Origin of the sequence: Sphingomonas larreae (assembly GCF_051400595.1) — a bacterium.
Lineage (GTDB): Bacteria > Pseudomonadota > Alphaproteobacteria > Sphingomonadales > Sphingomonadaceae > Sphingomonas.
The window spans coordinates 284008-387236 of sequence record NZ_JBLFFI010000004.1 but is presented as its reverse complement, the minus strand read 5'-3'; the positions used below and the strand labels follow the sequence as shown (position 1 = coordinate 387236).

The 103229-nt window shown below is 71.8% G+C and carries 91 protein-coding genes and 1 tRNA gene (1 of these 92 running past the window's edge); 53 read left to right on the top strand and 39 right to left on the bottom strand.

From position 1 onward, the window contains the following. Positions 1-104 precede the first annotated feature (104 nt). A tRNA-Met gene (locus ACMGDM_RS16305) sits at positions 105-181 on the top strand. 323 nt (positions 182-504) lie between these two features. Here ACMGDM_RS16305 and ACMGDM_RS16300 read toward each other — a convergent pair. Next, positions 505-1254, bottom strand: coding sequence for a sulfite exporter TauE/SafE family protein (locus ACMGDM_RS16300; protein WP_436805153.1), 750 nt, complete (start codon positions 1252-1254; stop codon positions 505-507). Between the two features lie 197 nt (positions 1255-1451). On the opposite strand from ACMGDM_RS16300, the gene ACMGDM_RS16295 reads away from it, so the two are divergent. After that, on the top strand, positions 1452-2282 hold the full coding sequence (locus tag ACMGDM_RS16295) for a Rossmann-fold NAD(P)-binding domain-containing protein (protein ID WP_436805152.1): 831 nt from the start codon (positions 1452-1454) through the stop codon (positions 2280-2282). Here the strand turns inward: ACMGDM_RS16295 and ACMGDM_RS16290 are convergent. Both ACMGDM_RS16290 and ACMGDM_RS16285 read right to left on the bottom strand, forming a co-directional pair. Further along, positions 2192-3118: a DMT family transporter gene (locus ACMGDM_RS16290; protein ID WP_436805151.1), complete on the bottom strand. Its 927-nt coding sequence runs from the start codon at positions 3116-3118 to the stop codon at positions 2192-2194. The genes ACMGDM_RS16295 and ACMGDM_RS16290 overlap by 91 nt on opposite strands. A 289-nt stretch (positions 3119-3407) precedes the next feature. Continuing rightward, positions 3408-4412 (bottom strand): threonine aldolase family protein, encoded by a 1005-nt coding sequence (locus ACMGDM_RS16285; RefSeq protein WP_436805150.1) that lies wholly within the window; start codon positions 4410-4412, stop codon positions 3408-3410. Between the two features lie 751 nt (positions 4413-5163). Between ACMGDM_RS16285 and ACMGDM_RS16280 the strand changes: the two genes are divergently transcribed. Continuing rightward, a complete protein-coding gene (locus ACMGDM_RS16280) occupies positions 5164-5751 on the top strand; it encodes an opacity protein (RefSeq protein ID WP_436805149.1) in 588 nt (195 codons plus the stop codon). Between the two features lie 59 nt (positions 5752-5810). On the opposite strand, the gene ACMGDM_RS16275 is transcribed toward ACMGDM_RS16280, so the two are convergent. After that, complete coding sequence (locus ACMGDM_RS16275) at positions 5811-7679, bottom strand: methyl-accepting chemotaxis protein (protein ID WP_436805148.1); 1869 nt, start codon at positions 7677-7679, stop codon at positions 5811-5813. A gap of 187 nt (positions 7680-7866) precedes the next feature. Here ACMGDM_RS16275 and ACMGDM_RS16270 point away from each other — a divergent pair, with 187 nt between their 5' ends. The 3 genes from ACMGDM_RS16270 (at position 7867) to ACMGDM_RS16260 (ending at position 12559) form a co-directional block, all read left to right on the top strand. After that, positions 7867-9519 carry an MFS transporter gene (locus ACMGDM_RS16270; protein WP_436805147.1) on the top strand — a complete coding sequence of 551 codons (1653 nt, stop codon included), beginning with the start codon at positions 7867-7869 and terminating at the stop codon, positions 9517-9519. Next, positions 9516-10670: an HlyD family secretion protein gene (locus ACMGDM_RS16265; RefSeq protein ID WP_436805146.1), complete on the top strand. Its 1155-nt coding sequence runs from the start codon at positions 9516-9518 to the stop codon at positions 10668-10670. Before ACMGDM_RS16270 ends, ACMGDM_RS16265 begins: the two co-directional genes overlap by 4 nt. A 449-nt stretch (positions 10671-11119) precedes the next feature. Continuing rightward, entirely contained in the window at positions 11120-12559 is a 1440-nt protein-coding gene (locus tag ACMGDM_RS16260) for an efflux transporter outer membrane subunit (protein ID WP_436805145.1), read from the top strand. A gap of 125 nt (positions 12560-12684) precedes the next feature. Here the strand turns inward: ACMGDM_RS16260 and ACMGDM_RS16255 are convergent, their stop codons facing one another. Next, a complete protein-coding gene (locus tag ACMGDM_RS16255; RefSeq protein WP_436805144.1) occupies positions 12685-13731 on the bottom strand; it encodes a hypothetical protein in 1047 nt (348 codons plus the stop codon). Next, entirely contained in the window at positions 13728-14537 is an 810-nt protein-coding gene (locus ACMGDM_RS16250; RefSeq protein ID WP_436805143.1) for a glycosyltransferase family A protein, read from the bottom strand. The genes ACMGDM_RS16255 and ACMGDM_RS16250 overlap by 4 nt, the downstream gene beginning before the upstream one ends. A gap of 56 nt (positions 14538-14593) precedes the next feature. Here ACMGDM_RS16250 and ACMGDM_RS16245 point away from each other — a divergent pair, with 56 nt between their 5' ends. Both ACMGDM_RS16245 and ACMGDM_RS16240 read left to right on the top strand, forming a co-directional pair. Next, positions 14594-15652, top strand: a complete 1059-nt coding sequence (locus ACMGDM_RS16245; RefSeq protein WP_436805142.1) for a glycosyltransferase — start codon at positions 14594-14596, stop codon at positions 15650-15652. Next, positions 15652-16422 (top strand): glycosyltransferase family 2 protein, encoded by a 771-nt coding sequence (locus tag ACMGDM_RS16240; protein ID WP_436805187.1) that lies wholly within the window; start codon positions 15652-15654, stop codon positions 16420-16422. The genes ACMGDM_RS16245 and ACMGDM_RS16240 overlap by 1 nt, the downstream gene beginning before the upstream one ends. A gap of 416 nt (positions 16423-16838) precedes the next feature. Here the strand turns inward: ACMGDM_RS16240 and ACMGDM_RS16235 are convergent, their stop codons facing one another. The 3 genes from ACMGDM_RS16235 to ACMGDM_RS16225 form a co-directional block, all read right to left on the bottom strand. Then, complete coding sequence (locus ACMGDM_RS16235) at positions 16839-17228, bottom strand: HIT domain-containing protein (protein ID WP_436805141.1); 390 nt, start codon at positions 17226-17228, stop codon at positions 16839-16841. Positions 17229-17238: 10 nt separating this feature from the next. Beyond that, the gene (locus ACMGDM_RS16230; RefSeq protein WP_436805186.1) at positions 17239-17589 is read right to left on the bottom strand and encodes a phosphoribosyl-ATP diphosphatase; all 351 of its coding nucleotides are present in this window, start codon (positions 17587-17589) and stop codon (positions 17239-17241) included. Between the two features lie 255 nt (positions 17590-17844). After that, entirely contained in the window at positions 17845-18330 is a 486-nt protein-coding gene (locus ACMGDM_RS16225) for an SspB family protein (RefSeq protein WP_436805140.1), read from the bottom strand. Between the two features lie 73 nt (positions 18331-18403). On the opposite strand from ACMGDM_RS16225, the gene hisB reads away from it, so the two are divergent. From hisB to fumC, 7 genes are all read left to right on the top strand, one after another. Beyond that, entirely contained in the window at positions 18404-18991 is a 588-nt protein-coding gene (hisB, locus tag ACMGDM_RS16220; protein ID WP_277980712.1) for an imidazoleglycerol-phosphate dehydratase HisB, read from the top strand. After that, on the top strand, positions 18988-19296 hold the full coding sequence (locus tag ACMGDM_RS16215) for a YciI family protein (RefSeq protein ID WP_436805139.1): 309 nt from the start codon (positions 18988-18990) through the stop codon (positions 19294-19296). Before hisB ends, ACMGDM_RS16215 begins: the two co-directional genes overlap by 4 nt. After that, complete coding sequence (hisH, locus tag ACMGDM_RS16210; RefSeq protein ID WP_436805138.1) at positions 19293-19898, top strand: imidazole glycerol phosphate synthase subunit HisH; 606 nt, start codon at positions 19293-19295, stop codon at positions 19896-19898. The genes ACMGDM_RS16215 and hisH overlap by 4 nt, the downstream gene beginning before the upstream one ends. A gap of 214 nt (positions 19899-20112) precedes the next feature. Beyond that, on the top strand, positions 20113-20847 hold the full coding sequence (gene hisA, locus ACMGDM_RS16205) for a 1-(5-phosphoribosyl)-5-[(5-phosphoribosylamino)methylideneamino]imidazole-4-carboxamide isomerase (RefSeq protein WP_436805137.1): 735 nt from the start codon (positions 20113-20115) through the stop codon (positions 20845-20847). Positions 20848-21240: 393 nt separating this feature from the next. Further along, positions 21241-22002, top strand: a complete 762-nt coding sequence (hisF, locus tag ACMGDM_RS16200) for an imidazole glycerol phosphate synthase subunit HisF (protein WP_436805136.1) — start codon at positions 21241-21243, stop codon at positions 22000-22002. 32 nt (positions 22003-22034) lie between these two features. After that, positions 22035-22595 carry a septal ring lytic transglycosylase RlpA family protein gene (locus tag ACMGDM_RS16195; RefSeq protein ID WP_436805185.1) on the top strand — a complete coding sequence of 187 codons (561 nt, stop codon included), beginning with the start codon at positions 22035-22037 and terminating at the stop codon, positions 22593-22595. A gap of 55 nt (positions 22596-22650) precedes the next feature. Further along, entirely contained in the window at positions 22651-24066 is a 1416-nt protein-coding gene (gene fumC, locus ACMGDM_RS16190; RefSeq protein WP_436805135.1) for a class II fumarate hydratase, read from the top strand. 277 nt (positions 24067-24343) lie between these two features. On the opposite strand, the gene ACMGDM_RS16185 is transcribed toward fumC, so the two are convergent. After that, complete coding sequence (locus ACMGDM_RS16185; protein ID WP_277981228.1) at positions 24344-24625, bottom strand: ETC complex I subunit; 282 nt, start codon at positions 24623-24625, stop codon at positions 24344-24346. Between the two features lie 199 nt (positions 24626-24824). On the opposite strand from ACMGDM_RS16185, the gene dnaK reads away from it, so the two are divergent. The 3 genes from dnaK to era all read left to right on the top strand — a co-directional run bounded on the left by dnaK (position 24825) and on the right by era (position 28911). Beyond that, positions 24825-26735 (top strand): molecular chaperone DnaK, encoded by a 1911-nt coding sequence (gene dnaK, locus ACMGDM_RS16180; RefSeq protein WP_436805134.1) that lies wholly within the window; start codon positions 24825-24827, stop codon positions 26733-26735. A gap of 137 nt (positions 26736-26872) precedes the next feature. Next, a complete protein-coding gene (gene dnaJ / locus ACMGDM_RS16175) occupies positions 26873-27991 on the top strand; it encodes a molecular chaperone DnaJ (protein WP_436805133.1) in 1119 nt (372 codons plus the stop codon). Beyond that, positions 27988-28911 carry a GTPase Era gene (era, locus tag ACMGDM_RS16170; RefSeq protein ID WP_436805132.1) on the top strand — a complete coding sequence of 308 codons (924 nt, stop codon included), beginning with the start codon at positions 27988-27990 and terminating at the stop codon, positions 28909-28911. The genes dnaJ and era overlap by 4 nt, the downstream gene beginning before the upstream one ends. Positions 28912-29105: 194 nt before the next feature. Here the strand turns inward: era and ACMGDM_RS16165 are convergent, their stop codons facing one another. After that, positions 29106-31244 carry a transglycosylase domain-containing protein gene (locus ACMGDM_RS16165; RefSeq protein WP_436805184.1) on the bottom strand — a complete coding sequence of 713 codons (2139 nt, stop codon included), beginning with the start codon at positions 31242-31244 and terminating at the stop codon, positions 29106-29108. A gap of 161 nt (positions 31245-31405) precedes the next feature. Here ACMGDM_RS16165 and ACMGDM_RS16160 point away from each other — a divergent pair, with 161 nt between their 5' ends. Both ACMGDM_RS16160 and ACMGDM_RS16155 read left to right on the top strand, forming a co-directional pair. Then, positions 31406-32005, top strand: coding sequence for an NADPH-dependent FMN reductase (locus tag ACMGDM_RS16160; RefSeq protein WP_436805131.1), 600 nt, complete (start codon positions 31406-31408; stop codon positions 32003-32005). 130 nt (positions 32006-32135) lie between these two features. Next, positions 32136-33584, top strand: coding sequence for a methyl-accepting chemotaxis protein (locus ACMGDM_RS16155; RefSeq protein ID WP_436805130.1), 1449 nt, complete (start codon positions 32136-32138; stop codon positions 33582-33584). Positions 33585-33724: 140 nt separating this feature from the next. Here ACMGDM_RS16155 and hemW read toward each other — a convergent pair whose 3' ends face one another. Continuing rightward, positions 33725-34861: a radical SAM family heme chaperone HemW gene (gene hemW, locus ACMGDM_RS16150; protein WP_436805129.1), complete on the bottom strand. Its 1137-nt coding sequence runs from the start codon at positions 34859-34861 to the stop codon at positions 33725-33727. A gap of 325 nt (positions 34862-35186) precedes the next feature. Next, complete coding sequence (locus tag ACMGDM_RS16145) at positions 35187-35852, bottom strand: GntR family transcriptional regulator (protein WP_436805128.1); 666 nt, start codon at positions 35850-35852, stop codon at positions 35187-35189. A 158-nt stretch (positions 35853-36010) separates the two neighbouring features. On the opposite strand from ACMGDM_RS16145, the gene ACMGDM_RS16140 reads away from it, so the two are divergent. Together ACMGDM_RS16140 and ACMGDM_RS16135 are read left to right on the top strand one after the other, a co-directional pair. Next, positions 36011-37234, top strand: coding sequence for an NAD(P)/FAD-dependent oxidoreductase (locus tag ACMGDM_RS16140; RefSeq protein ID WP_436805127.1), 1224 nt, complete (start codon positions 36011-36013; stop codon positions 37232-37234). Beyond that, entirely contained in the window at positions 37231-38409 is a 1179-nt protein-coding gene (locus ACMGDM_RS16135) for a M24 family metallopeptidase (protein WP_436805126.1), read from the top strand. The genes ACMGDM_RS16140 and ACMGDM_RS16135 overlap by 4 nt, the downstream gene beginning before the upstream one ends. Before the next feature lie 410 nt (positions 38410-38819). On the opposite strand, the gene ACMGDM_RS16130 is transcribed toward ACMGDM_RS16135, so the two are convergent. Both ACMGDM_RS16130 and ACMGDM_RS16125 read right to left on the bottom strand, forming a co-directional pair. Then, a complete protein-coding gene (locus ACMGDM_RS16130) occupies positions 38820-39251 on the bottom strand; it encodes a DUF6278 family protein (protein ID WP_436805125.1) in 432 nt (143 codons plus the stop codon). A gap of 67 nt (positions 39252-39318) precedes the next feature. After that, the gene (locus tag ACMGDM_RS16125) at positions 39319-40287 is read right to left on the bottom strand and encodes a DNA/RNA non-specific endonuclease (protein WP_436805124.1); all 969 of its coding nucleotides are present in this window, start codon (positions 40285-40287) and stop codon (positions 39319-39321) included. A gap of 562 nt (positions 40288-40849) precedes the next feature. Here ACMGDM_RS16125 and ACMGDM_RS16120 point away from each other — a divergent pair. The 14 genes from ACMGDM_RS16120 to ACMGDM_RS16055 all read left to right on the top strand — a co-directional run bounded on the left by ACMGDM_RS16120 (position 40850) and on the right by ACMGDM_RS16055 (position 56212). After that, the gene (locus ACMGDM_RS16120; protein ID WP_436805123.1) at positions 40850-41236 is read left to right on the top strand and encodes a DUF2946 family protein; all 387 of its coding nucleotides are present in this window, start codon (positions 40850-40852) and stop codon (positions 41234-41236) included. Positions 41237-41453: 217 nt separating this feature from the next. After that, the gene (locus ACMGDM_RS16115) at positions 41454-42737 is read left to right on the top strand and encodes a PepSY-associated TM helix domain-containing protein (protein WP_436805122.1); all 1284 of its coding nucleotides are present in this window, start codon (positions 41454-41456) and stop codon (positions 42735-42737) included. Between the two features lie 178 nt (positions 42738-42915). Then, positions 42916-44964 (top strand): M3 family metallopeptidase, encoded by a 2049-nt coding sequence (locus ACMGDM_RS16110; protein ID WP_436805121.1) that lies wholly within the window; start codon positions 42916-42918, stop codon positions 44962-44964. Beyond that, positions 44961-45455, top strand: a complete 495-nt coding sequence (locus ACMGDM_RS16105) for an asparaginase domain-containing protein (RefSeq protein ID WP_436805120.1) — start codon at positions 44961-44963, stop codon at positions 45453-45455. Before ACMGDM_RS16110 ends, ACMGDM_RS16105 begins: the two co-directional genes overlap by 4 nt. A 197-nt stretch (positions 45456-45652) precedes the next feature. After that, complete coding sequence (locus ACMGDM_RS16100; RefSeq protein ID WP_436805119.1) at positions 45653-46153, top strand: YbgC/FadM family acyl-CoA thioesterase; 501 nt, start codon at positions 45653-45655, stop codon at positions 46151-46153. After that, the gene (gene tolQ / locus ACMGDM_RS16095; protein ID WP_436805118.1) at positions 46150-46842 is read left to right on the top strand and encodes a protein TolQ; all 693 of its coding nucleotides are present in this window, start codon (positions 46150-46152) and stop codon (positions 46840-46842) included. Before ACMGDM_RS16100 ends, tolQ begins: the two co-directional genes overlap by 4 nt. 12 nt (positions 46843-46854) lie before the next feature. After that, complete coding sequence (gene tolR, locus ACMGDM_RS16090) at positions 46855-47286, top strand: protein TolR (protein WP_436805117.1); 432 nt, start codon at positions 46855-46857, stop codon at positions 47284-47286. Between the two features lie 7 nt (positions 47287-47293). Then, positions 47294-48268 carry a cell envelope integrity protein TolA gene (tolA, locus tag ACMGDM_RS16085; protein WP_436805116.1) on the top strand — a complete coding sequence of 325 codons (975 nt, stop codon included), beginning with the start codon at positions 47294-47296 and terminating at the stop codon, positions 48266-48268. Positions 48269-48531: 263 nt separating this feature from the next. Beyond that, the gene (gene tolB / locus ACMGDM_RS16080; RefSeq protein WP_436805183.1) at positions 48532-49926 is read left to right on the top strand and encodes a Tol-Pal system beta propeller repeat protein TolB; all 1395 of its coding nucleotides are present in this window, start codon (positions 48532-48534) and stop codon (positions 49924-49926) included. A gap of 63 nt (positions 49927-49989) precedes the next feature. Further along, on the top strand, positions 49990-50508 hold the full coding sequence (pal, locus tag ACMGDM_RS16075) for a peptidoglycan-associated lipoprotein Pal (RefSeq protein ID WP_183945359.1): 519 nt from the start codon (positions 49990-49992) through the stop codon (positions 50506-50508). A gap of 136 nt (positions 50509-50644) precedes the next feature. Then, the gene (locus ACMGDM_RS16070) at positions 50645-53083 is read left to right on the top strand and encodes a ribonuclease R family protein (RefSeq protein ID WP_436805115.1); all 2439 of its coding nucleotides are present in this window, start codon (positions 50645-50647) and stop codon (positions 53081-53083) included. Positions 53084-53237: 154 nt separating this feature from the next. Then, positions 53238-53540: a hypothetical protein gene (locus tag ACMGDM_RS16065; RefSeq protein ID WP_436805114.1), complete on the top strand. Its 303-nt coding sequence runs from the start codon at positions 53238-53240 to the stop codon at positions 53538-53540. Positions 53541-53607: 67 nt separating this feature from the next. Continuing rightward, complete coding sequence (gene ggt, locus ACMGDM_RS16060; RefSeq protein WP_436805113.1) at positions 53608-55386, top strand: gamma-glutamyltransferase; 1779 nt, start codon at positions 53608-53610, stop codon at positions 55384-55386. 505 nt (positions 55387-55891) lie between these two features. Continuing rightward, the gene (locus ACMGDM_RS16055; RefSeq protein ID WP_436805112.1) at positions 55892-56212 is read left to right on the top strand and encodes a hypothetical protein; all 321 of its coding nucleotides are present in this window, start codon (positions 55892-55894) and stop codon (positions 56210-56212) included. 111 nt (positions 56213-56323) lie between these two features. Here the strand turns inward: ACMGDM_RS16055 and ACMGDM_RS16050 are convergent, their stop codons facing one another. Further along, a complete protein-coding gene (locus ACMGDM_RS16050; protein ID WP_436805111.1) occupies positions 56324-56623 on the bottom strand; it encodes a hypothetical protein in 300 nt (99 codons plus the stop codon). Beyond that, on the bottom strand, positions 56620-56796 hold the full coding sequence (locus tag ACMGDM_RS16045) for a hypothetical protein (RefSeq protein ID WP_436805110.1): 177 nt from the start codon (positions 56794-56796) through the stop codon (positions 56620-56622). Before ACMGDM_RS16045 ends, ACMGDM_RS16050 begins: the two co-directional genes overlap by 4 nt. Before the next feature lie 87 nt (positions 56797-56883). Here ACMGDM_RS16045 and ACMGDM_RS16040 point away from each other — a divergent pair, with 87 nt between their 5' ends. Next, entirely contained in the window at positions 56884-57501 is a 618-nt protein-coding gene (locus ACMGDM_RS16040) for a S24 family peptidase (protein ID WP_436805109.1), read from the top strand. 115 nt (positions 57502-57616) lie between these two features. Here the strand turns inward: ACMGDM_RS16040 and rnhA are convergent, their stop codons facing one another. The 3 genes from rnhA to ispH form a co-directional block, all read right to left on the bottom strand. Then, a complete protein-coding gene (gene rnhA / locus ACMGDM_RS16035) occupies positions 57617-58078 on the bottom strand; it encodes a ribonuclease HI (RefSeq protein WP_436805108.1) in 462 nt (153 codons plus the stop codon). Beyond that, positions 58075-59028, bottom strand: coding sequence for a homoserine kinase (gene thrB / locus ACMGDM_RS16030; protein ID WP_436805107.1), 954 nt, complete (start codon positions 59026-59028; stop codon positions 58075-58077). The genes rnhA and thrB overlap by 4 nt, the downstream gene beginning before the upstream one ends. Positions 59029-59390: 362 nt before the next feature. Then, positions 59391-60356 carry a 4-hydroxy-3-methylbut-2-enyl diphosphate reductase gene (gene ispH, locus ACMGDM_RS16025; RefSeq protein WP_436805106.1) on the bottom strand — a complete coding sequence of 322 codons (966 nt, stop codon included), beginning with the start codon at positions 60354-60356 and terminating at the stop codon, positions 59391-59393. Positions 60357-60491: 135 nt separating this feature from the next. Here ispH and ACMGDM_RS16020 point away from each other — a divergent pair, with 135 nt between their 5' ends. Together ACMGDM_RS16020 and ACMGDM_RS16015 are read left to right on the top strand one after the other, a co-directional pair. Further along, positions 60492-61169, top strand: a complete 678-nt coding sequence (locus tag ACMGDM_RS16020) for a hypothetical protein (protein WP_436805182.1) — start codon at positions 60492-60494, stop codon at positions 61167-61169. A gap of 130 nt (positions 61170-61299) precedes the next feature. Next, positions 61300-61677: a hypothetical protein gene (locus ACMGDM_RS16015; RefSeq protein ID WP_436805105.1), complete on the top strand. Its 378-nt coding sequence runs from the start codon at positions 61300-61302 to the stop codon at positions 61675-61677. A gap of 295 nt (positions 61678-61972) precedes the next feature. Here ACMGDM_RS16015 and ACMGDM_RS16010 read toward each other — a convergent pair whose 3' ends face one another. Further along, complete coding sequence (locus ACMGDM_RS16010; protein WP_436805104.1) at positions 61973-62824, bottom strand: oxygenase MpaB family protein; 852 nt, start codon at positions 62822-62824, stop codon at positions 61973-61975. A gap of 28 nt (positions 62825-62852) precedes the next feature. Then, a complete protein-coding gene (locus tag ACMGDM_RS16005; protein WP_436805103.1) occupies positions 62853-63362 on the bottom strand; it encodes a Ros/MucR family transcriptional regulator in 510 nt (169 codons plus the stop codon). Between the two features lie 224 nt (positions 63363-63586). On the opposite strand from ACMGDM_RS16005, the gene ACMGDM_RS16000 reads away from it, so the two are divergent. From ACMGDM_RS16000 to ACMGDM_RS15960, 9 genes are all read left to right on the top strand, one after another. After that, positions 63587-65008, top strand: coding sequence for an amidohydrolase (locus tag ACMGDM_RS16000; RefSeq protein WP_436805102.1), 1422 nt, complete (start codon positions 63587-63589; stop codon positions 65006-65008). Beyond that, positions 65005-66315 carry an amidohydrolase family protein gene (locus ACMGDM_RS15995; RefSeq protein ID WP_436805101.1) on the top strand — a complete coding sequence of 437 codons (1311 nt, stop codon included), beginning with the start codon at positions 65005-65007 and terminating at the stop codon, positions 66313-66315. Before ACMGDM_RS16000 ends, ACMGDM_RS15995 begins: the two co-directional genes overlap by 4 nt. 313 nt (positions 66316-66628) lie before the next feature. After that, entirely contained in the window at positions 66629-68584 is a 1956-nt protein-coding gene (locus ACMGDM_RS15990) for a heme lyase CcmF/NrfE family subunit (RefSeq protein WP_436805100.1), read from the top strand. Next, on the top strand, positions 68581-69174 hold the full coding sequence (locus ACMGDM_RS15985; RefSeq protein ID WP_436805099.1) for a DsbE family thiol:disulfide interchange protein: 594 nt from the start codon (positions 68581-68583) through the stop codon (positions 69172-69174). Before ACMGDM_RS15990 ends, ACMGDM_RS15985 begins: the two co-directional genes overlap by 4 nt. Further along, complete coding sequence (locus tag ACMGDM_RS15980) at positions 69171-69566, top strand: cytochrome c-type biogenesis protein (RefSeq protein ID WP_436805098.1); 396 nt, start codon at positions 69171-69173, stop codon at positions 69564-69566. The genes ACMGDM_RS15985 and ACMGDM_RS15980 overlap by 4 nt, the downstream gene beginning before the upstream one ends. A gap of 182 nt (positions 69567-69748) precedes the next feature. Further along, a complete protein-coding gene (cysQ, locus tag ACMGDM_RS15975; RefSeq protein ID WP_436805097.1) occupies positions 69749-70567 on the top strand; it encodes a 3'(2'),5'-bisphosphate nucleotidase CysQ in 819 nt (272 codons plus the stop codon). Between the two features lie 10 nt (positions 70568-70577). Continuing rightward, the gene (cysD, locus tag ACMGDM_RS15970) at positions 70578-71477 is read left to right on the top strand and encodes a sulfate adenylyltransferase subunit CysD (protein ID WP_436805181.1); all 900 of its coding nucleotides are present in this window, start codon (positions 70578-70580) and stop codon (positions 71475-71477) included. Positions 71478-71520: 43 nt separating this feature from the next. Continuing rightward, positions 71521-73428: a sulfate adenylyltransferase subunit CysN gene (gene cysN, locus ACMGDM_RS15965; RefSeq protein ID WP_436805096.1), complete on the top strand. Its 1908-nt coding sequence runs from the start codon at positions 71521-71523 to the stop codon at positions 73426-73428. 139 nt (positions 73429-73567) lie between these two features. After that, positions 73568-75628, top strand: a complete 2061-nt coding sequence (locus ACMGDM_RS15960) for a TonB-dependent receptor (protein WP_436805095.1) — start codon at positions 73568-73570, stop codon at positions 75626-75628. A gap of 359 nt (positions 75629-75987) precedes the next feature. Here ACMGDM_RS15960 and ACMGDM_RS15955 read toward each other — a convergent pair whose 3' ends face one another. The 3 genes from ACMGDM_RS15955 to hppD form a co-directional block, all read right to left on the bottom strand. After that, positions 75988-76356: a Rieske (2Fe-2S) protein gene (locus ACMGDM_RS15955; protein ID WP_436805094.1), complete on the bottom strand. Its 369-nt coding sequence runs from the start codon at positions 76354-76356 to the stop codon at positions 75988-75990. Next, a complete protein-coding gene (hmgA, locus tag ACMGDM_RS15950) occupies positions 76353-77639 on the bottom strand; it encodes a homogentisate 1,2-dioxygenase (RefSeq protein WP_436805093.1) in 1287 nt (428 codons plus the stop codon). Before hmgA ends, ACMGDM_RS15955 begins: the two co-directional genes overlap by 4 nt. 322 nt (positions 77640-77961) lie before the next feature. Beyond that, the gene (gene hppD / locus ACMGDM_RS15945) at positions 77962-79026 is read right to left on the bottom strand and encodes a 4-hydroxyphenylpyruvate dioxygenase (RefSeq protein ID WP_436805092.1); all 1065 of its coding nucleotides are present in this window, start codon (positions 79024-79026) and stop codon (positions 77962-77964) included. A gap of 388 nt (positions 79027-79414) precedes the next feature. Here hppD and ACMGDM_RS15940 point away from each other — a divergent pair, with 388 nt between their 5' ends. Continuing rightward, on the top strand, positions 79415-80506 hold the full coding sequence (locus ACMGDM_RS15940; RefSeq protein WP_436805091.1) for a mechanosensitive ion channel family protein: 1092 nt from the start codon (positions 79415-79417) through the stop codon (positions 80504-80506). A 142-nt stretch (positions 80507-80648) separates the two neighbouring features. Here the strand turns inward: ACMGDM_RS15940 and ACMGDM_RS15935 are convergent, their stop codons facing one another. Genes ACMGDM_RS15935 through otsB form a run of 3 tightly spaced genes read right to left on the bottom strand, consistent with a single transcriptional unit; the run spans position 80649 to position 84576 of the window. Then, positions 80649-82043 carry an alpha,alpha-trehalose-phosphate synthase (UDP-forming) gene (locus tag ACMGDM_RS15935; RefSeq protein ID WP_436805090.1) on the bottom strand — a complete coding sequence of 465 codons (1395 nt, stop codon included), beginning with the start codon at positions 82041-82043 and terminating at the stop codon, positions 80649-80651. Next, positions 82040-83821: a glycoside hydrolase family 15 protein gene (locus tag ACMGDM_RS15930; protein WP_436805089.1), complete on the bottom strand. Its 1782-nt coding sequence runs from the start codon at positions 83819-83821 to the stop codon at positions 82040-82042. Before ACMGDM_RS15930 ends, ACMGDM_RS15935 begins: the two co-directional genes overlap by 4 nt. After that, entirely contained in the window at positions 83821-84576 is a 756-nt protein-coding gene (otsB, locus tag ACMGDM_RS15925) for a trehalose-phosphatase (protein ID WP_436805088.1), read from the bottom strand. The genes ACMGDM_RS15930 and otsB overlap by 1 nt, the downstream gene beginning before the upstream one ends. A gap of 424 nt (positions 84577-85000) precedes the next feature. Here otsB and katG point away from each other — a divergent pair, with 424 nt between their 5' ends. Next, positions 85001-87232: a catalase/peroxidase HPI gene (gene katG, locus ACMGDM_RS15920; protein ID WP_436805087.1), complete on the top strand. Its 2232-nt coding sequence runs from the start codon at positions 85001-85003 to the stop codon at positions 87230-87232. 144 nt (positions 87233-87376) lie between these two features. Here the strand turns inward: katG and ACMGDM_RS15915 are convergent, their stop codons facing one another. The 4 genes from ACMGDM_RS15915 to ACMGDM_RS15900 form a co-directional block, all read right to left on the bottom strand. Next, a complete protein-coding gene (locus ACMGDM_RS15915; protein ID WP_436805180.1) occupies positions 87377-88363 on the bottom strand; it encodes an NAD(P)H-dependent flavin oxidoreductase in 987 nt (328 codons plus the stop codon). A gap of 721 nt (positions 88364-89084) precedes the next feature. Next, positions 89085-90122 carry a sensor histidine kinase gene (locus tag ACMGDM_RS15910; RefSeq protein ID WP_436805086.1) on the bottom strand — a complete coding sequence of 346 codons (1038 nt, stop codon included), beginning with the start codon at positions 90120-90122 and terminating at the stop codon, positions 89085-89087. Between the two features lie 8 nt (positions 90123-90130). Then, on the bottom strand, positions 90131-90580 hold the full coding sequence (locus tag ACMGDM_RS15905) for a response regulator (RefSeq protein ID WP_436805085.1): 450 nt from the start codon (positions 90578-90580) through the stop codon (positions 90131-90133). Next, entirely contained in the window at positions 90577-92097 is a 1521-nt protein-coding gene (locus ACMGDM_RS15900; protein WP_436805084.1) for a sensor histidine kinase, read from the bottom strand. The genes ACMGDM_RS15905 and ACMGDM_RS15900 overlap by 4 nt, the downstream gene beginning before the upstream one ends. Before the next feature lie 179 nt (positions 92098-92276). Between ACMGDM_RS15900 and ACMGDM_RS15895 the strand changes: the two genes are divergently transcribed. Then, positions 92277-92939: a hypothetical protein gene (locus ACMGDM_RS15895; RefSeq protein WP_436805083.1), complete on the top strand. Its 663-nt coding sequence runs from the start codon at positions 92277-92279 to the stop codon at positions 92937-92939. Positions 92940-93111: 172 nt separating this feature from the next. Here the strand turns inward: ACMGDM_RS15895 and ACMGDM_RS15890 are convergent, their stop codons facing one another. From ACMGDM_RS15890 to ACMGDM_RS15880, 3 genes are all read right to left on the bottom strand, one after another. Further along, positions 93112-93882: a 3'-5' exonuclease gene (locus tag ACMGDM_RS15890; RefSeq protein ID WP_436805082.1), complete on the bottom strand. Its 771-nt coding sequence runs from the start codon at positions 93880-93882 to the stop codon at positions 93112-93114. 526 nt (positions 93883-94408) lie between these two features. Continuing rightward, a complete protein-coding gene (locus ACMGDM_RS15885) occupies positions 94409-95089 on the bottom strand; it encodes a cell cycle transcriptional regulator TrcR (protein WP_436805081.1) in 681 nt (226 codons plus the stop codon). A 119-nt stretch (positions 95090-95208) separates the two neighbouring features. Further along, positions 95209-95601: a MerR family transcriptional regulator gene (locus tag ACMGDM_RS15880; protein WP_436805080.1), complete on the bottom strand. Its 393-nt coding sequence runs from the start codon at positions 95599-95601 to the stop codon at positions 95209-95211. A gap of 65 nt (positions 95602-95666) precedes the next feature. Between ACMGDM_RS15880 and ACMGDM_RS15875 the strand changes: the two genes are divergently transcribed. Further along, on the top strand, positions 95667-96329 hold the full coding sequence (locus ACMGDM_RS15875) for a cation efflux transmembrane domain-containing protein (RefSeq protein ID WP_436805079.1): 663 nt from the start codon (positions 95667-95669) through the stop codon (positions 96327-96329). Positions 96330-96542: 213 nt separating this feature from the next. Here ACMGDM_RS15875 and ACMGDM_RS15870 read toward each other — a convergent pair whose 3' ends face one another. The 4 genes from ACMGDM_RS15870 to ACMGDM_RS15855 all read right to left on the bottom strand — a co-directional run bounded on the left by ACMGDM_RS15870 (position 96543) and on the right by ACMGDM_RS15855 (position 101794). Continuing rightward, positions 96543-97592 carry a glycosyltransferase family 4 protein gene (locus ACMGDM_RS15870; RefSeq protein WP_436805078.1) on the bottom strand — a complete coding sequence of 350 codons (1050 nt, stop codon included), beginning with the start codon at positions 97590-97592 and terminating at the stop codon, positions 96543-96545. An 11-nt stretch (positions 97593-97603) separates the two neighbouring features. Further along, entirely contained in the window at positions 97604-98482 is an 879-nt protein-coding gene (locus ACMGDM_RS15865) for a UDP-2,3-diacylglucosamine diphosphatase (RefSeq protein WP_436805179.1), read from the bottom strand. Between the two features lie 264 nt (positions 98483-98746). Beyond that, entirely contained in the window at positions 98747-99226 is a 480-nt protein-coding gene (locus ACMGDM_RS15860; RefSeq protein WP_436805077.1) for a DUF1440 domain-containing protein, read from the bottom strand. 333 nt (positions 99227-99559) lie between these two features. Further along, positions 99560-101794 (bottom strand): TonB-dependent siderophore receptor, encoded by a 2235-nt coding sequence (locus ACMGDM_RS15855; RefSeq protein ID WP_436805076.1) that lies wholly within the window; start codon positions 101792-101794, stop codon positions 99560-99562. A gap of 263 nt (positions 101795-102057) precedes the next feature. On the opposite strand from ACMGDM_RS15855, the gene ACMGDM_RS15850 reads away from it, so the two are divergent. After that, positions 102058-103229: the 5' portion of a hypothetical protein gene (locus ACMGDM_RS15850; RefSeq protein WP_436805075.1), read on the top strand. The gene runs 166 nt beyond the window's last position; the window shows 1172 of its 1338 coding nt (coding positions 1-1172); its start codon is at positions 102058-102060; its stop codon lies beyond the right edge, outside the window.

Sequence of the window (103229 nt, the reverse complement as noted above, 5' to 3'; positions counted from 1 at the left end):
TAAGCAGTGGAAGAGTAGGTCGCCGCCAGGCATTGAAGCCCGCGTGTCCCGTCATGCAAATACAGAACCCATTCACATTTCACCGCTCCCCACAGGGGACGTGTCGCGGGGTGGAGCAGCCCGGTAGCTCGTCAGGCTCATAACCTGAAGGTCACAGGTTCAAATCCTGTCCCCGCAACCAACAACATCACGCCAGCACGACAGCCCCGGTCCGATACGACCGGGGCTGTTGTGCGTGTGGCGTGCTTGCGATGCCGCCGTTCGGCATAGCTGCCTGCCCGCTGCGAGATAGGGCGGAGAGCCCGTCGTCATCCGGCTTTGCTGATGCCGGTCCACGATCGAGGGGGTAGCGACCAAGCTGCGCGAGAACCCTTCGCCTCAACCCCGCGCCTGTCGGACACGATCGCGGCGCCCCGTTGAACCGACCCACACCGCCCGGACGCCCGGGGTCCGTCACGCGCTCGCCGGTCGAGGAATTCAGCAAGCGGGCTTGCAGCCCTTGGCTCAACCGAGCGCCTCCCCTGTCAGCGCCACTCCCACCGCAATCATCAGCACGTAGATGGCGGTGAAGAAGCGCTCCGGCGCGACGCGTCGCACCAACGCGACACCGGCGATCGTGGCGAGCAAGGCGATCGGCAGCAGCACGAGCGAGGTCAGCAGGTTGGCGGCGGTGAACTGACCGAGCGCGACATAGGCCGGCACCTTGATCCAGTTCACCGCGGCGAAGAAGAGCGCGGTGGTACCGACCAGGCGCTCGCGCGGCAGGTCGCGCGGCAGCACCCACAATTGGAACGGCGGCTGCCCGGCATGTGCGATCTGGCTGGTGAAGCCGGAGGCCAGTCCGAACAGCGCGCCGATCCACTCGGGCCAGCGCGCCGCGGCGCGCGCGCGCGGGCGCCGCGCAGCACGGAGGCGATAGGCGCCGAAGAGGATCGAGATGATCCCCACCGCGGCCATCACCGCGCGCGGCGACACGCCCGCCGCGAAGACATAGCCCAGCGCGATCCCGCCCGCGGCGCCGGGCAGCATCCAGCCGAGCAGTCGCCAGTCGACGGTGCGGCGGAACGCCCAGACCCCGACCACATCCTGCGCGATCAGCAACGGCAGCGTGATCGCAGCGGCGCGGACCGGATCGATCGCGAGCGCCATCAGCGGCAGCGACAGCGCGCCCATGCCGGCGAAGCCGCCCTTGGCCAGTCCGAGCAGGATCACGGCGGGAAGGGCGAGCGCATAGAAATGCCAGTCGGTGACCATCGCGCCTCGCTACCCGGATCGCGCGCGCGCGCCTACCGTTGCGCGCGGCCACGTGCGCCATCATGACGGCTCCCGGACCCGGTGCGTCGCCTGCGCGAACAGCAGCGCGCGCAAGGGCGCCGCAGCGATCCGCGGGGCGGAACCCGAGTGCCACGCCGACCGTCTGCGCTACGGGGCCGGTGACGAGGGGAGACAAGATGCGGCTGTTCGTGTTCGGGCTGGGCTATGCCGCGCGCGCCATCGCTGACGCCGCCGCTGTGCCGCTGCTCGCCACCACGCGCGACGGCCGCGACGGTACGATCCGCTTCGATGACGACGCCGCGGTCCGCGCCGGGCTTGCCGCCGCGACGCACGTAGTGTCCTCGGTGCCGCCCGAGGGGGATGGTGCGGGCGAGGACCCCGTGCTCGCGCGTTATGGCGCGCTGCTCGGCGGGCACTGGCTCGGCTATCTTTCTTCCACCGGCGTCTATGGCGACACCACGGGCGCCTGGGTCGACGAGAGCGCGCCCGCCGATCGCGGGCGCCGCGCCGGCCGCAACCGCGCCGACGCGGCCTGGCTGGCGCGCGGCGCGCGCGTGTTTCGCCTGCCAGGCATCTATGGCCCGGGCCGCTCGCCGCTCGATCGTGTCGCGCGTGGCGAGGCACGGCGCACCGGCGCGGCGGGGCAAGTGTTCAGCCGGGTCCACGTCGCCGATCTCGCGCGCGGCGTGGTTGCCGGGTTTGACGCGCCCGCGGGCGCCTATAACCTCGCCGACGACGCACCCGCGCCGCAGGACGCGGTGCTTGAACACGCCGCGCGCCTGCTCGGCCTGCCCGCGCCCGCGCTGGTGCCGGTCGCGGCGCTCAGCCCGGCGGCACGCGCGTTTCACGCGGAGAATCGCCGCGTCGCCAACGGCAAGGCGCGCCGTGTGCTCGGCTGGCGCTTGCTCTACCCCGATTATCGCGCCGGCCTGCGCGCGCTCAGCGCCACCACCAGCCCGACGCCCGCGAGCGCCGCACCCGCCGCCGCCAGCGCGGTCCAGCGATAGCCCTCGTACAAGGTCGACAGCAGCATCGCGATCACCGGCACGATCACGCTGTTATACGCCGCCTTGGCCGGACCGATGGTGCGGATCAGCCGGAAGTAGAGCGTGAAGGCGACTGCCGAGGCGATCACGCCGAGATAGAGCAGCCCCGCGACATAGCTCGGCCGCGGGTCGAACACCGGCGCGCCGGTGGTGAGCCAGGCCCAGGCGGCGTCGATGCCGGCGCCGAGCAGCATGGCGGCGGCGAGCATCGGCACCATCGGATAGCCGCGCGCTCGCTCGCTCGCCTGCATCACGTTTGATACCGAGGCGGACAGGATCGCCACCAGGGTCAGCGCGATGCCCTGTGCGGTCTCGCGCGCGCCGTTGGGATCGCCACGCGCCTCGCGCACGAACAGCAACGCTACCCCCGCCATCGCCACCGCCGAGCCGAGCAGCAGCTGCCGCCCCAGCCGCTGGCCGAGGAAGATGCGCCCGAACAGAGCGTTGGGCACCAGCAGCAGCGCGAAGGTGACCGCCACCAGCCCCGAGGTGATATGTTGCTCGGCGCGGTAGACGAAGTTGAAGTTCATCACGAACTGGAGCAGCCCGACCAATGCCGCGAAGCGCCAGAAGCCGGGATCGCGGCGGTGTGCACCGCGCCACTCGCCGCGCCAAGCCGTTACCGCGGCGAGCGTGACGCCCGCGATCAGGAAGCGGTAGCTCACCGACCAGCTCGGCGGCACGCCCGCCCCGGCGAGCTGGTCGCGGATGACGATCCAGGTCGATCCCCAGATCAGCGTGACGATCGCAAACGGCACGAGGACCGCCGCGCGCGTGCTGTTGGGGCGCGGGGTCATGAGAACGGCAGAGCCGCTCCCCTGCAGGGGAGGAGTAGGGGTGAGGCGAGTCCGCAAAATCTTTCCGTGCGGCACGGCCCTACTGCCTGTTGGTTGCCCTCAGGCCATCGTTGGGGCATCGCCCAACCTGCGCGCCGCGCCACCGTGTTCCGGCGAAAGCCGGAACCCAGGGCCAAGCAAAACAACGTCGCGAGGCGCGTGTGACCCTTGGCTCCTGCCTTCGCAGGAGCGCAGAACAGCGTCATGCCACGATCCCCTGAGGGGTAGGGGAGACCGCGCCGTGGCCCCGTCACAACGCCGCGATCGCGTCGGCGAGCGGGCGGATGTCGGCCTCGCGCTGGTTCCAGCTGATCACCAGCCGCGCCTCGCCCGGCCCCCAGTCGTAGAAGTCGAAGCCGAGCGCGCGCAGCCGCGCCGCCTCCTCGGGCGAGACGCGCAGGAACACCTCATTGGCCTCGACCGGGTGGACCAGCCGATCGCCCGCCGCCGCGGCGAGCAGCGCCGCGCCGGCGTTGCTCGCGCGCGCGCAGTCGAGCCACAGATCGCCCTCGAGCATCGCAAGCAATTGCGCGGCGAGATAGCGGCCCTTGCTGAGCAGATGCCCGGCGCGCTTGCGGCGGAACAAGGTCGCGTCGGCCAGCTCGGGGCGGAAGAACACGAGTGCCTCGGCGTTCATGCCGCCGTTCTTGACGAAGCCGAAGCTCAGCGCGTCCACCCCCGCGCGCCAGGTGAGATCCGCGGGTGACGCGCCGGTCGAGACCAATGCATTGGCGAAGCGCGCACCGTCGACGTGGAAGCCGAGCCCGCGCGCCTTGGCCAGCTCGCCCAGCGCCGCGGTCTCATCGGGGGTGTAGACCCGGCCATATTCGGTCGCGTTGGTGATCGACAGCGCGTGCGGCCGCTGCTGATGGACGTCGTAGCGCTGGAGGTCGAGCACCGCCGCGGCGCTCTGCGGCGTCAGCTTGGCGCCCTCGCCCTCGGCGAGCAGCAGCTTGGCACCATGGGTGTAGAATTCGGGCGCGCCGCACTCATCGTTCTGGATGTGCGCGTCGCGGTGGCACAGCACCGCGCCGTGCGGCGGACACAAGGCCGCGAGCGCCAGGCAGTTCGCCGCGGTGCCGCTCGGCACCCACAGCACGCGCAGCCGCTCGGTTTCGAACAGCGCGCCGAAGCGCTCGTCGAGCGCCTTCGACCAGCGGTCGCCGTCATAAGCGGTATCGAGCTGGTCGGCGTCCGCAAGGGCGCGCAGCACGGCGGGGTGAACGGGGGCGGCGTTATCGGAGAAGAAGCGCATGATCAGCGCCTTCGATCAGCCGCGCGGAGCGGTCAAGCGGGTAGAAACGGCCGCCGTCGGCGCGCGCCTCCGCGCGGTGGCAGGCTGCGGCGAGCGAGCCGGCGGGTGCAGGGCGGGCGGAAGGGGAAAGGGGCGGTGCGGACGTTCGCGCAGGACCGGCGCGGGGTGGCGCGCGAGATGGCGCTCGTGGGTGATCGTAATCACGCTGGTCACCGGCGTCGCGCTGGCGCTCGACCGGTTCGGGCCGCCGCAGCACGCCACGTGGCGGGGCGGCGCTTCTTCTCCGCACGTGACATCGCCGGCGCCGGCGGGAGCGGCGGTACCGACGGGCGCAGCGCGCCCAGCTAGGCGGTGGAGCGCGAGGACGTGCGCGCAGAACACGCTGGTGCCGGTGGCGCTGGTGCTCGCGCGCCAGGTGATCACGCCGCCACGATCGCGCGCTCCGCGCGGTGGAGCATCGCGCGCGCCGGGCGGTTCGCGCCGGGACGGCTGTTGTTCTGGCCGGGCTATCGGCAGGGCGCGCGGGCGCACGCTTTGAGCTTCGGGCTGAGCTTTACCCCTCGGCGGTCGCGCTCGGGCTCGTGGCGGTGGCGCTCGTCATCGCGTGAGCCGGAAACCGTGGCGGTGCGGCGCAGCTGTGGCGCTTCGGCAACAGCGACGCTTTTTTCCAATATCGTGGGAGCCGGCGCCGGTGCGGCCCGTTCGGTCGGGTGAGGCGCCGACGCACGCGCTTCCTCACAAAGGTATGATTATGAAGACGTTGCTTCTGGCAGCCGTTGCTGCCGTTTCCCTCGTTCCCGCCGTCGCGCAGGCGCAGACCGAGACGCCGGACACCACCAGCGACGGGTCGCGCCGCTTCGGCATCGATCCCTATGTCGGCGTGATGGGCGGCTATGAGGGGTTCGAGAGCGATCCGGGCCACGGCATCCCCTTCTCGGCGCCGGGCAATCGCCTCAAGGGCGGGCTGGTCGAGGGCGTGGCGGGCGTCAACGTGCCGCTGGGCGCGTTCTTCGTCGGCGTCGAGGGCAATGCCGCCAAGGGCTTCACCGGTGACATCGACTGGCAATATGGTGTCCACGGCCGCGCCGGCGTGCGCGCGGGCGAGACCGGGCTGGTCTATGGCAAGGTCGGCTATCAGTGGACCAACTTCGACCGCTACGGCAACAACAGCCCTGACTTCGGCCGTATCTCCTACGGTATCGGCGGCGAGTTCGGGCCGTCCGCGATCGGGCTCGACGGCCTGGTGAAGAAGGAAGGCGTTCGCTTCCGCGCCGAGATCTCGACGCAGGGCGACTTCGAGACGGTGCGCCCGATGGCGGGCGTGATCGCGCACTTCTGAGCCGACCCGTCTAACGCCTGAAGGGGGGCGTCGGCATCGGCCGGCGCCCCCCTTTTCGGTCAGCCGCCGCGCGGGCGTCGCGGCGTATCCACCAGATCGAGCGCGAACCCGCGCGGCGCGGGCAGCCGCGCTCCGCCGCTGCGCAGCGTGGCGGTGCGCGCGGGCGCCGCCGTGGTGCGTGCGCGCGGCGGCACCGCGCTCTCCGCGGTGCGGAAGAAGCTCAGCGCCTCCTGCAATTCCTCCGTCTGTTGCGCGAGCTCGCCCGCGGTGCCGCTGATCTGATCCGCCGCGGCGGCATTCTGCTGCGTCACCAGATCGAGCTGCTCGATCGCCGCGCTGATCTGCGTCGCGCCCTGGTCCTGCTCGCGCGCTGCGGCGCTGATCTCGGCGACCAGCTCGGCGGTGGTGACGATATCGGGCACCAGCGTGCCGAGCATCTCGCCCGCGCGCTGCGCCGCGCGCACCGTCTCACCCGACATCGCGCCGATCTCCGCCGCCGCGGTCTGGCTACGCTCGGCGAGCCGGCGCACCTCCGCCGCCACCACCGCAAAGCCGCGGCCGTGCTCGCCGGCGCGCGCCGCTTCCACCGCGGCGTTGAGCGCGAGCAGATCGGTCTGGCGCGCAATCTCCTGAACGATACCGACCTTCTCCGCGATCAGCTGCATCGCGCCGACCGCGCCGCGCACCGCCGCGCCCGATTCCTCCGCGCTGCGCGCGGCGGCGCGCGCGATCGTTTCGGTGCGCGCGGCATTGTCCGCGCTCTGCTTGATATTGGCCGCCATCTGCTCGATCGAGGCGGCGGCCTGCTCGCTCGCCGCGGCCTGTTCGGTCGCGCCCTCGCTCATCCGCTCGGCGCTGGCGGCGAGCTGCTGGCTACCGCCGGCGACCTGCTGCGTCGCCTGCGCCACCTCGCCGACGATCCGCGCCAGCGTGTCGACCAGGCCATTGACCGCGTCCTTCATGCGCTGGTGATCGCCGTCGCACGCGATCTCGACCCGCTCGGTCAGCGCACCGCCGCTCACCAGCGCGAGCACGCGATTGCCCTCGCCGATCGGCACCAGGATCGCATCCAGCATCGCGTTGATGCTGCGCACCAGCGCCGCGAAATCGCCGACGAAGCGCGCGGGATCGCCGCGCTCGCCGAGCTGGCCCTCGGTGGCGTGCGCGATCAGCCGCTGCACCTCCGCGACGATCGCGCGCAGGTTGCCGCGCAGCGTCTCGACCGTGTCGTTGATGAACGCCTTCTTGCCCGGGAAGGCACGCAGCGGCGCATCGAAATCGCCCTGGCCGAGCGCGGCGATACAGGCCATCGCCTCGCGCTTCACCGCGATATGGTTGGCCACCATCGTGTTGACCCCGCGCGCCATCGTCGCGAACTCGCCGCTGAATTGCGTGTGCGGCAGCGTGGCGTCGATATCGCCCGCATCGTGCGCGGCGGACATGGCGTTCATCGCCGCGATCAGCCCGGTGAGATGGCGCCGCAGCCGCTCGATCGCCTCGCTGATGAACGCCTTCTGCCCCGGCAGCGGGTCGAGCGGCGCGGCGAAGTCGCCCGCGGCGAACGCCGCCACCACGGCCATCGTGCGGCGTTGCAGATCGACATGCTCGGCCACGGTGGCGTTGATGCGCGCGGCGATGGCGTCATATTGGTTGCCGAAACCGGACGCGGCGATGGTGACGTCGATGTCGCCGCGCGCGTGCGCCTCCGCCAGCTCGCCGACGCGTTCCGCCAGCAGCGTGATCTGCCGCCCGCGCGCGTCGAGCAGCTCGTTGACCGCGGCGAGCAGCGCGCGCCCACCGCCGCGTGCCGCAGTCGGATCGGCGCGGCGCTGGAAGTCACCCGCCGCGGCGGCGTCGATCAGCCCGCGCAGCTCGCGCAGCGCGCGGTCGCCGCCGAACCTGTCCCGCACCCGTCCCATCGCCGTCATGGTTCATCCTTTCTCGCGCGCGGACCGCGGGGGCACGCCGCCCCCGGGGCGCACCTCCCCCCGATGCGCCATTATACGACGGGCCAGGGCGAGACCGGGGCGCGGCGGGATGAACTTTGCTATCGGTCAATGCGTCCTAGTCGCATCGGCCGGACACCGGCGAAACGGGGGTGTACGGAACGACGCCATGGCGATGCTGACGCGGCTGCGCGACTTCGTGAGCGAGGAACGCTGGGAGTTCGCCCCGCACGAGCGCCCGGTGATGCCGGGATCGCCGGGATCGCCCGAGCACCCGCTGCGCCGCCGCCTCACTTATGCGCTGGTCGGCACGTTGGTGGGGCTCACCGGCGGCTTCGGCAACGCGCTGGTGGCGGCGAACACCACCACGCTGGCGGGGGCGCTGGGGCTCGATCCGTCCGAGATCGCGTGGTTGCCGACGGTCTATGTGATGACCAACGTCAGCATCAATTTGCTGCTGATCAAGTTTCGCCAGCAATTCGGGCTGCGCCCGTTCGCGATGCTGTTCATCGGCATCTATGTCGCGGTGACCTTCGCCCACCTTTTCGTCCACGGTTTCGCCTCGGCGATCGCGGTGCGCGCCGCGAGCGGGCTGGCGGCGGCGCCGCTCTCCACCTTCGCGCTTTATTACTTCATGCAGGCGGTGCCCGCGAAATGGCGGCTGCGCGCGATCGTGCTCGGCATCGGCGCGCCGCAATGCGCCACCCCGCTCGCACGGCTGTTCTCGCCCGAGCTGCTGGCGATGAGTCAGTGGCGGACGCTGTATCTGTTCGAGCTCGGGCTGGCCGCACTCAGCCTCGCCGCGGTGACGGTGTTCCGCCTGCCGCCGACGACGCGCCAGCCCGCGTTCGAGAAGCTCGATTTCGTCACCTTCGCGCTCTACGCCGGGGCGATGGCGCTGTTCGCCGCGGTGCTGGGGCTGGGGCGCTATGTGTGGTGGACCGAGGCGGGGTGGATCGGCTGGGCGCTGATCGCCGCGATCCCGATGCTCGCCGCCGCGCTGGTGATCGAGCATCACCGCGCCAACCCGCTGATCAACACGCGCTGGCTCGGCAGCGCGGATATCCTGCGCTTCGCGGTGGTCACGCTGATGGCGCGGATCGTCCTGTCCGAACAAACCTATGGCGCGGTCGGGCTGCTCACATTGCTGGGGCAGAACAACGACCAACTGGGGCCGTTCTTCACCATCATCTTCCTCGCCACGGTGGCGGGGTTCGTGGCCAGCGCGGTGACGCTGAACGTCGAGAGACTGGCGCATCCGGTGATGCTCGCGATCGGGCTGGTCGCGGTGGCGGCCTGGGTCGATTCGTCCGCGACCAGCCTCACGCGCGCGCCGCAATTGTATCTCACCCAGGCGACCATCGCCTTCGCGGGCGCGTTCTTCCTGGGGCCGTCGCTGCTGTTCGGCATGACCCGCGCGCTGCAGCAGGGCGCCGGGCACGTGATCAGCTTCATCGCGCTGTTCGGCGTGCTCAACTCGATCGGCAGCCTGGCCGGATCGGCGATCCTCGGCACCTATCAGATCGTCCGCGAAAAGGCGAACAGCGCCGCGCTGGTGCAGGCGATCGACCCGACCGACCCGCAGGTGCAGGCGCGGCTCGCCGCGGGTGCGGGCGGAGTGGCGCGCGTGGTCGGCGACACTGCGCTGCGCTCGGCCGAGGGCGGGGCGCTGCTGTCGCAGGCGGTGACACGCGAAGCCAATGTGCTCGCCTATGACGATCTGTTCCGGCTGATCGCGGTGCTCGCCGCGCTCACCTTCTTGTACCTGTTGTTCCTCCTGCTGCGCCGCGAGTGGCGCGCGCGTCGCCAGAGTATCGCATGACCGACACCCGCTCGCCCGTCGCCGCCGGACCCGTCACCGAGGAGCGCGCCGCGGAGGAACGCGCCGCCGACCCCGCCGCCCCGGTGGGCTCGGGCTGGCGCCCGCCGCGGCTGTCGCGCACCGCGACGCTGCTGATCACCCTGCTCGCGCTCGCGGGCGTGCTGGCGGTGCTGGCGGCGTGGCGGATGTGGCCGTTCACCAGCGACTATGAATCGACCGACAACGCCTATGTGCGCGGCCGCACCACCGTGATCGCACCGCAGGTGTCGGGCTATGTCACGCAGGTGCTGGTGCGCGACTTCGCGAGTGTGCGCGCCGGCCAGCCGCTGGTGGTGGTCGACCAGCGCATCTACGCGCAGCGCGTCGAGCAGGCCGAGGCGCAGGTCGAGAACGCGCGCGCGACGCTGGCCAACAGCGTCCAGGCCGCGGCCAGCCGCGAGGCGAGCTTCGGCGGGCAGCAGGCGGCGCTGGCCAATGCGCGCGCGCAACTGCTCCGCGCCCAGGCCGACATGAACCGCGTCAACGACCTCGTCACCGACGGCTCGGTCTCGCTGCGCGAGCGCGACCAGACGCTCGCCACGCTGCGCCAGGCGCAGGCGCAGCTCGAGCAGGCGCAGGCCGCGCGCGAGATCGCGCGGCAGGACATCCGCACCGTCGCGGTCGGGCGCGGCGGGCAGGAGGCGGGCGTGTCGGGCGCGCAGGCGGCGCTGCGGCTGGCGCGGATCGACCTCGCCAACACCGTGATCCGCGCGCCCGAGGCGGGTCGGCTGAGCGAAGTGGGGGTGCGCGTCGGCCAATATGTCACCGCGGGCTCGCAGCTGATGTTCCTGGTGCCGGCGGAGACCTGGGTGATCGCCAACTACAAGGAGGCGCAGACCGCGCGCATCGCGGTCGGGCAGCGCGCCAGCTTCACCGTCGACGCGCTCGCCAACGCGCGGCTGTCCGGCCGGGTGGAGCGCATCTCGCCCGCGGCGGGGAGCGAGTTCGCGGTGCTCAAGTCGGACAATGCCACGGGGAATTTCACCAAGGTGCCGCAGCGGATCGCGGTGCGGATCCGGATCGATCCGGGGCAGCCGCTGGCGGCGCGGCTGCGCCCGGGCATGTCGGTGCAGGCGCGCGTCGACACCGCCGGCACGCCGGCGCCGCGATGAGGGGCGGTCGCCCAAATGAGGACGGTGCGGGGGTGGCCGACGATAGCGGCGCGGGTGGTGCTGGTTGCTGGGCGCCTCCGTCGCCCCACGCTCATCCGTCATCCCGGACTTGGTCCGGGATCCACGGTGCCGCACATCCAGCGGCCGGCGATCGCGCGGACCGGTGGATCCCGGACCAAGTCCGGGATGACGGCAGGATGGAGGAGCGGCAGCGCGCCGGCGTGGCGCAAGGTGATCAATCGCCGGCGGGTGAGTGCGCGTACGGATGGATCCCGGTTCCAGTCCCGGACAGCGACCGGGGCGAGCAAGACGTCCCCGACGCGGCCGAGCGCGGTGGTGCGTCGCCGGCCTGTTCATCCCGTCACCCCGGCCTTGAGCCGGGATCCATGGTGCCGCGTTCACCACGCCCGTCGCGGACGCGGCGCGATGGCTCCCGGGTCGAGCCCGGGATGACGACGGCGGCGGGACAAGCCGCATACCGCCGATGCTCACGTGCCGTCGCCCGCGCGCTCCTTCTCCCGCTGCTGCTCGCCGGCTGCGCGCTGCCCGGTCCACGCCGTGCCGCCCCGCCCGATGCCACCGTCACGCCGCCGCCGGCGTGGCGCAGCGCGCTCACCGCGCCCGACGCCTCGCCGGTGAGCGCCGCCTGGTGGCAGGGCTTCGGCGATCCGGTGCTCACCGCTTTGGTCGAGCGCGCGCTGGCGAACAATCTCGACGTGCTCGCCGCCGCCGCGCGGGTGGAGGAGGCGCGCGCCGCCGAGGCACTCGCGCGCGCGCAGCTGCTGCCCCAGCTCGGCGGCACCGTGCCCGAGACGCAGGGCCAGTCGATCAGCGCGCTCGGCACCACTGCGCGCTCGGCCGCGGTGCAGCCCGGCGTCCAGCTCAGCTACGACCTCGACCTGTTCGGGCGGCTGCGCCAGGCGAGCCGCGCCGCGCGTGCGCAGCTGCTCGCCACCGCGGCGGCGCGCGACACGGTGCGGCTCGCCACCGCCGCTACCGCCGCCTCGGGCTATGTCACGTTGCGCGCGCTCGACCAGCGGCTGGCGATCGCGCGCGCGACGCTGGCGGCGCGCGCCGAGGCGCTGCGGATCGCACGGCGGCGCTACGAGACCGGCTATGCCTCACGGCTGGAGTATCGCCAGGCGCAGGCGGAATATGCCGCCACGCAGCAGCTCGTCCCCGCCGCCGAGCTGGCGATCGCGCGCCAGGAGAATGCGCTGGCGCTGCTGACCGGCGACTCGCCGCGCGCGGTGGCGCGCGGGCTGGCGCTCGACCGGCTGGCGACGCCGCCGCTGCCGGGCGGGCTGCCCGCGCAGCTGCTGCGCCGCCGCCCGGACCTCTACCAGGCCGAGCAGACGCTGGTGGCGGCGGACCGCACGCTCGACAGCCAGCGCGCCGCGATGCTGCCCAACCTGTCGCTGACCGGCGCGGGCAACCTCGTCCTCTCCACCGCGCTCGCGCAGCCCGAGGTGATCTTCTCGCTGGGTGCGAGCGTGCTGGGGCCGATCTTCGACGGCGGGCGGCTGCGCGCGCAGGAGCGCGTCGCCACCGCGCGGCGCGACCAGGCGGCCTATGCCTATCGCCGCGCCGCTCTGGTAGCCTTCCGCGAGGTGGACGACGCGCTCGTCGGCGTGCGCCGCACCGGAGAGCAGGCCGACGCGCTGGCGGCGCAGGCAGCGGCGTCGCGCGGCGCGCTGGAGAATGCGACCAACCGCTATCGCGCGGGTTATTCGGCCTATCTCGAGCAGCTCGACGCGCAGCGCACCCTGCTCACCGCCGAGCTGTCGCTGGTGCAGGCGCGCGCCGACCGGCTGACGAGCTATGTCGCTTTGTACCAGGCGATGGGCGGCGGCTGGACACCGGCGGAGGTAGCGGCGGTGGCGCGATAGGCTCGCCTATCCGGCGGGTGTACTGGTGTTCGTCCCGGGACACCTCCGTCATCCCGGCCTCGAGCCGGGATCCATGGCTCCGCGATGGCCACGGTTGGTGCATGCACGGCCCGATGGATCCCGGCTCAAGGCCGGGATGACGGCAAGGTGGTCGCGTTGCCGGGAGAGGATGGCGGGTCGGCTAGTGCCCGCTCTTCCTCCTCCTCCGCCGCCAGCGCCTCGCGGCTCTCCACCTCGGGCTGCTTCCACAGCGCGGTGAGCAGGTAGAACGCCAGGTTGCTCCCCTGCGTCAGCGCGCCACCGGCGAGCAGCAGCCCCGCCATCGCCTCGCGCGGGCCGTTGATCGTGCCGCTCATCTCCAGCGCGGCGCTGAGGAACAGCAGGTCGCGGTTGGGCACGATCGGCAGCCGCGAGATCACCATCTGCGCGGTGAGGAACACCAGCCACACGCTCCACGGCTCCTGCGGCAACACCACCGCCCATTGCGTCGCCTGGAGCAGCACCACGCCCGCGATCCGCGCCACGTGAATGGCGAGCACGCGCGCGGCGAGCGGCAGCGGCATCGCGATCAGCTGGCGCCGCAGCCGGAACAGCAGCGGCGCGAGGAACACCGCGCCGACCGCGCCCGCGATCAGCAGCGCCGGCCCAGGATCGAGCCAGGCTGCGATGCGCCGCCCGTTGCCCGCCGCGGCGAAGCCGAGCAGCAACAGCAGCGTCACCAGCCCCGACGACACCGCCGAGAGGATCGCATTGTCCTTGAGCCCGATCGCGATCGTCTTGGCGCGCAGGCCGACCACCCGGCGCAGCCACACGAACAGGTAGAGCTCGCCCGAATAGCCGACCAGCGCGCTGTTGAGGATGCGCTTGCGCACCAGCACCGGGAAGGCGCCCGGCAGCGGGCGCGCGAAGATGGTGCGGAACACCGCGATCTCGGACGCCGGCAGCACCAGGAAGGTGACGACGAACAGCAGATAGAACAGCGGGTCGGTCGGCAGCGACCGCGCCACCTGGCCCCAGCCGATCGCATTCACCTTGAGCACCATCCAGGTGACCATGCCGGCGAAGAACAGCACGCGCGCGGCCCAGCCGAGCCGGCGCACCCACGGCTTCTCACCCCACGGCCGCCACCCGCTGGCGGGCGGCGCGCCCGCCTCGCCCGAAGCGTCGCTCAAAACAGCCCCAAGGCGCGCGACTGCGCGACATAGGCGTCGAACGCGGCGCGCTGCGCGGAGGTCAGCCGGAAGGCGGAATAGCCCGCCGTGGTCCCGGTCCACTGGCGCAGCTTCCATTCGACGATCTGCGCCGGGCGCAGCGCCAGCCGCCGCTCGAAATGGCCGCGGTCCCAGGTGTTGCTGCCGTGGAAGCAGCGGATCAGCAGATGCGCCTCGGCGCGCGGGATCAGCGCGGTGCCGAGCTGCAGCCAGGCGTCGCGGAAGGTGCTGTCCTCGCCCTTGCGCTCCTTGGGGTAGCGGATGTCGTCGCGGCGGCGGTGGACGATCGTGCTCGGCGCACCGCCCTTGAACCAGCTGAGATAAGGGCGATCGAGCCAGGCGGGATCGTCGAGGTGCATCAGCGTCGCCTCGGCCCAGACCGCGGCCTTGTCGCCGAGCGTCTGGACCGAGCGCGCCAGCCGCTGCGGCGCGAACCAGTCGTCATCGTCCCAATGCGCCATCAGCGCGCCGCGCGCGAGATCGAGCGAGAGGTTGCGCAGCTCGCCCAGCGTCGTCGCCGGGTTCTTGGGGATGCGGTGGTGGATCAGCCGGTCGGCGGGCACGCGCGCGAGGATCGGGGCATAGTCCTCGCTGCCGTCGTCGACGATCACCAGCTCGCGGTTGGGATAGGTCTGCGCCAGGAAACAGTCGACCGACCGCTCGGTCAGCCGGCGCCGGTCGGCGGTGACCATCAGGCAGGAGACGCGCGGGCCGGCGTCGTCGAAGGGTCGGTCGGCGGGGCGGGCAGGGGCGGGAAAGTCGTTCACGGGCGTCAACCTAGGCAGCGCGCGTCGGCGCTGGTACGGGCGTGTGACCCGAGCCCATGACACGCATCATCTTCGTCCTCACCTATCCGACCTACCACGGCATCGCCGATCCGGCGGAGTGGCTGCGATGGGACAATCGCGACCGTCGGATGCCCGCGCTGTTAGCCGCGATGGGGGTGGATGTCGAGTTGTGGGGCGTCGCGGCGGCGGCGGCGGAGCACCGCCCGCCAGTGCCGCTCGGCTCGCGCTACAAGGTCCGGCTGTTCGAGCGCACCGGCGGCGGCGCGGCGTCGCGCGACCATTACAGCGACGCGCTGGTGGCGGCAGCGCGCGCCGACCCCGCCGATCTGTTCGTGCTGATCGGCACCAACGGCGGCGTTGGCTATCGCCTGTACGATCGCTGCCTGCGCCCCGACCGTCGCCGTTTCGCGCTGATCATCGGCGGCGATTACTGGAGCCGGCTGGTGCCGCACGCCAGCCTGCTGCTGACCGAGAGCGCTGTACAGGAGGAGGCGCTGGCCACGGGCGGTTGGCTGCGCCGCGCGATCCCGCGCGAGCGGATGGAGCGGCTGCCCAAGACGATCGACACCGAGCTGTTCCGCCCGCAGCCCGCCGAGCGCGCCTGGGACCTGCTCTCGGTGAGCCGGGTGACGCGGTGGAAGAGCTTCGCCGAGGTGGGCGCGCTGTCGCGCCACCACCGCGTCGCGGTGGCGGGCGGCGGGCCGCAGGAGGCCGCGATGAAGCGGCGCTATCCCGCGATCGACTGGCTCGGCCACGTGCCGCACGCGCGCATCCCGGATCTGCTGGCACAGACCGGCCTGTTCTTTCACGCCGGGCGACGCGACTATTTCCCGCGTGCCATTCCCGAGGCGATGGCGTGCGGGCGGCCGGTGGTGGCCTTCGCCGACCGGATCGGCGCCGACGTGCTGCCCGATTCCTGTGGGCTGCGCGTCACCGAGCGCGACTATCGCCCCTTGGTGGCGGCGCTGCTGCGCGACGAGCGGCGCATGGCGGAGATGGGCGCGGCGGCGCGCGCGCATGTGCTGGCGACGCATGGCCCGCGCTCGAGCGCGCCGGCGTGCCGCACGCTGCTGCGACTGGCGGAGGCGCGGTGATGCGCTGGACGTTCGTCATCGCCTATTACAACGAGGAAGCGTATCTCGCCGACACGCTCGCCAGCCTCGCCGCGCAGACGCTCCGGCCCTTCCGCCTGGTGCTGGTCGACAACGGCTCGTCCGACGCCTCGGCCGCGATCGCGCGCGCGTTCGCGAGTGACGGGGTGGAGCTGGTCCACCTCAGCGAGCCGCGCCCGGGCAAGATCATGGCGCTGGAGCGGGCGATGCCGGCGATCACCACCGAGTTCGTCGCGTTCGGCGACGCCGACACCTACTACCCGCCGTTTTATCTCGCCACCGCGCAGGCCGCGCTGGAGGCCGATCCGCGCGCGGTCGCGGCGATGGCCACCGACGTGCCGCGCGATCCCGCGGCGGCGCTCCGCAAGCGGCGCCACAACCAGCGCGTCAGCCGGCTATGGCCGAAGCAGACGCACACCGGCGGCTTCGGCCAGACCTTCCGCACCGCCGCGCTGGTGGCGGCAGGGGGCTATGCCGAGCGCTACTGGCCCTATGTGCTGATGGACCACGAGATCATGCAGCGCGTCGTGCAGCAGGGGCGGGTGGTCTATCCCTATGACCTGTGGTGCATCCCCTCGGACCGCCGCAGCGACCGCCGCCGCGTGCGCTGGACGCTGGCCGAGCGGCTATTGTACCATTTCACCCCGGCGGCGGCGAAGGACTGGTATTTCCACCGCTTCCTCGGCCCGCGGCTGGCGCGCCGCAAGCTGGGCCACCTCAACCTGCGCGAAAAGAGCTGGGAGACGCGCTGATCGGCGGGCGCGGGCCGGCTTCTTGGCTGCGGCTGCCCCCGTTTTCCCCTGCCGTCATCCTGAACTCGTTTCAGGGTCCACGGTGCGGCAGACTCAGCCGGGGGGCGCCCGCGGGGCGGTGGATCCGGCGACGAGCTCAAGTTGACGGTGGCGGGTCAAGGGGAGGGCGGCGCCCGACACGTCGCGGGCATGACGACGCGATCGGGGCGATCGCGCTCACGCCGGCTCTCTCGAGTCTGATCCGTCTCGTCTGAACCGCCGGCGTACTCCGGCAAGCGCCGGCGCCCCAGCGCCACGAACGTTACTGCCTGAGACTCTGGGCTCCCGCATGCGCGGGAGCACGGTTCAGCTTGGATGGATCAGGCGCACGCCCGCCCCGACCCCGCCCCGACCCCGCCCGGCCTCCGCCGCCGCGCTCAGCCGGCGTCGCGCTGCGCCAGCATCGGGCCGAGCGCGCGGCCGGCGAGGATATGGACGTGGAGGTGCGGCACCTCGGCGTGGCTGTCGAGCCCGGTGTTGGCGATCAGCCGGTAGCCGCGCTCGACCAGCCCGGCGTCGCGCGCCGCCTGGCCGATCGCGCGGGTGAGGCTGACGATCTCCGCCGCGCTCGCGCTGGCGGAGAAATCGTCCCAGCTGACGTAGCGCCCCTTGGGCACCGCGAGCAGATGCACCGGCGCCCAGGGCGCGATGTCGTGGAAGACGATGCTGTGCTCGTCCTCGTAGACGCGCTTCGACGGGATCTCGCCGCGCACCAATTTGGCAAAGATGTTGGCGTCGTCATAAGGCAAGGTGGCATCGACGGTCATCGGGTCCTCCTCATTCGGGGGCGAAGGCGAGCGGCAGCGGGCCGCCGCGCGCGGCCTTCTCGTCGTGGCCGGAGGTGCCCTCGCGCCGCGCCAGCTCGGCGCGGACGTCGTCGAGCGTCAGCCCGGCGTCGGCGAGCAGCACGAGCAGATGGTAGACCAGGTCCGCCGCCTCGGGCACGATCGCGCGCGCGTCGCCGCGCATCGCCGCGATCACCGTCTCCACCGCTTCCTCGCCGAGCTTCTGCGCGATCCGTCCGCGCCCGCGCGCGAACAGCGAGGCGGTGTAGGAGGAAGCGGCGTCGGCGCCGCGGCGCGACGCCACGGTGGCGAAGAGCCGGTCGAGCGGATCGGGCTGGTCCATGCCCGCGGCGTGCCGCGTCAAAGGCGCGGGGTCAAGGGACGCGCCGTGAACGCCTCGTCGGCGAGGAGCGCGGTCGCATTCGGGCGATTCGATAGGTCCGGCCCATTGCGCCTTACGGTCACCCCGGGCTTGTTCCGGGGTCCACTGCGCCGCACATGCCGGAGAAGAGGCTCAGAGCGAACGGCTTGCCGCATCGTGAACCGCGGAACAGGTCCGGGGTGACGACGGAGGGGAGGCCGCCGCACCCGGCGCGACTCACTTCTTGCGCTTGAAATCCACCGCCACGACGTTCGACCCGTCGGCCGCGCCGCCGGCCGGCGGGCCGTCGTTCTCGGCCGGGTCGTGCCCGCCGGGGCCGTCGCCCGGCCCCTCCTGGGCCTGGAAGCGCAGCTCGAAGTTTACCGCGGGATCGTGGAAGCCGGTGATCGCGGCATAGGGAATCACCAGCTTGCACGGAATCTGGTTGAAGCTCAGCCCGACCGAGAAGCGCTCCTCGTCGACGGTCAGGTCCCAGAAACGGTTCTGGAGCACGATCGTCATCTCGTCCGGGAAGCGCTCCACCAGCCGCGCCGGAATGTCGACTCCGGGCGCCTGCGTCTTGAAGGTGATGTAGAAATGGTGCTGGCCCGGCAGCCCGCCGGCCTCCGCGACCACACCGAGCACGCGCCCGACAACCGCGCGCAGTGCTTCCTGCACGATCTCGTCATAGGGAATCTGGCTGTCGGGCAGCATGTCGTTCATGCGCTTATGGGTAGCGTGATGGGCCGAGCGGTCAAGGTTGCTTGGACCGCCCAGCGCGTTATGGACCAGCGGCATGCGCACCGCCACGCTTCGCCGCGACACCAGCGAGACCCGTATCAGCGTCTCCGTCGACCTCGACGGCACCGGCCAGTATGACATCCACACCGGGGTCGGCTTCTTCGACCATATGCTCGAGCAGCTCGCGCGCCACTCGCTGATCGACGTCACGCTCCACTGCGACGGCGACCTCCACATCGACCAGCACCATACGGTGGAGGATAGCGCGCTCGCGCTCGGCAGCGCGGTGGCGCAGGCGCTCGGCGACAAGCGCGGCATCCGCCGCTACGCCGACGCCTTGTCGCCGATGGACGAGACGCTCACCCGAGTCGCGCTCGACATCTCGGGGCGGCCGTGGCTGGTGTGGAAGACCGCCTTCACCCAGACCCGGCTGGGCGAAATGGACACCGAGTTGTTCCAGCACTGGTTCCACAGCTTCGCGCAGAATGCCGGGATCACGCTCCACGTCGAGACGCTATACGGCGACAACAACCACCATATCGCCGAGAGCGCGTTCAAGGGGCTGGCGCGCGCGCTGCGCGAGGCGATCGAGATCGATCCGCGCAAGGTCGGCGTGATCCCCTCGACCAAGGGCACGCTGTGAGCAGCTTCCGCGCCGGCGGCGCGCTGAGCCTGATCCTGCTGACCTATGGCGACATCGACGCGATCGACGCGCTGATGCCGGCGCATGTCGCCTGGCTCGAGGCCGGCTTCGCCGAAGGTGCCTTCCTCGTCGCGGGGCGGCGCGAGCCGCGCACCGGCGGAGTAATCGTGGTGCGCGGCGACCGCGCCGCCGCCGAGGCGATCGCCGCGACCGATCCGTTCGTCACCGGCGGCGCGGCGACCGCCGACGTGGTGCCGTTCCACGCCAGCTTCGCCGCCGACCCGGTCCGCGCGTGGCTGGCATGACGCTGGCGCTGATCGACTATCAGGCCGGCAACCTCCATTCGGTCGCCAACGCGCTGCGCGCCGCGGGGTGCGACGACCTGGTCGTCACCGCCGACCCCGACGCCGTGGCGCGTGCCGACCGGATCGTGCTGCCGGGCGTGGGCGCGTTCGGCGCGTGCGCGGCGGCGTTGCGCGCGGTCGACGGGCTGGTGCCCGCGCTCGAGCGCCGCGTGCTGGAGGAGGGCGCGCCGTTCCTCGGCATCTGCGTCGGCATGCAGCTGCTGGCGACCGCGGGCGAGGAGCTCGGCCGCCACGCCGGGCTTGGCTGGATCGACGGCACCGTCCGCCGCATCGACGTCGCGGGCACCGACGCCAAGGTGCCGCACATGGGCTGGAACGACGTGGTGCCGCAGGCCGAGCACGCGCTGATCGTGCCGGGCGAGGCCTATTTCCTCCACAGCTACGCCTTCACCGGCGCGCAGGTGGTGGCGACCACCGACCATGCCGGTCCGGTCACCGCCGCGGTGGCGCGCGACACGATCGTGGGGGTGCAGTTCCACCCCGAGAAGAGCCAGCAATATGGTCTGGCGCTGCTGAAACGCTTTCTCGCGTGGCGGCCGTGAGGGGCACGGCGGTGGTGAGTCGGTCGCCCTCTTCCCGCTCCCAGCGTCATCCTGAACTCGTTTCAGGATCCACGGCTCCGCGTTCTCGCCGGCCGCTGGGTGAGCGGCACGGTGGATCCCGGACCAAGTCCGGGATGACGGTAGCGGAGCGGGCAGCGTCACACCCGACGGCAACGCTTCGCATCCGCCACGCCACCTCCCAGAGTAACCCCGCATGACCCTCATTGTCTTTCCCGCGATCGACCTCAAACAGGGGCAGGTGGTCCGCTTGGCCGAGGGCGACATGGCGCGCGCCACCGTCTACGGCGACGACCCCGCCGCGCAGGCGATGCTGTTCGCCGACGCGGGCGCGGAACACCTCCATGTCGTCGACCTCGACGGCGCCTTCGCCGGCGCCAGCGTCAACGGCGAGGCGGTGCGCGCGATCGTCGCGCGCTTTCCCGGCCACGTCCAGCTCGGCGGCGGCATCCGCACCCGCGAGAGCGTCGAGCGCTGGTTCGATCTCGGCGTGTCGCGCGTGGTGATCGGCACCGCCGCGCTGGAGGACCCCGAGTTCGTCCGCGGCGCCGCGCGCGACTTCCCCGGCGGCGTGGTGGTGGCGGTGGACGCGCGTGACGGCATGGTCGCGACCAAGGGCTGGGCCGACGTGTCGAGTACCAGCGTCGTCGAGCTCGCGCGTCGCTTCGAGGACGCGGGCGTGGCGGCGCTGCTCTTCACCGATGTGGGCCGCGACGGGCTGCTCAAGGGCGCCAACATCGAGGCGACGGTGGACCTCGCGCGCGCGGTCGACATCCCCGTGATCGCGAGCGGCGGCGTCGCCGGGATCGCCGACATCCACGTGCTGGCGCTCCACGCGCGCGACGGGGTGGAGGGCGTGATCACCGGGCGCGCGCTGTATGATGGCCGGCTCGACCTCGCGGCGGCGCTGAGCGTGGCGGCGGCGGCGTAGCGGACAGCGCGCGGCGGAAGCGTCACGGAAGGCCGCTGCGCGCGGACCATCGCCGCCCGGTACGCGAGACCAACCCGCTCGTCGCGCATCGCCGTGCGTGAAGCGCCTGCAGCCAGAAACGCTCCTGCTGCTCCAGCCGAGCCTCCCAGGCGCGCTGCCGAAACCAGGACCAATAGGTGATCGTCCGGCGCTCGTGGGGCCACTCGGTCGGGAAAGCGCCGTGCGGATTGGCCAGGAGGACCAGCAGCACACAGAAGCGGCACCGCATCGCCCGACTCTCCCCCGCCAAGAGGAAGGAGGATGCCGACGGGCGCGCCACGCGGAACCCCCTCGCTGACCGAGTTCGGCGCCCGCGCTTGCCCTCACCCGCGCGCACGGGCATGTGCCTCGCACATGACCGTCCGTGCCCGTGTGATCCCGTGCCTCGACGTCGCCGCCGGCCGCGTCGTCAAGGGCGTCAACTTCGTCGATCTGGTCGATGCCGGTGACCCGGTCGAGCAGGCGCGCGCCTATGATGCCGCCGGCGCGGACGAGCTCTGCTTCCTCGACATCACCGCCAGCCACGAGGCGCGCGGCACGCTCCTCGACGTGGTGCGCCGCACCGCCGCGGTCTGCTTCATGCCGCTCACCGTGGGGGGCGGGGTGCGCAGCGCCGAGGACGCGCGCGCGCTGCTGCTCGCCGGCGCGGACAAGGTCGCGGTCAATTCCGCCGCGGTGGCGCGTCCCGAGCTGGTGAGCGACATCGCCGAGCGGTTCGGCAGCCAGTGCTGCGTCGCCAGCGTCGACGCGCGTCGCGTCGGCAACGGCTGGGAAGTGTTCACCCACGGCGGGCGCCGCGCCACCGGGATCGACGCGGTGGCGCACGCGCTGCGCCTCGCCGAGCTGGGCGCGGGCGAGTTGCTGGTCACCTCGATGGACCGCGACGGCACGCGCGGCGGCTACGACCTCGCGCTGGTGCGTGCGATCGCCGACCGCACCGAGGTGCCGGTGGTGGCGTCAGGCGGGGTGGGCGGGCTGGACGATCTCGTCGCGGGGGTGACCGAGGGTCATGCCTCCGCGGTGCTCGCCGCCTCGATCTTCCATTTTGGCCACGCCACGGTCGCGCAGGCGCACGCCGCACTCGCCGCCGCGGGCGTGCCGGTGCGCGCGCATTGAGCGGCACCGCGCGGCGCGCGGGAGGGACGCGGATCGCACGCGGCACGGCGGGGACGCTGCTCGCGGCGCTGCTCGCCGCTTGCGGCGGGCACTACCGGCCGGTGAGCGACTCGCCGGTGCGGCTCGGCGCCCCCTATGTGGTGCGCGGGGTGACCTACACGCCCGCGGCGGACCCGTCCTATGACATGCTCGGCTATGCCAGCTGGTACGGTAGCGAGTCGGGCAATCGCACCGCCAATGGCGAGCGCTTCCGTGCCAAATGGGTCACCGCGGCGCATCCGACGCTGCCGCTGCCGAGCTACGTCGAGGTCACCGCGCTCGCCACCGGGCGGGTGGTGCTGCTGCGCGTCAACGATCGCGGGCCGTTCGCGCGCGACCGCCTGATCGACCTGTCGCGCGGTGCGGCCGAGCTGCTCGGGGTGCGCGCGCAGGGTCACGTCGCGGTGCGGGTCCGCGTGGTGGAGCCGCCGGAGCATGACCGCGCGCGGCTGCGGCGCGGCAAGCCCGCGACGCCGCGGCCCGACGTCACGCCGGAGGTCGCCGCCAACCTGCGCGCGCAGCTGGAGACCGGGCTGCGCGCGCGGGGGCGGTGAGCGACCCGGTATGGCGCGCGCGCAACGCGCCGCGCTCCCGCGAGTTGACGCCTCCATGACCGATGCTCCCCACGACCCCGCCGCCACCCGCACCGAGACCGATTCGATCGGCGCGATCGAGGTGCCTGCCACCGCTTACTGGGGCGCGCAGACCGAGCGCAGCCTCGAAAACTTCCCGTTCGGCGCGCGCGAGCGGATGCCGATCGAGATCGTCCGCGCACTCGCGCTGGTGAAGCAGGCGGCGGCGCGGGTGAACCGCCGCCATGGCCTCGCCGCCGAGAAGGCGGATGCGATCGAAGCGGCGGCGCAGGAAGTCGCGCAGGGGCTGCTCGATGATCAGTTCCCGCTGGTGATCTGGCAGACCGGCAGCGGCACGCAGAGCAACATGAACGTCAACGAGGTGATCGCGGGCCGCGCCAACGAGATCCTCACCGGCCAGCGCGGCGGCAAGACGCCGGTCCACCCCAATGACGACGTCAATCGGGGCCAATCCTCCAACGACAGCTTCCCCACCGCGCTCCACGTCGCGTGCTCGCTCGCGGTGCGCCGGCGTCTGATCCCGGCGATCGAGACGCTCCATGCCTCGCTCGACGCGCGCGCGCGCGAATGGGCCGGGCTGGTCAAGATCGGCCGCACCCATCTGCAGGACGCCACGCCGCTGACGCTCGGCAACGAATTCTCCGGCTATGCGCACCAGCTGCATCGCTGCCTGCGGCGGATCGAGCCCGCGGTGGAGCAGGGCACCGACCGGCTCGCGCAGGGCGGCACCGCGGTGGGCACCGGGCTCAACGCGCCCAAGGGCTTCGCGCGCGACGTCGCCGCCGAACTCGCCGCGATCACCGGGGTGGCGTTCGCGCCGGCGGAGAACTTCTTCGAGGCGCTCGCCAGCAACGACCCGCTCGTCCATCTCTCCGGCGCGCTCAACACGCTGGCGGTGGCGTGCAACAAGATCGCCAACGACATCCGCCTGCTCGGCTCGGGGCCGCGCAGCGGGCTGGGCGAGCTCGACCTGCCGGCCAACGAGCCGGGCAGCTCGATCATGCCGGGCAAGGTCAACCCGACGCAATGCGAGATGCTGACGATGGTGGCGGCGCAGGTGATGGGCAATCACGTCGCGGTCACCGTCGGCGGCGCGCAGGGGCATCTCGAGCTCAACGTGTTCAAGCCGATGCTCGGCGCGGCGGTGCTGCGCTCGATCGACCTGCTGGCGACCGGGTGCGAGAGCTTCGCGCGGCGCTGCGTCGATGGGCTGCGCGCCAACGAGGGGCGGATCGGCGAGCTGGTCGAGCGCTCGCTGATGCTGGTCACCGCGCTCGCGCCCGAGATCGGCTATGACCATGCTGCCAAGATCGCCAAGCACGCGCATGAGCGCGGGCTCACGCTGCGCGAGGCCGGGCTGGAACTGGGCCTGGTGGACGAGGCGACGTTCGACCGCGTGGTGCGGCCGGAGGCGATGCTGGGCGAGCGGTAAGGGAGCCAGCGCGGCGCGTCATCGTGACGTCCGCGAGCTCGTTCCACGCTTTGCCTCATGTCATTGCCGTCATCCTGAACTCGTTTCAGGATCCACCGTCCGGCCAGTATCGCGGCCGCTAAGTGCGCGGGGTGGTGGATCCCGAAACGAGTTCGGGATGACGCCAGCTAAGGGGCCAGCGGCGCGTCAATCATCGTCTTTCGGCCCGGTGCGCTCGACCGATCTGGCCGCCCAGGTCAGTCCATGGCGTCAGGGCGCGCCTCGCGCCCCCCGGAACCTACCGGAAGTTATCCGCGTAGCTTTGCAGCTTCAGCGTCTTGGTCGGGGTCGGGATCACGGTGTAGCGCAGCCCCTGCTGCTCGGCATACGCCACCGCCGCCTCGCAGGTCGGGAAGCCCAGCTTGATCTGGTCGCGCGTGTCGCCGCTGCCGGCCCAGCCGGTCAGCGCGTCGGCCTTCTTCGGTTCGCCGGGCTCGAACTCGAGCTGCCAGTGATCGGTGCGGGCCTTGCCCGACTGCATGGCGTTCTTCGGGCGCTGGTAGATGCGGGCGGTCTGCATGATCGTGTCTCCCTACGTGACACGCGCGAGTCAGGCAATCGTTCCCGGTGTCGCCCGCCCCACCTCTCGCCACACCGGCGCCGCAATCTTGCGGGGCGCGACCGCGCTCCTATATCGCGCTTCGTCATCGCGGTTGCGCTGCCGTAACGGGGCGCCGCCGCATCAATACACGTCAACGCAGGGGCTAGGCAAAGCACTCATGGCAAAAGTTATCGGGATCGACCTCGGCACCACCAATTCGTGCGTGGCCGTGATGGAAGGCGGCAAGGCCAAGGTCATCGAGAATGCGGAGGGCGCGCGCACCACGCCGTCGATCGTCGCCTTCGCCAAGGACGGCGAGCGGCTGATCGGCCAGCCGGCCAAGCGCCAGGCCGTGACCAACGGCGACAACACGATCTTCGCGGTGAAGCGCCTGATCGGCCGCCGCTTCGACGATCCCGTCACCAAGAAGGACACCGAGCTGGTCCCGTACAAGATCGTGCGCGGGTCGAACGGTGACGCGTGGGTGAGCGCCGGCGGCAAGGAGTACAGCCCGTCGCAGATCAGCGCCTTCACGCTGCAGAAGATGAAGGAGACCGCCGAGTCGTACCTCGGCGAGACCGTCACGCAGGCGGTGATCACCGTTCCGGCATACTTCAACGACGCGCAGCGCCAGGCGACCAAGGACGCCGGCCAGATCGCGGGCCTTGAGGTGCTGCGCATCATCAACGAGCCGACCGCGGCGGCGCTGGCCTATGGGCTGGACAAGCAGGACGGCAAGACGATCGCGGTCTATGACCTTGGCGGCGGCACGTTCGACGTCTCGGTGCTCGAGATCGGTGACGGCGTGTTCGAGGTGAAGGCCACCAACGGCGACACCTTCCTCGGCGGCGAGGATTTCGACAACAAGATCGTCGACTATCTCGCGCAGGGCTTTCAAAAGGACGAGGGCATCGACCTCACCAAGGACAAGCTCGCGCTGCAGCGCCTCAAGGAAGCCGCGGAGAAGGCGAAGATCGAGCTGTCGTCGGCGCAGTCGACCGAGGTCAACCTGCCCTTCATCACCGCCGACCAGAACGGCCCGAAGCATCTGGTCAAGACGATCACCCGCGCCGATCTGGAGCGGCTGGTCGAGGACTTGATCAAGCGCACGCTCGATCCGTGCAAGAAGGCGCTGGCCGACGCGGGGGTCTCCGCCAATGAGATCAGCGAAGTGGTGCTGGTCGGCGGCATGACGCGCATGCCGCGCGTGCGCGAGATCGTGAAGCAGTTCTTCGGCAAGGACCCGCACACCGGCGTGAACCCCGACGAGGTGGTCGCGATGGGCGCGGCGATCCAGGCGGGCGTGCTCCAGGGCGACGTCAAGGACGTGCTGCTGCTCGACGTCACCCCGCTGTCGCTCGGCATCGAGACGCTGGGCGGCGTGTTCACGCGCATGATCGATCGCAACACCACGATCCCGACCAAGAAGACCCAGGTCTATTCGACTGCCGACGACAATCAGCAGGCGGTGACGATCCGGGTGTTCCAGGGCGAGCGCGAGATGGCGGCGGACAACAAGCTGCTCGGCCAGTTCGACCTCGTCGGCATTCCGCCGGCGCCGCGCGGCGTGCCGCAGATCGAGGTGACGTTCGACATCGACGCCAACGGTATCGTCAACGTCTCGGCCAAGGACAAGGGCACCGGCAAGGAGACCCAGATCCGCATCCAGGCCTCGGGCGGTCTCTCCGACGCCGACATCGACCAGATGGTGCGCGACGCCGAATCGTTCGCCGAGGAGGACAAGAAGCGCCGTGCCGCGGCCGAGGCGAAGAACAACGCCGAGTCGCTGATCCACACCACCGAGCGTCAGCTCGCCGACAATGGCGACAAGGTCGACGAATCGCTCCGCGGTGAGATCCAGGGCGCGATCGACGCCGCCAAGAAGGCGGTGGAGTCGAACGATCCCGAGCAGATGAACGAGAAGAGCCAGGCGCTCGCGCAGGTCGCGATGAAGCTTGGCCAGGCGATCTACGAGAAGCAGCAGCAGAGCGAGGCCGCGCCGCAGGGCGAGACCGCGCAGGCCGATGCGCCCAAGGACGACGTGGTCGACGCCGAATTCTCGGAAGTCGACGACAACCACAAGGCGTGATCCGCGCCGGAGTGAACTGAGATGAACCTCTCCCGTCATACCGGCGCAGGCCGGTATCCAGCGCCGCAGACGAAACCGCGCGCGGCACTGGACCCCGGCTTTCACCGGGGTGACGGCGACGGGCGCGGGGGCGTTGCATGACCGAGATCGACTATTACGAGCTGCTCGAATGCGAGCGGACCGCGGACGCGGCGACGATCAAATCGTCGTATCGCAAGCTCGCGATGAAATACCATCCCGACAAGAACGCCGGGTGCAAGGACAGCGAGGCCAAGTTCAAGGCGGTCAGCGAGGCCTATGACTGCCTCAAGGACCCGCAGAAGCGCGCCGCCTATGATCGCTTCGGCCACGCCGCTTTCAAGAACGGTGGCGGCGGTGGCGGCGGTGCGCAGGATTTCTCCGGCTTCTCCGACATCTTCGAAAGCGTGTTCGGCGAGTTCATGGGCGGCCAGCGCGGCGGCGGGCGGCAGGTGCGCCGCGGCGCCGACCTGCGCTACGACATGGAGATCACGCTGGAGGAGGCGTATCACGGCAAGGAGACGGAGATCACCGTCGACATCTCCGCCGCGTGCGACAGCTGCCACGGCACCGGCTCCAAGCCGGGCACCCACGCGCACACCTGCCAGCACTGCCACGGTCACGGTAAGGTGCGCGCGCAGCAGGGCTTCTTCGTGGTCGAGCGGGCCTGCCCGCTGTGCCACGGCTCGGGCGAGGTGATCACCGATCCGTGCGGCGACTGCCGTGGCGAGGGTCGGGTCGAGAAGACCAAGACGCTCGCGGTCAACGTGCCGCCGGGCGTCGACGAGGGCACGCGCGTGCGGCTCACCGGCGAGGGCGAGGCGGGGGCGCGGGGCGCGCCGCCGGGCGACCTCTACATCTTCCTGCATGTGAAGCGGCACGCGATCTTCGAGCGGGAGGGCACCACGTTATTCGCGCGTGCGCCGATCAGCTTCACCACCGCGGCGCTGGGTGGGACGCTGTCGATCCCCGGGCTCGACGGCAAGCGCCACGAGGTGAAGATCCCCGCCGGCATCCAGTCGGGCAAGCAGCTGCGCCAGCGCGGCGCGGGCATGCCCGTGCTGCAAGGGCGCGGCACCGGCGACCTGGTGATCCAGGTCGAGGTGGAGACGCCGACCAAGCTCAGCACGCGCCAGCGCGCGCTGCTGGAGGAGTTCCGCGAAACCGAGACGGGTGACGAATGCCCGCAGAGCCAGGGCTTCTTCTCGCGGCTCAAGAACGCGATCGCGGGCGAGTGAGCGGCGGGGACGAGACTCCCGCCGCGCCGGTGACGCGCTGCGGGCTGGTCGCGGTGGTGGGCGCGCCCAACGCGGGCAAGTCGACCCTGGTCAATGCCTTGGTAGGCCAGAAGGTGGCGATCGTCAGCCCCAAGGCGCAGACCACGCGCGCGCGGCTCATGGGCGTGGCGCTCCAGGACGAGGCGCAGCTGCTGCTGGTCGACACGCCCGGCATCTTCGAGCCGCGCCGCCGGCTTGACCGCGCGATGGTGGCCGCCGCCTGGGGCGGCGCCGAGGGCGCCGACGTCATCGCCCTGGTGGTTGACGGCAAGGGCGGGCTCGGCCCCAAGGTGACCGAGATCGTCGCGGCGCTGAAGGAACGGCGCGAGCCAATCTATCTCGTGCTCAACAAGGTCGACCTCGCCGACAAGCCCAAGCTGCTGATCCACGCGGAGAAGCTCAACGCGCTGCTGCCCTTCGCGGAAACCTTCTTCGTGTCGGCGCAGACCGGCGACGGATTGCCCCAGCTCAAGCATGCGCTGGCGGCGGCGATGCCGGCGGGGCCGTGGCATTATCCCGAGGACCAGGTGTCCGACGCGTCCGAGCGCGCGCTGGCGGCGGAGGTGACGCGCGAGCAGCTCTACCTCCAGCTCCACGCCGAGCTGCCCTATGCCAGCGTGGTCGAGACCGAGAAGTTCAGCGAGCGCGAGGACGGCTCGGCCGAGATCCACCAGCAGATCTTGGTCGAGCGCGTGACCCAGCGCGCGATCGTGCTGGGCAAGGGCGGCGCGCGCATCCGCGAGATCGGCGCGCGCGCACGCGCCGAGCTGGCGGTGCTGCTGGACCGGCCGGTCCACCTCTACCTCCATGTCAAGGTGAAGCCCGGCTGGGACGAGGACCGCGGCGTGTATCGCGACATCGGGCTCGACTGGGTGGAGTGAGGGCGGGGCGCCGCGGCTCGGCGTGAGCCGTGCCGCGTCGCAGCCGCGCCTAGCATTACGGGACCCGGTCCGATTGACCGGCGTGCTCCTGCGAACGCAGGAGCCCAGCGCCACGACCCGACGCCCATTGGCCCTGACGTCCGGCGTTCGCCGGAGGACGATCCGGCCAGACACCGACGCGCCCGGGCCGACGCTCAGCCCTCCGGGCCGCCCTCCTCGCCCTCGCTCGCGCCTTCGTCGTCAAGGCGGCGCCGCTCGGGCGCACGCTCGCGCGGGGCGGGCGGCTGCGGCAGCTCCACCCCCATGTCGCGCAGCCGGTCGAGCGCGTCCTCGATCCGCGGGCGCGCGTCGTCGACCGCGCGGCCGACCTCGCCGCCGAGATCGACCCCCAGCCCGTCGAGCATGTTGGCAGGGTCGATCGGTGCCGCCACCTCGTCCTCCACCGGCGCCACCGCGACCGGGATGTGCAATGCCGACATCATGAACTGGCGCCAGATCTGCGCCGGGATGCCGCCGCCGTGCAGCCCGGGGTTGGGCGCGCTGTCGTCGCGCCCGACCCAGACGCCCACCACCAGGTCGCCGGCGAAGCCGATGAACCAGCCGTCGCGTCCGCCCTGGCTGGTGCCGGTCTTGCCGAAGGCGCTGACCGGCAGGTTGGCGCCGCGCCCGGTGCCGCGGATCGACGAGCCCAGCAGGGTGCGCATCTCGTCGCGGATCTTGCCCGACATCGCGCTGTCGCGCCCCGCGATCGCCTCGTACCAGCTCGCGCTGCGCCCGCCCTCGACGCCGCGCGGCGTCACCGGATAGCGCCCGCTGGCGATCGCGGCATAGGCGCCGGTCAGCTCGAGCAGCGACACCTCGGAGGTGCCCAGACCGATCGTCGCCTCGTTGGCGATCGGGGTGGTGATGCCGAGGTCGCGCGCCGCCTTGATCACGTTGCGCACGCCCACCTCCTGCGTCAGCCGCGCCGCCACCACGTTGGACGATCGCGCAAAGGCGCGCTGCAGCGTGATCGGGCCAAGGTACCGCCCGTCGTCGTTGCGCGGCTTCCACCCGGCGATCTCCACCGGCGTGTCGTCCATCACCGTCGCGGGGGTGAGGCCGGAGCGCATCGCGGCGAGATAGACGAACAGCTTGAAGGTGGAGCCGGGCTGGCGCTTGGCCTGAACCGCGCGATTGAATGCGCTGGCGCGATAATCGCGCCCGCCGACCATGGCGACGACGGTGCCGTCGGGCTTCATCGCCACCAGCGCCGCCTGCATGCCTCCCAGCGAGGCCTGGCGGACGACGCGCTCGGCGGTGCGCTGGAAGCCGCGGTCGAGCGTGGTGCGCACCGTCGCCTCGGTGCCCGATTCGCCCGCCACCTCGCGCGCGGAGGGCAGCACCCAGTCGGCGAAATAGGTGCCGGTGGGGAGCGTTTCGGCGCGCTCGGCGAGCACACGCTGCGGCTGCACTCGCGCTGCCTCGTCCTTGGTGAGGAAGCCCGCGTCCACCATCGCGCCGACCACCACCGCCTGGCGCGCGCGCGCACCCTTGAGGTTGCCGGTCGGTGCCAGCCGCGACGGCGCCTTGACCAGCCCGGCCAGCATCGCCGCCTGGCCGACGTTCAGCTGCGTCGGGGTGCGCCCGAAATAATGCTTCGAGGCTGCGGTGATGCCGTAGACGTTGTCGCCGAAATAGACGTTGGACAGGTAGCGCGACAGGATCTCGTCCTTGCTCAGCCACGCCTCCAGCCAGAAGGCGATCATCGCCTCGCGCAGCTTGCGCGCGGCGGTGCGGTCCGAGTCGAGGAAGGCGTTCTTGGCGAGCTGCTGCGTGATCGTCGAGCCGCCCTGGCGCACCCCGCCCGAGCCGAGATTGGCCCAGGCCGCGCGCGCGATGCCGCGCGGGTCGACCCCCCAATGCGAGTAGAAGCGGCGGTCCTCGATCGCGAGGAACGCCTCGCGCACGTGCGCGGGCAGCTTGGCGGCGTCGACCGGCGCGCCGATGATCGCGCCGCGCCGTGCGATCGGCGTGCCGTCCGCTGCGGTGAGCGTGATCGAGGGCGGCGTCGGCGGCTTGAGCGAGCGCGACAGCGGTGCGGTCACCGCCAGCCAGATCACCGCGACCACGAACAGCACGATCAGCGCCGCCGCGCCGCGCACCAGCCAGCGCCCCCAGCGGAAGCGCTGCCACCAGGCGCGCCGGGGCGGTTCGGGATCGGGCCAGTGGCGGCGCTCCGGCTGCCAGAAGCGGTCGTCGCCGCCGCCGCCGTCCCACGGCCGGTCGTCGCGCGGCGGCGGGGGTGAGGGCGGGGCGGCGGCGTCGTCGCGCCACGGATCGAAAGAAGGCATCGCGCCGCGCCCGTCGTCGCCGGCGGCCGCGTCAGTCGCGTCGCCGCGCGTGTGATGATAGCGGACGCGGCCGGGTTCGTAGGGGGGGCGCATGCAGGAAGTGTCTTACATCAATATGACAGTTGCCGCAAGCCGCGGCCGCGTGCCACAAGGATAGCCACATGAGCGAGGAAGCGAAAGGCGCGGGCGCGCCGCTGGTGGTCGGGATCGGTGGCACGATCGGCGGCGTGTCGTCGACCGAGCGGGCGCTGCGCGTCGCGCTCGATGCGGCGTGCGCGGAAGGGTTTCGCACGCGGCTGTTCGGCGGCGAGGACATGGCGCGGCTGCCGCTCTATGACCCGCGCGCCACCAGCCGCACCGCGGAGGAGCGCGCCTTCGTCGATTCGGTGCGCGACGCGTCGGCGGTGATCATCGCCAGCCCCGGCTATCACGGCAGCATCTCGGGCGTGGTGAAGAACGCGCTCGACCTGCTGGAGGAGACCGCGCGCGACGAGCGGCCCTATCTGGCGGACCTGCCGGTCGGCCTCATCGCCACCGCTTATGGCTGGCAGGCGACCGGCTCGACGATCGCGGCGCTGCGCTCGATCGTCCACGCGCTGCGCGGCTGGCCGACGCCGTTCGCCGCCGCGATCAACACACAGCTTACCAAGTTCGACGACGCCGGCGGGGTGAGCGACCCGGCGGTGCGCGATCAGCTCCAGCTGATCGGCCGCCAGGTCGCGCGCTTCGCGCCGCTGGCCGGCGCGGTGCCGACGGGGTGATCGGTCGATCCGTAATGGATGTTATACTTTCTTAGTTCCTGGAGTAGCTTAGCGCTATCTTAGCCCTACCCTGTGCACCGCTGGTGCCTCGACCGGCTCTCCCGCGCGGTCGTCAGCAGGGGCGACCCCAATGGTCGAGTGGTTCGGTCGGCACGCGCCGATTCGCGTGAAGTTCAAGATTCTTGCCGTCGTTTATCTGGTGCTTTCGGGCGCCATCGCGGGGTGCGCCGCCTATGGCGTGCTGGCGGGCGCCAGCGCAGACCCGCTGTGGGTGATCGGCGGCGCGCTCGCCGGGGTGGCGGCGACGGTCGCGGTGACGCTGATCGCGGCGCGGCTGATCTGCACGCCCTATGTCGAAACGGTGGTGCGGATGGAGGGGCTCGCCGCGGGCGATCTCGACAGCCCGGTCGATCATACCGCCAATCGCGACTGCGTCGGCCGGATGACCAAGGCGATGGCGATCTTCCGCGAGAGCTCGGTCGCTGCGCGCGAGTGCGACACGCAGCGGCAGATGGCGCTGGCGATGGGCGAGGGGCTCGGCCGGCTCGCCGCGGGCGACCTCACCGCCCGGATCAACGCCGAGCTCAGCGGACCGTTTCTCAAGCTCAAGCACGACTTCAACGACGCGATGATGGCGCTGCAGGCGACCATGGCCTCGGTGGCGCGGGTGTCCGAAGGCATCCACCGCGGCGCGGGCGAGATCAGCGCGGCGTCGGACGATCTGTCGCAGCGGACCGAGCAGCAGGCCGCGAGCCTGGAGGAGACCGCGGCGGCGATGGAGCAGATCACCGCCACCGTGCGCGAGACCGCGGCGGGCGCGGGGCGCGCCAACCAGATCGTCGTCGCGGCGCGCAGCGAGGCGGAGGAATCGGGCGCGGTAGTGCGCCGCGCGATGGAGGCGATGGCCGGGATCGAGCGAACCTCGGTGGAAATCTCGGACATCATCGCGGTGATCGATGCGATCGCCTTTCAGACCAACCTGCTGGCGCTCAACGCCGGGGTAGAGGCGGCGCGCGCGGGCGATGCCGGCAGGGGCTTCGCGGTGGTGGCGTCGGAGGTGCGCGCGCTGGCGCAGCGCTCGGCCGAGGCGGCCAAGGACGTCAAGCAGCGTATCACCGCCTCGGTCCAGACGGTCGACGCCGGGGTGACGCTGGTGGGCGAGACCGGGCGCTCGCTCGAGCGGATCATCGGACGGATCGCCGAGATCAGCACGTTGGTCTCGGACATCTCCGGCTCGGCCGAGCAGCAGTCGCAAGGGTTGCAGCAGGTCAACACCGCGGTGGGCGAGATGGACGGCGTGACCCAGCGCAACGCCGCGATGGTGGAAGAGGCGACCGCCGCGGCGCGCACGCTGGCGGGCGAGGCGGACACACTGGCGGCGGAGATCGCACGCTTCTCGCTCGGCGGCGCGGTGCTGGTTGCGCCGCCACCGCGGATGGCGGTGCGCGCGACCGCGGCGCGCAGTGCGGCGCCGTCGCCTGTACCGAGCGCGGCAGCGACGCCGGCGCGGCGGCTCGCGGCGGCGGGAGGACGCGGCTCGGCGGTCGCGGTGGCGGAGGATGACTGGTCGTCGTTCTGATCCGAACCCGCCGTTCTTGAGGGGAGCAGGAATAACTTCCTGCCCCTTCAGGGGAGGGCCGGGGTGGGCCTCGCCCCCGGGCGTCCCGCTCGCGGCGGCGCCCCACCCCCTCCCCTGAAGGGGCGGGGAGTTACGGTCCCTCAGCGCACCACGCGCGGCAGGATCGCGTCGAGGAGCAGGATGCCCGCCTCGGTAACGCGCAACCGGTCGCCTTCCCAGGCGATCAGTCCGGGCAGCGCGGCGATCGCGGCGCGATCGACCAGCGCATCCGGCGCCAGCCCGGTGTCGCGCGCGATCCGCGCCAGATCGACCCCCTCCGCCAGCCGCAGTCCCATCAGCAGCGCCTCGCTGCCGCGCAGCGCCGGCGCCAGCGCCTCCTCGAGCACGAGGCCATGGCCGTTGCGCGCCACCCCCGACAGCCAGTTCTCCGGCTTGCGATGGCGTTGCGTCGCCTGCGCCAGCCGACGGCCATGTGCGCCGGGGCCGACGCCGGCATAGTCGCGGTAGCGCCAGTAAGCGAGATTGTGGCGGCTCTCCGCGCCGGGCCGTGCGTGGTTCGACACCTCATAGGCCGGCAGCCCCGCCGCCGCGGTCTGCGCGCGCGTCGCCTCGAACAGGTCGGCGGCGGCGTCGCCGTCGGGAAGCGTCAGCCGCCCCGCCGCCGCCTCGGTGGCGAAGCGCGTCCCCGGCTCGATCGTGAGCTGGTACAGCGAGAGATGCTCGGTGCCGAACGCGAGCGCGCGGGCAAGTTCGCGCTCCCACCCGGCCAGCGACTGGTCGGGGCGCGCGTAGATCAGGTCGGTGCTCACCCGCGCGAACTGCGCCTGCGCGACGTCGAGCGCGCTGAGCGCCTCCGCCACCGAGTGCGCGCGGCCGAGGAAGCGCAGCGCTTCGTCGTCGAGCGCCTGCAGCCCGAGCGACACGCGATTGACCCCGGCGGCGGCGAGATCGGCGAAGCGCGCCGCCTCGACCGAGGAGGGATTGGCCTCCAGCGTCACCTCCAGCCCGGGCAGCGGCGGCCACGCGCGGGTGGCGGCGTCGATCACCGCAGCGACGGTGGCGGGGGGCATCAGCGAGGGCGTGCCGCCGCCGAAGAAGATCGACCCGAGCCGCCGCCCCGGCAGCAGCGCCGCCTCGTGCGCGAGATCGGCGAGCAGCGCGTCGCGCCACGCCGCCTGGTCGACCGCGGCGCGGACGTGGCTGTTGAAGTCGCAATAGGGGCATTTGGAGACGCAGAACGGCCAATGGACGTAGAGCGCCAGCGCGGAGTCGGTCATGGCGCCGTCGCTATGCCGCGCGGGGCGGCGCTTGGCTATGGCCGGGCCGGGATGGCGGGAGCATCGTCCGACCCGCTTCGCCGCCGAGATCCTGAACTCGTTCCAGGACCATTGTGCAGCGCACTCGCGCATCGGGGCAGAGCCGGCCCGGCCGGGCCAAGCTCACAAAGCCCTCTCCGCTTCCGCGGATCCGCGCAGAAGTAGATGTCAGGTGGAAGCGTCTTGCCTCAAGGCCGCGCATCAGCTCGCGCAGCAGCGCGGGACCATTCAACCCGCGGAAGACGCGAGCCGCCTTTAGGGCCCGGACCCATCAACGCCGTCTCCGCTACGCCGCCACCGCACCGATCGCGAACTGCGCACGCAGGTCGTTGAGCGTGCCGCCGATATGCTCGTGCGCCAGCCGCTCATGCGTCGCCGCGTCACGCGCCATCCAGCTGTCGATCAGCCCGCGGTGCTCGAGGTGCGCGCGCGCGTCGCGCTCCGCCGGGCGCAGGTGCGCGACGGTGTAGCGCTCCGCCAGGATGCCGAGCCGCTCGACCAGCTGCGTCGTCAGCGAACGCCCGGCCGGGCGGACCAGCGCGATGTGAAAGATGCGATTGCGCACCGCCACTTCGGCGAGGTTGCTCGACGCCGCCTCGTCCAGCGCGTGGAACGCCGCCAGCGCGGCCTGGCGCGCCGGCTCGTCCGCCGCCAGCGCCGCGCTCGCCGCGGCGGCGGGCTCGACCAACAGGCGCAGCGCGAAGATCTCGTCCGCCTGGGCGGCGGACATCGGCTGCACCGAATAGCCGCGATTGGCCTGGCTCGACAGCAGCCCCTCCTGCTCGAGCCGCGCCAGCGCCTCGCGCAGCGGGATCTTGCTGACCCCCAGTTCGCTGGCGAGCGCGTCCTGGCGGATCGGCATGTTGCCGCGCAGCTCGCCGGTGACGATCCGCTCGCGCACGATCTCGAACACGCGATCGGACAGGGTACGGGCGATGATGCTGACGGGCATGACAATCCTTCGAACAGCCGATGCGGCGACCGAGAAAGCGTATCATCCCAGATGGATGCTTAAGGATCAATCAACAACACCGTGACACCGCCACCGCGCTTGTCGAGGATCATCGCAGACGATAGCGCTGACGGCGTGACGTGCACGGGGGAGCGGCGATGCGGGTCCTGATCGTCGGCGGGGGCGTGGTGGGGCGCACGCTCGCGCTCGCGCTCGCGCGGCGCGGCGCCGCGGTGACCCTGCTCGACCAGCACGCCGCCACCGCCGCTGCCTCCTGGGGCAATGCCGGGCACATCGCCACCGAGCAGGTCGAGCCGATCGCCTCGCTAGCGACGCTGCGCGGCGTGCCGCGGCGGCTGTTCTGGCGCGGCGGGCCGCTGAGCCTGCCGCCCGCGCAGGTGCGCCGCTGGCTGCCGTTCGCGCTGCGGCTCGCGCTGGCGTCGCGTCCGGCGCGCTTCCGCCGCGGCCGCATCGCGCTCGGCGCGCTGCTGGCGGAGGCGCTGCCGGCGTGGCAGCGGCTCGCCGCCGCGCTCGGCGCGCCCGAGCTGGTGCGCGCCGACGGGCATCTTGTCGCCTGGGAGAGCGCGGCGAGCGCGGCGCGCGGGCGCGCGGCCTGGCAGGCAGCGGACACCGGCACCGCGCGCGTCGTGGCGGCGGACGCCGCGACGCTGGCGCGGGTGCGCGCGCTCGCCCCCGGCGTCCACGACGCGATCCGCTTCGAGGGCAGCGCGCAGGTGAGCGACCTCGCACGGCTCGCCGCCGCGCTCGACGCCGCGCTCGACGCCGCCGGGGTGGCGCGCGTCACCGCCGCGGCGACGCTCGAGCGGGCGGGCGCGGCGGTGCGCGTGCGCGGGCACGACGCCGATGTCGTCGTGGTGGCGGCGGGCGTCGGCTCGCGCGCGCTGCTGGCGGCGGTGGGCGAGCGCGCGCCGCTGATCGCGGAGCGCGGCTATCACGTCCGCGCCGCGGCGGACGGCTGGCCCGCCGACCTGCCGCCGCTGGTGTTCGAGGACCGCTCGATCATCGCCACCCGCTATGCCGATCGCGTCCAGCTCGCCGGCTTCGTCGAGTTCGGCGCGGCCGATGCCGCGCCGGACGCGCGCAAGTGGCAGCGGCTGGAGGCGCATGCCGCCGCGCTCGGGCTGCCGCTGGCGGCGCCGTTCGAGCGCTGGGTCGGGGCACGGCCGACGCTGCCGGACTATCTTCCCGCGCTTGGCCGCTCGACGCGCGCGGCCAATCTGTTCTACGCTTTCGGGCACCAGCATCTCGGGCTGACGCTCGCGCCCGTCACCGCCGAGCTGATGGCCGAGGCGATCACCGGGGCGGCGCCGGCGATCGATCTCGCCCCGTTCGACCTCCGCCGCTTCGGGACGCGTGCATGACCATCGGCTCCTCCGACCCCGTCACCGAGCTCGCCGCGATCCACGCCGCGCCCGCGGTGCCGCCGATCACCGCGGCCGAGCATCACGCCCGCCTCGAGCGCGCGCGCGCGCTGGTGGCGGACATGGGTGCGGACGCGCTGCTGGTCGGCGCGGGAGCGAGCCTGCGCTACTTCACCGGGGTGAGCTGGGGCGCGAGCGAGCGGATGGTGGCGCTGCTGCTGCGCGTCGACGGTGACCCGCTGATCGTCTGCCCCGCGTTCGAGCAGGGCTCGCTCGCCGCCGAGCTGGCGATCGAGGCGGAGGCGCTGCTGTGGGAGGAGGACGAGGACCCGGTCGCGCTGGTGGCAGGCGCGCTGGCGCCGGGGGCGCGGCTCGCGCTTGATCCGCTGCTGCCGTTCGGCTGGGGCGAGAAACTGCGCGGCACCGGGCTGGCGGTGGGCGACGGCGCCGCTGCGATCGACCGCTGCCGCATGGTGAAGTCCGCCGCCGAGCTCGCCTGCCTCGCCGCCGCCAAGACGATGACGCTGGAGGTGCAGCGCCGCGCCGCCGCGATCCTGCGCCCCGGCATCGCGGCGAGTGAGGTGAAGCGCTTCATCGATGCGGCGCATCAGGCGATCGGCGGCGGCGGGTCGTTCTTCTGCGCGGTGCAGTTCGGCCGCGCCACCGCCTTCCCGCACGGGCTGCCGGGCGACCAGAGGCTCGAGGAGAACCAGCTCGTGCTGGTCGACACCGGCTGCCGCGTCCATGGCTATCATTCGGACATCACGCGCACTTATGCCTTCGGCCGGGTGCCGGCGGAGGTGCACGACACGTTCGCGGTGGAGCAGGCCGCACAGGCGGCGGCATTCGCGGCGGTGCGGCCCGGCGCCACCTGCGAGGCGGTGGACGCCGCGGCGCGCGCGGTGCTGGAGGCGGCGGGGCTGGGGCCGGGCTATCGTCTGCCCGGGCTGCCGCATCGCACCGGGCACGGCATCGGGCTGGCGATCCACGAGCCGGCCTATCTGGTGCGCGGCGACCGCACCGTGCTGGAGCCGGGCATGTGCTTCTCCAACGAGCCGATGATCGTCGTGCCCGAGCGTTACGGCGTGCGGCTGGAGGATCACTTCCGCGTCACCGCCGAGGGCGCCGCCTGGTTCACCGTGCCGCAGGAGTCGCTGGAGCGGCCGTTCGGCTGAGGCGGGCGGGCCGGCTTGACGGCCAAGCGGTTACGTAGCCGTCCCATCTCTTGAGTCCGGACCGATGTCTCCACAAGAGCGATGCCGGCGGCGAATGCGGCATGATGGACGTCGGGACGAGCCTCAGGGTCGCGGGGCCAGCAACGCCTCGGGCGTGTGCGGCACGGTGGATCGCGGAACAGGTCCGGGTTGGCGGAGGAGCATGAGCAGCCCCAAGCGGCCGGCACGGTCCTGCTTTCCGGCGACCTCGGCGGTGACGCCGCGGCGGCGGCATCGGTCGTATCCGGCCGCACCCGGCACGCTGCCTGCCGGGTGCGCGCGGCCCTCATCACGCGCCGGTGCGGGGGTTGGTTGGTGCGGCCGCGGGCCGTCCCGGCCTCCGACGCCGTGCTTCCCCGCGCGCGCCGAGCTCAGGCGATGTCTTCAAGCCGCGGGATGATCATCCGCTCCACCGCCTCGTAATAATGCTCGATCGGGTCCTCCGCGGTGTCGCGCAGCCGCGCGCGCACCTTTTCGATGGGTGACAGCACGATCACGCCGAGATCGAGCACCGGCCCCGGCGCGGGGGCGGCGCCGCGGAACAGCGCGAAGAAGCCGCCACGCGGCGTCGCGCCCGCCGGCGGCTCGCGCCACTGGCCACCGAGTTGGCGGCGGATCACCTCGCCGACGTAACAGCCCGCCTCGGTCGCGAACGCCGCGGCCTTGCCGCGCGCACGCCGGCGGTCGTCGATCGCGGCGTCGACCGCAGCAAGGCTGTCCGCCGAGAAATCGAGCGCCACCGCGCCGCTCTGCTGCGATCCGGCGAACCGCTCCGCCAGCCCCATGATGTCCGCTGCCCTCATTGACCCCTTTCCGTCCTGACCCAGACGCTCATTATAGGCGGCGCCGGGCGGGGCAGCGGGACGCGGGTCACACCAGGATGTCGGCGGCGCCGCGGATCACGCGCTCCACCTTGGCGCCGGTCGCCGCCTCCTCGTTGGAGAAGCCGTCGCGCAACGCGAGCGCGCCGAAATCGAGCCCGGTGGCGCGCTCCACCGCGGCGACGGAGCGCTGGTAGGTCTGGTACGGGCCGAAGATCAGCTCGACGCGGCGGAGGTCGACGTCATGATCGATCATATAGGCGGTGGCGGAGGGCGTGCCGTCGTCATGGACGAAGGCGATCACCTTCCAATAGGCCAGCGGGATCGCGACGCCGCGGTATACCGGATCGTCCGCGCGCAGCACCGGGCCGGTGAACACGCTCGCGCGCTCGCGCCAGCGCCGCACGTTGCCGAGCACCAGCTGCTCGAGCCCGAGCCAGGTCTGCTGGTTGTAGGCGGCGAGCTGCGGCGCGCAGTTGGTGAAATGGAAGGTGTCGCGGTTGGCGGTGGCGGCGTCCGTGCCCCAATTGGGGTCCTCGCGCCGGACCAGATGGCCGCGGTCGAAGTCGTTGCCGGTGTAAAGCTCCTCGCCGATCTGCGCGTCGGCGGGTAGGCGTCCGTCAAGCGCCCAGGGATCGCCGCCGCGCGGCAGCGCGACGCTGGCCGCGCCGTCGAGATTGGCCGCGGTGAACAGCGCGAGCCGGCGGCTGGCGGACATCACGATCGAGAAATGCGCATAGTCGAGCCGACCGTCGCTGCGCCCCGGGACCGCGCGCACGTCCGCGGCAAGCCCGGCGGGCGAGGGCGGCGGCACCACGAAGTCGCCGAGATGCTGCGGGTCGTAGCCGGTGCGGCCGGCGAACGCGCTGGCGGGGGTGGTGCGCGTCGCGGCGGTGGCGAGCGCGGTCGCGGGAGGGGGCGGGAGCGGGGACGCGAGCGGGCGCAGGTCGCGCAGCCGGGGACGGTAGAGGATGGCGGTCACGGCGGTCTCCTGCGCGGGGGCGAACTGACCCAGCATAGCGATTTCCGTGACGGTGCCGCGACGGCGTTCGAAGGGATGCGCCGCGCTTCTTGCCTCCTTGCAAAGGCGGCGCGTGGGTCATGTCCGGCCTGAGCTTGCGAGCCCGCGCAGGGGCCCGACGAGGGCGAGGCGCTTGTTACCCGGCCCAGGCCACGAAAGGCGCGTTCGCGGAGCGGCCCCGCCCGCGACCTCGTTGTTGTGGATGCCGCTGCGACACTTCTCCGTCATCCGGACGTGGTCCGGGATCTACCGCGCCGCGTACTCCCAAAGCATTGCTTTTGCGGAGGAGTGTATCCCGGAACAGGTCCGGGATGACGGCAGGTGAGGAGCGTTCCGGACGTTCGCAGAAGGATCGCTAGCGGGACAGGAGGAACCACCGGCTCACAACGTAGACTCTGCTGACCTCTAGGCCGCGGAACACGTCCGGGGTGACGCGAGATCGCCGGGCGGACGATCGGCCAGATTTCATCCTACGCGATGGCCTTGCCATGCAGGGGCGAGAGCCGGCGCGTGTCCGGCAGCGTTGCGCCGCGCTGCCGGTGCGCCTACGCCAATGGGCGTGACGCTGCCGCGCCAGCTCCTCGCCCGCTTCCCGCGCCTGGCCCTGTGGCTGGTGACCGCGGCGCTCGCGGTACGGCTGCTCGTGCCGAGCGGCTATATGCTCGCGCCCGGCGGCGGGCTCGCGCTCGTCGCCTGTTCCGGCACGGCGGTGGTGACGCGGGTCGACCACCAGCACGACTCGCCGGCGCACCACCAGTCGCCCGAACAGCCGTGCGCCTTCGCCGTGCTGGCGGTAGCGCTCGGCGCGGCCGCGGTGGTGCTGCGCCTCGCGATCGGGTTCATGGCGGCGGCGGTCGTCACCGCGCCGCGCCCGACGCCCGCGCCGCGCGCGCCGCCGCGCTGGCGCCCACCGCTGCGCGCTCCTCCGCTTCGCCACGCTCGCTGACCCGCCGGCGTGCGCGCCGGTGGCTGCTGACCCGCCGGCACGTACGCCGGTGCCTGCACCCCGCCGTGCGCCGCGCGCGCCGGCGCGTCGAGGATCGTCGCGATGCTCCCTCCCCGTTCCTGTCTCCATCTCTGTTCCCGTCCCGGCCGGCGGGCCGTGAAGCGCGTTGTTAACCATAGTTGCGCTACGCCGTGCGCCATTCTGGCGGAGCGGTGACGTGGCGGACCTGTATCGCGCGGTATGGCGCTGGCACTTCTTCGCGGGGCTGCTGACGCTGCCTTTCCTGCTGTGGCTCGCGGTGACCGGGTCGCTGTACCTCTACAAGCCCGAGCTCGAGCGCGCCGTCTACGGCGACTGGCTGCGCGCGCCCGCGCACGGCGCGCCGCTGCCCGCGGCGACGCTCGCCGCGCGGATCGAGCACGCCACCGGCGGGCAGGTGGTCCAGCTGCTGCGCCCCGCTGCGGACGACGAGGCGTGGCGCGTCACCTATGCGCTGCCGGACGGCGCGCGGCGGATGGCGTTCGTCGACCCGCACGACGCGCATATTGCAGGCACCAGCACGCCGGGCGGGGTGATGCAGACGGTGAAGCAGCTCCACAGCCTCGCGCTCACCGGCTGGGTCGGCAACTGGCTGATCGAGATCGCGGCGGGCTGGGCGATCGTGCTGGTGCTGAGCGGCCTGTACCTGTGGTGGCGGCGCGGTCGCGCGCCCGCGCTCGGGGTGCGCGGCGCCCCTGCGCAGCGCGTGTTCTGGCGCGACCTCCACGCCTCCACCGGGCTGGTCGCGGGCGCGGTGATCCTGTTCCTCGCGCTGAGCGGAATGCCGTGGAGCGCGGTATGGGGCCGGACCGTCCAGGACGCGGTGGCGGGGGCGGGCTGGGGCCGGCCGGCGGCGCCGGTCGCGCCCGCGCTGGCGCATGCGGCGCACGATCTGCCCTGGTCGCTCCAGCAGCGACCGATGCCGCACGGCGGCGCGCACGCCACCATCACCGCGGACCAGGCGCTGGCGGCGGCGGCGCGGCTGGGGCTCGCGCGCGACTATACGCTCACCTGGCCGGCGGCGCCGGGCGCGCCCTGGCTGGTCAGCGCCAATCTCGGGCCGGCGCAGGCGGCGCACGTCGTCTATGTCGACGCGGCGGGCGGGCGCGTGCTGCAGGACGCGCGCTTCGCGCAGTTCGGCGGCGCGGCGCGCGCGATCGAGTGGAGCGCCGCGGTCCACCAGGGCAAGCAATATGGCGAGCCCAACCGGCTGGTGATGCTCGCCGCCTGTGCCGCGCTGGCGCTGCTGTGCGTGTCGGCACCGGTGATGTGGTGGAAGCGCCGCCCGCGCGGGCGCGTCGGCGCCCCGCCGGGGCGCAGCGGCGCGGGGCTGGTCGCGATCATGGCGGTAGCGGGGCTGCTGTTCCCGCTTACCGGGCTGACGATGGTGGTGGCGCTGTTGGCGCAGGCGGCATGGCGCTGGCGGGCGGGCGCTGAGGCGCGCGCGCGCGCGGTGGCGTGAGCTTGCTGGCAGAGGGCGGGGGCGGGACGGAGGTGACCGCCCATGGCGCCGCGCGTGGCGGAGGGTTATCTCCCCGCCGCATCGCGCAGGGTCGACCCGCCCGCGACCTGCCGCTCCTGCCGGCGGGCCGGGACACCCCACTGGCAAGCCGCCTCCCGCGTCCCTATCATCGTCCGCGATGACCGACACCGACCTGCTCGACCCGATCGCGCTGCCCGATTATGCCGCGCTGACCCCCGACACTATCGCCGCCGCGCTCGACGCCGCGATCGTGCGCCACGCCGAGGCGGTCGCCACCGTCACGCGCGAGCGCCCGACCGATTTCGCCGCCGCCTGGCTCCCGCTCGAGCGCGCCGAGGCCGCAATCGATGCTTTGTGGTCGGCGGTGTCGCACCTGCGCGGCGTCGCCGACACGCCCGAGCTGCGCGCCGCGCACGCCGCCGGGCAGGAGAAGCTCGTCCAGCACAGCATGGCGGTGGCGCAGAACCGCGAGCTCTACGAGGTGCTCACCGCGCTTGAGGCGTCGCCCGGCTTCGCCGCGCTGCCGCGGCAGGACCGCGTCGCGGTGGAGCATGCGGTGCGCGACTTCCGCCTCGCCGGCGTCGCGCTCGACGCCGACCAGCGCGAGCGCTTCGCCGCGATCTCGGTCGAGCTCTCCGCGCTCTCGACCGAGTTCGGCAGCGCGCTGCTCGACGCCACCGACGCCTGGACGCTCGCGATCGCGGACGAGGCGCGGCTCGCCGGCCTGTCCGGCGCCGACAAGGCGATGTTCGCCGCCGCCGCCAAGGCCAAGGGGCAGGACGGCTGGCTCGTCACGCTGCAGCAGCCGAGCGTCACCGCGGTGCTGACCTTCGCCGAGGATCGCGACCTGCGCGAGGCGGTCTACCGCGCTTATGGCACGCGCGCCTCCGACCAGGGCCCCAACGCCGGCCAGTTCGACAACGGCCCGCGGATCGCGCGCATCCTCGCGCTGCGGCGTGAGGCGGCGGGGCTGCTCGGCTTCACCGATCCGGTGGAATGGTCGCTCGCCACCAAGATGGCGCCCAATGCGGGCGAGGTGCTGACCTTCCTGCGCGACCTCGCCCGCCGCGCGCGTCCCGCCGCGCAGCGCGACCGCGACGCGCTGGAGGCGTTCGCGCGCGACACGCTCGGGCTCGACCGGCTCGAGCCGTGGGACGCGGGCTTCGCCGCCAACCGGCTGCGCCAGGCGCGCTATGCGGTCGACGAGCAGGAGGTGCGCGGCTATTTTCCGGTCGAGCGCGTCACCGCGGGCTGGCAGGCGCTGCTCGGGCAGCTGTTCGGGCTCCAGCTGGTCGCGCGCGACGATGTCGCCACCTATCACCCTGACGCCACTTACTATGACGTGGTGGACGACGCGGGCGAGACCTTCGCCGGCCTGTACCTCGACCTCCATGCGCGCCCGGGCAAGCGCGGCGGCGCGTGGATGGCGCAGGCGCGGCCGCGGCTGCGCGACGGCAACAATGTCCGCGTGCCGGTCGCCTATCTCGTCTGCAACTTCGCGCCGAAGAGCCCCGACGCGCCCTCGCTGCTGAGCCACAATGACGTGGTGACGCTGCTGCACGAGACTGGCCACTGCCTCCACCATCTGTTCACGCGCGTCGACCGCCCCTCGATCGCGGGGACGAGCGGGTTCGAGTGGGACGCGGTCGAGCTGCCGAGCCAGCTGATGGAGGATTTCGCCTGGGACGGCGACATTCTCACCGGCATGTCGGGGCATCACGCGACCGGCGCGCCGCTGCCGCCCGCGCTGTTCGAGAAGATGGTGGCGGCGCGGCGGTTCCAGTCGGGGCTGTTCATCGTCCGCCAGCTCGAGTTCGCCCTGTTCGACCTGCTGCTCCACCTCGGCACGCTCGGCAGCGACCCGATGGAGGTGATCGAGGCGGTGCGCGACGAGGTGGCGGTGATCCGCCCGCCCGAATGGCACCGCTTCCCGCACGGCTTCGCGCATATCTTCGCGGGCGGCTATGCCTCCGGCTATTACAGCTATCTCTGGGCCGAGGTGCTGGCCGCGGACGGCTTCGGCAAGTTCGCCGAGAACGGGCTGGTCGATCGCGCCACCGGGACCGCCTTGCGCGAGGAGGTGCTGGCGCGCGGCGCGACCCGGCCCGCGGCGGAGAGCTTCCGCGCCTTTCGCGGGCGCGACCCGGACCCGGCGGCGATGCTGGGGCGCCACGGGCTGCTTGAAGGCGTGGAGGGTGAGGCGTGAGCCTGCTCGTCGTCACTACCGGCGGCACGATCGACAAGCTCTATTTCGACGCGCTGAGCGAGTATCAGATCGGCGACAGCGTGGTGGAGCGCGTGCTGCGCCAGGCGCGCGTGGCGCTGCCGTTCCGCGTGGTGGAGCTGCTGCGCAAGGACAGCCTCGACCTCACCGACGCCGACCGTGCCGCGATCGTCGCGACCGTGGCGGCCGCACCGGAGACGCGCGTGGTGATCACGCACGGCACCGACACGATGACCGAAACCGCCGCGGCGCTGCTGGCGACCGGCGCGGGAACTGCGGGGAAGACGATCGTGCTGGTGGGGGCGCTGGCGCCGGCGCGCTTCGCCGACAGCGACGCGCCGTTCAACCTCGGCATGGCGGTGGCCGCGGCGCAGACCGCCGCGCCCGGCGTGTGGATCGCGATGAACGGCACGGTGTTCGACGGCGCCAGGGTGCGCAAGGACTGCTCGGTCAACAGCTTCGTGGCGAGCTGAGGGGGGGCCGCGGCGTGGGCGGGAGTAGGAGATTGGGTAGGTGGTAGCGTCAGGGTGAACCCCTCCCCTGAAGGGAGGGGGGCGTTCGATCGATGGCCTCTCTCTCGACTTTCGAAACGACCAAGCTCCCCCACCTGACCCACGTCACGCCCAAGCGGGGTTCCCACCCCCCGGCGCATCGGTTACCAGCCTCAGCCATGACGGCGGGCGTGCACGATCAGCCAGCAGAGGGGCGGTTCGCGGGGAGGGTGCATCTCTTCCCGCTGCGGGTCTATTTCGAAGACACCGATCTGTCGGGCGTCGTCTACCACGCCAACTACCTGCGCTACATGGAGCGCGCCCGCTCCGACATGCTCCACGTCGCCGGCATCGACCAGCGCGCACACCATGAGGCGGGCGGCGGCGCCTATGCCATCGCCGACCTGCACATCCGCTACGCCGCCCCGGCGCGGCTCGGCGACGCGCTGCTCGTCGAGAGCGAGGTCGCGCAGGCGCGCGCCGCCAGCGTGATTATTCATCAGACAGTCAGGCGCGGCGCGGAAATGCTGGCGCGGGCAGAGGTCACCGCGGCGCTGGTCGGCGCCGACGGTCGGCCGCGGCGCCAGCCGGTGGCCTGGCTCGAGCAGTTCCGCCGCCTCGCCGCCACCGCCGCGGCCGACACCGCGACGGCCGACACCACAGGGGAAGAGACGCCGTGAATCCGATTTTGCAGACCGACGCCGCGACCCTGTCGCCGATCGCGCTGTTCCTCCAGGCCGACTGGGTGGTGAAGGGCGTGATGCTCGGGCTGCTGCTCGCCAGCATCTGGACCTGGGCGATCATCATCGGCTTCTGGCTCAAGCTCGGCCGCACCCGGAAGAAGAGCGCGCAGTTCGAGCGCGACTTCTGGAAGGCGGACGACATCGACGCCTTCTACAAAAGCAACGGCCAGAGCGACCTGCCGTCGGCGCGCGTGCTCGCCGCCGGCGTCACCGAGTGGCGCCGCTCCACCCACGGCAACGTGATCGACCGCGACGGCACGCGCGAGCGGCTCGGCACGGTGATGGGCGCGGCGGTGGCCAAGGAGATCGACGACATCTCGGACCGGCTCAACGTGCTCGCCACCGTCGGCTCGGTGGCGCCGTTCGTCGGGCTGTTCGGCACGGTGTGGGGCATCATGCGCAGCTTCACCGCGATCGCCAGCCAGCAGAACACCAGCCTGTCGGTGGTGGCGCCGGGCATCGCCGAGGCTTTGTTCGCCACCGCGATCGGGCTGTTCGCGGCGATCCCCGCGGTGATCGCGTACAATCGCTTCGGCCATGCGATCAACCGCATCGAGGCGCGGCTCAACCGCTTCGCCGACGGCTTCCACGCCACGCTGTCGCGCCAGCTCGACGGCGAGCGCTGAGGGCTAACGCACATGGCGATGAACCTGCCCTCCAGCCGCGGCAAGGGCCGCAAGGCGCCGATGGCGGAGATCAACGTGACGCCGCTGGTCGACGTCATGCTGGTGCTGCTGATCATCTTCATGGTCACCGCGCCGCTGCTGACCCAGGGCGTGCCGGTGAACCTGCCGGACAGCCGCGCCAAGCCGCTCGACCAGGACCAGCAGCCGACCGAGATCTCGCTCGACGAGCAGGGCCGGATCTTCGTCGCCAAGGAGGAGGTGCCCGCCGACGCCTTGCCGTCGCGGCTCGCCGCCATTGCCGCGACGGGGAAGGACAGCCAGCCGCCGCAGGTGTTCCTGCGCGCCGACCGCGGGCTCGACTATGGTCGCGTGATGCGCGCGATGGGCGAGCTCAACCGCGCCGGGCTCAACCGCGTCGCGCTGGTCACGGTCGGCGAGGACTGACGCGGACGTGGAACGCGCCGAGAAGATCGGGCTGGGAGTCGCGGCGGCCGGGCATGTCTTGCTCTTCGGCCTGCTGTCGGTCGGCTTCCTCGATACGCCTAACCCGATCAAGCTGAAGCAGAATCCGGTCGAGGTCAGCCTCGTGCAGGATGTCGCGCTCGAGGCCGCCGCGCCCGCCGCGACCGAACCGCCGTCGCAGCGCGTGTCGCCCGAGGCGGGCGAGCCGGTCGATGCGCCGCCGCCCGCCGCGGCGCCCCCTGCGCCGGTGCCCGCCCCCGCGCCGGTCCCGGAGCCGCGGCCGGAGCCCAAGCCGGAGCCGAAGCCGGCGCCGCCCAAGCCCGCGCCGCCCAGGCCGGCGCCGCCGAAGCCGGCGCCCGCGCCGAAACCCGAGCCGAAGCCGCAGCCCAGGCCCAAGCCGGCCCCGGCGGCGGAGAAGGCGCCGAGCAAGCCCGCGCCGACCAAGCAGCAGAGCGCCGCCAGCGCGCCGAGCAAGGCCAAGGCACCCGCCGCCGCGGCCAAGGGCAACGGCAAGACCGAGACCGCCAAGGCCGAGCGCGCCAAGGGCGGCCGGCTCGGCAGCGACTTCCTCAAGGGCCTCACCGCGGAGAAGAGCAGCGCGAGGGAGAGCGACGCGCCGCCGTCCGCGGCACGCGTCGACGCGCGCGCGCTGGCCGGGATCCAGCAGGCGATCGCGCGCCAGATCCAGCCCTGCGCCGATCGCCAGGTCGATCCCGGCCCGGGCGCCAACCAGATCGTCACCACGCTCAACCTGCGGCTCAACCGCGACGGCACGCTGGCGGCGACCCCAACGGTGGTGCGGCAGACCGGGGTGGACGACGACAACCGGCGCTACGCGCGCCGCGTGGTCGATCTCGGCGTCGCCGCGTTCAAGGGCTGCTCGCCGCTCAAGCTGCCGGCGGAATATTACGCCACCGCCAACGGGGGGTGGAGCAACATCAACTACAATTGGAAACTGCGGTGATGCGACTCCGACTCTGCGGTTCTACGCCCTTCCGCCGGGCCTCTTCCCTGACGGCTGCCGCGCTGCCGGTGGGGGGACAATCCTCGCGCGCCACATCCACCCCGTCATCCCGGACTGGTTCCGGGATCCAGGGTTCCGCAGGCGCCGCAGCCCCCGCGTTCGCGGCACCGTGGATCCCGGCCCAAGTCCGGGATGACGCTAGGGCGTCGGGTGAGCGTCGCGCGGCTGGCGCCGGCCGCGCGCCCGCGCGTACGGTCGCCGCCATCACCCCGCTCCTCGCCTCTGCCGCCGCGCTCCTCGCCACCCCCGCGGCGGCGCAGCTCGTCCCGCCCGCCGGCACCCCCGCCGCACCCGCGCCCGCGCAGCAGCCCGGCGCGCCCGCGGGCCAGACCCCGCCGCCGCTCGAGGTGGACGTCACCGGCGGCATCTCGGCGCCGATGCCGATCGCGATCCCGCCGATGCCGACCCAGGCGGTGGTGCAGACCCCCGCCGGCCCGACCGACCGGCTCGGCCGCCAGCTCAGCGAGATCGTCGCCAACGACCTGCGCAACTCGGGGCTGTTCAACCCGATGGCGGCCGCCGCCACGCGCGCGATCGCCTTCCCCGAGGTGACCGCGCCGGCTTATGATTACTGGGGCGGCTCGGGCGCGCAGGCGCTGGTGCAGGGCTATATCCGCGCCAATGGCGACGGCACGCTGACGGTCGGCTGCTATCTCTACGACGTCTCGGCGCAGACCGAGCTGACGCGGCAGGGCTTCGTCGTCCCGCCGTCGGACTGGCGCCGCGCCGCGCACAAATGCGCCGACATGGTCTATACCCGCCTCACCGGCGAGGGCGCCTATTTCGACAGCCGCGTCGTCTATGTCAGCGAGACCGGGCCCAAGGCCAACCGTATCAAGCGGCTCGCGATCATGGACCAGGACGGCGCCAACAGCCGCTTCCTCACCGCGGGCTCGTCAATCGTGCTGACGCCGCGCTTCGCGCCCAACCAGCAGTCGATCGTCTATATGAGCTATGTGGGGAAGACGCCCGCAATCTATATCTACGACCTCGGCTCGGGGCGGCAGCGGCTGGTGGTGCAGAATGTCGCCACCACCTTCGCGCCGCGCTTCTCGCCGGACGGGCGCTATATCCTCTTCTCGATGGCGCAGGCGGGCAACACCGATCTGTACCGCGTCTCCGCCGCCGGCGGCACACCGCAGCGGCTGACCAACTCGCCGGGGATCGACACCGGCGGCAGCTATTCGCCGGACGGTTCGCGCATCGTGTTCGAGAGCGACCGCTCGGGCGGGCAGCAGCTGTACGTGATGAACGCGGACGGGTCGAACCAGCAGCGCATCAGCTTCGGCGGCGGGCGCTATGCCACGCCGGTGTGGAGCCCGCGCGGCGACCTGATCGCCTTCACCAAGATCCAGGGCGCGTTCCGCATCGGCGTCATGAGCCCGAGCGGCGCGGGCGAGAAGCTGCTGACCAACAGCTGGCAGGACGAAGGGCCGTCGTGGAGCCCGAACGGCCGCGTGCTGATGTTCTTCCGCCAGGGCCGCGGCAACGCCGGCAAGGCCGATCTGTGGTCGGTCGACCTGACGGGCGTCAACGAGCGTCGCGTCCCGACCCCGCTCGACGGCTCGGACCCGGCCTGGGGGCCATTGCGCCCGTAACGCTAAGCGGCGACACTTCACCGCGAGACGACAACCTAGACGACGAACACGGGAGAACACGCGATGGCACGACTGACGACCACCCTGTTGATGGCGACCGCCCTGGTGGCCACCGCCGCCTGCTCCAAGAAGCGCCCCGACGTGCTGCCGCCCGCTCCCGGCGGCGCGCCCGAGGCGCCGCCGTCGACCGGCGCGACCGACCCCAATGGCGGGATCACGCCGGGCTCGGCGGCCGACTTCAAGCGCTCGGCGCAGAGCGACACGGTGCTGTTCGGGCTCGACATGTATGACATCGACGGGACCGCGCGCGGCATCCTCGACAGCCAGGCGGCGTGGCTGACGCGCTATCCCAACGTGCGCATCACGGTGGAGGGCCATGCCGACGAGCGCGGCACGCGCGAGTATAACCTGGCGCTGGGCGACCGCCGCGCCAACGCCGCGAAGAACTATCTGGTGGCGCGCGGCATCGCGCCGGCGCGGATCACCACGATCAGCTACGGCAAGGAGCGTCCGGTCGCGCTCGGCTCGGACGAGGAGAGCTGGGCGCAGAACCGCCGCGCAGTGACGGTGGTGGTCGGCTGATCCGGCGGCGGGGGCGCGGCCGCCCGGACGGGCGGCGCGACCCTGCACCCGGCACCTTGGTCGGGCCGAATAGCCCCCTCCCTTTGGGAGGGCTATTCGGCCACCACCCAACAAACGTCGTCATCCGCACGCATCCATGGCGCCGGCCGCCGCGAGCCCCTATCTCCGCGGCGTGCCAAAGAAACCGCCTCCCGGCCTGCCCACGCGCGAGCAGGTGCTCGACTTCATCGCCACCGCCGCCACGCCCGCGGGCAAGCGCGAGATCGCGCGCGCCTTCGCGCTTTCCGCGCAGCAGAAGATCGCGCTCAAGGCGCTGCTCAAGGACATGGCCGACGAGGGGCTGATCGACTCCGCCCCCGGCCGCGCCTTTCACAAGATGGGCGGGCTGCCCAAGGTCACCGTGCTGCGCGTCGCCGACGTCGACGAGGGCGGCAACGTCTGGGCGGTGCCCGAGAACTGGCAGTCCGACGCGCCCGTGCCGCGAATCCGCGTGCGCGAGCACCGGCGCGGCGCGCTGGGCGTCGGCGAGCGGCTGCTCGCGCGCACCGAGGAGACCGGCCACGGCTGGACCGCGCACCCGATGAAGGTGCTCGCTCCCGCCGCCGAGCAGATGATCGGCGTGCTGCGCCGCGAGGGCGACCGGCTGTGGCTGCAGGGCGTCGAGAAGAAGGAGCGGCGCGAATATGCCGTGTCCGACGCGGGCGACGCCGAGGCGGGCGACCTGGTGCTGGCCGAGAAGGCGGGGCGGCCGCCGCGGATCACCGCACGCGTGGTACAGCGGCTCGGCGACCCGTTCGCGCCGCGCAGCTTCTCGCTGATCGCGATCCACCGGCTCGGCATCCCCGACGTGTTCGCGCAGGAGGCGCTCGACGAGGCGGCGCGGGTCGCGCGTCAGCCGCTCGGCGAGGGCCGCGAGGACCTCACCCATCTGCCGATTGTCGCGATCGACCCCGCCGACGCGCGCGACCATGACGACGCGGTCTGGGCCGCGCCCGACGACGATCCCGCCAATGCGGGCGGCTGGCAGGCGATCGTCGCGATCGCGGACGTGAGCTACTACGTGCGCCCGAAGAGCGCGCTCGACCGCGAGGCGCGCGCGCGCGGCAATTCGGTCTATTTCCCCGATCGCGTCGTGCCGATGCTGCCGGAGATCCTGTCGGCAGACGTGTGCTCGCTCAAGGCGGGGGAGGATCGCGCCGCACTCGCCTGCCACCTGCGCATCGGCAAGGACGGCGCGCTCAGGGGCTGGCGCTTCTCGCGCGCGCTGGTGCGGCTCGCGGCGAACATCGCCTATGAGGAGGCGCAGGCCGCGATCGACGCGCGGGCGGCGGGCACGGTCGGCCCCGACTCTCTTCCGTCATCCCGGACTTGGTCCGGGATCCACCCGTCCGCAGACTCGCCGGCCGGCGAAGGCGCGGAGCCGTGGACCCCGGAACAAGTCCGGGGTGACGAAGTGGAGGCAACGGCGTCCTTCCCCTACGCCTGGAACCCCGCACTCGTCGACGCCGCGCTCGCGCCGCTGTGGGACTGCTGGCGGTCGCTCGCCGCGGCGCGCGACCGGCGCGAGCCGCTCGAGCTCGACCTGCCCGAGCGCCGCGTCGTGCTCGACGAGAAGGGCCGGATCATGTCGGTGGCGCCGCGCGAGCGGCTCGACGCGCACCGACTGATCGAGGATTATATGATCGCCGCCAACGTCGCCGCCGCCAAGGCGCTGGAGGCGAAGAAGGCGCCGGTGATGTACCGCGTCCACGAGGCGCCCGCGCGCGAGAAACTGGTCGCGCTCAAGGACTATCTCGCCACCTTCAACGTCGCCTTCGCGCTCGGCCAGGTGATCCGCCCCGCCACCTTCAACCATATCATCGCGCGGGTCGGCGATGCCGAGTTCCGCCCCGAGATCATGGAGCAGATCCTGCGCAGCCAGACCCAGGCCTATTACGCCCCGGTCAACCAGGGTCATTTCGGGCTGGCGCTAGGCAGCTACGCGCATTTCACCTCGCCGATCCGGCGCTACGCCGACCTCATGGTCCACCGCGCGCTGGTGAGCGCTTATGCGCTCGGCCCCGGCGGGCTGGCCGGCGACGAGGATTTCGAGCGCGCCGGCGAGACGATCAGCCAGCTCGAGCGTCGCGCGATGGAGGCCGAGCGCGAGACGATCGACCGCTATGTCGCCGCCTATCTCGCCGAGCGCGTCGGCGAGCTGGTCGAGGCGCGGATCACCGGCGTGACCAACTTCGGCTTCTTCGCCACGGTGGAGGGGGTCGGCGGCGACGGATTGATGCCGGTGCGCGACCTGGGGGGCGAATATTTCCGCTATGATGAGGCATCTCGCCGGCTGATCGGCGAGCATAGCGGCGAGACCTATGCGCAGGGGCAGCGGCTGGAGTTGCGGCTGGCGGAGGCCAACCCGGTCTCGGGCGCGCTGCGCTTCGAGCTGCCCGAGGGTCGCTACGGCGGCGCCAGCGGGGGCGGGAACGGGGGCGGTCGCGCGCGAGAGCGGGAGAGCGAGCGCCGCCCGCCGCGCGTGCTCAAGCGCCGCGGGCGGCCGGGCAACATCCGCCATCAGGGGCGCAAGTAGCTTCCCTCGATCGCGACGACGAGCGAACCACACTCCCCTCCCCTTCAGGGGAGGGGGCGGGGGTGGGGGGCCTCCACTGGCGTAGCGCTCGAGGAGACGCCCCACCCCGGCCCTCCCCTGAAGGGGAGGGAGCATGGAAACTAGGAGACCCAACATGCCCGGCACCATTGCCGCGACGGTGATCATGAAGGCGCGCAAGAAGATCGCGTGGCACTTCCTCTCGGCCGGGGCGACCGCGCCCGCCACCGCGACCGCGTTCGAGCGGCCCGCGACGCGTCTCGGCGGCGAGGAGTTCGATCGCATGCTGGCGTTCGGCGCGCTCGAGCAAACCGATGACGGGCGCTATTGGCTCCACCGCCGCCGCTACGCCGACTATCGCAAGGAGTCGCTGGCGCGCGTGCTCGGCTATCTCGCGCTGGCGGGGTTCGCCGCCGCGGGCGCGATCGCGCTGGGCTGAGCCGCGCGGTGGACGCTGCCGCCGCCCGCCGCTATCCGCGCCGCTTCGGGTAGCGGAAGGAACGGCCATGGCAGCGCGCGCGAGCTTGTGGGGCAAAAGCGTCGCGCTGGCGCTGGCGGCGCTGCTCGGCAGCTGCGCGACACCGCCGCCCGCCGCGCGCGAGGGAGCGCCGCCCGCGACCACGGCTCCCGCCGCCGCCGCCCCGGCGGGCGACGCGGGTGCGCATCAGCGCTTCGTCGTCGCCGCCAACCCGCTCGCGGTCGACGCCGGAATGGCGGTGCTGCGCCGCGGTGGCTCGGCGGTGGACGCCGCCATCGCGGTGCAGGCGATGCTGTCGCTGGTCGAGCCGCAGAGCTCGGGGATCGGCGGCGGCGCGTTCATGACCTATTACGACGCCGCCACCTCGCAGGTGAGCGTCTATGACGGGCGCGAGACCGCCCCCGCGGGTGCCACGCCCGACATGTTCCTCGACGACGGCGGCCGGCCCTTGCCCTTCGCCACCGCGGTGCTGAGCGGACGCGCCACCGGCGTGCCCGGCGCGGTGAAGATGCTGGCCGAGGCGCACCGCCGCCACGGCGCGCTCGCCTGGCGCGCGCTGTTCGGCGACGCCGCGCGGACCGCGCGCGACGGCTTTCTCGTTTCGCCGCGGCTGGCGCGCTTCCTCGCCAGCGGGCGTTTCCCCGAATCGAACGCGCCCGACGTGCTCGCCTATTTCGCGCGCCCTGGCGGCGGGCTGCTGCGCGCCGGCGACCGGTTGCGCAACCCGGCCTATGCCGCCTTCCTCGGCCGGCTCGCCGCGCAGGGGCCGGACGCCCTGTACGGCGGCGCGACCGCGCGGCGGATCGTCGCACGCGTTCACGAGGGGCCGCTCGCGGGCAGCATGACGCTCGCCGACCTCGCCGGCTACCGGCCGGTGGTGCGCCAGCCCCTGTGCGCGCCATACCGCGTGCTGCTGGTCTGCGCGCCGCCGCCGCCCGCCAGCGGGGTGGGGCTGCTCGAGTTGCTCGGGCTGCTCGAGCGCACCGACGTGGCGCGCTACGGCGCGGACGACCCGCGCGGCTGGTTCCTCTTCGCCGAGGCGAGCCGGCTGATGTACGCCGACCGTGACCGCTACGTCGGCGACCCCGCCTTCGTCGACGTGCCCGTCGCCGGGCTGCTCGCCCCGGCCTATCTCGACCGCCGCGCGCGGCTGATCGGCGAGCGCGCCGGCGCCGCGCCCGCGCCCGGCCAGCCCGAGGGCGCGGCACCGCGCGGCGCCGACCGCACGCTGGAGCCGACCGGCACCTCGCACTTCGTCGTCGGCGATGCGCGCGGCAATGTCGTGTCGATGACGACCACGGTGGAGTCGATCTTCGGCTCCGGGCGGATGGTCGACGGCTTCTTCCTCAACAACCAGATGACCGATTTCTCGTTCAGCCCGCGCGACGCCGAGGGCCGCGCCGCCGCCAATGCGGTGGCGGCGGGCAAGCGCCCGCGCTCGTCGATGACGCCGCTGATCCTGCTCGACCGGCAGCGCCATTTCGCCGGCGCGGTCGGCTCGGCGGGGGGCAATGCGATCCTGGCCTATGTCGGCAAGGCCGTGGTCGGCGCGGTCGACTGGGGGCTGCCGATGCAGCAGGCGATCGCGCTGCCCAATTTGATCGCGCGCGGCGGCTCGTTCCAGGGCGAGGCGGACAGGTTCGCGCCGGCGGTACGCGAGGGGCTCGCCGCCCGCGGCGTGGTGGTGCGCCCGGGGCAGGGCGAGGATTCGGGGCTGCACGGCATCCTCGTGCGCGACCACGGCCGGCTCGACGGCGGCTATGATCCGCGGCGCGAGGGCAAGGTCGCGATCGAACCGGCACGCTGAGGCGGGCCCGGCTTGGGACGGGAGGTCGGGGGTGGACGTGTGCGCCCGGATGGGGCGTCACCTTCTTCGAGCGTGATCGGGGAGGGCGGGGCGTCGCCTTGTTCCTGCGGTCCGCGAGCGCGGGCGGCATTGCTGCTCGATAGGTGAGCGGGAGCGACTTCCTGACCGGAGCGACCGCGCGCGCCGGCAGCGATAACGTCGTACCCGCCACCCACGTCCGTCGTCCTGAACTTGTTTCAGGATCCACGCGTCCGCCAGCGCGGCGGACGTTGAGGATGTGGCACGGTGAATCCTGAAACGAGTTCAGGGTGACGCCCCGGAAGGGTGCGCGCCGGAAAGGGACGGCACCGAAAGGAACGCCGCAGAAGGGCTGGCCCAGAAAGGATGGGCGCTCCCGGAGCAACAGAGGGGCGCCGCCGCCAAGCGGCTCCGCAGCAACCCCCGCGAATCATGCCTATCCCCGCGTTAACCATCGGCTTACCACTGCGCCGCTAGGGTCATCCGCATGGTCGCTGATGTCCTCGCCCGCTCCGCCGCCGCCCGTCCCGCCGCGGCCCCGCTCTCTGGTCTCGCCGGCGCGTGGCGCCGGTGGCGCCGTCATGACCCGCGCCACGCGCTCGCGCGCGACGCCGTCGAGGCGACGCCGGCGTGGCTGGCGCCGCCGCCCGAGCGGCTGCTGCCGACCGACCTCGACCTGCCGCTGCGCCTGTACGACCCCGCCGCCTTCGCGCGGGCGGCGTCGACGCCGGCGCCGCGTGGGGTGCCGCTCGAGCCGCTGCTGCTCGACGAGACGCTCCAGCGGCTGCGCCGTCTCGTCGCCGCCTGACCGGCGCGGCGGGCCGATGCCCGCACCCGCGCGCACGGCCGGGGCGATCACCTTATCCGGCGTGGCGCATCGAACCCGCCACGCGCGGTCGTCACTTCGTGCGTACCCTGCTCAGCCCGCCACCACCGTCACGCCCTCCAGCCGCGCGCGCGTCATTCCTGCGTCCCGCGCGCGCGACGCCACGCGCAGCTCCGCCAGCAGATGCCCCGGCAGCTCGAGCGCATAAGGGTCGAGCGAGTCGAGCCAGGCGTCGAGCCGCGCGTCGCTCGTGCCGCTGACCACCAGTTCGTGGCGATCGCCCGCGAAGGTCGCGCTGCGCCACGCCTCGGCGCGGTGACGCTCGATTGCCACGCTCGCGCCCGCGCGCGCCGCCGAGCGCGTCAGCGCCCGCTCCAGCCGCGCCGCGCTCATCGCGCACCCGCGCGCAGCACCGCCTCGATCCGGCGCCGCATCCGCTCGCCCGGCACGCGCCCGCGGCGCAGGTCTCCGACCAGCCGCGGGTCGTTGACCGCACGGCGGCCAAAGGTTGTCGCCGCCAACCCGGTGCGACGCAGATAGCGCTCGATCTCCACCAACAGACTCATCGCTTATACCTCCCGCGACTCAGCGGTTCTCCATCTGTTCTCACTTTTCCAACTTGTCGAGGAAATTTCCTCAGGCTAGGGTCACGCATGACCGAGACCCCGCAACAGGCGCTCACGCGCGCCGCCGCCGAGCGCGGCGTGGCGCTTTCCGCGCTGTCGCGGATGATCGGGCGCAACCAGGCGTATCTCGGCCAGTTCGTGGTGCGCGGCTCGCCGCGGCGTCTGCCCGAGCGCGAGCGCCGGCTGCTCGCCGATTTCCTCGGGATCGACGAGACGTTGCTCGGCGCACCGCCGCCAGCGGACGACGCGGCGGCGGTGCCGTGGCTGGCGGTGCAGGCGGCGGCGGGGCGGGGGCGGGTCGCGGAGGAGCGCGTGCTCCGCACCGAACCGGTGCCGCGCACGCTGCTGCGCGCCGCGGGGGTGGCGCCCGCCAATGCGTCGCTGATCACGGTGGCGGGCGAGTCGATGGCGCCGACCTTGTGCGACGGCGACCGGCTGCTGGTCGACACCGCGGACCGCGCGCCGCCCGCCGCGGGCGCGATCTATGTGATCCGGCGCGACGGCGCGGTGGCGGTCAAGCGGCTGGTGCCGGCGGGCGACGGCTGGGAGGTGCGCAGCGACAATCCCGCCTGGGCGACGCTGCGGGTGCCGCGCGACGGGCTGGCGGTGATCGGGCGGGCGCGGCTGCTCACGCGGTGGCTGTGAGCAGCGTGTGAGTTAGGACTTCTTCCCCTCTGCTCAGAGGGCGTGACGGTCACGCTTGTGCCATCCCTGAGGCATGTACGGGCGGGTAGATCAGGGGGCCGCCTCCCGCACGCCGCTACTCCGCGCGCCGCGCGCGTCCCGCCGCCACCGCGGCGTCGCTGGCGAGCCGGTCGGCGCGCTCGTTCTCGGGGTGGCCGGCGTGGCCCTTGACCCACTCCCACTCCACCCGGTGCGGCTCGGCGGCGGCGAGCAGCGCCTGCCACAGCTCGGCGTTCTTGACCGGCTTCTTGTCGGCGGTCTTCCAGCCGTTCTTGCGCCAGCCATGGATCCATTTGGTCAGCCCGTCCATGACGTAGCGGCTGTCGGTCATCAGCTTGACGCGGCACGGGCGGGTCAGCGCGTTGAGCCCTTCGATCGCGGCGGTCAGCTCCATGCGGTTGTTGGTGGTCACCGCGTCGCCGCCGGAGAGTTCCTTGTCATGCGTGCCGCTGCGGATCACCACGCCCCAGCCGCCCGGTCCGGGATTGCCCTTGCAGGCGCCATCGGTGAACATCTCGACGAGGGTAAGTTCGGTCATAGGAAACAGTCCGGATGCGCCTCGTACCAGGCGAGGCGGTGGAGATAGGCGAGCGGGTCCTTGCGCGTCACCAGCGCGTCCGCGGGCGTGTGCAGCCAGTCCCACGCGCGGCTGAGCAGGAAGCGGACGCAGGCGCCGCGCGCGAGCAGCGGCAGCGCGGCGCGCTCCGCGGCGGAGAGCGGCGCCGCGGCGGCATAGCCCGACAGCAGCGCGGCGCCGATCGCCGGATCCAGCGGCGCGCCGGCTGCGTCGAACGACCAGGCCGAGTGCATCACCGCCAGATCATAGGCGCGCAGGTCGGTGCAGGCGAAGTAGAAGTCGATCAGCCCGGTGACCCGATCGTCGAGCATCAGCACATTGTCGGGAAAGAGGTCGGCGTGGATTGCGCCGGCGGGAAGGTCGCGCGGCCAGTCGCGCTCGATTGCGTCGAGCGCACGCGCGACGCGGTCGAACAGCCCGGCCTGGATCGTGTCCATGTCGCGCCCGCAGCGCTCGAGCAGCGGGCGCCACGACGCGACCCCCATCGAATTGACCCGGGTCGGCGCGAAATCGACGAGCGCGACGTGCATCGCCCCCATCGCCGTCGCCGCGGCATGCGCCTGCGCCGGGCTGGGGTGCGACACCGAGACGCCGGGGAGAAAGCGGATCAGGCAGGCGGGGCGCCCGGCCAGCTCCTGGATCGCGACGCCGCGCCGGTCGGCGATCGCGGGCGGCACGGGCAGGCCCTGCGCGGCGAGATGGTCGAGCAGCGCGAGGAAGAAGGGCAGGTCGCCCGCGGCGACGCGCTTCTCGTACAAGGTCAGGATGAAGCGCGCGTCGGTGGTGTCGACGAGATAGTTGGAGTTCTCGACCCCTTCGGCGATGCCCTTGGCCGACACCAGCGCGCCGACGTCGTAGCGCGCGAGGAAGGCGGCGAGCGCCTCGGCCGATACCTGCGTGTAGACTGCCACTGTCGCTCCCTCGTGGCGGCCATCCAAGCGCCCGCGGCCGGTTCGTTCGCGGAAGAGAGGAGGCTGGGTCAAGCCCGGGACGCGATTTAGGAGGCGATGCACGCCACCCTTGCGCCGTCATCCCGGCCCTGAGCCGGATTTCACCGTGCCGCGCGCGCCGCGATCGGTAAGCCGCTGAGGGCGGAGGAGCGCGCGAGCAGCGCCAGCGATGCGCCGTCACCCCGAACTTGTTCCGGAGCCCACCTCCCGACGTCCTCATCGGTCGATGAAAGTGCGGCACGGTGGATGCCGGAACAAGTCCGGGATGACGGAACGGTGGGTGAGGGGCGGGCGGGAGAAAGCCCGCAGCCCCTCCAGCCCCTTTACGCTGCCGCCGCCTCCAGCCCGCGCGGCAGCTTGAACGCGATCGTCTCGCGCGTGGTCTCCTCCTCGCGCTCGGTGACGTCGAAGCGGGTCGACAGCCGGTCGACCAGCTCGCGCACCAGCAGCTCGGGCGCGGAGGCGCCGGCGGTCACGCCCAGCGTGCCGACGCCGTCGAGGAACGCCCAGTCGAGATCGGCGGCGCGCTGAATCAGCGCCGAGCGGATGCCCTGGCGCTCCGCCACCTCGACCAGCCGCAGCGAGTTGGACGAATTGGGCGCGCCGATCACCAGCACCGCATCGCACGCCGCCGCGATCGCCTTCACCGCGGCCTGGCGGTTCGAGGTGGCGTAGCAGATGTCCTCGCCGTGCGGCGCCTGGATCGCGGGGAAGCGCGCGTGCAGCGCGGCCACCACCGCGGCGGTGTCATCGACCGAGAGCGTCGTCTGGGTGAGGAAGGCGAGGTTGGCGGGGTTGGCCGGCTGCAGCCGCTCGACGTCCTCCACCGTCTCGATCAGCGTCATCGCGCCCGCGGGCACCTGGCCGAAGGTGCCGATCACCTCGGGGTGGCCGGCGTGGCCGATGAACAGGATGTGCCGCCCCGCCGCGACCAGCCGCTCGGCCTGGCGATGCACCTTGGACACCAGGGGACAGGTCGCGTCGAGATAGTCGAGACCGCGGTTCTGCGCCGCCGCAGGGACCGACTTGGGCACGCCATGCGCGGAGAAGACGACGGGCGCGCCGTCGGGCACCTCGTCGAGCTCCTCGACGAACACCGCGCCCTTGGCCTTGAGCGAATCGACCACGAACTTGTTGTGGACGATCTCATGACGGACATAGACGGGCGCGCCGTGCTTCTCGATCGCCAGCTCGACGATGCGGATCGCGCGGTCGACGCCGGCGCAGAAGCCGCGCGGTGCCGCGATCAGCAGCTCGAGCGGGCGGCGGGCGGGAACGGGTTCGGCCATGCGCCTGCGTCTACGCCAATGCTTGCTCCCGCGATAGTCGGTTCCTATGCTGCGGGCGTGACCGGGGCCGTTCGCGCGGCCCCCTTTGTCGCATGTGCTGATTGTCGGGATGCCCCAGTGAACTTTCCCCGCGTGATGTCTCCCCGCGTGACCCGTGCCCGCGTGCTTTCCCCGCGCCCGTTCGCCGCGGCGCTCGTCCTCCTGCTCGCGGCGGGCTGCGCGCGCACCGGCGAGATCGACGTGTCGCGCGGCGGCGCCGGCATCACCGCGGTGCGCTCGGTGTGCCCGACCGTCGCGGTGCCCGCGGGCACCGGCGACGTCACCTTCTTCGATCCGCCCGCCAGCCGCACCGCCAGCGCGATCGACGCGGTGGCGACGATCAGCAACGTGCGCTCCACCTGCGACGACCAGGGCAGCGACGTGACGACGCGCGTCACCTTCGACGTGCGCGCGCGCCGCGTCCGCGCCGACGGGCCGCGCGACCTCACCTTGCCCTATTTCATCGCGATCACGCGCGGCGGCAGCTCGGTGGTGGCCAAGCGCGTCGGCCAGGTGGCGCTTCACTTCGACGCCGGCCAGCGCGTCGCCACCGCCACCGGCGACGCGACCACCGCGGTGGCGCGCGCCGCCGCAACGCTGCCGAGCGCGGTGCGCGACCGGCTGACCAAGCGGCGCAAGGCGGGCGACGAGGACGCCGCGCTCGATCCGCTCGCCGATCCGCAGGTGCGCACCGCGGTGGCGTCCGCCACGTTCGAGGCGCTGGTCGGCTTCCAGCTCACCCCCGATCAGCTCAAATATAACGCAACTCGCTGATCGCGCTGGAATTTTGACGCGTCTGCGACAAGCCGAGTCGGCGCCGCGGCGAGCCGGTCACCTTTGAGCAACCATTGCCGGCCTAAGCCTTTGGTCGGGAGGCGCCCGCTGGCGCTGCAAGGAGTTGTTCGTGACCGCATTGACGCCGCTGCTGTCGTCCACGTCGCTGGCCCCCGCGGCCGCGCCGACGACGCGCGCGGCGGCGGGGGCGACGCCCGCTCCGGCCGCGGCGCAGCCGGCGGTCGCGCGCGAGGCGACGATCGCGGCGCGGGTCGACGCGCAAGTCGAGGGCGGTGCGCTGAGTGCGGGGCAGGGCGCGTCGCTCAAAGACTTTTTCGGCGAGAATGGTGATGCCGGCTCGACCGGCAGCCTGATGCGTCGGGCGGATGCCCAGCTCGACCAGTTCGACCGGGTGCTCAACACGCTGCGCGCCAGCCTCGGCAGCGGCGCGATCTATGGCAGCCCCGCGCCGGGCAGCAGCGGCCTGGTGGTCGACCGGCTGGCGTGACCGGCCGGGCGCCGTCCCGGGGCGACGCGCGACTCGCTCAATCGCGTCACTGGCGCGGGTTGCGTCCGAGGGCAGCAAGGGCGCGTAGGTCAAGGGCCTGACGTGACCCCATCACCTGACAAGTACCGCGGATGACAAGGTTATATAAGTTCAGGCAGCGGACCACTCTCCGCCCGATCGAGTAAGTTATCGAGAATACTAAAAGGCGACGACGCTGTTCTCGTGCTCGAGAGAGTGGCGAGTAAATCCGTCACGCGTCTCGAGAGCTCGGCGGCGGCAGATGAGCGCGCCGCCCTCACCGCGCCTTCAGCGCCCAGCGCAGCACGCGGCTCATGCCGTCCGCGCCGGCGCGGATCGCGGGGCGCGCGGCGGCGGGCTGGAGCCGGCCGTGCAGCGCCGCCGCCCAGCCCGGCAGCAGGTCGACCGCCGCCGCGCTCGCCACCGCCAGCGCCGCTGCGGCGGCGGGGTCGTCCCCCGGCGCGAGCAGCGCCGCCGCCACCTCGCGCGTGCGATGGTCGGCGCGCAGCTCGGGCAGCACCCGCGCATAATAGTCCGCCACCGCGGCGCGCGAGCGCGGCACCGCGGTCGCGCCGAGCCGCTCCGCCACCAGCGCGGTGTCGGCGAGGTAACGGTCCTGGTCGGCGCCGCTCAGGGTCGCGTCGCGGTAGCGCAGATAGGCGCGCAGGAAACTGTCCACCTCGGCGACATGGATCCAGGTGAGCAGCGCGGGATCGTCGGCGCGATAGGGCGTGCCGTCGGGCAATGTGCCGGTAACATGCTCATGCACGCGCCGCACCTGCGCGATCGCGCGCTCGGCGGTGTCGGTGGCGCCGAAGGTGGTGACGGCGATGAAGCTGGCAGTGCGGCGCAGCCGCGCCAGCCGGTCGTCGCGAAAGCCGCTATGGTCCCATACCCCGGCGAGCGCGCGCGGGTGGAGCATCTGCAGCAGCAACGCCGAGATGCCGCCGATCATCATCGCGGAGAAATCGGCATGCACCGCCCAAGCGGGCGAGTCGCGCGCGATCAGCCCGGGATCGTCGGCGGCGCGCGTCAGGTCGAGCGTGTCACTCGTCACCAGCGCGCGCAGCCGGTCGCCAAGCGCGCCGCGCGCGCGCTCGATCAGTCCGGCCGCGGGGGCGTCGGTCACGCCCCGATCCCCGCGGCCGGTGTCAGGCTCAAGCCTCGGCCGGGGCCGACTTGCGGCGGCCGCGCGCTGCGGGCGCCGGGGCCGGGGTGGCGTCCTCGCCACCGCCGCGGCGCGCGCCGGGCTTGCGGCCGAGGCCGATCTTCTTCGCCATGTCGCGCCGCGCCTGCGAGTAATTCTCGGCGACCATGGGATAATCCGGCTTCAGGCCGAAGCGCTGGCGATATTCGTCCGGGCTCAGGCCGTGGCCGGCGAGGTGGCGGCGCAGCGTCTTGTACGGCTTGCCGTCGATCAGCGAGATGAGATGATCCTTCGAGGCGAGCGACTTTCGCACCGACACCGCGGGCGTATACTCGCTCACCGGCTCTTCCGACGTGGTCGGCGAAGTCGTCGACGACAGGTTCGACACGGCGTCGTGCATGGTGCGCAGAAACGCGGGAACGTCCTCGCCCGAAGCGCGCGTGTTGGGATTGGACAGCCAGGCGATCGTCAGTTCGGTCGCGAGCTCGACCACATTGGTGCTGGCGGTCTCGTCGTTCATCGTAACGCTCCTCGAAATGGTGGTGTGGCGTCTATACAGCGGCTCAGATGCCGTCAACGCGCCGATGCCAATAGTTATAACATGAGGCTGGCTAAAGTAGAAGCTGAACTCTTGGCGTACCTAATGTCGCCGCACATCGTCCCAAATTCGCACGAAGCTTGACCGGCGCGCGCTCGCCGTTCCATGGTCGCAAACGAGGGAAGAGCATAACAAAGGGGTCATGCATGAAGCTGGGACGGGGGCGCGCCGCGCTGTGGGGCGCGGTCGCGATCGCGCTGCCACTCGCCGCCTGCGCGAGTGACGGGAAAGATCGGCCCAAGAGCGCCGCCGCCAAGGCGCCACCGGTGAAATATGCGCGCGATCCTTATCCTTCCACCTATCACGCTTATCCCGGCGTGCCGACGCTGGTGCGCAACGTCACCGTGTTCGACGGCGAGGGCGGGCGGATCGACGGTGGTGCGGTGCTGCTCGCCGACGGCAAGATCGCCGCAGTGGGTCAGTCGCTCGACGCGCCCGCGGGCGCGGCCGTGATCGACGGCGCGGGCAAGTACATCACGCCCGGCATCGTCGATATCCACAGCCACCTCGGCGACTATCCCAGCCCGCAGGTGCAGGCGCTGTCCGACGGCAACGAGGCGACCGCGCCGGTCACCGCGGACGTCTGGGCCGAGCATAGCGTGTGGCCGCAGGACCCCGGCTTCGGCCGCGCGCTCGCCAATGGCGGGGTGACGACGCTGCAGATCCTGCCGGGCTCGGCCAATCTGATGGGCGGGCGCAGCGTGGTGCTCAAGAACGTCTACGCGCGCACGATGCAGGCGATGAAATTCCCCGGCGCGCCCTACGGCCTCAAGATGGCGTGCGGCGAGAACCCCAAGCGCGTCTACGGCAGCAAGGGGCGCGAGCCGTCGACGCGGATGGGCAATGTCGCGGTCGATCGCCAGACCTGGGCCAAGGCGGCGGCGTACAAGCGCAAGTGGGACAAATATGAGAAGGAGGGCGGCGATCCGCCCGATCGCGATATCGCGATGGACACGCTGCGCGGCGTGCTCTCGGGCGAGATCATGGTGCAGAACCATTGCTACCGCGCCGACGAGATGGCCATCGTCTTGGATATGGCCAAAGAGTTCGGCTATCACGTCACCGCCTTCCACCACGCGGTCGAGGCGTACAAGATCGCGGACCTGCTCAAGGCCAGCGGCACCTGCGCCGCGGTCTGGGCCGACTGGTACGGCTTCAAGATGGAGAGCTACGACGGGATCGGCGAGAATCTCGCGATCCTCGACAAGTCGGGCGCGTGCGCGATGATCCACTCGGACGACGAGAACGGCATCCAGCGGCTCAACCAGGAAGTGGCCAAGGTGCTCTCCTCGGCGCGCCACGCCGGGATCCAGGTGAGCGACGCGGCGGCGTGGAAGTGGCTCTCGCTCGGGCCGGCCAAGGCGCTCGGGATCGACGCGCAGACCGGCAGCCTGCGCCCCGGCAAGATGGCCGACGCGGTGCTGTGGAACGGCAATCCGTTCAGCGTCTACACCCGGCCCGAGAAGGTCTGGGTCGACGGCGCCTTGCTCTATGACTCGAGCGACCCGAAGCGCCGCCCGGTGAGCGACTTCGAGCTCGGCCAGCCCGGTTCGGGAGACGTCAAGTGACGCGCGCGCTGCTTCTCTCCTCCGCCGTGCTCCTGGCCGGTGTGCTGACGCCGTCGGTCGCGGCGCAGACCATCGCGATCACCGGCGGCACCGTCGCGATCGGCGACGGCTCGGCGCCGATCGAGCGCGGCACCGTATTGGTCGCCAACGGCCGGGTCGTCGCCGCGGGCGCGGGCGTGGCGGTGCCCGCCGGCGCCGAGGTGGTCGACGCCACCGGCAAATGGGTGACGCCGGGCGTGGTCTCGGCGATGACCGATTTGTCGCTGGTCGACGCCGACGGCGTGTCCGAGAGCAACGACGCGGGCGCGCGCACCTCGCCGTTCAAGGCCTCGCTCGACGTGTCGGTCGCGGTCAACCCGGCGGGGGTGAAGGTCGCCAACGAGCGGCTCGGCGGCGTCACCCGCGCGATCGTCGCGCCCGAGGCGGGCGGGTCGATCTTCGCGGGGCAGGGCGCGGTGATCGATCTCGGCAGCGACCCCGACGCGCTCACCCGTGCGCGCGCCTTCGAATATGTCGAGCTGGGCGAGGACGGCGGCAAGCTCGCCGGCGGCAGCCGCCCCGCGGCCTGGGCGCTGCTGCGTGACGCGTTCCAGCAGGCGCAGGACTATCGGCGTGACCCGAAGGCGTTCGACGGCCGCTCGCGCGACTCGCTGGTGACCCGCGCCGACGCCGAGACGCTGGGGCGCGTGCTCGAGGGGCAGCTGCCGCTGCTGGTCCATGTCGAGCGCGCCGCGGACATCCGCCAGGTGCTGGGCATGACGCGCGACTATCCCAAGGTGCGGCTGGTGCTGGTCGGCGTCGCCGAGGGCTGGCTGGTGGCGCGCGAGATCGCCGCGGCGCGCGTGCCGGTGATCGCGCACGCGCTCGCCGACCTGCCCGCCAGTTTCGAGAGCCTCGCCGCGACTGAGTCCAACGTCGGGCGGATGCGCGCGGCGGGGGTGCAGGTGGCGCTGTCGTCGACCGGGGCGTCGGGCGGCGACCATGTGCTGCGCCAGTTCGCGGGCAACCTCGTGGCGATCACGCGCGTCCCCGGCGCGACCGGACTCGACTGGGGCCAGGCCTGGGCCTCGATCACCAGCGCGCCCGCGGAGGCGATCGGGCTGGGCGGCGAGATCGGGTCGCTGCGTCCCGGGCGGCGTGCGGACGTGGTGCTGTGGGACGGCGATCCGCTCGAGCTGTCGTCGGTGCCGGTGGCGACCTGGGTCGACGGCCGCGCCCAGCCGATGCGCTCGCGCCAGACCGATCTGCGCGACCGCTATCTCACGCCGACCGAGGGCGCGCTGCCCAAGGCGTACGAGCGGCGGTAAAGCGAGAACCTCCCCGCCGGGCGGGGAGGGTCGTGCAGGTCGCCATGTCCGCCGGACATGGCTGGAATTGCCGGGGACCATTCCAGCTGCACGACAGCCGCAGGCTGGTGGAGGGGGCTTTCCGCGACCGAGCCGGCGCATGCGGGGCGAGCCCCCCATCACGACGCTGCGCGTCGCGGCCCCCTCACCGTGCCGGGGAGGATGCAGGCGCTCCTTCGTCCGTGTCTTTCAACGGCTCGCCACCCCGTTCCGCCTCGACGCTCCCCTGCCGCGCCGCTAAAGCCGTGCGCGTGTCGCCCGCGTTTTCCCCCGCATGACCGCCGAGTTCGGCCTCGCCGCTTTGTGGCTCGCCGCCGCGCTCGCGCTGGCGCAGCTCGTCCTCGGCGCGCTCGCGCTCCAGCAGCGCGCCGACGCCGCGCGCGCCGCGCCGACCGTGCGCGCGGTCGCCATCGTGCAGGGCGGGCTCGCGCTGGCCGCGATGGCGGCGCTGATCGCCACCTTCCTCGCCTCGGACATGTCGGTCGCGCTGGTCGCCGCCAACAGCCACTCGATGAAGCCGACGCTCTACAAGTTCGCGGGCGCCTGGGGGAACCACGAGGGCTCGATGCTGCTGTGGGTGACCATCCTCGGCCTGGCCGGCGCGGCGGTGGCGCGGCTGGAGCACCGCCTGCGCGCCGACACTTTGGTCGCCACGCTCGCGGCGCAGGCGACGATCGCGCTCGGCTTCTACGCCTTCCTGCTATTCGCCTCCAACCCGTTCGCGCGGCTCGACCCCGCGCCCGCCGATGGCGCCGGGCTCAACCCGCTGCTGCAGGACCCCGGGCTCGCCTTCCACCCGCCGACGCTCTACGCCGGCTATGTCGGCCTGTCGGTGGCCTTCTCCTTCGCGGTGGGCGCGCTGGTGACGCGCGACGTCGGCACCGCCTTCGCGCGCGCGATGCGCCCCTGGGTGCTCGGCGCCTGGATTTTCCTGACGCTCGGCATCACCGCGGGCAGCTACTGGGCCTATTACGAGCTCGGCTGGGGCGGCTGGTGGTTCTGGGACCCGGTCGAGAACGCCAGCCTGATGCCGTGGCTCGCCGCGACCGCGCTGCTCCATTCGGTGAGCGTGCTGGCGACGCGCGACGGGCTGCGCGCCTGGACCGTGATGCTGGCGGTGGTGGCCTTCTCGATGAGCATGATCGGCACCTTCTTGGTGCGATCAGGCATCCTCACCAGCGTCCACGCCTTCGCGGTCGACCCGCGCCGCGGCGCCTTCATCCTGGCGCTCCTGGTGATCTACATCGGCGGCGCGCTGCTGCTGTTCGGGCTGCGGATCGGCACGGTGCGGCAGGGCAAATTGTTCGAGGCGGTCAGCCGCGAGGGCTCGCTGGTGGCGAACAACCTGCTGCTCACCGTCATCCTCGGCATCGTGCTGATCGGCACCTTCTATCCGATCGTCGCCGCGGCGATGGGGGTGCAGCTCTCGGTCGGCCCGCCCTTTTTCGACTCGACCGCGGGGCCGGTGGCGCTGCTGCTGGTCGCGGTGCTCGCCGCCGGGCCGGTGATGCGCTGGCGCCGCGACGAGCCCGGCGAGGTGGCGCAGCGGCTGTTCCCCGCGATCGCCGCCACCTTGTTCGCGGGGGTCGGCGCCTTCGTGCTGGGCGGGCCGATCGCGCCGCTGCCGCTGCTCGGCATCGCGCTCGGCGTCGGGCTGGCGGTGGCGAGCGTCGCGCCGCTGGCGAAGCGCAACCTGCGCCGCGCGCCGCTCCAGCTGTGGGGCATGGTGGTGGCGCATCTCGGCGTCGCGGTGTCGCTGATCGGCATGGCGGCGAGCACCGCCTATACGCAGGAGCGGCTGGTCGCGGTCGGCACCGGCGACCCGGCACGGGTGGCGGGCTTCACCGTGCGGCTGGAGGGCGTGCGCCCGCTGGTGGGGGACAATTGGACCGCGCTCGAGGGCCGGCTGGCGGTGACGCTCGACGACGAGGCGGTCGCGGTGCTGCGCCCGCAGGTGCGCTATTTCACCACGCCTGTGACCACCACCAACGAGAGCGCGATCCTGACGCGCTGGGACGGGCAGCTCTACGCGGTGCTCGGCAGCTTGGGCGAGGACGGGCGCTGGCAGCTGCGGCTGTGGTGGAAGCCGATGGTGACGCTGATCTGGCTCGGCGGCTTCCTGATCGCGCTGGGCGGCGCGCTCGCGCTGGTGGGGCATCAGTGGCGGCTGTGGCACCAGCGCCGCCGCGCCGACGCGCACGCCGAGACCGCCGCCTGGGGCGAGGCATGAGCACGGGCGTCGATCCCGCGGCCGGCGCCGGTCCGCGCCACGCGCGCTGGCTGCTGTGGCTGCCGCTCTGCGCCTTCGGCATCGTGCTGGCGGTGGTGCTGTGGGGGCTGTGGCGCCCGGCCGACCGCACAATCTACTCGGCGATGGTGGGCAAGCCGCTGCCCGCGTTCACGCTGCCCGCGATCGCGCCGGGCAAGCCGGGCGTGACCGACGCGGACTTCCGTCGCGGCGCGCCGCGGCTGCTCAACGTCTTTGCCAGCTGGTGCGTGCCCTGCGTCGCGGAGGCGCCGCAGCTGCTGACGCTCAAGGCTGCGGGGGTGCCGATCGACGCGGTGGCGATCAAGGACACGCCCGCCGACGTCGCCGCCTTCCTCCAGCGCCACGGCGACCCCTATGCCAGCGTCGGCAGCGACCCGCACAGCCGGCTCCAGCTCGCGCTCGGCTCGTCGGGCGTGCCGGAGACGTTCGTGGTCGACGGGCGGGGGATCATCCGGCTCCAGCATGTCGGCGACATTCGCGCCGACGACGTGCCGCAGCTGCTCCAGGCGCTCGCGGCGGCGCGCACGCCGGCCGCGGTGTCGGCGCGGTGAGGCGGATCGCGGCGCTGCTGGCGCTGTGGTGCGCGGTACCGGCAGTGGCGCAGACCGCGCTGCCCCCGCTCGCTTATACCCAGCTGCGCGACCCCGATCAGGAGCGCCAGGCGCGCGCGCTGATGGAGACGCTGCGCTGTCTCGTCTGCCAGGGCCAGTCGATCGCGGACAGCGACGCCGACATGGCGGGCGAGATGCGCGCGCTGGTGCGCCAGCGCGTCGCCGCGGGGGAGTCGCCGCGCGCGGTGCGCGACTGGCTGATCGCGCGCTACGGCGATTATGTCAGCTACGACCCGCCGGTGTCACGCGCGACGCTGCCCTTGTGGCTGGCGCCGCTGCTGCTGCTGGCGGTCGGCGTGGTGGTAGCGCGCGGCTCATTCCGGCGGCGGTAGCGGCGGGAACGGCACCGGTCTGGGCGAACGCGGCGGAGCGCTGTCGGCGTCGGAGCCCGCCACCGCCGCTCTCAAACGGCGTACCCCGCCCGGCGCACTCGCGCGCGCCCAACCCCAACTTGCGGAGGATCGCGCTTATTCTTGCTGGTCGCGGTGCGCGCGCCACGCCACATAAGATTCCCATGACCGAGATCACCGACCGTCCCGCGCTGCTCGCCGCGCTCGTCGCGCTCGCCGAGGCGGGGGGCGACATCGTCTGGCGCCACTTTACCGCGGGTTGCGCGGTGATGCACAAGAGCGACGAAAGCCCTGTCACCGCCGCCGACCGCGACGCCGAGGCGGCCATCCTCGCCGGGCTCGCGACCGTCGCCCCCGCCGTCCCCGTGGTTGCCGAGGAGCAGGCCGCGGCGGGCGACATCCCGGCGGTGGCGGACGCCTTCTTCCTGGTCGACCCGCTCGACGGCACCAAGGAGTTCGTCCGCCGCGGCGACGACTTCACCGTCAACATCGCCCTGGTCGAGCACGGCGTGCCGACCATGGGCGTGGTCTATGCCCCCGCGCGCGACACGCTCTACTGGGGCGACGTCGCGCAGGACGCCGCCTGGACCGCGGCGCGCGCGCCCGGCGGCCCGCGCGGCACGGCACAGCTCATTCGCGTCCGCCGCTGCGGCGGCAAACCCTGCGCGGTGGCGTCGAAGAGCCATGCCATGCCGGGGCTCGACGAATGGCTCGATGCCGGCGGGGTGCACGAGCGCGTCGCGGTCGGCTCCAGCCTCAAATTCGCGCTGGTGGCGTGCGGCGAGGCCGACGTCTACCCGCGCACCGGGCCGACAATGGAATGGGACACCGCCGCGGGCGACGCGGTGCTGCGCGCCGCGGGCGGGCGCACGCTCGACGTCGACGGCGCGCCCTTCACCTACGGCAAGCCGGGCTATCGCAACGCCGGCTTCGTCGCCACCGGCGGCTACCAGCCCGCGCCGCTGCGCCCCTATCTCCGCTGAGAGCCGCCCGATCATGACGCTGACCCACCTCGACCGGCTCGAGGCCGAGAGCATCCATATCCTACGCGAGGTGGTCGCGGTCGCGGAGCGGCCGGTGATGCTCTATTCCATCGGCAAGGACAGCGCGGTGATGCTCCACCTCGCGCGCAAGGCCTTCTATCCCGCGCCGCCGCCATTCCCGCTGCTCCATGTCGACACCACGTGGAAGTTCCGGGCGATGTACGCGCTGCGCGACCGCGCCGCGCGTGAGGCGGGGATGGAGCTGATCGTCCACCGCAACCCCGAGGCGCTGGCGCGCGGAATCAACCCGTTCGACCATGGCGCGCTCCACACCGAATTGTGGAAGACCGAGGGGCTCAAGCAGGCGCTTGACCTGCACCGCTTCGACGCGGCGTTCGGCGGCGCGCGCCGCGACGAGGAGAAGAGCCGCGCCAAGGAGCGCATCTTCTCCTTCCGCAGCGCGACGCACCGCTGGGACCCCAAGGCGCAGCGCCCCGAATTGTGGCAGCTCTACAATGCGCGCCACGCCAAGGGCGAGAGCATGCGCGTCTTCCCGATCTCCAACTGGACCGAGCTCGACGTGTGGCAATATATCGCGCGCGAGAAGATCGAGATCGTGCCGCTCTATTTCGCCGCGCCGCGTCCGACGGTGAAGCGCGACGGGCTGCTGCTGATGGTCGACGACGAGCGTTTCCCGCTGGCACCGGGCGAGGTGCCGATGGAGCGCTCGATCCGCTTCCGCACGCTCGGCTGCTATCCGCTGAGCGGCGCGGTGGAGAGCGAGGCGGCGACGTTGCACGACGTGATCCGCGAGATGCTGCTCACCACCACCAGCGAGCGCCAGGGCCGCGCCATCGACCAGGACGCCGGCGCGAGCATGGAGCAGAAGAAGCAGCAGGGGTATTTCTGATGGGGGATCGGGCGACGCGGAGTGGCAACTCGGAACCCCGCGCATGACCAGCTACCAGCCCGATGCGCTGATCCGCGCCGACGTCGCCGCCTATCTCGCGCGGCACGAGGAGAAGTCGCTGCTGCGCTTCCTCACCTGCGGCTCGGTCGATGACGGCAAGTCGACGCTGATCGGCCGGCTGCTCTACGACAGCAAGCACGTGTTCGAAGACCAGCTCGCCGCGCTCGAGGACGATTCGCGCCGGGTCGGCACCCAGGGCGGCAACATCGACTTCGCGCTACTGGTCGATGGGCTCGCCGCCGAGCGCGAGCAGGGCATTACGATCGACGTCGCCTATCGCTTCTTCGCCACCGAGACGCGCAAGTTCATCGTCGCCGACACCCCCGGCCACGAGCAGTATACGCGCAACATGGTCACCGGTGCCTCCACCGCCGATCTCGCGGTGATCCTGGTCGACGCGCGCAAGGGCGTGCTGACGCAGACGCGGCGCCACTCCTATCTCGCGCAACTGCTCGGCATCCGCAACGTCGTGCTGGCGATCAACAAGATGGACCTGGTCCATTACGACCAGGGCGCGTTCGATCGCATCCGCCTGGCCTATCGCGCCTTCGCCAGCGAGATCGGCATCACCGACTTCCGCGCCATCCCGGTGTCCGGGCTGGGCGGCGACAATATCGCGACGCGCAGCACGCACATGGACTGGTATGACGGGCCGACGCTGATCGAGCACCTCGAGCAGGTGCCGGTCGACGCCGACCGCGCCGCGCGCGCGCCGTTCCGCCTGCCGGTGCAATGGGTCAACCGCCCCGACCTCGACTTCCGCGGCTTCGCCGGCACGATCGCGGGCGGCGCGGTGCGCCCCGGCGACGCGGTGCGGATCGTCCCCTCGGGACGGACCACCACGGTGAAGCGCATCGTCGCAATGGGCGGCGATCGCGACCGCGCGGAGGCGGGCGAGGCGGTGACGCTGACGCTCGCCGACGATGTCGACTGCTCGCGCGGTGACGTCATCGCCGCGGCGGACGATCCGCCCGAGGTGGCCGACCAGTTCGAGGCGACCCTGGTGTGGATGGCGGAGGAGGCGATGCTGCCGGGGCGCAGCTACGCCTTCCAGCTCGCCACGCAGACCGCCTCGGCGGTGCTGCGCCAGCCCAAATATCAGGTCAACGTCAACACGCTGGAACAGACCGCGGCGCGCACGCTGGAGCTCAACGCGATTGGCGTGGCAACGCTCTCGCTCGACCGGCCGATCGTGTTCCAGCCCTATGAGCAGAGTCGCGAGCTGGGCGGCTTCATCCTGATCGACAAGGCGACCAACGCCACCGTCGCGGCGGGGATGATCCGTTTCGCGCTGCGCCGCGCCAGCAACGTCCACCGCCAGCCGACTGACGTCTCGCGCGAGAAGCGCGCGTCGCTCAAGAACCAGCGGCCCGCGGTGCTGTGGTTCACCGGCCTGTCGGGGGCGGGCAAATCGACCATCGCCAATCTCGTCGAGAAGAAGCTGGCGCGGATGAACCGCCACACCTTCCTGCTCGACGGCGACAATGTCCGCCACGGGCTCAACCGCGACCTCGGCTTCACCGACGCCGACCGGGTGGAGAACATCCGCCGCATCGGCGAGGTGGCGCGGCTGATGACCGACGCGGGGCTGATCGTGCTGACCGCCTTCATCTCGCCGTTCCGCGCCGAGCGCGACATGGTGCGCGCGATGCTGCCGGAGGGCGAGTTCGTCGAGGTGCACGTCGACACCTCGCTGGCGGCGGCGGAGGCGCGCGACGTCAAGGGTCTGTACGCCAAGGCGCGCGCCGGCCAGCTGGCGAACTTCACCGGGATCGACAGCCCCTATGAGCCGCCCGAGGCGCCCGAGCTGCGCGTCGACACCGCGGTGGAGAGCGCCGAGGCCGCGGCCGAGCGGATCGCCGCCTGGCTGCTGGAGCGCGAGGAAGGCTAGGGGCGACCGGATAAAGGAGGGACGCCAGTGGTTTCCTCTAATCCTTCCCGCATGGCGGGGAGGACCGGCCCCTCTCGCACGATCGCGATCAGTCACTCCGCGCTCGCTCCCGCTCGCGCGCTCGGCTACCGCCACCCCCATGCGCAAGCTCCTGATCCCCGCCGCCTTTCTCGCCTCCGCCCCGGCCGCGGCGCAGGACGCCCCCGCCGCTCCCGGCGCTGATATCATCGTCACCGGCCGCGGGCTCGACGAGCGCGCCGGCGACCGCGCCTTCTCGATCGTCACGATCGATCAGGACCGGCTCCGCGCCAACGCCAGCGACCGGCTCGAGAGCGTGCTCGCCGACGTCGCCGGGTTGCAGCAGTTCCGCCGCTCCGACTCGCGCTCGGCCAATCCGACCAGCCAGGGCATCACCCTGCGCGGCATCGGTGGCAACGCGTCAAGCCGCGCTTTGCTGCTGCTCGACGGCGTGCCGCAGACCGACCCGTTCGGCGGCTGGGTGCCGTTCCCGGCCTATGCCACCGACCGGCTCGGCCGCATCCGCGTGACCCGCGGCGGCGGCAGCGGCTATCTCGGCGCGGGCGCGCTGGCGGGCACGGTCGAGCTGGAGAGCGCCGACCCGCGCCAGCTCGCCCCCGTGATGGCGTCGCTCGCTTATGGCAGCCGCGACTCGGTCGACGCCAACGCCTCGGCGACGCTGACCAGCGGGGTGGGCTTTGCCACGATCTCGGGCGCGTACCAGCGCGGCGACGGCTTCACCCCGACCGTGCGTGAGGACCGCGGCCCCGCCGACCGGCCGGCGCCGTACGAGCAGGCCTCGGGCGCGGTGCGCGGCGTGATCGCGCTGGCGCCCGCGATCGAGCTCCAGGCGAATGTGTCGGCCTTCACCGACACGCGCGAGCGCGGCACCGCCTTCACCGACAATCGCAGCGAGGGCGCCGACGCCAGCCTGCGCCTGGTCGGGCGCGGCACCTGGGGCTTCACTGCTTTGGCCTATCTCCAGACGCGCGGCTTCGCGTCGCGCTTTGCCAGCGTGGACGCCGCGCGCACCCGCGCCACCCAGACGCTCAACCAGTATAACACGCCCGCGACCGGCACCGGCGCGCGGATCGAGATCGCGCCGCCGGTCGGCGAGGGGCGCGAGCTGCGGCTGGGCGCCGAGTGGCGCGACGTCAGCGGGCGGACGCAGGAGCTGTACACCTTCGTCAACGCCGCGCCGACGCGCCGCCGCGTCGCGGGCGGCGACCAGCGCACGCTCGGCGCCTTCGCCGACGCCAGCGCGACGCTGGGCACGCTGACGCTCACCGCGGGCGGCCGCGTCGATTGGTGGAAGATCGACAATGGCTTCCTGCGCGAGACCCCGCTGGCGGCGGGCGCGGCGCTGACCGACACGCGCTTCGCCGACCGCAGCGGCAGCCAGGCGACCGGCCGCGTCGGCGCCGCCTGGGCGCCGGTGAGCGCGGTGACGTTCCGCGCGGCGGGCTATCGCGGCTGGCGGCTGCCGACGCTCAACGAATTGTACCGCCCGTTCCGCGTCGGCGCCGACGCCACTGCGGCCAATGCCGCGCTCAAGCCCGAGACGCTGACCGGCGTCGACGGCGGCGTGACGGTGACGCCACTCGGCGGCGTGGCGCTGACCGCGACCGTCTTCTGGAACCGGCTCGACGACGCCATCGCCAACGTCACCGCGGGCACCGGGCCGGGGACCTTCCCCGGGGTCGGCTTCGTCGCGGGGGCGTATCGCGTGCGGCAGAATCTCGATTCGATCCGCTCGCGCGGGGTCGAGCTCGACGCGCGCTGGACGCTCGGCGAGGTGACCGCGTCGGGCTCGTGGAGCCACGTCGACCCGCGCGTGTCGGCGAGCGGCGCGGCCGCCGCGCTCGACGGGCTGCGCCCCGCGCAGACGCCGCTCGACCAGCTCTCCGCGACGCTCGGCTGGCGGCGCGACCGGCTGGCAGCCTCGGCGACGCTGCGCCATGTCGCGCGCCAGTTCGAGGACGACCAGAACCTGCGCGCGCTGGCGCCGGCGACCACGCTCGACGGTTACGTCGCGCTGCCGCTGACCCGGACGGTGGCGGTGGAGGCGCGCGCGGAGAACCTGTTTGACGAGCGCGTCGAGGCCGGTATCAGCGGCGCCGATGTGGTGGAGCGCGCCACGCCGCGGACCTTGTGGCTGGGGCTGCGCTTCCGGGGCGGGTGAGCCCCGGCGCGTCTGAAGCGCCGGCGGGCGATCGGAGACAGGAGTACACCCCGCCGCGCATAGGGGATCCCTCTGCAACGCTCTTCCGTCATCCCGGACTTGGTCCGGGATCCACCGTTCCGCGCACTCCTCAGCCGTTGCTTCCGGGGAGAAGTGGATTCCGGACCGAGTCCGGGATGACGGAAGGTAGGCGTTCCGGACCTCGCAGGAGTCACTGAGGGGAAACAGCCGTCAGCTCCCCTCCCTTCAGGGGAGGGGCTGGGGTTGGGGCCTGTCCGCCGATGCGGCGCTCGCGGCAACGCCCCACCCCGACCCTCCCCTGAAGGGGAGGGGGAGCCCTCCACCCCTCCGCGCGTGCCTCACCCGGTCACGATCATCCCGTCGCGCACCGTCACCGGCCACGCCGCCAGCCGCGCCCCCGCGCACGGCCCCGCGACGCAGACTCCGTCCTCCACCCCGAACAGCGCGCCATGCCAGCTACAGCGGACGTGCCCCGCGGCGACATAATCGTCGAGCCGCTGCGCCAGCGGCAGCCCGGCATGCGGGCAGCGGTCGACATAGCCGAACACCGCGTCCCCGCGCCGCACCACGAAGCCGTGGAACCGCCCCGCGCGCAGCTGGAGCACGAAGTTGCGCGCCGCACCGTCCGCAATCGTGGCGAGCGGCGCCAGCGCCACGCCCGGCGGCGTCGCATCGACGCGCGCGCCCGCTGGCGCTTCCTCGCTCATCCGCGCGGCGGCACCTGCGCCTTGGGGAAGTCCTTCCACACCGCATCATAGTCGAGCTGTGCTTGCGCCAGCGCATGCGACGTCGGGCGATACGGCCAGCAGCTCTCCAGCATGAACGCCATCGTGCCGTCGATCTTGTGCGGCGTGAGCTCGGCCTCGGACGCGCCGCGCCAGCTCGCCAGATCGGGCCCGTGCCCGGCCATCATATTGTGGAGCGAGAGGCCGCCGGGGCGGAAGCCCTCCGCCTTGGCGTCATAGGCACCGGTGATCAGCCCCATCGCCTCGCTCATCACGTTGCGGTGGAACCATGGCGGGCGGAACGTGTCCTCCGCCACCATCCAGCGCGGCGGGAAGATCACGAAGTCGGCGTTGGCACGCCCGGGCACGTCGCTCGGGCTGGTCAGCAATGTGAAAATCGACGGGTCGGGATGGTCGAAGCTGACCGTGTTGATCGTCATGAAGCGCGCTAGGTCGTACCGCCATGGCGCGAGGTTGCCGTGCCACGCCACCACGTCGAGCGGGCTGTGGTCGAGCGTGGTGGTCCACAACGTGCCGAGGAACTTCTGGATCACCTCGGTCGGCCGGTCCTCATCCTCGAAGCGCGCCACCGGCGTCTCGACGTCGCGCGGGTTGGCGAGGCCGTTGGCGCCGATCGGGCCGAGATCGGGCAGGCGGAACAGCGCGCCGTGATTCTCCGCGACATAGCCGCTGGCCTGGCCGTCGGGCAGCGTGGCGCGGAAGCGCACCCCGCGCGGCACCAGCGCGATCTGCCCGGGCGCCACCTCGACGCGGCCGAGCTCGGTGTCGAGCCGCAGCCGCCCGGCCTGGGGGAGAAACAGCAGCTCGCCGTCCGCATCGGTGAAGACGCGGTCGGTCATGTCGCGATTGGCGGCATAGACGTGGAGCGCGACCCCCTCCAGCTCGGCAGGGTCGCGGTTGGCGAGCATCGTCACCATGCCGTCGACGAGGTCGGTCGGCGCCTCGGGCGCGGCGAGCGGGTCCCAGCGCAGCCGGTTGGGCGCGAGCGGCGCAGCGTCGGTGCCGGGGGCGAGCAGCGGCGCGCCATGGTAGCGGCGGTACGGCGGGTGCTCGGCGGTGGGGCGCAGCCGGTAGAGCCAGGAGCGGCGGTTCTCGTGGCGCGGCGCGGTGAAGGCGGTGCCGGAGAGCTGTTCGGCATAGAGGCCGAAGGCGGGCCGCTGCGGCGAGTTGCGTCCGATCGGCAGCGCGCCGGGCACCGCCTCGGTCGAGACATGGTTGCCGAAGCCGGGGATATAATCGCTCATGCGCCGCTCCTGTGCTGGCCCGTACGCGGGGATGGTCCTGTCTGTCTCACGATCGTGTCATCTCGCGAGAGCTGTACCCGGCGGCTTGCCACCCCAACGCCCCCCTAGCACCACCCCGGCGGACGCCGGGGTCCAGGTGCGGGGTTCCGGTGGGTCCCATTGCCGCTATCCTAACTAGGCCCCGGCCTCCGCCGGGGCGGCAAGTGGTTGAGGCGGTGATCGTCGGGACGACGAGCGGGTAGCGACCCCAGCGCAGACGCCGTGCTCCTGCGCGTCGCCGCCTGCGTTGCTGGGTTCCTGCGTTCGCAGGAACACGCCCCGCTCACGCATCCACGGTAATCACCCCGCGGCGGATCTGGTCGAGCTCGATCGATTCGTACAGCGCCTGGAAATTGCCGTTGCCGAAGCCCTGGTTGCCCTTGCGCTGGATGATCTCGAAGAAGATCGGTCCCACCATCGTTTCGGTGAAGATCTGGAGCAGCAGGCCCTCCTCGCCGACGTTGCCGTCGATCAGGATGCGGTTCCTGCGCAGCCGCTCGAGGTCCTCGCCGTGGTTCGGCACGCGCTGGTCGACCAGCTCGTAATAGGTCTCGATCGTGTCCTGCAGCTTCACGCCGCGCGCGCGCAGCTTCTCCACCGTGGCGTAGATGTCGTCGGTGGTGAGCGCGAGATGCTGGATGCCCTCGCCGTTGTAATCGCGGATGAACTCCTCGATCTGGCTCTTGTCGTCCTGGCTCTCGTTGAGCGGGATGCGGATCGCACGGTCGGGCGCGATCATCGCCTGGCTGAACAGCCCGGTCGCCTTGCCCTTGATGTCGAAATACTTCTGCTCCTCGAAGCCGAAGATCTGGCCGTAGAACTCGGCCCAGACGCGCATCTGCCCGCGGCGGACATTGTGGGTGAGATGGTCGAGCAGGTCGAGCCCGACGTCATTCGCCGCCATCGCCTCGGCCGCGCCGGGCACCGCGTCCCACGCGTCGTAGATCGAGCCCGCCGCGCCGTGGCGGTCGACGAGATACAGCAGCGAGCCGCCGATCCCCTCCAGCGCGGGAAGCTCGTCGAGCGCCTGACCGGCCGGCGCCGGCTTGGCGCCGCGCGCGATCGCGGCGTCATAGGCGGCGCTCGCGTCCTGCACGCGGAACGCCATCGCGCTCGCCGAGGGGCCGTGCGCGGCGCGGAAGGCGGCGGCGTGGCCGTCGGCCTCGCGGTTGATCAGCAGCGTGATGCGGCCCTGCTGGTAGCGGGTGAGCGCGCGCGTGGGATGAGTCGCGGTGGCGGCGAAGCCGAGCGCCTCGAACTGCGCCGCCAGCGCGTCCGCGTCGGGCGCGGTGAACTCGCAGAACTCGAAGCCGTCGAGCCCCATCGGATTGACGTCGATATGCTGCATGGTCGGCCTCGTTATGGTATCGTGTGAGACGATATCAGGTGAGACCAGGTGCGGTCAACGTGTGGCTCGGGTCGCTGCCGCGCTTCCGCTTACTCGGGCGAAGGCCGGGGCCCAGATGGGTGGCGGTGCTTCGCGGGCGCCATTACGGAAAAGAAGGGATCTCGGCGGCACCTCCCCCACGAAGCTGGCGTCATCCTGAGCTTGTCTCGGGATCCACCCCGCCGCGCACCCCATCGGTGCGGCGTCAGCGGGTCGGTGGATCCTGAAACGAGTTCAGGATGACGCCGGCGGAGAGGTCGCCCCGGGGCGCTCACCGCGCCCGCGAGGGAACGCCCGCCCGCGCGCCCTCGTTGCGCCTCCGGAACACCACGCCTCCCAAGGAGCATTGATGGCCGCGCTGACCCGAACGCTGCGCGCGTGGACGCGCGAGATGCCCGACTGGCTGCTCGGCTTCGCTTATGTCGCGGCGGCGGTGGCGCTGGCGCTGGTGGCGCATCGCCTGATCGTCTGGGTGGCGCGCCGCGCGACCCGCGCACGCCCCGACAGCACCGCCGCGGTGTTCGTCGAGCGCGTGCGCAAGCTGCTGCGCTGGCTGCTGATCGCGATCGCGCTGGCGGCGGTCCAGCCCGCGCTCGATCTCAGCCGCGGCGCCGCGACCCTGTGGGCGCGCCTCTCGGCGCTGCTGGTGCCGGGGCTGATGGGCTGGTGCGCGATCGTCGCGATCGGGACGGTGATCGACGTGATGATGCGCCGCGCCGACATCAGCGTGGAGGACAATCTGCGCGCGCGGCGGCGCCGCACCCGGCTCGGCATCCTGCGCCAGATCATCGTCTCGGTGGTGCTGCTGGTCACGATCTGCACGATGCTGATGACGATCCCGAGTGTGCGCAGCCTGGGGGTGACGCTGGCGGCCTCGGCGGGTCTCGCCGGGCTGGCGGTGGGCGCCGCCGCGCAGCCAGCGCTCAAGAACCTGATTGCCGGTTTCCAGATGATCTTCACCGAGCCGATCCGGATCGACGACGTCGTGATCATGGACGGCGAATGGGGGCGGATCGAGGAGATCCGGCTGACCTATGTTGTCGTCAAGATCTGGGACGAGCGCCGGCTCGTGGTCCCCGTTTCCAAGTTCCTCGAGCAGAGCTTCCAGAACTGGACGCGGCAGTCGAGCGCGCTGCTGGGCAGCGTGTTCTGGTATCTCGACCCCGCGGTGGACGTCGAGCGGCTGCGCGCGAAGCTCGGCGAGATCGTCACGAGCAACCCGCGCTGGGACAAGCGCTTCTGGAACCTGCAGGTGACCGACACCAAGCCCGACGGCTCGATCGAGCTGCGCGGGCTGATGACCGCGCGCGACGCGTCCACCGCATTCGACCTGCGCTGCGACGTGCGCGAGGCGCTGCTGGCGTATATCCGCGCCGAGATGCCGGAGGCGCTGCTGCGGCGGCGGGTGCTGGTGGAGGGGGAGGTCAACGGCTCGGCCTGAGGACGTTCTCCCGTCTCCTTGCAGGATTCCTCTGCAGGACCAAGCAGAACAACATCTTGCGGTGTGTGCGGCCCTCGGCTCCTGCCGGCGCAGGAGCGCCGCACGAACCCCGCGATGATCCCCTCAGAGGGAAGCGCCCCCGCTATTCCGCCCCTTCGCTCACCTCGACCCGCTCCAGCGCGCCGAGGAACTCGCTCGCCCACCAGGTGACGTCGCGCGCCTGCACGTCGGCCATCAGCGCCTCCCAGCGGCGCACGCGCTCGTCGCGCGGCATGCGCAGCGCCTGCCAGATCGCGTCGGAGACTTCCTCCGCGCTGTACGGGTTGACCAGCAGCGCCTCGCCCATCTGCTCGGCCGCGCCGGCGAAGCGCGACAGCACCAGCACGCCCGGGTCCTCCGGGTCCTGCGCGGCGACATATTCCTTCGCCACGAGGTTCATCCCGTCGCGCAGCGGGGTCACCAGCCCGATCTTGGCGGCGCGGTAGATGCCGGCGAGCTGGTCGCGCGGATAGCCCTGGTTGACGTAGCGGATCGGCACCCAGTCGACGTCGGCATATTCGCCGTTGATCCGTCCCGAGATCTGCTCGAGCGAGGTGCGGATGCGCTGATAGCTTTCCACCGAGACGCGGCTGGGCGGCGCCACCTGAAGGAGGAACACCTCCTTGCGCTCCTCGGGATGCTCGATCAGGAAGCGCTCATAGCCGAGGAAGCGCTCCTCCAGCCCCTTGGAATAATCGAGCCGGTCGACGCCGACGATCATGTCGCGCCCGGTCGCGCTGTCGCGCATGCGGCGATAGGCCAGCCGCGCCGCGACACCCTTGGACATCTCGGCAAACTCGGCGGCGTCGATCCCGATCGGGCAGGCGACCAGCTTGACGCAGCGGTCGCCTAACCGCGCGATGCCGTGCTCGTCCACGGTGGCGCCCATGTCGTGCACCGCGAAGTCGCGGAACGAGTCGAGCCATTCGGCGGTGTGGAAGCCGATCAGGTCATAGGCGAACAGCGTCTCGACCAGCTCCTGCGCGTTGGGCAGGGTGCCGAGCAGCCGGCGCGGCGGCCAGGGGATGTGGAGAAAGAAGCCGATCTTGTTGCGGCACCCGCGCTGGCGCAGCTCGGCGCCGAGCGGGAACATGTGATAGTCCTGGATCCACACCAGATCGTCGGGCTCGATCAGCGGGCGGACGGTGTCGGCGAAGCGCTGGTTGGTGCGCTGATAGCCGCCGGCGAACTCGCGCTCATATTCCGCCAGGTCGATGCGGTAATGGAATAGCGGCCAGAGCGTGCGATTGGCATAGCCATCGTAATATTCCTGGACGTCCTGTTCCTCGAGATCCACCGTCGCGGTGGTCACGCCCTGGTCGCGCTGAAAGTTGATATGGCCGGTGAAATGATCGGTCTGCTCGCCCGACCAGCCGAACCACAAGCCGCCGCGGTCGCGCAGCGCCGCCGCCATCGCCACCGCCAGCCCGCCCTGTGCCCCCGACGTGGAACCCTTGGGCGCGGTGACACGGTTCGAGATGACGATCAGACGACTCAACGAATGCTACTCCAGGGTTTGCTCAGCATGGCGGCGCAGTTGATCATGCCCACCAGCGAATAGGTCTGCGGATAGTTGCCCCACAGTTCCCCACTATGGGGATCGATGTCCTCGGACAGCAGCCCGGCCGCGGTGCAGCGCGTCAGCATCTCCTCGAACAGGGCGCGCGCCTCGTCGCTGCGGCCGGTGAGGTACAAGGCCTCGATCAGCCAGAAGGTGCAGACGTTGAAGGCGGTCTCGGGCAGGCCGAAATCGTCCTCGGTGTCGTAGCGCAACATGGTCGAGCCACGCCGCAGCCCGGTCTCGATCGCCGCCAGCGTGTCGAGGAAGCGCGGGTCGTCCGCCTCGAGGAAGCGCAGGTCGAGCAATTGCAGCACGCTGGCGTCGAGATCGTCGCCGGCGAAGGTGGCGGACATGCGCCGCGTCTCCTCGCGCCACGCCGCGCCCTCGATGCGGACGCGGATCACCTGCGCGCGCTCGGCCCACACCGCCTGGCGCTCGGCCAGCCCGAGCCGCTCGGCGGCATTGGCGAGCCGGTCGCACGCCGCCCAGCACATCGCGCTGGAATAGGTGTGGACGCTCTGCCGCGTGCGCAGCTCCCACAGGCCCGCGTCGGGCTGGTCGTAATAGGCCCAGGCACGCTCGCCGACGCGCTCCAGTGCCTCGAAATCCTCGACGCCGCTGGCGCGGAACAGGCGATGGTCGAAGAAGGCGTGGACCGAGCACAACACGATCTGGCCATAGGCGTCGTGCTGGATCTGCTCGGCCGCCTGGTTGCCGACGCGCACCGGCCCCATGCCGCGATACCCCGAGAGCTGCTCCTCGATCCGCTCGGGCAGCTGCGCTTCGCCGAGCACGCCGTACAGCGGCTGGATATGCCCGCCGCGCGCGGCGTCGACGATGTTGCGGAGATAGCCGAGATAGCCCTCCAGCACGTCGAGCGCGCCGAGCCGGTTGAGCGCCTGCACGGTGTAATAAGCGTCGCGAATCCAGCAGTAGCGATAGTCCCAGTTGCGCTGCGATCCGGCGTGCTCGGGCACCGAGGTGGTCAGCGCGGCGACGATCGCGCCGGTCTCCTCGTGCTGGCACAGCTTCAGCGTGATCGCGCAGCGGATCACCGTCTCCTGCCACTCCAGCGGGATGGCGAGCCCGCGCACCCAGCCCTGCCACTCCTGCGTGGTGCGGTAGAGCATCAGGTCGACGGTGCTGGCGAGGTCGCCCTGGAAGCTCTCGTCCGGCCCGAGGAAGAAGTGGAGCGGGCGCTCGACCCGGAAGGCGTGCTCGCCCTGCACCATCGCGATCGGTGCGGTGGTGGTGAGCCGCAGCGCGATCGTGTCGAGCAGCAGGCGGAGGTGGTTGGAGCCGCCGATCTGCTCGCGGCAGCCGCCGCCCCAGCCGCAGGTGGGGCGCAGCCGGATGCGGACGCGCGGGCTGCCCGCGACCGGCCGGACGATTCGCGCGAAGGCGACCGGGCGATAGGTGCGCCCCTCGCGCTGGAAGCGCGGGCAGAAATCGATCACCTCGATCGCGCCGCCGTGCCTGTCGGTGTGGCGCGTCACCAGGATCGGGGTGTTGCGGATATATTCCTGCTCGACCGAGACGCTGTCCTCGATCTCGACGCCCCAATAGCCGCTGTCGGGCGCATCGCCGCCGAGCAGCGCGGAGAAGAGCGGGTCACCGTCGACGCGCGGCACGCAGCCCCAGACGAAGCGCCCCTGGCGATCCACCAGCGCGCTCACCTGGCAATTGCCGATCGGCCACAGGTCGAGGTTGGTCATCATGTCTCCGTCGGGTGAGGGGAAGGGCAGGCGGCGGCGAGCCAGGCGAGCGCGGCGGCGACGTCGTCGAGCCGATAGGCGGCGGCGGTGTCGCGCGCCGGGCCCACCAGCACGCCCGCGCCGCTTAGGGCACGCGCGGCGGCGAAGCCCGCCTCGTCGGTCACGTCGTCCCCCATGAACACAGGACGCGTGTGGCGCCGCGCGGGTTCCGCCATCAGCAGGTCCACCGCGCTGCCCTTGTCGCGCCCGCGCAGGCGCAGCTCGGCCACCATCTTGCCGTGCTGCACCAGAAGGCCGTGCGCCGCGGCGAGTTCGTCGGCGAGCGCGCTGACCGCGGCCTCGGCCGCGGGCGCCTGGCGATAATGAAGGCCGACGCCGAACGGCTTGTCCTCGATCAGCACGCCGGGGTGGCGCTCGGCGAGCGCGCGCGCGGCGGCGAGCGCCTGGTCGAGCGCGGGCGGTCGCTCGGGCGCGTAGCAGCCGCCGTCGGCGGCGGCGATCTCGAGCCCGTGGCTGCCCGCGACGGTGAGCAAGGCGGGGGCGAGCAGCGCCTGCACCTCCGCCACCGGGCGCCCGCTGACGATCGCGACGCGCCCGTCGAGCGCCTCGACCAGCCGCGCGAGCAGGCCGGGGACATGCTCGGCCACCGCGACCGCGTCGGGCGTGTCGGCGATCTCGACCAGCGTGCCGTCGAAATCGAGGAACAGGCTGGCGCCGTGGAGCAGGTCGACGGGCGGGGGCGGGAGCGCGGTCATGCCGCGCGTGGTGACGGCAAGGCGCGGGGGATGCAATGGGGTCGGGCGATGCGAGATCCTCCCCGGAACGGGAAGCTATCTCATAAGGACGATCCGTACAGCTCTCACACGCCCAGCCTGTTCCGTCATCCCGGACTTGATCCGGGATCCAGCGTGCCGCGTACGCACAGGTCGTCCGTTTTGCGGATGCATGGATCCCGGATCGAGTCCGGGATGACGGCAGGGCGTTAAGTGTCGGCGGATTACACCGTCATACGATAGCCGTCTCCGTCATGCAGGAAGCATTACTGATCGACGCACTCCTTCAAAGCTACGCCTTTAATCGATTTTACTCGCGTCATCGGAACGTCCTATCCCTCCGTCAACGGTGGCCTGGTGCGGCGCATGCGCGCGGCGCGTGGCCACGATGCTGAGGAGAGCGAGCATGGACGCGAAGACGGGCGAAGTGGGCGGCGGCTGCCCCGTTGTCGGGCACGGCGGGGGCAATCGCTCAAAGCGCCAGGGCAATCGCGAATGGTGGCCGGAGGGGCTCAGCCTCACCGCGCTGAACCAGCATTCGCCGCGCTCCAACCCGCTCGGCGCCGACTTCGACTATGCCGCGGCGTTCGCCACGCTCGACCTCGACGCGGTGATGGCCGACCTCAAGGCGCTGATGACCGACTCGCAGGATTGGTGGCCGGCCGATTTCGGCCATTACGGCGGCCTGTTCATCCGTCTGGCCTGGCACTCGGCGGGCACCTATCGCATCACCGACGGGCGCGGCGGCGCGGGCGGCGGGCAGCAGCGCTTCGCCCCGCTCAACTCCTGGCCTGACAATGCCAGCCTCGACAAGGGCCGCCGCCTGTTGTGGCCGATCAAGCAGAAGTACGGCAACGCGCTGAGCTGGGCGGACCTGTTCGTGCTCGTCGGCAATGCCGCGCTCGAGTCGATGGGGTTCAAGACCTTCGGCTTCGCCGGCGGCCGCGCCGACACCTGGGAGCCGGAGGAATTGTTCTGGGGCCCCGAGGGCACCTGGCTCGGCGACGAGCGCTATTCGGGCGAGCGCCAGCTCCACCCCGGGCTTGGCGCGGTGCAGATGGGGCTCATCTACGTCAACCCCGAGGGTCCCAACGGCGAGCCCGACCCGGCGCGATCGGCGCACGACATCCGCGAGACGTTCGGCCGCATGGCGATGAACGACGAGGAAACCGTGGCGCTGATCGCCGGCGGCCATACCTTCGGCAAGACCCACGGCGCAGGTGACCCATCGTTCATCGGCGTCGAGCCCGAGGGCGCGGTGATCGAGGACCAGGGGCTCGGCTGGCGCAGCAAGTTCGAGAGCGGCGTCGGTCCGCATGCGATCACTTCGGGGCTCGAGGTGACGTGGAGCCAGACGCCGACGCAATGGTCGAACCGCTATTTCGAGAATCTGTTCGGCTTCGAGTGGGAGCTGACCAAGAGCCCGGCCGGCGCGCACCAGTGGATCGCCAAGGACGCCCCCGAGGACGTGCCCGACGCCTTCGATCCGAACAAGAAGCATCGTCCGACGATGCTCACCTCGGACATCGCGCTGCGCGCCGATCCGGTCTACGAGAAGATCTCGCGCCGCTTCCTCGAGAATCCGGACGAGTTCGCCGATGCCTTCGCGCGCGCCTGGTTCAAGCTGACCCACCGCGACATGGGGCCGCGCGAGCGCTACCTCGGCAAGCTCGTGCCGCAGGAGACGCTGATCTGGCAGGACCCGATCCCGGCGCTCGACCATCCGGTGATCGAGGCGGGCGAGATCGCCGACCTCAAGGCCAAGCTGCTCGACCTCGGCTTCACCGTGCCGCAGCTGGTGTCGGTCGCCTGGGCCTCGGCCTCGACCTTCCGCGGCTCGGACAAGCGCGGCGGCGCGAACGGCGCACGCATCCGCTTCGCGCCGCAGAAGGACTGGGACGTCAACGATCCCGCGCTGCTGGCGCAGGTCCTCCCCAAGTTGGAGCAGGTCAAGGCCGAGTTCGACGCCGCTGCCACCGGCGGCAAGAAGGTGTCGATCGCCGACCTGATCGTGCTCGCGGGCACCGCTGCAGTGGAGAAGGCGGCGCGTGACGGCGGCGTCGACGTCGAGGTGCCGTTCACCCCCGGCCGGATGGACGCGAGCGAGGAGTGGACCGACGCGCAGTCGTTCCAGGCGCTCAAGCCGATGGCCGACGGCTTCCGCAATTATTACTGGGACGGCTGTTTCATGGCACCCGAGGAGGCGCTGGTCGACAAGGCGCAGCTGATGCGGCTGACCGCGCCCGAGATGACCGTGCTCGTCGGCGGCTTGCGCGTGCTCGGCGCCAATGCGTTCGGCGCCACGGAGGGCGTGTTCACCGATCGCGTCGGCGTGCTGACCAACGACTTCTTCGTCAATCTGCTGACGATGGAGAATGAGTGGGTCGCGACCGAGTCGAACAACCGCTTCCAGGGCCTGAACCGCAAGACGAAGGCGCCGACCTGGACCGCCACGCGCGTCGACCTGATCTTCGGGTCGCAGTCCGAGCTGCGCGCGCAGGCGGAGGTCTACGCCCAGTCCGACTCCAAGGAGAAGATGGTCCGCGACTTCGTCAAGGCGTGGGATAAGGTGATGAACGCCGACCGCATCGACCAGCTCAAGCCGGCCGATGCGTTCAGCCAGAAGCTGTCGGCCTGAGCTGACCGGACGGAGCCCGCTTGCGCCAGCCCATGGGCGCCGGGCGCGGGCGGGAGACCAGTGCCAGCCCTCGGGAGCGTCACGCCGATCGCCCCTCCCTTTCGGGGGAGGGGCTCACCCGCGTAGCACCCCGCCGGCCGCGCCTTATCCCGCGCGACGCGCCAGCGCGTGCGCGGCCTCGGCCATCAGCGCGGCGATGATGTCCGCGATCGGCTCTTCCTTGGTCACCATCCCGACCGACTGGCCCGCCATCACGCTGCCATGCTCGACGTCGCCGTCGATCACCGCGCGGCGCAGCGCACCCGCCCAATAATGTTCGATCTGGAGCTGCGCTTCGGCCATGGCCACGCGCCCCTCGTCGAGCGACAGCGCCACCTCGCGCTGCTTGGCGGTGAACAGCTCGCCGCCGGCGTTGCGGAGCGCGCGCACCGGGATCACCGGCAGCCGCGGGTCGAGCTGGACGCTCGCCACCGCGTCGCGCGCGCTGGCGCGGATGAACGCCTGCTTGAACTTCGGATGCGCGATCGACTCGGTGGCGCAGACAAAGCGCGTGCCGAGCTGGACACCGGCGGCGCCCATGTCGAGATAGCCCGCGATGGCCTCGCCGCGCCCGATCCCGCCCGCGACGAACACCGGCACCTGATCGGCGATCTCGGGCAGCATCTCCTGCGCCAGCACGCTGGTGGAAACCGGGCCGATATGCCCGCCCGCCTCCATCCCCTCGATCACCAGCGCGTCCACGCCGGAGCGGATCAGCTTCTTCGCCAGCGCCAGCGTCGGCGCGAAGCAGATCACCTTGGCGCCCCCCGCCTTGATCGCCTCGAGCGACCCCTTGGGCGGCAGCCCGCCGGCGAGCACGACATGGCCGACGCCGTGGCGCGCGCAGGTCGCGATCAGCGCGTCGAGCGCGGGGTGCATCGTGATCAGGTTGACGCCGAACGGCCGGTCGGTCAGCGCCTTGGTGGCGGCGATCTCGGCGTCGAGCAGCTCGGGGGTCATCGCACCGCAGGCGATCACGCCGAACCCGCCCGCGTTGGACATCGCGGCGACGAGATGGCGTTCGCTCACCCACGACATCGCCCCCGCCATGATCGCCACCTCGCTGCCGAGGAAGGCCGCGCCGCGCGCCATCCGGCGGGCGAGGCGCGCCGCGCCATCGGCGGGGACATCACCGCCGGCAGCGGCAGGGGCGGCGGGCGGGGGAGCGAGCGTGTCGGTCATGCCCTGCCGTATCGAAGCCGATGGTGATCGGCAATCACCCGCTCGGGGCACAACCCTGCGCGTGTGGCGCGTGTGGCGCGCGGCCCGCGCAAGCCAGCCGATCGCCGCATGACGGGCATCCCGGCAATGACGTGGTCCTATTATAATGGCTCAATGTCATTTTTGAACCAAAACGGGATTCTTTACGTTATTGGGTAAGTGTGACTCGCTTTTTGCGCGCCACGGCCAAGCATAAGCTGGCATGATAATGAGGGGAGAGGGATGATGATCGGTTCAATGTCGACGCGTCGCCGTTATTCGGTGCTGGCCGGGCTCACGCTGGCGAGCTGGAGCACCGTCGGGGTAGCAGTGGCGCTGTTCGTGCAGCTGGCGCACTGAGCCACTGCGTCACGGGGCGGTGCGACCGCCCGGGGGGCGGGCGGCGCGCCAGACTCGTTACTGCGGCACAGGGACAATAGCTGATTCTCGTCATTGTCTCTGTCGGCCGGGCAGCGACGCTTTGCCGGTGTCAAAGCGGCGACATCATCTCGTCCGCGCCATGCTCCTGCGCCCGCAGGAGCCCAGAGCCACGAACGCCGTTATCAGGGGCGCCCGCGGGCGCAGCGCATGGTCGCGCGAGATGTCCTGCCCGTCAGCGGATCGCCGCCGCCAGTACCGCGCGCGTGCCGCGATGCGCGGCGTCATAATGGAGCGCGGCGTCGAGGCTCTGCGCCATCGCGCGGATCAGGCGTGAGCCGACGCCGGTGCCCTTCGGCCCCTCGTCGCTGATGCCGATTCCGTCGTCTTCGACGATCAGCCGGAACCGGCCCTCGCCGTCGTGCGCCAAGGCGACGCGCACCTCGCCGTCCCCCGCGGGATAGGCGTATTTGCACGCGTTGCTCACCAGCTCGGTGACGATCACGCCCAACGACACCGCGCGGTCGGTCGGCAGCCGCAGCGGCTCGGCGGCGAGCGTCAGCCGGCGCGGTGCGCCGCTGGTTGACCAGGTCGCGTCGAGCTCGGCGATCAGCTGCGCGAGATAGTCCTGCATCTCGACTTGCTCGACGTCGTCGCCGGTGTAGAGCCGGCGATGGACCTGCGCGATCGCGCTGATGCGGCGCTGCGTGTCCTCCAGCGCGGCGCGCGCGCCGGGGTCCTCGAGCGCGCTCGACTGCATCCGCACCATCGCCGACACCAGCTGGAGCGAATTGGCGACGCGGTGGTTCACCTCCGCCAGCAGTGCCTCCAGCCGCGCGTTGCTGGCGCGCAGTTCGGCCTCGACGCGCGTCTTCTGCGCCTCCACCTCGGCGCGCGCCAGCACCTGGCGGAAGGTGGCGTCGAGCAGGTCGAAGAAGTCGTTGCCCGGCGTCTTCACGACATAATCGGCCGCGCCCGCGCGCAGCGCCGCCACCGCGACGCGCGTGTCCTCCGAGCCGCTGACATACACTACCGCCGGGGGCAGCGGCAGCGCATGGAGTCGCTCGAGCGTCTCCAGCCCGTCGATCCCCGGCATATAGTGATCCACCGCCACCAGGTCGAACCGCTCCGCCGCGGCCGCCGCCACGCCCGCCTCGCCGCCGTCCGCGACCGTCACCTGATAGCCGCGCCGCTCGAGCGCGCGGCTCACCAGCCGACGGATACCGGCGTCGTCGTCGATATAGAGGATGCGGGTGCCTGCGGCGATGGTCACGGCAGCGCTCAGTTCGCCCCGTCGAGGTCGGGCACCTGGATCACCGAGAGGAACAGCCCGAGCTGGCGGATCGCCTGGGCGAAGCTCTCGTAATTCACCGGCTTGGTGATGTAGACGTTGGCGCCGAGATCGTAGCAGCGCTGGATCTCGCGCGAATCGTCGGTGGTGGTCAGCACCACCACGGGGGTACGCTTCACCGGGCCGTCGTCGTTCTTGATCCGCGTCAGGATGTCGGTGCCGCTCATGTCGGGCAGGTTGAGGTCAAGCAGGATCAGCGCCGGGCCGCTGAGCGCGGGGCCGACCGGATCGTTGAAGATATAGTCGAGCGCGCTGGTCCCGTCGGTGAAATGACGGATCTCGTTGAGGATGCCAGCACGGCGAATGTTCTTTTCGATGAGTCGGGCATGGCCCTCGTCGTCCTCGATCATGACGATGCCGACCGACTGGTGCGCGTTCATTCGCTTCTGCCCCGCCCTTCAGATGGTGATTCCAATGTCAACGGTAGCGATAGCGTGAAAGTCGCGCCCTGTCCCAGGTTTGACTCGACCGCAATGGTTCCTCCCAGCCGGAACACCAAGGCGCGCACCGTCGCCAGCCCGATTCCCTCGCCCGGCTTGTCCTGCGCGCCCGAGCGGCGGAACAGGTCGAACACGCGCGCATGGTCGCGCGGGTCGATGCCGCGGCCGTTGTCCGCAACCGCATAGATCACGCGCTGCGCCTCGCGCCGCCCGCTCACCGTGATCCGCCCGGGCACGCCGGGGCGGAGATACTTCACCGCATTCTCGATCAGGTTGGAGAACACCTGATCAAGCGAGAAGCGATCGCTGACCACCTCGGGCAATCGCCCCTCCACCACCAGCGCCGCGTCGGCGTCGGCGAGCCGGTGGGTGAGCGTATCGCGGATCTGCGTGACCAGCTGCGCCACATCGATCCGCTCGGGCGCGAGCTGGCGCCGGCCCTGGCGCGAGAGCTGGAGGATGGCGTTGATCAGCCGATCCATCTTCTGCGTCGAGGCGCGGATGAAGCCGATCGCCTCGGGCAGGTCCTCGCGCGCGGACAGCCGCGCCTCCTCGCTGAGCAGCTGCGGCGCCTCCGCCTCGACCGCGTCGACCAGCGCGCCGAGCTGCCCGGTCGCCGCCTCGAGCTCGGCGGTGAAGCCCATCACGTTGACCAGCGGCGAGCGCAGGTCGTGGCTGACGATATAGGCGAAGCGCTGGATTTCCTCGTTGGCGCGGGTGAGATCCTCCGTCCGCTCGGCCACCATCTCCTCCAGGCTGTCCGCCAGCGCCTGGGTGGTATCGCGCGAGCGCGCCAGATCGCGCGTATAGGCCAGCACGGTGAGCAGCGCGATCACCGCCAGCACGCCGAGCAGCACCGCGGCGAGCATAAGGATGGCGTAGAAGGCGCGCTCGGTGACGCGCAGCTCGCGGTCGCGCAGCGCGAGCAGCCGGCGTTCCTCGCGCGCCATGCGGCTCATCAGGAAGCGCACCGCGCGCATGCTGTCGGCCTCGGTGTTGGCGCGGAAGGCGGCGAGCGCGGCGCGCTGGTCGCCGCGCTCCACCAGCGCCATCGTCTCGGCGCGGCGCTGCGCCAGCGCGGCGAGCTGCAGCCGCAGCCCCGCGATCGTGTTGCGCTGGCGCGGGTTGTCGGCGGTGAGCTGCGCCAGTGTGGCGAGCCGCCGCGGCAGCTCGGCGGCGGCGCGGTGATAGCCCTCGCGATAGGCGGGCGTGGCGGGGGCGAGCAGCGCGCCGCGACGCGTCGCCTCCGCTTCCTCGATCACGCGGCGCACCTCGACGATCGCCTTCTCGACCTCATAGGTATGGACCACCGCGCGCGTATGCGTCTGGTTCTGCTGCGTCACCCAGGCCGCGCCGCCGCCCGCCGCGAGCAGCGCGAGAAAGCCCGGCACCAGCAACGCGGTGAGGCGCGGTGCGATTCGGCCCGCAGGCGGCAGGAGGAACTTGGGCGTGGCCACGGCGGTGGCGGTTAGCGCGGGCGCACGCGCGACGCCAGCGCGGAAGGCGATTGCGGCGCGCCGACTCGCCCCGGCGCGAAAGCGACTCGGCTCGCCGCGTCGTACCGGACGCCGCGGTCGGCGCGCGTGCCGGATCGGCGTACACCCGCGCGCACGACATCGATCAAGGGGGCTCGACCGTGCGTTTCCATCTGAGCGCGCCCGTCGCGCTGTGCGCCGCGACACTGCTCGCCGCCTGCGCGCGCCACGCCGCGCCGCCGCCCACCGCGACGGTGGCGCCGCCGCCGGTGGTGGCGCTGGTGCCCGCGCCGCTGCCGGCCGGGGGGCGTCCCGGCATGACGATCCCGCCGCGGCTGGCGGACGGCAGCTATCCCACCCCCAATCGTGCGCTCAGCGCGGCCGGAGCGGTGTGGCATCTGCGCAGCGCACTCAACGTCGCCGCGCTCGCCTGCCGCGGCGCACAGGAGACGACCATCATCGCGCAGTACAACGCGCTGATCGCCACGCGCAAAGCCGAGCTGGCGAGCGCGCAGGCGACGCTCCAGGCGGAGTATCGCGCCGGCGGCGGCGACTGGCAGGACCGGTTCGACGACCAGATGACGCGGCTGTACAATTTCTTCGCGCAGGACCTCGCGCGCGACGCCTTCTGCGGCGCGGCGGCGGAGACGCTCGGCACGATCGGCGCGGTGCCCGCGGCGACGCTGCCGACCTTCGCGGCGGAGCGGCTGGCGACGCTGGAGCGGCCGTTCACCGAATTCTTCGCCGCCTATGACCGCTGGCGCGCGGGGCAGCTGGTGCCCGCGAGCGTGGCCGCGGCGGGGCCGGTCACCCCGGCGGGCTGAGCCGTTGATCCTCCGCGCTCGCGGCAAGGTGGCAGCGCGCCGGCGCTGACGCAGAGGCGGGCAGGCCCTTACAAGCCGATCCGTGCTCCCGCGCGCGCGGGAGCCCAGGGCGGCAGCGGCGGCGTTGCTGGCGCTGGGCTCCGGCGTTCGCCGGCGCACGCTGGCCGTGTCGCTACAGCAGCAGTTCCTGCGGCGTCATCCGGCCGACATGGCCGCCGCCGCGACGCCGCGCCATCTCGGTCTCGGCGGTGTAGCGCACGTCGGGGTCGCGGTCGGTGAGGAACTTGACGAGGCTCTCCTCCTCGATCTCGCGCCACTCCTTGCCACGGTCGGGGCCGTAGCGGACGCGCGGCAGCAGACCGGGCTCGCCGGTCCATTGGATCAGCTGCGCCACCGAGGCCTCGTTGAGCTGGTCGCGCAGATGGTGCGCGGTGACATAAGCGTCGGGGAAGGCGCGGTGCGCGGGGAGGCCGCGCTCATGTTCCAGCCCGGCGGGCTTGCGCCAGTAGCGCAGCACCTGGTTGGAGAAGCTGGGGCTGTCGGGCCACAGCCGCAGCGCGCATTTCCAGGTGCAGATCCAGTCGGCGCCATGGGTCAGCGCGGGGGTGCAGAACTGTTCCTCGAACGCCGAGCGGTGCGCCGCCAGCGCGACACGCCGCGGATAGGGATCGAGCACCGGACGCGCGACATCGTGCCACCATGGCGCCTCCGCCACGTCCTCGTCGCGGATATGGTGGATCGCCTGGGTGATCGCGGGCATCGGGCGGCCCGGGTTGACGAGGATGTTGCCGCCCTCGCCGTACAGCTCCCAGCGGCCGTCGGCGCCGAGCGCGACGTCCTGCCAGCCGACCTCGCACACCGCATGCGCGGGCGGCGCCGCGCCGGTGGTCTCGAGGTCGATGACGCGGACGATCTGCGGCTGCGGGCGACGGGCGTAGCTCATGTGCGTCGCTATGTGGGGCGGCGGCACGGGGAATGCCAGCGCGAGGTGAGGGCCGGCGAGCGGCGCGACAGGGGTACGATCAGCAAGGGGAACGTGCCCCCTCGCACCGGCCTCTCTCCGCTGGTGGGCGCGGACCGGTTCGCACCGCCCCTTCCACTGACGTCATCCTGAGCTTGTCTCAGGATCCACCGGGCAGCGTATCCGGCGGTGTTGGCGACGGGCGACGGTGCCGCGAGGATGTCCGTCGGCGCGGCAGCCTCGCGTCTCGCTGGAGGCTGATCGCTCCACGCTGACCCGTGCTCGCGTGCTGGAGTCGGTGGCCCTGCGCTCCGGCGTTTGCCGGAGCACGCTGACGGTCGGGAGGAGGTAGGTCGAACTCACACGCGGGGGCGCGTGCGGACGAGTGGATCCTGAAACGAGTTCAGGATGACGGCAGGGATAGAGGTGAGCGCCTTGGTTCCAGCGAAGCCGTTGCGGGGCGGCGGGCGCATCGTCGCGGATCGCCGCGCCGCCTCGCCCCCTCAACTCACCGCCGGAACGGGTCCTCGAACGGCGACACCGGGCCGCGCAGCTCGCCCGCCTCGGCCGCCTCGGCGTCGCGCGCGGCCTGCTCGCGCTCGGCGCGGAGCGAGGCGATCAGCGCCTCGCGGTCGCCGTCGAGCCGCGGGTCATTGGTCTGCTGCTCGATCCCGGCCGCCTTGGCGGCCTTGGCCACCGCCGCGTCCAGCTCGCGCTGCGTGGTGAGGCCGAGCGTCACCGGGTCCTTCGGGGTGATGTTGCCGATGTTCCAGTGGCTGCGGTCGCGGATCGCGGCGATCGTGGTGCGCGTGGTGCCGATCAGGTTGCTGATCGCGCCGTCGCTGATCTCGGGATGGTTGCGGATGATCCAGGCAATGCCGTCGGGCTTGTCCTGGCGCTTGCTGACCGGCGTGTAGCGCGGGCCCTTGGTGCGGCGCACCTGATCGGGGCCCTTGGTCATCTTCATGCGATAGGCGGGGCTGGCCTGCGCCTTGTCGATCTCTTCCTGCGTCACCTCGTGCGCGCGGACCGGATCGCGCCCGGTCAGCTTGGTGGCGGCGGTGTCGTCCGCGATCGCCTGAACCTCAAGGATGTGCAGCCCGCAGAAGTCGGCGATCTGCTCGAACGAGAGCGAGGTATTGTCGACCAGCCAGGAAGCGGTGGCGTGGGGCATGAGCGGCTGGGCCATGCGAAATACTCCATAAATGCAAAGGGCCGCCCCTTCCCGGAGCGGCCGCCTGTTGCCGAACGACTTAGTGCGTGGCGCGCGCGAGGGCAAGCGGGCGTAGGTGGCGACGGACGAGCCCGCTAGGGTGCGAGCGCCTCGATGATCCGACAGTCGGCGACGATGCCGCCGCCGCACGACTCGATCACGGCCCTGAGCTCGCGGCGCAGCGCGATGAGATCGGCGATCTTCCGTTCCACCTCGCGCAGATGCTCGTCCGCGATCCGGTCGATCCCGGCGCAATCGTTGCGTTGGTCGTCCGCGAGGCCGAGCAACGCGCGGACCTGGTCGAGCGAGAAGCCGAGCGCGCGCGCGCGGCGGATGAAGGACAGGCGGCTGAGCGCGGCCGTGCCGTAGACGCGATAATTGCCGGCGCTGCGCGCCGGCCGCGGCAGGAGCCCAATGCGCTCGTAATACCGCACCGTCTCGACCGTCGTGTCCGTGGCCTTGCCCAGCGCGCCGATCGTGTAGGACATGGCTTGACCCTGTAGCTGCTACAGACCCTAGATAGCGCGTCACCGGACGAAGACGAGGTGATGGCATGGCGGGCGGTTGTTGCGGCGGATGTGCGGTCACGGCGGTGCGGCAGGACGATCGGCCATGGCGGCGCGCGCTGTGGATCGCGCTGGCGATCAACGCCGGCATGTTCATGATCGAGATCGCCGCCGGGGTCTCGGCGCGATCGGCGTCGCTCAAGGCGGACGCGCTCGACTTCCTCGGCGACACCGCGAATTACGCGATCAGCCTGGGAGTCGCGGGGTCGGCGCCGCGGTGGCGCGCGCGGGCGGCGCTGGCGAAGGGAGGTTCGCTGCTGCTGCTCGGCGCCTGGGTCCTCGGCAGTACCGTCTGGATGGCGCTGCGCGGCACATTGCCGAGGGCCGAGACGATCGGCGTGATCGGCGCGCTCGCGCTGGCGGCCAACCTGCTCTGCGCCGCGCTGCTCTGGCGCCACCGCCACGGCGAGGCCAACCGCCGCTCGGTGTGGATCTGCTCGCGCAACGACGCGATCGGCAATGTCGCGGTGGTTGCGGCCGCGCTCGGCGTGTTCGGCACGCGGACGGCCTGGCCCGACATCGCCGTCGCGGCGATCCTCGCCGGGCTGGGGCTGTCCGGTGGCGGGCAGATCATGCGACAGGCGCTCACCGAGCTGCGCGAGAATCGGTCCGTGCCGGCAACGGACGCGGAGGTCGGCGAGACCGCGTGACGGCGGGACGGAGGCGCGGTGACGTCGGCTCGGTCGGAGGCGATCCGCGCGCGCCGTGCCGGGCGCCATAGGCGGGAGGCGCGCACCCTGACTCGCCCGGCGTAGATCCGCCACGTTCGAACCTCGGGCGTGCTCCTGCGCCGCAATCGCCGTCCTCGCGGCGCTGGGCTCCGGTGTTCGCCTCGACACGCTTCAGCGTCGACGGGTCGATCCTTACGCCACCATCCGCAGCGTCGCCCCGAACGGCGCGAGCGCGTCGAGGAACTGGCGCGCGCTCGCCGCCCAGGTGAAGCCTGCCCCCGCCGCGGCGCAGGTGGCGCGGTCGAGCGTCAGCGCGCGCGCGATCGCGTCCTCCAGCCGCTCCGCCAGCGCGCCGGTGGCGGGGGTCAGCACGTCCACCGGGCCGGGCACCGGATAGGCCGCCACGGGCGTGCCGCACGCCAGCGCCTCGATCATCACCAGCCCGAACGTGTCGGTGCGGCTCGGGAAGACCAAGACGTCGGCGGCGCGATAGGCGGCGGCGAGGTCGTCGCCGAACAGCGCGCCCAGGAACAACGCGTCGGGGAAGCGGCGCTCGAGCGCGGCGCGCGCCGGGCCGTCGCCCACCACCACCTTCGTGCCGGGCACGTCGGCGGCGAGGAAGGACTCGATGTTCTTCTCCACCGCGACACGGCCGACGTGGAGCAGCACCGGCGCGCCGCCCGCGCCCGCGTCGACTGCCGCCCGCGCTGCCGCCATCCGCGGCTCCACCGCGCCGTCGGGCCGGAACGCCGGGCCGACGCCGCGCCCCCAGCGCCTCACCCGCGTCAGCCCGTGCGCGCGCAGCGTGCGCTCGATCGTCGCGGTGGAGGCGAGCACCGCCGCGGCGGGCGCGTGGAACCAGCGGACGTAGCGCCACACCCATTCCGGGTCCGCCCCGGTGCGCGCCGCGACATAGTCCGGGAATTGCGTGTGATAGGCGGTGGTGAAGGGCAGGCCGCGGGCGCGGCACCAGCGCCGCGCGGAGAGCCCGAGCGGTCCCTCGGTGGCGATATGCACCGCCTCCGCGCCGAAGTCGGCGATCCGCCGCCCCACCGCGGCGGGCGTCATCAGCGCCAGCCGGATCTCGGGATAGGTCGGGCACGGCACCGACCGCACCCCGCTGGGCGAGACCACCAGCACCTCATGCCCACCCGCGCGCAGCTCCGCGATCACCGCCTCCAGGGTGCGGACCACGCCGTTGACCTGAGGCGCCCAAGCGTCGGTGACGATCGCGATCCGCATCGCGAGACGGCTCAGGCGGCGAGCGCCGCGGGCGCGGGCACCGGCGCGGCGAGCGCGACCGCGGGCCGCTCCTCGCGGCGGCGCATCTCCTCGCCCCAGTCGAGGATCTCCATCCGTCCGTCGACATGCTCGACCAGCGCGGTGCAGCCCTCGACCCAGTCGCCGTCGTTGTAATAGGATACGCCCGCGATCTCGCGCATCTCGGCGGTGTGGATATGCCCGCACACCACGCCCTGTACGCCGCGGCTGCCCGCCGCCTCGGCGACGATCTCCTCGAAGCGCGAGATGAACGCCACCGCGTTCTTCACCTTGGCCTTGGCGTGCTTGCTGAGCGACCAATAAGGCATGCCCCAGCGCCGCCGCACCGCGCTGACCCAGCGGTTGAGCGCCATCAGCATCGTATAGGCGGCGTCGCCGACATGCGCGAGCCAGCGGTGCGACAGCGTGATCGCGTCGAACTCGTCGCCGTGGAGCACCAGCAGGCGGCGGCCGTCGGCGGTCTCGTGGATCGCCTTGCGGCGGATCTGGATGCCGCCGAAGTCGAGCCCGGCGAACTGGCGGAACATCTCGTCGTGGTTGCCGGGGATATAGACCATCCGCGTGCCGCGGCGCGCGCGCTTCATCAGCCGCCAGATCACGTCATTGTGGGCGGCGGGCCAGTAGAAGCGCTTCTTGAGCTGCCAGCCGTCGATGATGTCGCCGACCAGATACATGGTATCGCTGTCGACATGGTCGAGGAAGTCGATCAGCATGTCGGCGTTGCAGCCACGCGTGCCGAGATGGACGTCGCTGATCCACACGGTGCGGTAGCGGCGCCGCGCGCCGACCACCTGCTCGGGCCGGTGCGGGCGCGCATCGGCATCGAACAGATCGGCGATATCGCCCGGCATCGCCGCCGCGAGCGCGCTGATCGAGTGAACGGTCGTCGGCATGGCAGCCCTCCCTCGCTACCCGCTTCTACGCCGCGCATGTTACGCGCATGTCTCCGCGGCTTGACGTTGGGGTGACGCTCCGGTGACGGTTCGGCGTCACGCCGAGGGAGCGGGGCGACGCGCCGACCCGATGCGGCGGCGGGTGGCCGGGGCGAGGAGGTGGTCGCGGCATCGCCGGGCCGACCGTCGCTTCGCCCCCGCGCGCTCCCGTCCCGCTTCCGCTCAGTCGCGCGTGAGCAGCGCGTCGGCGCCGCGGCGGATGCCTTCCACCGTCGCGGCAAAGACGAGGTGCGACGCCAACGTGTAGAGGTTGCCCTTCGCCTCCGCCTCAGGCCAGGCGCCCCAGCCCGCGGCGGGAACGAGCAGATCGTCGAGCAGCAGCATCGTCATCGCGCCGAAGGGCAGGCCGAAACCGGTCGCGGTCTCGGGCCAGCGCTCGGCCGCGGCGACATAGCCCGCGCCGAGCGCAGCGCCGACGCCATAATGCACCGCCGAGCCGGCGAGCTGGCGGTGCTTCTGCGTCACCGGGCGCCCCTCGACGATGTGGCTGACGCTGTCGGCGGCCTTGACCGTGGCGGGATCGTCATTGCCGCCGCTCTGCCCCAGTGCGGGGGCGGCGAGCGCCTGAAACTGGTTCATCGCGAACGAGGCGACCAGACCGGCGCCGAGCCCGACCGCGACGGTGGAGAGAAGCGAGCGCATGTGGGTCTCCGATGATGACGGAGCGCCCAACGCGCGAGAGGGAGCGGCGGGTGCGGGTGCGGGTGCGGGTGACCTAATCCCCCCCTGCAAAGGGAGGTGGCAGGCCGCAGCCCTGACGGAGGGCTGACCCCGCCGGCGATCGTCGTTGGACTGACCTCCGCCGACACCCCTCCGTCGCGCTGCGCGCAAGTGCGGGTGAGATGGTGTCCACCGGACACCATCTTGGCTTGCCGGGGGCAAGCCAAAGCCCGCACTCCCCTTACAGGGGAGGATCGATCGGTCGGCGAAGACCCTTCCTGCCTCAACTCCGCCGGCGGCGGAGCCCGCGCTGCCTTAGAACTTCCACCCCAACGTACCCTGCACGGTGCGGCGGTTGCCGTACCAGCACCATTGGTAATTGGCGAAGCAGGAGGTGAGATAGCGCCGGTCGAACAGGTTGGTGGCGTTGACCGACAGCGTCAGCCCGCGCAGCCGCGGCGCCATCGCGCCCAGGTCGTAGCGCACCAGCGCGTCATAGACGGTATAGCCCGGGCTGTTGCGCGGGCCGGCGGGGGCCTCGCCGAAGGTCGGCGTGTAGACGCCGGCATAGACCTCGTCGACGTGGCGCACCGCGCCGCCCAGCGTCAGGCCGGTGAGCGGGCCGCCCGGCGCGGTCCAGTCGAGGTTGAACGAGGTGCCGCCGCGCCCCACCGTCTCCAGCCCGCGGCCGACGCGCGACGGGTCCTGCGGGTCGCTGGTGACGCGCACGCGCTGGCGGCTGAACGCGCCGCGCGCGGTGAAGCCGCCGCCCAGCGGCGCGAAGCCCTCGACTTCGACACCGGTCGAGCGGACCTCGCCGGTCTGCCGCGAGATCGAGAAATCGGGCGTCGCGGTCAGCACGTTGGTCTGGTCGATGCGGAACCAGGCGGCGCTGAGCAGGATCGGGGTGCCGGGCACGCTGAACTTGGCGCCCGCCTCGATCTGCTTGCCGAGCGAGGGGTCGGGCAGCCCGATCGTCCCGTCGTCGCGCTGGACGCTGCCGCTCTGCGGCTGGAACGAGGTGGAATAGCTGACATAGGGCGCGAGCCCGACCGGCAGCGTGTACAGCGCGGCGGCGCGCCACGTGAACTTGGCGTCGCGCTGCGCCGCGCTGCCGTCCTGCCGGCCATAGGCCCAGTCCTGCCGTCCGCCGAGCGTCACGCGCAGGTCGCCCAGCGCGATCTGGTCCTGCGCGTAGAGGCCCTGCTGGCGCTGGCGCACGTTCGCCGGGAAGGGATTGCCCCCCGGCGTCGTCGCCGGCGTCTGCGGCGCCGCGATCGTGCCGTAGACCGGCTGGTAGACGTCGAGCGCGGGCGCGGTGCCGAACGCGGCCAGCTCGGTCGAATGCGCCACCTGGCGATCGACCCCGAACAGCAGCTGGTGCTCGATCGCGCCGGTATGGACGGTGCCGCTCAGCTGGTTGTCATAGGTCCAGTTGTTGAGCTCCTCGTCGGTGGCATAAGAGGCGCGGTTGAACACGCGCAGGCCGGCGTCGGCGGGCGCGCCGCTGACATAGATCAGTCCGAGTTGCGCGGTGACGTTCTGGTAGCGGCCCGAGGCGCGGAAGCTCCATCCGCCGCCGAAATCGTGGCGCAGGATATAGGTGCCCGCGGCCTGCTCGCGGCGGTAGCGATTGCCCGCCTCGCCGCCGTCGAAGCGGGTCGAGAGCCGGCCGTTGGGATTGTCGATCAGCGTGCCCAGCGCGGGGAACACGCCATAGGCGCCGTTGTGCGGATCGTGCGAATAGGTTCCCAGCAGCGTCAGCGTGGTGGCGCCGCCGGCGCCGAGCGTCACCGCGCCCGAGATCGTCTGCCGCTCGCGCCGGCTGAACTTCTGCTGCGTGTCCGCGCCGTTGGCGCTGCCGTAGACGCGCCACAGCACATTGTCGCCGGCGCGGCCGCCGATATCGGCGTCGACGCGGTAGAGGTCGTAGGTGCCGTAGCTGGCCGCGACCGCGCCGTACAGCGGCGCGTCGACCGGCAGCTTGCTCGCCTGCGCCACCAGCCCGCCGGGCGACGACTGGCCGTACAGCACCGAGGCGGGGCCCTTGAGCACCTCGAAGCGGTCGAGCCGCGACACGTCGACCTGCGGGATCGCATAGCCGGTCGGGCTGCCGAACTGGCGCAGCCCGTCGAGGAACACCGCGGCATCGAACCCGCGCAGCTTGAACTGGTCATATACCTCGGCGCTGGAGCCGCGCGTCTCGGGCGTGACGCCGGCGACGAGGCGCAGCGCCTGGTTGAGGTTCTGCAGCCCCAGGCCGGCGATGTCGCTGGCGGTGACGACGCTGACCGATTGCGGCGTCAGCGCCAGCGGCGTGTTGCCCTTGGTGGCGGAGGAGGCGGTGTCGCGCGTCTGCACGCCGGTGACCACGACGTCGTCGCCGAAGCCCTGCTGATCTGCGGGCGTCGCGTCGGCAGCGGTGGCGTCCGCGGTGGCGGCGCCGGCAGCGGTGACGGCGTCCGCGGCAGCGACGGCTGGCGCCGCGAGCACCGGGAGCGGGCAGAGCGCGCTGCCGACCAGCAACGCATAGGCAAGACGATGACGCATGTGGAAAAACCCCTTCGCCGCCGCCCTATCGCTTGTGCGAACGAGTATCAATAGCTTCATATGAGGTCATGACGTCGAGATGATGGGCGTCTCGGCCACTTGCTCCCACGGCGAACAGGCAGGGTGGTTCGCCCGCCTTCCATCGTCCTCCGGGTTGTGCGCCTTTGGTGCGGCGGTGCCGAGGCGGCCGCGTTGCCCTCCCTCGAACGATGGACTATCCGCTTGGCCGCTCTGCCGTATTCGGCCATGGATAGGACGCCGTCGTGGCATTAGCAGACTCGATCCGAAAGACCCTGTCGCCCCGACCGCAGCCGGGGGAGCTGAGCTCACAGGGTGGTCTCGACACCTGGGCGGGGGTGGGACTGGTCGCCGCCGGCGTGCTCTACATCGTCTTCGCGGCGGTCGGTGGCATGATCCGCGGCGTGCTGGGGCCGATCGGCCTCGTCCCGTTGATCTACCTGCCCGCCATGATCGCGATCCCGGCACTGCTGGCGAACACGCTGGCGCGCCTTGGGGATTCGCGTACCGCCACGCCGACGATCGCCGTGCTCGTCTTTCTCGCGATCGAGATCGTGATCGCCTCGATGCTGGGGCGCTCGTTCAACGCGATCGTGTTCCAGCTCTACATCTTCGTGGCGGCGCTGGTGATGATGGCGGCGACGCAGCGGGGCATGCAGGAGCGGATCATCGCGTCGATGGTGCCGATGTTCTACGTCTCGGTGTTCGGCGTGCTGCTCAACAGCGTCGTCGACTTCCCGTGGAAGGACGCGACCTTCGAGGTGATGGGGTCGCAGCAGGGCGCGGCACGGGAATGGATGGCGGGCGGCGTGTCGCGACTTGCCGGCCTCAGCCGCGCGAGCTTCTTTGCCGCGGCCTGTATCCTCATCGGTTACTGCGCCACCGAACCCAAGCTGAACTCGTTCGCAGCCAAGGCCGGCTGGTGGGTGATGGGCCTGATCGCCATCCATCTGACCACGTCCAAGGCGCCGGAACTGGCCATGGTCCTGCTGCCGGGCACCTACTTCCTGCTCGGCCGGCTGCGCGGCACCGATGGCGCCAAGCGCAAGCTGTTCGCCAATATCCACATGGCGGTGTGGGTCGCGCTGATCTTCCTTGGGCCGCTGATCGCGGTGAGCTATGGGCGCGAGCTGTTCCCCAACGGTCCCGGGCTCGGCCGAAGCTACAGCTCGCTGGCGGATCGCGTGCTGACGACATGGCCGCAGGCGCTGGCGCTGGTGAACTGGCACGACCCGGTCAGCTGGCTCGTCGGCCGCGGCCTGGGCGGCATCGGCGGGCCGCAGACCATCGCGGAGCCATCGCGCTACAACCCCGCTGACAACCTCGCGATCTACCTGTTCGTCAACTTCGGGCTGGGCGCCCTGATCGTCGCCTATCTCATCTTCCGCGGCGGGCAGCGCGCGATCCAGTCGGACCG

Excerpts from the sequence above, each read along its gene's own strand:
- ACMGDM_RS16300 (WP_436805153.1), bottom strand. The coding sequence starts at position 1,254 with ATGGTCACCGACTGGCATTTCTATGCGCTCGCCCTTCCCGCCGTGATC.
- ACMGDM_RS16295 (WP_436805152.1), top strand. The coding sequence starts at position 1,452 with ATGCGGCTGTTCGTGTTCGGGCTGGGCTATGCCGCGCGCGCCATCGCT.
- ACMGDM_RS16290 (WP_436805151.1), bottom strand. The coding sequence starts at position 3,118 with ATGACCCCGCGCCCCAACAGCACGCGCGCGGCGGTCCTCGTGCCGTTT.
- ACMGDM_RS16285 (WP_436805150.1), bottom strand. The coding sequence starts at position 4,412 with ATGCGCTTCTTCTCCGATAACGCCGCCCCCGTTCACCCCGCCGTGCTG.
- ACMGDM_RS16280 (WP_436805149.1), top strand. The coding sequence starts at position 5,164 with ATGAAGACGTTGCTTCTGGCAGCCGTTGCTGCCGTTTCCCTCGTTCCC.
- ACMGDM_RS16275 (WP_436805148.1), bottom strand. The coding sequence starts at position 7,679 with ATGACGGCGATGGGACGGGTGCGGGACAGGTTCGGCGGCGACCGCGCG.
- ACMGDM_RS16270 (WP_436805147.1), top strand. The coding sequence starts at position 7,867 with ATGGCGATGCTGACGCGGCTGCGCGACTTCGTGAGCGAGGAACGCTGG.
- ACMGDM_RS16265 (WP_436805146.1), top strand. The coding sequence starts at position 9,516 with ATGACCGACACCCGCTCGCCCGTCGCCGCCGGACCCGTCACCGAGGAG.
- ACMGDM_RS16260 (WP_436805145.1), top strand. The coding sequence starts at position 11,120 with ATGACGACGGCGGCGGGACAAGCCGCATACCGCCGATGCTCACGTGCC.
- ACMGDM_RS16245 (WP_436805142.1), top strand. The coding sequence starts at position 14,594 with ATGACACGCATCATCTTCGTCCTCACCTATCCGACCTACCACGGCATC.
- ACMGDM_RS16240 (WP_436805187.1), top strand. The coding sequence starts at position 15,652 with ATGCGCTGGACGTTCGTCATCGCCTATTACAACGAGGAAGCGTATCTC.
- ACMGDM_RS16235 (WP_436805141.1), bottom strand. The coding sequence starts at position 17,228 with ATGACCGTCGATGCCACCTTGCCTTATGACGACGCCAACATCTTTGCC.
- ACMGDM_RS16230 (WP_436805186.1), bottom strand. The coding sequence starts at position 17,589 with ATGGACCAGCCCGATCCGCTCGACCGGCTCTTCGCCACCGTGGCGTCG.
- ACMGDM_RS16225 (WP_436805140.1), bottom strand. The coding sequence starts at position 18,330 with ATGAACGACATGCTGCCCGACAGCCAGATTCCCTATGACGAGATCGTG.
- hisB (WP_277980712.1), top strand. The coding sequence starts at position 18,404 with ATGCGCACCGCCACGCTTCGCCGCGACACCAGCGAGACCCGTATCAGC.
- hisH (WP_436805138.1), top strand. The coding sequence starts at position 19,293 with ATGACGCTGGCGCTGATCGACTATCAGGCCGGCAACCTCCATTCGGTC.
- hisA (WP_436805137.1), top strand. The coding sequence starts at position 20,113 with ATGACCCTCATTGTCTTTCCCGCGATCGACCTCAAACAGGGGCAGGTG.
- hisF (WP_436805136.1), top strand. The coding sequence starts at position 21,241 with ATGACCGTCCGTGCCCGTGTGATCCCGTGCCTCGACGTCGCCGCCGGC.
- fumC (WP_436805135.1), top strand. The coding sequence starts at position 22,651 with ATGACCGATGCTCCCCACGACCCCGCCGCCACCCGCACCGAGACCGAT.
- ACMGDM_RS16185 (WP_277981228.1), bottom strand. The coding sequence starts at position 24,625 with ATGCAGACCGCCCGCATCTACCAGCGCCCGAAGAACGCCATGCAGTCG.
- dnaK (WP_436805134.1), top strand. The coding sequence starts at position 24,825 with ATGGCAAAAGTTATCGGGATCGACCTCGGCACCACCAATTCGTGCGTG.
- dnaJ (WP_436805133.1), top strand. The coding sequence starts at position 26,873 with ATGACCGAGATCGACTATTACGAGCTGCTCGAATGCGAGCGGACCGCG.
- ACMGDM_RS16165 (WP_436805184.1), bottom strand. The coding sequence starts at position 31,244 with ATGCCTTCTTTCGATCCGTGGCGCGACGACGCCGCCGCCCCGCCCTCA.
- ACMGDM_RS16160 (WP_436805131.1), top strand. The coding sequence starts at position 31,406 with ATGAGCGAGGAAGCGAAAGGCGCGGGCGCGCCGCTGGTGGTCGGGATC.
- ACMGDM_RS16155 (WP_436805130.1), top strand. The coding sequence starts at position 32,136 with ATGGTCGAGTGGTTCGGTCGGCACGCGCCGATTCGCGTGAAGTTCAAG.
- hemW (WP_436805129.1), bottom strand. The coding sequence starts at position 34,861 with ATGACCGACTCCGCGCTGGCGCTCTACGTCCATTGGCCGTTCTGCGTC.
- ACMGDM_RS16145 (WP_436805128.1), bottom strand. The coding sequence starts at position 35,852 with ATGCCCGTCAGCATCATCGCCCGTACCCTGTCCGATCGCGTGTTCGAG.
- ACMGDM_RS16140 (WP_436805127.1), top strand. The coding sequence starts at position 36,011 with ATGCGGGTCCTGATCGTCGGCGGGGGCGTGGTGGGGCGCACGCTCGCG.
- ACMGDM_RS16135 (WP_436805126.1), top strand. The coding sequence starts at position 37,231 with ATGACCATCGGCTCCTCCGACCCCGTCACCGAGCTCGCCGCGATCCAC.
- ACMGDM_RS16130 (WP_436805125.1), bottom strand. The coding sequence starts at position 39,251 with ATGAGGGCAGCGGACATCATGGGGCTGGCGGAGCGGTTCGCCGGATCG.
- ACMGDM_RS16125 (WP_436805124.1), bottom strand. The coding sequence starts at position 40,287 with ATGCTGGGTCAGTTCGCCCCCGCGCAGGAGACCGCCGTGACCGCCATC.
- ACMGDM_RS16110 (WP_436805121.1), top strand. The coding sequence starts at position 42,916 with ATGACCGACACCGACCTGCTCGACCCGATCGCGCTGCCCGATTATGCC.
- ACMGDM_RS16100 (WP_436805119.1), top strand. The coding sequence starts at position 45,653 with ATGACGGCGGGCGTGCACGATCAGCCAGCAGAGGGGCGGTTCGCGGGG.
- tolR (WP_436805117.1), top strand. The coding sequence starts at position 46,855 with ATGGCGATGAACCTGCCCTCCAGCCGCGGCAAGGGCCGCAAGGCGCCG.
- pal (WP_183945359.1), top strand. The coding sequence starts at position 49,990 with ATGGCACGACTGACGACCACCCTGTTGATGGCGACCGCCCTGGTGGCC.
- ACMGDM_RS16070 (WP_436805115.1), top strand. The coding sequence starts at position 50,645 with ATGGCGCCGGCCGCCGCGAGCCCCTATCTCCGCGGCGTGCCAAAGAAA.
- ACMGDM_RS16065 (WP_436805114.1), top strand. The coding sequence starts at position 53,238 with ATGCCCGGCACCATTGCCGCGACGGTGATCATGAAGGCGCGCAAGAAG.
- ggt (WP_436805113.1), top strand. The coding sequence starts at position 53,608 with ATGGCAGCGCGCGCGAGCTTGTGGGGCAAAAGCGTCGCGCTGGCGCTG.
- ACMGDM_RS16055 (WP_436805112.1), top strand. The coding sequence starts at position 55,892 with ATGGTCGCTGATGTCCTCGCCCGCTCCGCCGCCGCCCGTCCCGCCGCG.
- ACMGDM_RS16050 (WP_436805111.1), bottom strand. The coding sequence starts at position 56,623 with ATGAGCGCGGCGCGGCTGGAGCGGGCGCTGACGCGCTCGGCGGCGCGC.
- ACMGDM_RS16045 (WP_436805110.1), bottom strand. The coding sequence starts at position 56,796 with ATGAGTCTGTTGGTGGAGATCGAGCGCTATCTGCGTCGCACCGGGTTG.
- ACMGDM_RS16040 (WP_436805109.1), top strand. The coding sequence starts at position 56,884 with ATGACCGAGACCCCGCAACAGGCGCTCACGCGCGCCGCCGCCGAGCGC.
- rnhA (WP_436805108.1), bottom strand. The coding sequence starts at position 58,078 with ATGACCGAACTTACCCTCGTCGAGATGTTCACCGATGGCGCCTGCAAG.
- ispH (WP_436805106.1), bottom strand. The coding sequence starts at position 60,356 with ATGGCCGAACCCGTTCCCGCCCGCCGCCCGCTCGAGCTGCTGATCGCG.
- ACMGDM_RS16020 (WP_436805182.1), top strand. The coding sequence starts at position 60,492 with ATGTCTCCCCGCGTGACCCGTGCCCGCGTGCTTTCCCCGCGCCCGTTC.
- ACMGDM_RS16005 (WP_436805103.1), bottom strand. The coding sequence starts at position 63,362 with ATGAACGACGAGACCGCCAGCACCAATGTGGTCGAGCTCGCGACCGAA.
- ACMGDM_RS16000 (WP_436805102.1), top strand. The coding sequence starts at position 63,587 with ATGAAGCTGGGACGGGGGCGCGCCGCGCTGTGGGGCGCGGTCGCGATC.
- ACMGDM_RS15990 (WP_436805100.1), top strand. The coding sequence starts at position 66,629 with ATGACCGCCGAGTTCGGCCTCGCCGCTTTGTGGCTCGCCGCCGCGCTC.
- ACMGDM_RS15985 (WP_436805099.1), top strand. The coding sequence starts at position 68,581 with ATGAGCACGGGCGTCGATCCCGCGGCCGGCGCCGGTCCGCGCCACGCG.
- cysQ (WP_436805097.1), top strand. The coding sequence starts at position 69,749 with ATGACCGAGATCACCGACCGTCCCGCGCTGCTCGCCGCGCTCGTCGCG.
- cysN (WP_436805096.1), top strand. The coding sequence starts at position 71,521 with ATGACCAGCTACCAGCCCGATGCGCTGATCCGCGCCGACGTCGCCGCC.
- ACMGDM_RS15960 (WP_436805095.1), top strand. The coding sequence starts at position 73,568 with ATGCGCAAGCTCCTGATCCCCGCCGCCTTTCTCGCCTCCGCCCCGGCC.
- ACMGDM_RS15955 (WP_436805094.1), bottom strand. The coding sequence starts at position 76,356 with ATGAGCGAGGAAGCGCCAGCGGGCGCGCGCGTCGATGCGACGCCGCCG.
- hmgA (WP_436805093.1), bottom strand. The coding sequence starts at position 77,639 with ATGAGCGATTATATCCCCGGCTTCGGCAACCATGTCTCGACCGAGGCG.
- hppD (WP_436805092.1), bottom strand. The coding sequence starts at position 79,026 with ATGCAGCATATCGACGTCAATCCGATGGGGCTCGACGGCTTCGAGTTC.
- ACMGDM_RS15940 (WP_436805091.1), top strand. The coding sequence starts at position 79,415 with ATGGCCGCGCTGACCCGAACGCTGCGCGCGTGGACGCGCGAGATGCCC.
- ACMGDM_RS15930 (WP_436805089.1), bottom strand. The coding sequence starts at position 83,821 with ATGACCAACCTCGACCTGTGGCCGATCGGCAATTGCCAGGTGAGCGCG.
- otsB (WP_436805088.1), bottom strand. The coding sequence starts at position 84,576 with ATGACCGCGCTCCCGCCCCCGCCCGTCGACCTGCTCCACGGCGCCAGC.
- katG (WP_436805087.1), top strand. The coding sequence starts at position 85,001 with ATGGACGCGAAGACGGGCGAAGTGGGCGGCGGCTGCCCCGTTGTCGGG.
- ACMGDM_RS15915 (WP_436805180.1), bottom strand. The coding sequence starts at position 88,363 with ATGGCGCGCGGCGCGGCCTTCCTCGGCAGCGAGGTGGCGATCATGGCG.
- ACMGDM_RS15905 (WP_436805085.1), bottom strand. The coding sequence starts at position 90,580 with ATGAACGCGCACCAGTCGGTCGGCATCGTCATGATCGAGGACGACGAG.
- ACMGDM_RS15890 (WP_436805082.1), bottom strand. The coding sequence starts at position 93,882 with ATGAGCTACGCCCGTCGCCCGCAGCCGCAGATCGTCCGCGTCATCGAC.
- ACMGDM_RS15885 (WP_436805081.1), bottom strand. The coding sequence starts at position 95,089 with ATGGCCCAGCCGCTCATGCCCCACGCCACCGCTTCCTGGCTGGTCGAC.
- ACMGDM_RS15880 (WP_436805080.1), bottom strand. The coding sequence starts at position 95,601 with ATGTCCTACACGATCGGCGCGCTGGGCAAGGCCACGGACACGACGGTC.
- ACMGDM_RS15875 (WP_436805079.1), top strand. The coding sequence starts at position 95,667 with ATGGCGGGCGGTTGTTGCGGCGGATGTGCGGTCACGGCGGTGCGGCAG.
- ACMGDM_RS15870 (WP_436805078.1), bottom strand. The coding sequence starts at position 97,592 with ATGCGGATCGCGATCGTCACCGACGCTTGGGCGCCTCAGGTCAACGGC.
- ACMGDM_RS15865 (WP_436805179.1), bottom strand. The coding sequence starts at position 98,482 with ATGCCGGGCGATATCGCCGATCTGTTCGATGCCGATGCGCGCCCGCAC.
- ACMGDM_RS15860 (WP_436805077.1), bottom strand. The coding sequence starts at position 99,226 with ATGCGCTCGCTTCTCTCCACCGTCGCGGTCGGGCTCGGCGCCGGTCTG.
- ACMGDM_RS15855 (WP_436805076.1), bottom strand. The coding sequence starts at position 101,794 with ATGCGTCATCGTCTTGCCTATGCGTTGCTGGTCGGCAGCGCGCTCTGC.